Annotated in this window: 97 protein-coding genes, 4 tRNA genes, 1 other RNA gene and 3 pseudogenes (2 of these 105 only partly in view); 49 read left to right on the forward strand and 56 right to left on the reverse strand. The window is 65.0% G+C overall.

The window, feature by feature from the left end; genetic code table 11:
* Window positions 1–366, reverse strand: the 5' end (the start) of a protein-coding gene (locus MJ122_RS24280; protein WP_239746304.1) for a hypothetical protein. Its footprint begins 405 nt before the window's first position; 366 of the gene's 771 nt are visible here — the first part of the coding sequence; its start codon is at window positions 364–366; its stop codon lies beyond the left edge, outside the window.
* A gap of 216 nt (window positions 367–582) precedes the next feature.
* Between MJ122_RS24280 and MJ122_RS24285 the strand changes: the two genes are divergently transcribed.
* The 10 genes from MJ122_RS24285 (at window position 583) to MJ122_RS24330 (ending at window position 9,344) form a co-directional block, all read left to right on the forward strand.
* Window positions 583–658, forward strand: a tRNA-Glu gene (locus MJ122_RS24285).
* A 2-nt stretch (window positions 659–660) separates the two neighbouring features.
* Window positions 661–736, forward strand: a tRNA-Gly gene (locus MJ122_RS24290).
* 84 nt (window positions 737–820) lie between these two features.
* Window positions 821–896: transfer RNA gene (locus tag MJ122_RS24295), tRNA-Gly, on the forward strand.
* A 75-nt stretch (window positions 897–971) separates the two neighbouring features.
* Window positions 972–1,047 (forward strand) — tRNA-Gly (locus MJ122_RS24300).
* 328 nt (window positions 1,048–1,375) lie between these two features.
* Window positions 1,376–2,077, forward strand: a complete 702-nt coding sequence (locus MJ122_RS24305; protein ID WP_239746305.1) for an HAD-IB family phosphatase — start codon at window positions 1,376–1,378, stop codon at window positions 2,075–2,077.
* A gap of 54 nt (window positions 2,078–2,131) precedes the next feature.
* Window positions 2,132–3,169, forward strand: coding sequence for a TerC/Alx family metal homeostasis membrane protein (locus tag MJ122_RS24310; RefSeq protein ID WP_239746306.1), 1,038 nt, complete (start codon window positions 2,132–2,134; stop codon window positions 3,167–3,169).
* 312 nt (window positions 3,170–3,481) lie between these two features.
* Window positions 3,482–5,257, forward strand: coding sequence for a type I secretion system permease/ATPase (locus MJ122_RS24315; protein ID WP_239746307.1), 1,776 nt, complete (start codon window positions 3,482–3,484; stop codon window positions 5,255–5,257).
* Window positions 5,238–6,551: an HlyD family type I secretion periplasmic adaptor subunit gene (locus MJ122_RS24320; RefSeq protein ID WP_239746308.1), complete on the forward strand. Its 1,314-nt coding sequence runs from the start codon at window positions 5,238–5,240 to the stop codon at window positions 6,549–6,551. Before MJ122_RS24315 ends, MJ122_RS24320 begins: the two co-directional genes overlap by 20 nt.
* Window positions 6,552–6,553: 2 nt before the next feature.
* Window positions 6,554–7,933, forward strand: a complete 1,380-nt coding sequence (locus tag MJ122_RS24325) for a TolC family outer membrane protein (RefSeq protein WP_239746309.1) — start codon at window positions 6,554–6,556, stop codon at window positions 7,931–7,933.
* Between the two features lie 652 nt (window positions 7,934–8,585).
* On the forward strand, window positions 8,586–9,344 hold the full coding sequence (locus MJ122_RS24330) for a response regulator transcription factor (RefSeq protein WP_088417012.1): 759 nt from the start codon (window positions 8,586–8,588) through the stop codon (window positions 9,342–9,344).
* An 81-nt stretch (window positions 9,345–9,425) separates the two neighbouring features.
* On the opposite strand, the gene MJ122_RS24335 is transcribed toward MJ122_RS24330, so the two are convergent.
* The 4 genes from MJ122_RS24335 to MJ122_RS24350 form a co-directional block, all read right to left on the reverse strand.
* On the reverse strand, window positions 9,426–13,949 hold the full coding sequence (locus MJ122_RS24335) for a DUF5801 repeats-in-toxin domain-containing protein (RefSeq protein ID WP_239746310.1): 4,524 nt from the start codon (window positions 13,947–13,949) through the stop codon (window positions 9,426–9,428).
* Between the two features lie 293 nt (window positions 13,950–14,242).
* Complete coding sequence (locus tag MJ122_RS24340) at window positions 14,243–14,653, reverse strand: PA2817 family protein (RefSeq protein WP_017517493.1); 411 nt, start codon at window positions 14,651–14,653, stop codon at window positions 14,243–14,245.
* A gap of 72 nt (window positions 14,654–14,725) precedes the next feature.
* Complete coding sequence (locus MJ122_RS24345; protein ID WP_239746311.1) at window positions 14,726–15,139, reverse strand: PA2816 family glutamine-rich protein; 414 nt, start codon at window positions 15,137–15,139, stop codon at window positions 14,726–14,728.
* Window positions 15,140–15,256: 117 nt separating this feature from the next.
* Complete coding sequence (locus MJ122_RS24350; RefSeq protein WP_239746312.1) at window positions 15,257–17,692, reverse strand: acyl-CoA dehydrogenase; 2,436 nt, start codon at window positions 17,690–17,692, stop codon at window positions 15,257–15,259.
* Window positions 17,693–17,940: 248 nt separating this feature from the next.
* Here MJ122_RS24350 and MJ122_RS24355 point away from each other — a divergent pair, with 248 nt between their 5' ends.
* From MJ122_RS24355 to MJ122_RS24370, 4 genes are all read left to right on the forward strand, one after another.
* Window positions 17,941–18,600, forward strand: coding sequence for a transglutaminase family protein (locus tag MJ122_RS24355; protein ID WP_088417014.1), 660 nt, complete (start codon window positions 17,941–17,943; stop codon window positions 18,598–18,600).
* A 175-nt stretch (window positions 18,601–18,775) separates the two neighbouring features.
* Window positions 18,776–19,393, forward strand: coding sequence for a glutathione S-transferase (locus MJ122_RS24360; protein WP_239746313.1), 618 nt, complete (start codon window positions 18,776–18,778; stop codon window positions 19,391–19,393).
* A gap of 106 nt (window positions 19,394–19,499) precedes the next feature.
* Window positions 19,500–20,432, forward strand: coding sequence for an ABC transporter ATP-binding protein (locus tag MJ122_RS24365; RefSeq protein WP_017517498.1), 933 nt, complete (start codon window positions 19,500–19,502; stop codon window positions 20,430–20,432).
* Window positions 20,429–21,208: an ABC transporter permease gene (locus MJ122_RS24370; protein ID WP_017517499.1), complete on the forward strand. Its 780-nt coding sequence runs from the start codon at window positions 20,429–20,431 to the stop codon at window positions 21,206–21,208. The genes MJ122_RS24365 and MJ122_RS24370 overlap by 4 nt, the downstream gene beginning before the upstream one ends.
* A 198-nt stretch (window positions 21,209–21,406) precedes the next feature.
* On the opposite strand, the gene MJ122_RS24375 is transcribed toward MJ122_RS24370, so the two are convergent.
* Both MJ122_RS24375 and MJ122_RS24380 read right to left on the reverse strand, forming a co-directional pair.
* Window positions 21,407–22,723 (reverse strand): heavy metal sensor histidine kinase, encoded by a 1,317-nt coding sequence (locus MJ122_RS24375; protein WP_239746314.1) that lies wholly within the window; start codon window positions 22,721–22,723, stop codon window positions 21,407–21,409.
* Entirely contained in the window at window positions 22,720–23,400 is a 681-nt protein-coding gene (locus tag MJ122_RS24380) for a heavy metal response regulator transcription factor (protein ID WP_088417047.1), read from the reverse strand. Before MJ122_RS24380 ends, MJ122_RS24375 begins: the two co-directional genes overlap by 4 nt.
* Window positions 23,401–23,526: 126 nt before the next feature.
* Here MJ122_RS24380 and MJ122_RS30080 point away from each other — a divergent pair, with 126 nt between their 5' ends.
* From MJ122_RS30080 to queF, 5 genes are all read left to right on the forward strand, one after another.
* Window positions 23,527–23,658, forward strand: coding sequence for a co-regulatory protein PtrA N-terminal domain-containing protein (locus tag MJ122_RS30080; protein WP_275590810.1), 132 nt, complete (start codon window positions 23,527–23,529; stop codon window positions 23,656–23,658).
* A 169-nt stretch (window positions 23,659–23,827) separates the two neighbouring features.
* Window positions 23,828–24,379, forward strand: coding sequence for a cupredoxin family protein (locus tag MJ122_RS24385; RefSeq protein WP_088417017.1), 552 nt, complete (start codon window positions 23,828–23,830; stop codon window positions 24,377–24,379).
* A 14-nt stretch (window positions 24,380–24,393) separates the two neighbouring features.
* The gene (locus MJ122_RS24390; protein ID WP_239746315.1) at window positions 24,394–26,073 is read left to right on the forward strand and encodes a copper resistance system multicopper oxidase; all 1,680 of its coding nucleotides are present in this window, start codon (window positions 24,394–24,396) and stop codon (window positions 26,071–26,073) included.
* Window positions 26,074–26,082: 9 nt separating this feature from the next.
* Complete coding sequence (locus tag MJ122_RS24395; RefSeq protein ID WP_239746316.1) at window positions 26,083–26,790, forward strand: copper resistance protein B; 708 nt, start codon at window positions 26,083–26,085, stop codon at window positions 26,788–26,790.
* Between the two features lie 215 nt (window positions 26,791–27,005).
* Complete coding sequence (queF, locus tag MJ122_RS24400; RefSeq protein WP_239746317.1) at window positions 27,006–27,836, forward strand: NADPH-dependent 7-cyano-7-deazaguanine reductase QueF; 831 nt, start codon at window positions 27,006–27,008, stop codon at window positions 27,834–27,836.
* Window positions 27,837–27,907: 71 nt separating this feature from the next.
* Here the strand turns inward: queF and MJ122_RS24405 are convergent, their stop codons facing one another.
* The 3 genes from MJ122_RS24405 to MJ122_RS24415 all read right to left on the reverse strand — a co-directional run bounded on the left by MJ122_RS24405 (window position 27,908) and on the right by MJ122_RS24415 (window position 29,571).
* Window positions 27,908–28,171, reverse strand: a complete 264-nt coding sequence (locus tag MJ122_RS24405; RefSeq protein ID WP_088420867.1) for a DUF4404 family protein — start codon at window positions 28,169–28,171, stop codon at window positions 27,908–27,910.
* Window positions 28,172–28,249: 78 nt separating this feature from the next.
* Window positions 28,250–28,831 carry a phosphonate degradation HD-domain oxygenase gene (locus MJ122_RS24410; protein WP_088420868.1) on the reverse strand — a complete coding sequence of 194 codons (582 nt, stop codon included), beginning with the start codon at window positions 28,829–28,831 and terminating at the stop codon, window positions 28,250–28,252.
* Window positions 28,828–29,571: an HAD family phosphatase gene (locus tag MJ122_RS24415; protein WP_239746318.1), complete on the reverse strand. Its 744-nt coding sequence runs from the start codon at window positions 29,569–29,571 to the stop codon at window positions 28,828–28,830. The genes MJ122_RS24410 and MJ122_RS24415 overlap by 4 nt, the downstream gene beginning before the upstream one ends.
* Window positions 29,572–29,683: 112 nt before the next feature.
* On the opposite strand from MJ122_RS24415, the gene MJ122_RS24420 reads away from it, so the two are divergent.
* From MJ122_RS24420 to rssC, 4 genes are all read left to right on the forward strand, one after another.
* The gene (locus MJ122_RS24420) at window positions 29,684–30,400 is read left to right on the forward strand and encodes a UTRA domain-containing protein (RefSeq protein WP_239746319.1); all 717 of its coding nucleotides are present in this window, start codon (window positions 29,684–29,686) and stop codon (window positions 30,398–30,400) included.
* Window positions 30,401–30,566: 166 nt separating this feature from the next.
* Window positions 30,567–31,271 (forward strand): VacJ family lipoprotein, encoded by a 705-nt coding sequence (locus MJ122_RS24425; protein WP_088420871.1) that lies wholly within the window; start codon window positions 30,567–30,569, stop codon window positions 31,269–31,271.
* A gap of 180 nt (window positions 31,272–31,451) precedes the next feature.
* The gene (gene rssB, locus MJ122_RS24430; RefSeq protein ID WP_239746320.1) at window positions 31,452–32,636 is read left to right on the forward strand and encodes a two-component system response regulator RssB; all 1,185 of its coding nucleotides are present in this window, start codon (window positions 31,452–31,454) and stop codon (window positions 32,634–32,636) included.
* The gene (gene rssC / locus MJ122_RS24435; RefSeq protein WP_017517513.1) at window positions 32,633–33,115 is read left to right on the forward strand and encodes an anti-sigma factor antagonist RssC; all 483 of its coding nucleotides are present in this window, start codon (window positions 32,633–32,635) and stop codon (window positions 33,113–33,115) included. The genes rssB and rssC overlap by 4 nt, the downstream gene beginning before the upstream one ends.
* A gap of 65 nt (window positions 33,116–33,180) precedes the next feature.
* On the opposite strand, the gene tal is transcribed toward rssC, so the two are convergent.
* Together tal and dusA are read right to left on the reverse strand one after the other, a co-directional pair.
* Window positions 33,181–34,101, reverse strand: a complete 921-nt coding sequence (gene tal, locus MJ122_RS24440) for a transaldolase (RefSeq protein ID WP_088420873.1) — start codon at window positions 34,099–34,101, stop codon at window positions 33,181–33,183.
* A gap of 62 nt (window positions 34,102–34,163) precedes the next feature.
* Window positions 34,164–35,168, reverse strand: coding sequence for a tRNA dihydrouridine(20/20a) synthase DusA (dusA, locus tag MJ122_RS24445; RefSeq protein WP_239746321.1), 1,005 nt, complete (start codon window positions 35,166–35,168; stop codon window positions 34,164–34,166).
* 191 nt (window positions 35,169–35,359) lie between these two features.
* Between dusA and MJ122_RS24450 the strand changes: the two genes are divergently transcribed.
* Together MJ122_RS24450 and MJ122_RS24455 are read left to right on the forward strand one after the other, a co-directional pair.
* Window positions 35,360–35,701 carry a hypothetical protein gene (locus tag MJ122_RS24450; RefSeq protein WP_239746322.1) on the forward strand — a complete coding sequence of 114 codons (342 nt, stop codon included), beginning with the start codon at window positions 35,360–35,362 and terminating at the stop codon, window positions 35,699–35,701.
* Window positions 35,702–35,849: 148 nt separating this feature from the next.
* Window positions 35,850–37,409, forward strand: coding sequence for a methyl-accepting chemotaxis protein (locus MJ122_RS24455; protein WP_239746323.1), 1,560 nt, complete (start codon window positions 35,850–35,852; stop codon window positions 37,407–37,409).
* Between the two features lie 182 nt (window positions 37,410–37,591).
* Here the strand turns inward: MJ122_RS24455 and MJ122_RS24460 are convergent, their stop codons facing one another.
* The 5 genes from MJ122_RS24460 to puuE all read right to left on the reverse strand — a co-directional run bounded on the left by MJ122_RS24460 (window position 37,592) and on the right by puuE (window position 42,809).
* The gene (locus tag MJ122_RS24460) at window positions 37,592–38,938 is read right to left on the reverse strand and encodes a nucleobase:cation symporter-2 family protein (RefSeq protein WP_239746324.1); all 1,347 of its coding nucleotides are present in this window, start codon (window positions 38,936–38,938) and stop codon (window positions 37,592–37,594) included.
* Between the two features lie 443 nt (window positions 38,939–39,381).
* On the reverse strand, window positions 39,382–40,722 hold the full coding sequence (locus MJ122_RS24465) for a urate hydroxylase PuuD (protein ID WP_239746325.1): 1,341 nt from the start codon (window positions 40,720–40,722) through the stop codon (window positions 39,382–39,384).
* Between the two features lie 52 nt (window positions 40,723–40,774).
* A complete protein-coding gene (locus tag MJ122_RS24470) occupies window positions 40,775–41,281 on the reverse strand; it encodes an ureidoglycolate lyase (protein ID WP_045209032.1) in 507 nt (168 codons plus the stop codon).
* An 80-nt stretch (window positions 41,282–41,361) separates the two neighbouring features.
* Window positions 41,362–41,877 carry a 2-oxo-4-hydroxy-4-carboxy-5-ureidoimidazoline decarboxylase gene (gene uraD, locus MJ122_RS24475; protein WP_088420879.1) on the reverse strand — a complete coding sequence of 172 codons (516 nt, stop codon included), beginning with the start codon at window positions 41,875–41,877 and terminating at the stop codon, window positions 41,362–41,364.
* Window positions 41,874–42,809, reverse strand: coding sequence for an allantoinase PuuE (gene puuE, locus MJ122_RS24480; RefSeq protein WP_088420880.1), 936 nt, complete (start codon window positions 42,807–42,809; stop codon window positions 41,874–41,876). Before puuE ends, uraD begins: the two co-directional genes overlap by 4 nt.
* Before the next feature lie 410 nt (window positions 42,810–43,219).
* Between puuE and uraH the strand changes: the two genes are divergently transcribed.
* The 3 genes and pseudogenes from uraH to MJ122_RS30195 form a co-directional block, all read left to right on the forward strand.
* Complete coding sequence (gene uraH, locus MJ122_RS24485; protein WP_017517523.1) at window positions 43,220–43,573, forward strand: hydroxyisourate hydrolase; 354 nt, start codon at window positions 43,220–43,222, stop codon at window positions 43,571–43,573.
* Window positions 43,574–43,723: 150 nt separating this feature from the next.
* Window positions 43,724–44,344, forward strand: a pseudogene (locus MJ122_RS30190) (response regulator transcription factor); the annotation flags it as partial.
* 72 nt (window positions 44,345–44,416) lie between these two features.
* Window positions 44,417–45,520 (forward strand): annotated as a pseudogene (locus MJ122_RS30195) (PAS domain-containing sensor histidine kinase); the annotation flags it as partial.
* A gap of 110 nt (window positions 45,521–45,630) precedes the next feature.
* Here MJ122_RS30195 and MJ122_RS24500 read toward each other — a convergent pair.
* Entirely contained in the window at window positions 45,631–46,977 is a 1,347-nt protein-coding gene (locus tag MJ122_RS24500; RefSeq protein ID WP_017517525.1) for an NCS2 family permease, read from the reverse strand.
* 396 nt (window positions 46,978–47,373) lie between these two features.
* On the opposite strand from MJ122_RS24500, the gene MJ122_RS24505 reads away from it, so the two are divergent.
* Window positions 47,374–48,150 (forward strand): GntR family transcriptional regulator, encoded by a 777-nt coding sequence (locus MJ122_RS24505; RefSeq protein ID WP_088420883.1) that lies wholly within the window; start codon window positions 47,374–47,376, stop codon window positions 48,148–48,150.
* A gap of 211 nt (window positions 48,151–48,361) precedes the next feature.
* On the opposite strand, the gene MJ122_RS24510 is transcribed toward MJ122_RS24505, so the two are convergent.
* The 4 genes from MJ122_RS24510 to MJ122_RS24525 form a co-directional block, all read right to left on the reverse strand.
* A complete protein-coding gene (locus tag MJ122_RS24510; RefSeq protein ID WP_239746326.1) occupies window positions 48,362–49,804 on the reverse strand; it encodes an efflux transporter outer membrane subunit in 1,443 nt (480 codons plus the stop codon).
* Window positions 49,801–50,868, reverse strand: a complete 1,068-nt coding sequence (locus MJ122_RS24515; RefSeq protein WP_239746327.1) for an HlyD family secretion protein — start codon at window positions 50,866–50,868, stop codon at window positions 49,801–49,803. Before MJ122_RS24515 ends, MJ122_RS24510 begins: the two co-directional genes overlap by 4 nt.
* 11 nt (window positions 50,869–50,879) lie before the next feature.
* The gene (locus MJ122_RS24520) at window positions 50,880–52,460 is read right to left on the reverse strand and encodes an MFS transporter (protein WP_239746328.1); all 1,581 of its coding nucleotides are present in this window, start codon (window positions 52,458–52,460) and stop codon (window positions 50,880–50,882) included.
* Window positions 52,461–52,623: 163 nt separating this feature from the next.
* Window positions 52,624–53,547, reverse strand: coding sequence for a LysR family transcriptional regulator (locus MJ122_RS24525; protein ID WP_026078849.1), 924 nt, complete (start codon window positions 53,545–53,547; stop codon window positions 52,624–52,626).
* 165 nt (window positions 53,548–53,712) lie between these two features.
* On the opposite strand from MJ122_RS24525, the gene MJ122_RS24530 reads away from it, so the two are divergent.
* Window positions 53,713–54,135: a universal stress protein gene (locus tag MJ122_RS24530; protein ID WP_239746329.1), complete on the forward strand. Its 423-nt coding sequence runs from the start codon at window positions 53,713–53,715 to the stop codon at window positions 54,133–54,135.
* Between the two features lie 170 nt (window positions 54,136–54,305).
* Here MJ122_RS24530 and guaD read toward each other — a convergent pair whose 3' ends face one another.
* From guaD to MJ122_RS24555, 5 genes are all read right to left on the reverse strand, one after another.
* Window positions 54,306–55,610, reverse strand: coding sequence for a guanine deaminase (guaD, locus tag MJ122_RS24535; RefSeq protein ID WP_088420888.1), 1,305 nt, complete (start codon window positions 55,608–55,610; stop codon window positions 54,306–54,308).
* A gap of 149 nt (window positions 55,611–55,759) precedes the next feature.
* Window positions 55,760–56,611 (reverse strand): xanthine dehydrogenase accessory protein XdhC, encoded by an 852-nt coding sequence (gene xdhC, locus MJ122_RS24540; RefSeq protein ID WP_088420889.1) that lies wholly within the window; start codon window positions 56,609–56,611, stop codon window positions 55,760–55,762.
* Window positions 56,612–56,796: 185 nt separating this feature from the next.
* Window positions 56,797–59,187, reverse strand: a complete 2,391-nt coding sequence (gene xdhB / locus MJ122_RS24545) for a xanthine dehydrogenase molybdopterin binding subunit (RefSeq protein ID WP_239746330.1) — start codon at window positions 59,185–59,187, stop codon at window positions 56,797–56,799.
* The gene (gene xdhA / locus MJ122_RS24550; protein WP_239746331.1) at window positions 59,180–60,643 is read right to left on the reverse strand and encodes a xanthine dehydrogenase small subunit; all 1,464 of its coding nucleotides are present in this window, start codon (window positions 60,641–60,643) and stop codon (window positions 59,180–59,182) included. The genes xdhB and xdhA overlap by 8 nt, the downstream gene beginning before the upstream one ends.
* Window positions 60,644–61,014: 371 nt before the next feature.
* Entirely contained in the window at window positions 61,015–62,151 is a 1,137-nt protein-coding gene (locus tag MJ122_RS24555) for an alkane 1-monooxygenase (protein WP_239746332.1), read from the reverse strand.
* Window positions 62,152–62,334: 183 nt separating this feature from the next.
* Here MJ122_RS24555 and MJ122_RS24560 point away from each other — a divergent pair, with 183 nt between their 5' ends.
* From MJ122_RS24560 to MJ122_RS24585, 6 genes are all read left to right on the forward strand, one after another.
* On the forward strand, window positions 62,335–62,994 hold the full coding sequence (locus MJ122_RS24560) for a GntR family transcriptional regulator (protein WP_239746333.1): 660 nt from the start codon (window positions 62,335–62,337) through the stop codon (window positions 62,992–62,994).
* A 36-nt stretch (window positions 62,995–63,030) separates the two neighbouring features.
* Window positions 63,031–66,519, forward strand: coding sequence for a chromosome segregation protein SMC (smc, locus tag MJ122_RS24565; protein ID WP_088420894.1), 3,489 nt, complete (start codon window positions 63,031–63,033; stop codon window positions 66,517–66,519).
* A gap of 299 nt (window positions 66,520–66,818) precedes the next feature.
* Window positions 66,819–67,712: a cell division protein ZipA gene (zipA, locus tag MJ122_RS24570; RefSeq protein ID WP_088420895.1), complete on the forward strand. Its 894-nt coding sequence runs from the start codon at window positions 66,819–66,821 to the stop codon at window positions 67,710–67,712.
* 88 nt (window positions 67,713–67,800) lie between these two features.
* On the forward strand, window positions 67,801–70,194 hold the full coding sequence (gene ligA / locus MJ122_RS24575) for an NAD-dependent DNA ligase LigA (protein ID WP_239746334.1): 2,394 nt from the start codon (window positions 67,801–67,803) through the stop codon (window positions 70,192–70,194).
* Between the two features lie 29 nt (window positions 70,195–70,223).
* A complete protein-coding gene (locus MJ122_RS24580) occupies window positions 70,224–70,526 on the forward strand; it encodes an HU family DNA-binding protein (RefSeq protein ID WP_256204898.1) in 303 nt (100 codons plus the stop codon).
* A 70-nt stretch (window positions 70,527–70,596) separates the two neighbouring features.
* A complete protein-coding gene (locus MJ122_RS24585; protein WP_088420898.1) occupies window positions 70,597–70,974 on the forward strand; it encodes a hypothetical protein in 378 nt (125 codons plus the stop codon).
* 6 nt (window positions 70,975–70,980) lie between these two features.
* Here MJ122_RS24585 and MJ122_RS24590 read toward each other — a convergent pair whose 3' ends face one another.
* Window positions 70,981–71,349 (reverse strand): hypothetical protein, encoded by a 369-nt coding sequence (locus MJ122_RS24590; RefSeq protein ID WP_239746335.1) that lies wholly within the window; start codon window positions 71,347–71,349, stop codon window positions 70,981–70,983.
* 241 nt (window positions 71,350–71,590) lie between these two features.
* On the opposite strand from MJ122_RS24590, the gene ffs reads away from it, so the two are divergent.
* Window positions 71,591–71,687, forward strand: an RNA gene (ffs, locus tag MJ122_RS24595) — signal recognition particle sRNA small type.
* Window positions 71,688–71,747: 60 nt separating this feature from the next.
* Here the strand turns inward: ffs and MJ122_RS24600 are convergent.
* Window positions 71,748–72,470, reverse strand: a complete 723-nt coding sequence (locus tag MJ122_RS24600; protein WP_239746336.1) for a transporter substrate-binding domain-containing protein — start codon at window positions 72,468–72,470, stop codon at window positions 71,748–71,750.
* Between the two features lie 152 nt (window positions 72,471–72,622).
* Between MJ122_RS24600 and dnaX the strand changes: the two genes are divergently transcribed.
* From dnaX to recR, 3 genes are all read left to right on the forward strand, one after another.
* Entirely contained in the window at window positions 72,623–74,788 is a 2,166-nt protein-coding gene (dnaX, locus tag MJ122_RS24605; RefSeq protein WP_239746337.1) for a DNA polymerase III subunit gamma/tau, read from the forward strand.
* Between the two features lie 176 nt (window positions 74,789–74,964).
* Window positions 74,965–75,291: a YbaB/EbfC family nucleoid-associated protein gene (locus MJ122_RS24610; protein WP_017516839.1), complete on the forward strand. Its 327-nt coding sequence runs from the start codon at window positions 74,965–74,967 to the stop codon at window positions 75,289–75,291.
* 127 nt (window positions 75,292–75,418) lie between these two features.
* Window positions 75,419–76,018 carry a recombination mediator RecR gene (gene recR / locus MJ122_RS24615; RefSeq protein ID WP_088420902.1) on the forward strand — a complete coding sequence of 200 codons (600 nt, stop codon included), beginning with the start codon at window positions 75,419–75,421 and terminating at the stop codon, window positions 76,016–76,018.
* Here recR and MJ122_RS24620 read toward each other — a convergent pair.
* Window positions 76,015–76,494, reverse strand: coding sequence for a GNAT family N-acetyltransferase (locus MJ122_RS24620; protein WP_239746338.1), 480 nt, complete (start codon window positions 76,492–76,494; stop codon window positions 76,015–76,017). The genes recR and MJ122_RS24620 overlap by 4 nt on opposite strands.
* The gene (locus tag MJ122_RS24625) at window positions 76,482–76,925 is read right to left on the reverse strand and encodes a rhodanese-like domain-containing protein (protein ID WP_088420904.1); all 444 of its coding nucleotides are present in this window, start codon (window positions 76,923–76,925) and stop codon (window positions 76,482–76,484) included. Before MJ122_RS24625 ends, MJ122_RS24620 begins: the two co-directional genes overlap by 13 nt.
* Window positions 76,926–77,018: 93 nt before the next feature.
* Between MJ122_RS24625 and ftrA the strand changes: the two genes are divergently transcribed.
* Both ftrA and MJ122_RS24635 read left to right on the forward strand, forming a co-directional pair.
* Window positions 77,019–77,987, forward strand: coding sequence for a transcriptional regulator FtrA (gene ftrA / locus MJ122_RS24630; protein WP_239746339.1), 969 nt, complete (start codon window positions 77,019–77,021; stop codon window positions 77,985–77,987).
* A 75-nt stretch (window positions 77,988–78,062) separates the two neighbouring features.
* Window positions 78,063–79,211 (forward strand): acyl-CoA dehydrogenase family protein, encoded by a 1,149-nt coding sequence (locus MJ122_RS24635; RefSeq protein WP_239746340.1) that lies wholly within the window; start codon window positions 78,063–78,065, stop codon window positions 79,209–79,211.
* Between the two features lie 14 nt (window positions 79,212–79,225).
* Here the strand turns inward: MJ122_RS24635 and MJ122_RS24640 are convergent, their stop codons facing one another.
* The 3 genes from MJ122_RS24640 to MJ122_RS24650 all read right to left on the reverse strand — a co-directional run bounded on the left by MJ122_RS24640 (window position 79,226) and on the right by MJ122_RS24650 (window position 82,339).
* Entirely contained in the window at window positions 79,226–79,765 is a 540-nt protein-coding gene (locus tag MJ122_RS24640) for a CbrC family protein (RefSeq protein ID WP_239746341.1), read from the reverse strand.
* A gap of 142 nt (window positions 79,766–79,907) precedes the next feature.
* Entirely contained in the window at window positions 79,908–80,798 is an 891-nt protein-coding gene (locus MJ122_RS24645; RefSeq protein ID WP_239746342.1) for an SDR family NAD(P)-dependent oxidoreductase, read from the reverse strand.
* Entirely contained in the window at window positions 80,795–82,339 is a 1,545-nt protein-coding gene (locus MJ122_RS24650; protein WP_239746343.1) for an NAD(P)/FAD-dependent oxidoreductase, read from the reverse strand. The genes MJ122_RS24645 and MJ122_RS24650 overlap by 4 nt, the downstream gene beginning before the upstream one ends.
* 93 nt (window positions 82,340–82,432) lie before the next feature.
* Here MJ122_RS24650 and MJ122_RS24655 point away from each other — a divergent pair, with 93 nt between their 5' ends.
* Both MJ122_RS24655 and MJ122_RS24660 read left to right on the forward strand, forming a co-directional pair.
* The gene (locus MJ122_RS24655) at window positions 82,433–83,149 is read left to right on the forward strand and encodes a TetR family transcriptional regulator (RefSeq protein ID WP_239746344.1); all 717 of its coding nucleotides are present in this window, start codon (window positions 82,433–82,435) and stop codon (window positions 83,147–83,149) included.
* A 29-nt stretch (window positions 83,150–83,178) separates the two neighbouring features.
* A complete protein-coding gene (locus MJ122_RS24660) occupies window positions 83,179–83,574 on the forward strand; it encodes a GFA family protein (protein ID WP_239746345.1) in 396 nt (131 codons plus the stop codon).
* Between the two features lie 158 nt (window positions 83,575–83,732).
* Here the strand turns inward: MJ122_RS24660 and MJ122_RS24665 are convergent, their stop codons facing one another.
* The 17 genes from MJ122_RS24665 to ccoN (MJ122_RS24745) form a co-directional block, all read right to left on the reverse strand.
* Window positions 83,733–84,563, reverse strand: a complete 831-nt coding sequence (locus MJ122_RS24665; protein ID WP_088420912.1) for a metal-dependent hydrolase — start codon at window positions 84,561–84,563, stop codon at window positions 83,733–83,735.
* 304 nt (window positions 84,564–84,867) lie between these two features.
* Window positions 84,868–85,416, reverse strand: a complete 549-nt coding sequence (locus MJ122_RS24670; RefSeq protein WP_239746346.1) for an adenine phosphoribosyltransferase — start codon at window positions 85,414–85,416, stop codon at window positions 84,868–84,870.
* 115 nt (window positions 85,417–85,531) lie between these two features.
* Window positions 85,532–86,266 (reverse strand): transcriptional regulator Anr, encoded by a 735-nt coding sequence (anr, locus tag MJ122_RS24675; protein ID WP_017516826.1) that lies wholly within the window; start codon window positions 86,264–86,266, stop codon window positions 85,532–85,534.
* A 257-nt stretch (window positions 86,267–86,523) separates the two neighbouring features.
* Complete coding sequence (gene hemN, locus MJ122_RS24680) at window positions 86,524–87,906, reverse strand: oxygen-independent coproporphyrinogen III oxidase (protein WP_088420914.1); 1,383 nt, start codon at window positions 87,904–87,906, stop codon at window positions 86,524–86,526.
* A gap of 71 nt (window positions 87,907–87,977) precedes the next feature.
* Complete coding sequence (locus MJ122_RS24685) at window positions 87,978–88,703, reverse strand: sulfite exporter TauE/SafE family protein (RefSeq protein WP_088420915.1); 726 nt, start codon at window positions 88,701–88,703, stop codon at window positions 87,978–87,980.
* Window positions 88,696–88,917, reverse strand: coding sequence for a cbb3-type cytochrome oxidase assembly protein CcoS (gene ccoS / locus MJ122_RS24690; protein WP_026078772.1), 222 nt, complete (start codon window positions 88,915–88,917; stop codon window positions 88,696–88,698). The genes MJ122_RS24685 and ccoS overlap by 8 nt, the downstream gene beginning before the upstream one ends.
* A 1-nt stretch (window position 88,918) precedes the next feature.
* Entirely contained in the window at window positions 88,919–91,396 is a 2,478-nt protein-coding gene (locus MJ122_RS24695) for a heavy metal translocating P-type ATPase (RefSeq protein WP_239746347.1), read from the reverse strand.
* The gene (locus tag MJ122_RS24700; protein ID WP_235154280.1) at window positions 91,393–91,926 is read right to left on the reverse strand and encodes a FixH family protein; all 534 of its coding nucleotides are present in this window, start codon (window positions 91,924–91,926) and stop codon (window positions 91,393–91,395) included. Before MJ122_RS24700 ends, MJ122_RS24695 begins: the two co-directional genes overlap by 4 nt.
* Window positions 91,927–92,067: 141 nt before the next feature.
* Window positions 92,068–93,483 (reverse strand): cytochrome c oxidase accessory protein CcoG, encoded by a 1,416-nt coding sequence (gene ccoG / locus MJ122_RS24705; RefSeq protein WP_239746348.1) that lies wholly within the window; start codon window positions 93,481–93,483, stop codon window positions 92,068–92,070.
* A 211-nt stretch (window positions 93,484–93,694) separates the two neighbouring features.
* A complete protein-coding gene (gene ccoP / locus MJ122_RS24710; protein ID WP_017516819.1) occupies window positions 93,695–94,660 on the reverse strand; it encodes a cytochrome-c oxidase, cbb3-type subunit III in 966 nt (321 codons plus the stop codon).
* Complete coding sequence (locus MJ122_RS24715) at window positions 94,657–94,848, reverse strand: CcoQ/FixQ family Cbb3-type cytochrome c oxidase assembly chaperone (RefSeq protein ID WP_026078771.1); 192 nt, start codon at window positions 94,846–94,848, stop codon at window positions 94,657–94,659. Before MJ122_RS24715 ends, ccoP (MJ122_RS24710) begins: the two co-directional genes overlap by 4 nt.
* Before the next feature lie 5 nt (window positions 94,849–94,853).
* Window positions 94,854–95,462, reverse strand: coding sequence for a cytochrome-c oxidase, cbb3-type subunit II (ccoO, locus tag MJ122_RS24720; protein WP_017516817.1), 609 nt, complete (start codon window positions 95,460–95,462; stop codon window positions 94,854–94,856).
* Complete coding sequence (gene ccoN, locus MJ122_RS24725) at window positions 95,462–96,904, reverse strand: cytochrome-c oxidase, cbb3-type subunit I (RefSeq protein WP_239746349.1); 1,443 nt, start codon at window positions 96,902–96,904, stop codon at window positions 95,462–95,464. Before ccoN (MJ122_RS24725) ends, ccoO (MJ122_RS24720) begins: the two co-directional genes overlap by 1 nt.
* A 339-nt stretch (window positions 96,905–97,243) precedes the next feature.
* Window positions 97,244–98,167 carry a cytochrome-c oxidase, cbb3-type subunit III gene (gene ccoP, locus MJ122_RS24730; RefSeq protein WP_017516304.1) on the reverse strand — a complete coding sequence of 308 codons (924 nt, stop codon included), beginning with the start codon at window positions 98,165–98,167 and terminating at the stop codon, window positions 97,244–97,246.
* Entirely contained in the window at window positions 98,164–98,355 is a 192-nt protein-coding gene (locus MJ122_RS24735; RefSeq protein ID WP_017516305.1) for a CcoQ/FixQ family Cbb3-type cytochrome c oxidase assembly chaperone, read from the reverse strand. The genes ccoP (MJ122_RS24730) and MJ122_RS24735 overlap by 4 nt, the downstream gene beginning before the upstream one ends.
* A gap of 4 nt (window positions 98,356–98,359) precedes the next feature.
* Window positions 98,360–98,968: a cytochrome-c oxidase, cbb3-type subunit II gene (gene ccoO, locus MJ122_RS24740; RefSeq protein WP_017516306.1), complete on the reverse strand. Its 609-nt coding sequence runs from the start codon at window positions 98,966–98,968 to the stop codon at window positions 98,360–98,362.
* A gap of 10 nt (window positions 98,969–98,978) precedes the next feature.
* Window positions 98,979–100,403, reverse strand: coding sequence for a cytochrome-c oxidase, cbb3-type subunit I (ccoN, locus tag MJ122_RS24745; protein WP_088420918.1), 1,425 nt, complete (start codon window positions 100,401–100,403; stop codon window positions 98,979–98,981).
* 121 nt (window positions 100,404–100,524) lie between these two features.
* Here ccoN (MJ122_RS24745) and MJ122_RS24750 point away from each other — a divergent pair, with 121 nt between their 5' ends.
* Both MJ122_RS24750 and cprA read left to right on the forward strand, forming a co-directional pair.
* A complete protein-coding gene (locus MJ122_RS24750; protein ID WP_239746350.1) occupies window positions 100,525–101,223 on the forward strand; it encodes an alpha/beta family hydrolase in 699 nt (232 codons plus the stop codon).
* 89 nt (window positions 101,224–101,312) lie between these two features.
* Window positions 101,313–102,471, forward strand: a pseudogene (cprA, locus tag MJ122_RS24755) (cationic peptide resistance protein CprA).
* 238 nt (window positions 102,472–102,709) lie between these two features.
* Here the strand turns inward: cprA and MJ122_RS24760 are convergent.
* Complete coding sequence (locus MJ122_RS24760) at window positions 102,710–104,275, reverse strand: PAS domain-containing methyl-accepting chemotaxis protein (protein WP_239746351.1); 1,566 nt, start codon at window positions 104,273–104,275, stop codon at window positions 102,710–102,712.
* A gap of 191 nt (window positions 104,276–104,466) precedes the next feature.
* Window positions 104,467–107,199 carry an aconitate hydratase AcnA gene (gene acnA, locus MJ122_RS24765; protein WP_239746352.1) on the reverse strand — a complete coding sequence of 911 codons (2,733 nt, stop codon included), beginning with the start codon at window positions 107,197–107,199 and terminating at the stop codon, window positions 104,467–104,469.
* Window positions 107,200–107,559: 360 nt separating this feature from the next.
* Between acnA and rlmM the strand changes: the two genes are divergently transcribed.
* Both rlmM and MJ122_RS24775 read left to right on the forward strand, forming a co-directional pair.
* Window positions 107,560–108,627, forward strand: coding sequence for a 23S rRNA (cytidine(2498)-2'-O)-methyltransferase RlmM (gene rlmM, locus MJ122_RS24770; RefSeq protein ID WP_239746353.1), 1,068 nt, complete (start codon window positions 107,560–107,562; stop codon window positions 108,625–108,627).
* Window positions 108,628–108,727: 100 nt separating this feature from the next.
* The gene (locus tag MJ122_RS24775) at window positions 108,728–109,606 is read left to right on the forward strand and encodes a MaoC family dehydratase (protein ID WP_239746355.1); all 879 of its coding nucleotides are present in this window, start codon (window positions 108,728–108,730) and stop codon (window positions 109,604–109,606) included.
* Window positions 109,607–109,788: 182 nt separating this feature from the next.
* Here the strand turns inward: MJ122_RS24775 and MJ122_RS24780 are convergent, their stop codons facing one another.
* Entirely contained in the window at window positions 109,789–111,345 is a 1,557-nt protein-coding gene (locus MJ122_RS24780) for an alpha/beta fold hydrolase (RefSeq protein ID WP_239746356.1), read from the reverse strand.
* Window positions 111,346–111,497: 152 nt separating this feature from the next.
* Between MJ122_RS24780 and tusA the strand changes: the two genes are divergently transcribed.
* Entirely contained in the window at window positions 111,498–111,737 is a 240-nt protein-coding gene (gene tusA / locus MJ122_RS24785; RefSeq protein ID WP_239746357.1) for a sulfurtransferase TusA, read from the forward strand.
* Window positions 111,738–111,864: 127 nt separating this feature from the next.
* Here the strand turns inward: tusA and MJ122_RS24790 are convergent, their stop codons facing one another.
* Window positions 111,865–112,680, reverse strand: coding sequence for an ABC transporter permease (locus tag MJ122_RS24790; protein ID WP_239746358.1), 816 nt, complete (start codon window positions 112,678–112,680; stop codon window positions 111,865–111,867).
* Between the two features lie 12 nt (window positions 112,681–112,692).
* Window positions 112,693–113,383, reverse strand: the 3' portion of a protein-coding gene (locus MJ122_RS24795) for an ABC transporter permease (protein WP_239746360.1). Its footprint extends 146 nt past the window's final position; the window shows 691 of its 837 coding nt (coding positions 147–837); its start codon lies beyond the right edge, outside the window; the stop codon is at window positions 112,693–112,695.

Raw genomic sequence — 113,383 nt, forward strand, 5'->3', positions numbered from 1 at the left:
CTTGGCCTTGGCTTCGGTGAGGATCGGCTGCGGCGCATTCTTCACCGGGATGCTTTCTCCCTTGGCTACCAGGCCGCGCAGCTCTTCCAGGCGCTGCCTGAGCGCGGTGTTCTGCTTGTCGACCGCGAGCAGGCGTTCGCTGAGCTTCAGCTCGAAGCCGCTGAGCAGCAACTTCAGCGCCGGCGACATGAACTGGCCGGGCAGGGACTCGGAGACATCGGCGCAGCGCCGGCAGCGATCTGACAGATCGGCCTTCAGACGAGCCTGCTCAAGCTTGCGGTTCTCCACCAGGTGATTGATGTAGCCGATGGCGACCAGCAGGGCGATACCGACGAGAACCAGGACCGTAATGACGATTGGCGACACCGTGGAGTGCTCCGGATGCTTTTTCCGCGAGTGTAATGTCTTAGTGATACCGCTGATAGCGGCAGCTCAGTTTTTACTCAGAAGTCTTTGATTTAAAAAAAATTTCTTTGAAGGGTTGACGACCCTCCAAAGCCTCCCTAGAATGCGCGCCACTTCGACGCGAAACGCAGAAATGCCGGAGCGACGAAGGCGGAAAGATGTTAAGTTCCGGGCCGCGTCCCCTTCGTCTAGTGGCCTAGGACACCGCCCTTTCACGGCGGTAACAGGGGTTCGAGTCCCCTAGGGGACGCCATTGCGGGAATAGCTCAGTTGGTAGAGCACGACCTTGCCAAGGTCGGGGTCGCGAGTTCGAGTCTCGTTTCCCGCTCCAGATTCTCGATCATCGCCAAGGCGGTGAGCGAAAGATGAAATGGCGTTACCCTTCGGCGAAAGCTGAAGGTTGCAACAGGTTGCTGCGGGAATAGCTCAGTTGGTAGAGCACGACCTTGCCAAGGTCGGGGTCGCGAGTTCGAGTCTCGTTTCCCGCTCCAGAATCGAAGCGCCGTCCATCAGGACGGCGTTTTCGTTAAACCTCCAGCGAACGCTGACGGTTACAGCAAGTTGATGCGGGAATAGCTCAGTTGGTAGAGCACGACCTTGCCAAGGTCGGGGTCGCGAGTTCGAGTCTCGTTTCCCGCTCCAGAATCGAAACGCCGCCCATCAGGGCGGCGTTTTCGTTTGTGCGGCGAAAAGTTTGCCCCTCGTTGTTCCTCGCCTTCCCCGCCACTGCGCTACCTGCCTTTCTCTCCCGACTGCCAGGCTTTTCGCGGCCTCCCTGCGAAAGCCGTCGTGTGCCTGCATTGAAGAAGATTCTGACGCAGCCCTGAGGAGAATCCCGTTTGTCGCCCCGAACAGGCACCCGAGAATGCCAGCGCTCATCGCCGTGCGATGGAGTGGGGCCCATTCATGAAGCTCTCCAGCGAAGTGGACGGGCATTCGTGGAGCTTGTCGTGATGGGGTTGATGCACAGATGCCGAAGTTGCGCAGTCATTTGAAAGCGGCCCAATTGCCGCCAAGCGCAGAGGATCAGGATGACGCGGTCAATGTCCTGTCGGTGTTCGATTTCGACGGCACCCTGACCCGGCATGACAGCTTTCTGCCGTTCCTTTGGTTCGCCTTTGGCACTTTTGGCTTTCTATGGCGCCTGGGAGCCATGCTACTCCCTGGCCTGGCATTCCTCTTGCGCCGAACCCGTCGCGATGAATTGAAGGCGCGTCTGGTCGCGGTCTTCCTGCAGGGCGTCGATGCGCAATGGCTGGAGGCCCGAGCGGAAGCCTATTGCCGGTGCATCTGGGGCTATCTGCTGCGCCCCGCAGGGGTGCGCGGCGTGGCGACGGAGTTGCGCTCAGGTGCCGAAGTGACTCTCTGCTCGGCTTCCCCGGATCTGCTGTTGCGGCCTTTTGCCGAGCGCCTGGGGGTCGGCCTGATCGCCACTGAGTTGGAAGTCATCGATGGCCGACTCAGCGGACGCATCCTCGGCGGCAACTGTCGCGCCGAAAACAAGGTGCTGCGCCTGCAGGCGAAGTACGGCCCGTTGACGGGCTACCGGCTGCGCGCCTGGGGCGATACCCAGGGCGATCATGCGTTGTTGTGTGCGGCCCAGGACCCGCATTGGCGAGCATTTCATCCCTCGTGGCGGTGCACATCCGACCCGATCCGCCCGGGCATCTGATCCGGTCCATGGCCGGATCGCTCTGGCCGACACTACTTTTCGAGAGCTGCAATCGTGGAACAGACACACCTGGGTTTTCCCCCGCTGACAATGGCGGTATTCGTCGGGCTGGCCTTGGCCGCCCTGTTGCTGGACATGGCGACCCACCGGGACAACAAGCCCATTTCGCTGACGAGTGCGGCCCTCTGGTCGCTCTTCTGGGTAGCAGTCTCTCTGGGCTTCGCCGGCTTCCTCTATATCCAGCACGGCGCCCAGGTCGCCAGCCTGTTCTTGACCGGCTACGCCCTGGAAAAGGTGCTGAGCGTCGACAACCTGTTCGTCTTCATCGCCATCTTCGCCTGGTTCAAGGTGCCGGACGGCCTGCGCCACCGGGTGTTGTACTGGGGCATCCTCGGCGCCATCGTGTTCCGCGCCATCTTCGTGGCCATCGGTACCGGCCTGCTGGCATTCGGGCCCTGGGTCGAGATCGTCTTCGCCCTGATCGTGGCCTGGACCGGCGTGATGATGCTCAAGGGCGGCGATGAGGATGACGAGGAGGAGGACTACTCCAAGCACCTGGCCTACCGCTTTGCCAGCAGGTTGTTCCCCGTCTGGCCGAAGCTGGTCGGTGGTCGTTTCTTCATCGCTCGCAAGCAGCTCGAGACTGAACTGCGCAAGCCGGAGGACAAGGGCGTCAGCCTGGCCAAGGGCGCGCTGTTCGCTACCCCTTTGTTCCTCTGCCTGGTGGTGGTCGAGGTGTCTGACATGTTGTTCGCCTTCGATTCGGTGCCGGCCGTGATCGCCGTCAGCCGCGAGCCGCTGATTGTCTATTCCGCCATGCTGTTCGCCATTCTTGGGCTGCGTACGCTGTACTTCGTGCTCGAGGCGCTCAAGCGCTATCTGGTCCACCTGGAAAAGGCCGTTGTGGTGCTGCTGTTCTTCATCGCCGCGAAGCTCGGCTTGAACGCGACGGACCACCTTTTCCACCACGGCATCGGTATCGACGCCAATACCAGCCTGGTCGTGGTGCTGGTGGTGCTGGCGCTGGGCATCCTTGCCAGTCTGTTGTTCCCCGGCACGGAGGACGACGCCGGCGACGTTTCCGAGCGCTAGCGCGATTTCGCTTGAGTCAGGAAAAGCCCGCCTCGCCGCGGGCTTTTTTTCGTGGCCGGCGGTTGCGCTGAGGCGAACCGGTGATCGGAATTTTCAAAGGACACGCCGGGCGCTCGAGCACGCCGCGAAAACCCTGTCCCAGAGCCCTCCGGGGAAGGTGGCGCGGGCGCGAAAACGCCTTGGACGACAGGGATTTTCACAAGTTTTTCACGGACTGCAACCGCCGTCGCCAGTGACATGGCCATTGGCCGCACATCGGCAATTTCCTTGATCTAAGCTCCACTCAGGTCGGTCTCGCGATCAGAGGTTTGCATGCGAAATATTCCCGTGGAGAACCTCCGAAGCGCACTGCGGGCCTGTCGCGAAAGTTTCCTGTTCGTAGGTTTTTTCAGCCTGTTCATCAACGCACTGATGCTGGTGCCGACCTTCTACATGCTGCAGGTCTACGGCCGGGTGATCACCAGCGGCAGCCTGACCACGCTGACCATGCTGACGCTGATCATGACGCTGCTGGTGATCACGCTCGGGTCCCTGGAATGGGTCCGCTCGCGCATCCTGGTGCGGGTGAGTACGCGGCTCGATGTGCTGCTCAGCCGCCAGGTCTACAAGGCCAGTTTCAAAAGGGCGCTGCACAGTGGCGGGATGGACGCTTCGGCCCAGCCTCTCAACGACCTGACCGGCCTGCGCCAGTTCCTTGCCGGCAGCGGCCTGTTCGCCTTCTTCGATGCGCCCTGGCTGCCTATCTATATCGCGGTGATGTTCATGTTCCACCCCTGGCTGGGCTGGGTGGCGGTGGGCAGTGCCGTGCTGTTGCTGGTGCTTGCCGTGGTCAACGAGAAGGTGACCGCGCCGGCCCTGGCGCAGGCCAACAAGGAACACATCGCGGCGACGCTCCAGACCACCAAGAACCTGCGCAACGCCGAAGTCATCGAGTCCATGGGCATGCTGGAAACCCTGATGGACCGTTGGGGAAGCCGGCAGCGCAGCGTGCTGTTGCTGCAATCGCTGGCCAGTGACAAGGGGGCGGTGATCAGCACGCTTTCCCGCACCTTTCGCCTGCTGGTGCAGTCTCTGGTGCTCGGGCTGGGCGCTTATCTCGCGGTGGATCATCAGGTCGGGCCGGGGATGGTCTTCGCCGGTGCCGTCCTGCTCGGCCGGGCGCTGGCGCCGCTGGACCTGATCATCGGCAGTTGGAAGGGCTTCATCGCGGCCCGCTCGCAGTACAACCGCTTGAACGACATCCTCGAAAAGCTCCAGGCACAACCCCAGCGCATGCCGCTGCCGGCCCCCCAGGGGCATATCCAGGTGGAGAACCTGGTAGTGACGGCGCCGGGCTCGACGACACCGATCATCAAGAACATCAGTTTCAGCGTGCCCGCCGGTTGCGTGGTGGGCATCATCGGGCCGAGCGCAGCAGGGAAGTCCACCCTGGTGCGGGCGCTGATGGGCGTATGGCCGCCATTGCACGGGGTCGTTCGCCTGGACGGTGCGGACATCAGTACCTGGAACAAGCACGACCTCGGCCCGCACATCGGCTATCTGCCCCAGGACATCGAACTGTTCGAGGGCACCGTCGGCGAGAACATCGCCCGCTTCGCCGAGGTGGAATCGGAGAAGGTCATCCAGGCGGCGAAAATCGCCGGGGTCCACGAGATGATCCTGTTGCTGCCGGACGGCTACGACACCGTCATCGGCAGCGAAGGGCTGATGCTCTCGGGTGGGCAGCGCCAGCGTATCGGCCTGGCTCGTGCACTGTATGGCAGCCCGAGGCTGATCGTGCTCGACGAACCCAATTCCAACCTCGACGACATCGGTGATCGCGCCCTGGCCGCTGCCATCCACCAGCTCAAGCAGAGCGGCGCGACTGTTTTCGTCATCACCCACCGCACCAACCTCGTTTCCCAGCTCGACCGGCTGATGCTGATGAACGACGGCACCGTGACGCTCTACGGACCGCGTGACCAGGTGCTCGCCGAGCTCACCGCCAGGCAGCCGCCACAGGTGCCGCAGCGCCCGAAGCCGGCGGGCGCGAGCATCGCTCCGGTGGATACCCACAAGGATGACGCCGATGCCCAGTCACCCCATTGAGAGCTTCGCCGACCTGCCTTTGTCGGACCTCAAGGTCCGCCGTCTGGGGTTGGCTATCGTTGCGGTGACCTTCGGGCTGTTCGGCACCTGGGCGGCGTTCGCCCCGCTGGACGGCGCCGTCTATGCGCCCGGCGTGGTGACCGTGCAGGCCTACCGCAAGACGGTGCAGCATCCCGAAGGCGGCATCGTCAAGGAAGTGCTGGCGCATGATGGCGACATCGTCAAACGCGACGCCCCATTGATCGTGCTTGACGATGCCCAGCTGCGATTCGAATACGAGATGACCCGCAGCCAACTGATCGCCGCCGAGGCGATGGAGGCGCGGCTCAAAGCCGAGCGCGACTCGCGTGCAGCCATCGACTTCGAAGGGGTTGGCGACTTCGCCAGTCCGCGCGGCGAGGAGGCGCGGCAGAGCGAAACCCAGGTCTTCAATGCCCGCCAGGGATCGCGGCAGGGGCAGATATCCGTGCTGCGCGAGCGCATCGGCCAGTTGAACCAGCAGATCGACGGGCTGCAATCGATGATCGGTGCCAAGGGCCAGCTGGCGAACTCCTACGGCGGCGAAATCGGTGAGTTGTCCGACCTGCTCAAGCAAGGCTACGTCGACAAGCAGCGCCTGCTGGAACAGCAGCGCAAGCTGCAGATGATTCGCGCGGAAATCGCCGATCACCGTTCCACCATCAACCGCACGCGCTTGCAGATCAACGAAACGCAGCTGCAGATCCTGCAGATCGACAAGGATTTCAGTGCCGAAGTCGCCAAACAGCTGGCCGAGGTGCAGACGCGCATCTATGACCTGCAGGAGAAGCGTTCGTCGCTCGAGGACCGGCTGGGACGCATCGTCATCCGGGCGCCGGACGCGGGCATGGTGATCGGCATGACGGTGCATACCGTCGGCGGTGTGGTGCGTCCGGCGACGCCGTTGCTGGACATAGTGCCCTCGGTGTCAGAACTGGTGATCGAGGCCCAGGTTCCGCCGGTGGACATCGACCGCGTGGCCATCGGCAAGCGCGCGGACATTCGCTTCAGCGCCTTCAACAGTGCGACCACGCCGGTGATCGAAGGCGAGGTCATCAACGTCTCGGCGGATCGCCTGGTCAACGAGAAGACCAACGCTGCCTATTACCTCACGCGGGTCCGCGTCACCGAAAAAGGGGCTCGCACGCTGGGCGAGCGAAAGTTGCTGCCGGGCATGCCGGCTGACGTGCTGATCATCACCGGGCAGCGCACCCTGTTGCAGTATCTGATGCAGCCGGCGCGCAACGCCCTTTCCCAATCGATGATCGAGGAATGACCATGGATGCATCAACCTTCTGGCTGGCGGGGGTGCTGACGCTGGCGTCGAGTTGCGCGCTGGCGCAGACCTACACGGCGGCGCCCACGGGTGTTGGCGTGGCGCAGGACGCCACCGACCTGCTGCGCCTGTACCATGAGGCGCGGCTGGAGGACCCGCAGATTCTGGCGTCCTACGCCCACGCGCAGGCGGGCAAGGAATACCAGCGCGAAGCCATGGGTGTGCTGCTGCCACAACTGTCGCTCAATGCCGGGACCAACCAGATCCACCAGCGCAACGACCTGATCGACGAGAGCTACGACAGCGAGAACTACAGCCTTGTGCTGCGCCAGTACCTCTACAACAAGGCGGCCTGGGAGAACTACCAGAAGTTCAAGAGCATGGCGGTGCAGTCGGAAAACGAGGCGCTGGACGCCCAGGCGGAGGCCACCGTGGAACTGGCGCGGCGCTATTTCACCGCACTGGCGGCCGAGGATGAGCTGGAGCTGGTGATTGCCGAGCGCCGCACCACCCAGGAAAGCCTGGACCGGGTCAATGCGCTGTACGCCCGGCAACTGGCCCTGGTGACCGACCAGCTCGATCTGCAGGCCCGCGTGGACCTGCTTGCGGCCCAGGAACTGGAAGCGCGCAACCAGGCGACCATCAGTCGCGAGGCGTTGACGGAAATAGTGGGTCGGCCGGTGAAGGAGCGGCTCAGTCGGGTACGCGATGACGTACGCCTGCAGATGTCGGAGCAGAGCCTTGACGATTGGGTGCGTGACGGCATCGCGCTGAACCCAGCGCTCAAGGCCAGGCAGAGCGGCGTCGATGCAGCGGAAGCGGCGCTGCGCAGCGGCAAGGGCGGGCATTATCCGACACTGAGCCTGAACCTCAGCGCGCAACAGACCAACGAGGGCTACAACAACTCCCTGGCGCCGCGGACCGACAGTTATGTTGCCGGCGTCGGACTGCAGGTGCCGATCTACAGCGGCGGCTCGACCTCGGCGCGGGTGCGCGGGCTGTACCAGGACCAACTGGTGGCAGAGGAGCAACTGGAGGAAATCCGTCGCCGGGTGGTCAAGGAGATCACCAGCGCCTACCTGACGGCCAACTCCAATGGCGAGAAGATCCAGGCCAACCGACTGGCTCTGGTCTCGGCGCACAAGTCGCGCGAGTCGGCGGAAAAGGCGCTGGGCTATGGCATGGTCAACGCAGTGGACGTACTTGCCGCAGTGCGCAACGAATTCCGCGCCCGCCGGGATCTGCTCAAGACCCAGTACGAGTTTCTCAGCAACGTCTTCACCCTGAATCGCTGGGCGGGCAGGCCGCCGATCGAGAGCGTTCAGAGCGTGAATGGCTGGCTCAGCGCCCGCGCTTCCAGCGAGGCTCTTCCGCGTCCCTGACACTCCCGCAGGGCGCTCTCGCGCCCTCGCGTTCCCTACCCTCATCGTTCGATGGTGCGAGCGCTTTCGGCAAGCCGGCGCGCGCCGGTGCCGGCCGTCGTCTTCCTGCTGCCACGCCGGGTTGGAGCGGCGATCTTGACGATATTTTGACGAGATCGTCCTTATTGTAATTTTTCCCCAGCCATTCGTCGTTTAATTGACGAATCCCGCTGTGATGGAAAGGCTCATTCCGAGTGCCGCTGTTGGTTGCAAGCGTTTGATTTCCGGGAAGTGGCGAGTTTCGGCAGGTGTGGCGCAGCGCATCGCCTGCCACGAAATCGAACCGCTGGTCGACGGGTGGCCAAGCGGGTAGAGGACCGGCCTGACCTAGACTCAGGTGACCGGTCGAGGGAGCACGGAATCATGTGCAACGTGTTGATGGGCACTCGTATTGATGCCGCCTCGATGGGTTGTTCCGCTCTTGCGGAACCCCACCGGCCCCAGCGGGTAAAAGGCATGTTCTCGCCAGAGAAGTCTCCATCCGCCGGCTACGGGCCTGGCGCCGCAAGCATCCGTTACCGCTTCCGGCGCACTTCCAACTGCTCTTGCCCGGTATGCAGAGCACCACTGGAAGGGCGCACGCGAAGCCCTTTGCAGAGGGGGTCAGAAAGCCATGTCTGACCACAGAAAAACGATACGGGTGATGCTGGTCGATTGCCGCCCGCTCGTGCTGATCGGCCTTCACGATCTGATCAATGCCAGACGGCCGCGAATGGAGGTCAGCGGCCAGGCCACGACCTACACCTATGCGCTGGACCTCGCCGACCAGCAGCGCCCCGATGTGATCTTCTTCAGCTTCTTCCCGGACGCCCTGAACCCGCTCGAAGTGGTCACCGAACTGACGCGCAGCGCGCAAATGAAAGTGCTGCTGCTCAAGGGGCTGTACGAGGCGGTTCCGGCCGCCCAGGCGATAGAGGCGGGCGCGCGGGGCATCGTGCTGGCGGAAGATCCGACCGAATCGATCATCCAGGCCATCGTCAACGTCCATCATCGCGATATCGCACTGGATCGCGCCTGGGCGGGCGGGCTTTCCGGCTACGCGGCCAGTGGGCACGTGCCGCTCAGGTGCAACCACGAGCAGGCCAAGCACGCCCGGCTGACGGTGCGCGAAAGGGAGCTGATCAGCGCCATAGTCGAAGACCCGTCGGCCAAGTACATGAGCATCGCCGAGCGCCTGGGCATCAGCGAACACACGGTGCACAACCACCTGAGCAACATCTACCAGAAGCTCAACCTGATCAACCGCATGGACCTGCTGATGTATGCGTTGAAGCATGGACTGGCTGGCAGCGAAGAGCCGCCGGAGTCTGCGTGGGTTGAGATGGACCGCTCCGCGCATCAGGGCAATGGTTCGTCGTTGCGCAACAATTGAGCGCCGTTGCCGCGCCCGATTGACGGTAAAAATGAAGGGGGGTGGCATCCAGGCCACCCCCGCTTCGTTCCCGCGTGCGAACTAGGTTGCGCTGCCATGCACGATGTCGGTGTTGAGGATGTCGACCCCCACCACTGTGATGGTGGTGATCTGCCCGCCGGACTCCTGGATGCTCACGATGCTGTCGGCGCCGTTGTTGTCGATGTTCTGCACGGTCGACGTGGCATCACCATTGAGGACCAGCTTGTCACGCTGGCCCGCAGTGTCGAAACCGGTGACCTGGTACTTGTTCTCGGTGCGTGCCAGGTCGACGTTGAAGGCCTCGCGGGTGCCGGTCACGCCTGCCAGTACGTAGTCAAAGGTCCCGCCGGCGGCCTTGTTGGCGAACAGGTTGGCGGTGAAGGCGCTGGTCGCGGTGTCGCCATCGCCGTCGGTCACCGTGGCGTTGAACGACAGCTTGACGTCGCTGGCCAGATTCTCGACCTGCCGGATGAACTGGATGGTCGGGATCTTGATCATGCCCTCGGCCATGGTCAGCTGGATGGCATCGATCATCTTGCCGGCGACGGTCTGCACGGTGAAGGATTTTTGTCCGCCGGCCTCGTTCTGCAGGTTGCCCGCCAACACCTTGATCGGTGCACCGGACGTCGTGCCGTCGTCGTAGTAGGCGACGTAGTACAGCGATTCCGAGGCTGGGTCGTAGCCGCCCACCGAGTTGTCGATGAACACCTTCACCGAGGTCAGCAGCGTCTGCGGGTTGGCCACGAAGCTGTCGTCACCGGCGGTGATGCCGGCGCCGCTGCCCTGCAGGACGTTGTTCTTCACGCCGATGCCGGAGGTACTGACGTTGAGGGCCTTCTGGTCGTCGATGTACGACGGTAGCGGGTTGGTCTGCAACTGCGCCTCGGTCGGATCGGTTGCGCCCTGTCCTATACCGGTCAGGATGCTGTTCGCGCCCGTCTGCGGCGCCAGTGCCTTGGCGGCGAAGAAGACGACGGCGTCAGTGCCGATGGTCAACGTCTGGACCGGGTCCGGGCCGCCGGCTCCGAGGGAGCCGTTGGCGGTGCTCAGCACCAGCGTCGAACTGAAGCCCTGCACCAGGTCCAGGGTGTAGGTGCCGTCGGCCAGCGCCGTCAGCGTGTAGTCGACGCTGGTGTTGGCAGTGCTGGCGTTGTTGTCGAAGTCCCCGGTGAGGGTGCCCGCGAAGTGGTACGCACCATTGATATCCGGCGACGGCGACGTTTCGGTGAGCGTACCGGTCCCGGTGGTGGTCGTGCCGTTGGGTCGTACCAGGGTGAACTGCCCGTTCGCCAGGGCAATATCCAGGCCCGCTGTGCTGCTGCCGTCGGCGCCGAAGGAATGGTCCCAGTACCCGGTCTGCGCCAGGGTGCTGCCGGTGCCGACGATGTTGCCGAAGGCCAGCGACGGGCCGTCGTCGTAGAACATCAGGTTCTGTCCGATGTTCAGGGTCGCCTGGGCTGTGTCGCCATCCTTGTCGGTCGCGGTTGCAACGAGTTTCACCAGGTTGTCCGCGCTGAGGGTTCTGCTGTCGTTGGGGTCGGTGACATTCTCGTGGACCACGGCGCGCAGCTGGTCGAGCGTGACGTCACCGTTACTGGCCGCGCTGACGGTGAAGACCAGTGCGTTGCTGATCGCCGTGCGACCTTCCACCACGCCGTTGTTGAGCGACAGGTTGACCGCCTGGCCGGTGGCAGTGTCGATCAGCCCGGAGGCGCCGGCGATGACGCTCAGGGCATAGCTCACCGGGGTCGCGCCGGCCCCGTCGGCGCCATAGCTGGGACTGAAGTTGGCGGCGAAGTTCTGCGTGGCGTTGGTGCTGAAGTCGCTCTCGTCCACCGTGAGGGTCGGCTCGGTACCGGTGGTGCCGATGGTCGGCCCGTCATCCTTGAAGATCAGGTTCTGGCCGATGTTCAGCGTGGCCTGGGTGCTGTCGCCATCCTTGTCGGTGACGGTGGCCGTCAGGGTGACCAGCGAGTCCGCCAACAGGCTGCGGGAGTCATCGGGATTGGTGGCGTCGTCGTGGACAATGGCGCGGACCTGATCGAGTGTGACGTTACCCGTGGCGTCGACACTGACGCTGAATACCAGGAGGTCGGTCGTAGCGGTGCGGCCCTGCACGACGCCGCCGACGATCGACAGGTTGACCGCTTCGCCGGTAGCCGTATCGGTCAGCCCGGAGGCACCGGCGACTACGCCCAGGGCATAGCTCACTGGGTTCGCGCCGGCTCCGTCGGCGCCATAGCTGGGACTGAAGTTGGCGGCAAAGCTCTGCGACGCGTTGGTGATGAGGTCGCTTTCGTCCACCGTCAGGGTTGGCTCGGTGCCGGTGGTACCGACGGTCGGTCCGTCGTCCTTGAAGATCAGGTTCTGGCCGATGTTCAGCGTGGCCTGGGCGCTGTCGCCGTCGCCGTCGGTCTTGGTCGCGGTGAGTTTCACCAGATCGTCAGAGGTGAGGGTCGTGGAGTCGTCCGGATTGCTGGTGTCTGCATGCACGATGGCGCGCTGCTGGTCCAGGGTGACGTCGCCGTTGGCAGCCACGCTGACGGTGAACACCAGGTCGCTGCTGGAGGCCGTGCGGCCTTCGACCACCGCGCCATTCATGGACAGGTTCACGGCTTGGCCGGTGGCTGTGTCCACCAGCCCGGAGGCGCCGGCGATCACGCTCAGCGCATAGGTCAGGGTGCCCGCGCCATCGGCACCGAACGCCGAGCTGAAGTTCGCGGCGAAGCTCTGCGAGGCATCGGTGGCGAGGGCGGATTCGTCCACCGTCAGCGTGGGTTCGGTACCGGTGGTGCTGATGCTCGGGCCGTCATCCTCGAAGATCATCTTCGAGCCGATTTCGACGGTGGCGGTGGACACCTGCAGCAACTTGAAGCCGCCGATGTCGAAGTCGGCGTGGTCATTGCCTTTGGCATCGACCGCCGCGCCGTTCTCGATGAGCACGCGGTTGTGATCCGCCGTGGTGGTGTACTCGATCTTGTATCCGGCCAGCACGCCGGTGATGGTTGCCACGCCGCCAGTGATGGTGATGACGATGCCCGGGTCGTTCACCGAGCCGTTGGAATTCTCCAGCACCGCGCCGGTAGTACTGTTCAGAACGCGGACGTTGGTGATAGCGACCGTGGTGTCACCGGCATAGCCGTCGATGAAGGCGTTGCCCGCCTCGGCGGCGGTGCTGAACGCGCTGATCTTGACGATGGCGCTCTTGCCGCTCTGCAACTGCACGACGTCGAAGCTGGCGGTCTTGGCGTTGAACATCTGGGTGAAGTCGATGTTGGCTTCGACATCGGCCTCGTTCTGGTCCAGGTTGGGGATGGTCATGTCCTGCCGGGCACCGGTGACGAAGGTGAAGCGGATGCCTTCCTGCTCGACGATCATCTGGTTGTTGGTGCCGAAGGTGGTCGGGCCGCCGGCCTGGCTGGTGTTGATGGTGTCGCCGGTGGTGATGTTGGCGCCGGTGGACTGGTTGGCCGGGTCCTTGCCGGTGGCGATGATGGTCGGGTCGGTGATGCGTATGACCCCGTTGTCATTCACCGTGGTCGGGGTCGCCGTGGTGAACATCAGGAACAGGTTCTGCCCGGAGGGGGCGTCGGCGAGGCTGAAGGTCAGGTCCTGGCTGGTGCCGATGTAGACCTTGTTCAGGAGGTTGAGGGCATCATCGGCATTGGTGCCGTCAGGGTGCTTGAGTGGCTGGTATTCCACGGTCCAGATCTTGCCGCCGCTGACCGGCGAGCCGGTTTCCTCGATGTAGGCCGCGAACACGATGGTGCCGTTGGCGCCGCCGGCGCGCCCGAGCAGGACGTTGTTGTTGGTGGTGTCGGTGTAGAGAAGGATGTCCACCCCGGCGAGGGTGTCCAGGCCGCTGTCCAGGCCATTGAGCGGCGCGCCGCCGCTGCCGGTGAAGAGGATGTCGGTGATTGCGCCACCGGGAGCGGCGCTGATGGTGAAGGCGTTGCTGCCGGTATTTCCGGCTGCACCGGTATAGCCGCTCAGGGCGGCGCCCGACGCAGTGCCGGCACCCAGGGCTGTCAGGCGGGCAGTGAAGGCGGCGGGCAGGGAGGCGAGGAGGATGTCGTTGTCATCGGCGTCGCCCGCCGGGCTTGGGGTTGCCGTGGCGTTCTGCAGGCCGGTGGTTTCGTCCAGCGAGACGGTCACGCCGGTGGCCGATACGATGGGGCCGGCGTCAGTAAAGGTGGCGGTCGCCGTGGCGCCGTCACTGGAAGCGGAGAGCAGGAAGCGTGCCCCGGCGGAGTCATCCGGGTCGACGTACCAGGACGTGGTCACGCTGCCGTTGACCAGGCCGTCCAGGTCGCCGGCGCCGCCGTCGGTCACGTACCAGGGGTCGTGGCCGGCACCGGCGCTGGTGTTGAGCACGTCGTCCGGCGTGCCCCAGACGCCGTCGGCGCCCGGGCTGGTGGCGTGGTCCACCTCGATCTTCACGGTGCTGCCGGCGGTGAAGCCGCTGGCGGTAATGATGGCGGTACTGCCGGGGGCGTAATCGTTCTGGTCGGTGGTCACGGAAGGAGCGGTGCTGTCATCTGCGGTGGGGCGCGTTGGCGACGCAATCTTCTTATGGATGGTCATGATGTTCTCCCGAGCATTTCCATGCGTGGTGGCCAGACCTCGACTGCTGGCCTTTTACTGCTACATGCCACGACTATGGGGACGCACCGGGGAATGCGCATCGGCCGATACTCCCAGGCGGGATGGGAGTTTCGGACTAGGCAGGCAGGGCAGCGCAGGCGCTGGGTGGTTGCAGCGCTGCGCTTGCCGACGAGAGGCAGAAGCGTCGTTTTTCGACGGGTCGTGGGTAAACAGCTGGCGATTGCCCACGAAAAAGCCCGCATCATGCGGGCTTCTCTGGTTCTGCTCGAGGCTCAGTGCTTCGCTGTGTCTTCCGGCAAGGCAAGCAGTTGCTTTTCACGGTTCCAGTCGAAGGGCTCGCCGTTTTCTTCGGCCTCGAAGCGACGCTCGTCGAGCTGCTGGTACATCTGCAGTTCTTCGTCGGGCATGTAGTGCAGGCAGTCGCCGCCGAAGAACCACAGCAGGTCGCGCGGGATCAGGTGGGCGATCTGCGGATAGCGGTGGAAAATCTGACTGATCAGGTCCTGGCCCAGATATTGGGCGCCTTCCGGGTCGCGCGGCAGTTCCACCAGCAACTCGTCGAAGCGCTCGAGGAACAGGCCGTGGTTGTCCTCGGGAACCTGCTCGGCTTCGCCCAGGGCGCCAAGGATCATGCGCAGGTGGTTGAGCAGGGCGATGTGGTGGTCGAGATAGGCGCTGGCCATGGGAGTCCTCTGGAGCTGTGTACAAACGGCCGGGGAGTATATCGGGTTTCGCCGCCGCTGCCGCCGGGACGATCAACGGAGCGGGCGCATCTGGATCTGCCGGCGCTGGTTGTCGATCTGCTGGCGCTGCTGGTCGAGGATGCGCTGCTGCTGTTGCAACTGCTGTTGCTGCAGGTCGTTCTTCTGCCGCTGGATCATCTGGTCGCTCTGCCGGCGCTGTTCGTTCCAGCGCTGCTGATTATCCTGCTGGCGCTGCAGGTCCTGCTGCTGCCGCTGCAGGCGCTGGTCTTCGTAATTCAGGCGCTGGCTGTCCAGCTGGTTCTGTCGCCACTGTTGCTGGCGGCGCAGACTGTCCTGCTGTTGCTGGACAGGGTCGATGACCGGGCTCGGCGCTGGCGCCGGGCGTGGCCGGCTGGGGTAGAGCCAGGGGTCGGCCTGGGCGCTGCCGGCCAGCAGCACGAGCAGCAAGAGGAGGGATCGACGCATCTGCGGTTCTCCATAAAGGGTGTGCCTTGAGTGTGCACCCGATAGTCCGGATCGGCATTGCTGTGCGTCGGAGAAAAAAAGAGGCGCCCGAAGGCGCCCCGTGCGTGAAAACCGCAGTCACTCGGCCTTGCCGGCCAGTTCTTCCTTGGAGAAATCATCCACGTCGATCACCGCGCGGCGGGCGCTTTCGGCGGCGTGCAGGGTTTCCGCTTCCGCGTCCTCCAGCACGCCTGCGTCACGCGCAGCGTCAATGGGCGACTGCCCCGGCTTGGGAGTGACGCCATGCTCCTTGAGCGCCTTGTGCAGTTTCTTCTGCAGAGGCGCGGCGGCGGCGAGTTGGTCGTAGGCGAAGGTGAGCTTGGCGACGGGATCGTCTGCGCCAGTGGGCAAGTGCGCGCCGGCGAGGATCGCCTGCAACGCCGGGTCGCTCAGCGGGCGGCCGAGGATGTCGGCGATCTGCGCATCCAGCGCATCGCTCGGGCCACGGTGGCGACGACCCAGCGGCAGCACCAGCACGCGCAGCAGGCAGCCGAAGGCACGGTTGGGGAAGTTGTCGATCAGGTCGGCCAGCGCGGCTTCGGCTTTCTCGAGGTTTTCCTCCATGGCCCAGTGCAGCAGCGGATGCAGGTAGTCCGGGTTGTCCAGGTCGTGGTAGCGCTTGAGTGCGGCGGAGCCCAGGTAGAGGTGGCTCAGCGCATCGCCCAGGCGCGCGGAGAGGCGCTCGCGGCGCTTCAGCTCGCCGCCGAGCATCATCATGCTGAAATCGGCGAGCAGTGCGAAAGATGCGGCGAGGCGGTTCAGCGCACGGTAGTACGGGCGGCTGACGCGGTCGCCCGGCACCTGGTCGAAGCTGCCGAAGCCCAGGCCCAGCAGCAGGCTGCTGGCGGCGTTGCTGACGGCGAAGCCGATGTGGCTCAGCAGCAGTTCGTCGAACTCGCGCTCGGCCTGGTCCTGATCCTCGCGGCGGGCCAGTTCCATCTCCTTGAGCACATACGGATGGCAGCGGATGGCGCCCTGGCCGAAGATCATCAGGTTGCGCGAGAGTATGTTGGCGCCCTCGACGGTGATGAAGATCGGCGCGGCCTGCCAGGAACGGCCCAGGTAGTTGTTGGGCCCGAGGATGATGCCCTTGCCGCCGTGGATATCCATGGCGTGGGCGATGCACTCGCGGCCGCGTTCGGTGAGGTGGTACTTGAGGATGGCCGACAGCACCGAGGGCTTTTCGCCCAGGTCCACCGCGTTGGCGGTGAGGATGCGCGCGCTGTCCATCATCCAGGCGTTGCCGCCGATGCGGGCGAGGGCTTCCTGGATACCTTCGAAGGCCGACAGCGGCACGTTGAACTGCTCGCGCACCTGGGCGTAGCGGCCGCTGACATAGCTGCCGGCCTTGGCGGCGCTGGTGCCCACCGCCGGCAGCGAGATCGAGCGGCCCACCGACAGGCAGTTCATCAGCATCATCCAGCCTTTGCCGATCATTTGCTGGCCACCGATGATGTAGTCCAGCGGCACGAACACGTCCTTGCCGGAGTTGGGGCCGTTCATGAAGGCGGCGCCCAGCGGCAAGTGGCGACGGCCGATCTGCACGCCGGGGGTGGCGGTGGGGATCAGCGCCAGGGTGATGCCCAGGTCTTCTTCCTCGCCCAGCAGATGGTCCGGGTCATGGCACTTGAAGGCCAGGCCGAGGAGGGTGGCCACCGGGCCGAGGGTGATGTAGCGCTTCTCCCAGGTCAGGCGCAGGCCGATGACTTCCTCGCCTTCCCACTGGCCCCTGCAGACCACGCCGACGTCGGTCATGCCGCCGGCATCGGAGCCGGCCTGCGGGCTGGTCAGGGCGAAGCAGGGGATCTCGTCGCCGCTGGCCAGGCGCGGCAGGTAGCGCTGGCGCTGGGCGTCGGTGCCGTAGTGCAGCAGGAGTTCGGCCGGGCCGAGGGAGTTGGGCACCATCACGGTGGAGGCGAGGTCGCCGCTGCGGGTGGCGAGCTTCATCACCACCTGCGAGTGGGCGAAGGCGGAGAAGCCCTTGCCGCCGTATTCCTTCGGGATGATCAGGCCGAAGAAGCCCTGGTTCTTGATGAACGCCCAGGCCTGGGGCGGCAGGTCCATGTCCTTGCCGACCTGGTAGTCGTCGATCATTGCGCAGAGCTGCTCGGTGGGGCCGTCGACGAAGGCCTGCTCCTCTTCCGTCAGCTGCGCGCGGGGATAGGCCAGCAGGGTGTGCCAGTCCGGGCGGCCGCTGAACAGCTGGCCGTCCCACCAGACGGTGCCGGCCTCGATCGCTTCGCGTTCGGTCTCGGACATTGGCGGCAAAGTCTTCTTGAACCAGGCGAACAGCCGCGAGGTGAACAGGCTGCGGCGCAGGTCGGTGGCGAGGAGGGTTACTGCGACCATGGCCCAGAGCAGCCACAACAGCACCATCCAGCCATGGGCGTGGCTGAACAGGCTCATCAGTGCGAGGTACACGGCGACTATGCCGAGTGCCTTCAGGGGCGCGGCGCGGCGGTGCGCGAGCCAGGCGACGCCAAGGATCAGGACGAGTAACCAGACGAGCAACATGCGGATTCCTCCATGACAGTCCACCCCGGCGACAGCAGGCCGCGGCGGGCTTGGTGACGAAAGTGCGCGGGCACAGCGGTGGGCATCGCCGATCAGGCTCCCACTCCATCATGCATCGCAAGCTTAGCTGGCCGGACAGGACCGATGGCCGCATGGCCGGACAGCTTGGCCGGATCGCCTTGTCGGGCAGGCGACGCCGCTGGTTAGACTGTTGACGCCATCAAGGATGAAACCCCGGAGACAGCGCCATGCAGCAATACCTCAAGCCCAGCCGGTTCGTTGATAGTGACCACCCGGGGGTAATCGAGTTCGCTCTAAATCACCGCGGTGACGGCGGTACGCCGCTGGAGCAGGCGGTGGCGCTGTATTACGCCGTGCGCGACCGGATTCGCTACAACCCCTACGTGTTCAGCCCCGACCCGCAGACGCTCAAGGCCAGCCATGCGCTAGCGGCCGGGCAGTCCTACTGCGTGCCCAAGGCCACGCTGCTGGCGGCCTGCGCCCGGCATTGCGGCATCCCCGCGCGCATCGGCCTGGCCGACGTGAAGAACCACCTGGCCACGCCGCGCCTGCTGGAACTGCTGCGCAGCGAGGTGTTCGCCATGCACGGTTACACCGAGTTGTTCCTCGAAGGCCGCTGGGTCAAGGCTACGCCAGCCTTCGACATCGGCCTGTGCGAAGCCTTCGGCGTGCTGCCGCTGGAGTTCGACGGGCGCAACGACAGTGTCTTCCACGCTTTCAACCGCGACGGTGAACGGCACATGGAGTACCTGCGCGACCACGGCCAGTTTCCCGATGTGCCCGAGGAGTTCTTCTTCGGTTACCTCAGACAGTGCTATCGGCACCTGTTCAACGGCGACGCCGCTGCGCTCGCCGGCGATATGCGTGCAGAAGCGCGCGGCGCATGAACGCTGTTGCTCCCATCAAAGCAATCGCCCATGAACGTAATCGCCCATGAACGTAATCGATAGTAACCATCAGTACGCGAGTCTTTTTTCCTCGCGCCTTTGCCGGTAGGGTGCCGTCATCCGAAGTCGCGTCCGCCGGGCGCGATACCAATGACGACGACAAGAGAGGCGCAGCATGCTCAAGATCTGGGGCCGGAAGAATTCCTCCAACGTGCGCAAGGCGCTCTGGTGTGCGGAAGAGGCGGGCCTGGCCTACGAGCGGATCGATGCCGGCGGCGCGTTCGGCGTGGTCAACGACGCGCCTTATCGTGCGCTGAACCCCAACGGCGTGGTGCCGACGCTGGACGATGAAGGTTTCATTCTCTGGGAGTCCAACACCATCGTCCGCTACCTCGCCGCGCGCTACGCTCCGGACCTTTACCCGCAGGACCTGCAGCAACGCGCCAGCGCCGAGAAATGGATGGACTGGACCACCTCGTCCCTGGCAACGCCGTTCCGTACCGTGTTCTGGGGGACGGTGCGCACGGCGCCGGAGCAGCGCGACGTCGCCGCCATCCAGGCCGCCATCGATACCTGCGCGGGCCTGCTGGCGGTTCCTGAGGCGGCGCTGGCGAAGCAGCCGTATCTCACCGGCGAACAATTCGGCATCGGCGACATTCCGCTGGGCTGCTTCATCTATGCTTGGTTCGAAATGCCCATCGAGCGCCCGGCACAGCCGCAACTCAAGGCCTGGTACGAACGCCTGAAGGCGCGTCCGGCCTACCGTGCCGCGGTGATGACCGACCTGACCTGAATGCCTGCGCGCGCCGCGGAGGTTGCAATCCTCGCGGCGTACCCTTATCAAGCAGGCCTTTTTCCATAGACATGCGTCTTTCCACCGACTTGCAACGGGAAAACCCATGAGTTCCGCGCTGTCCATCCGTCAACTGACGAAGACCTACGGCAACGGCTTCCAGGCCCTCAAGGGTATCGATCTGGACGTCGCCGAGGGCGATTTCTTTGCCTTGCTGGGCCCCAACGGCGCCGGCAAGTCCACCACCATCGGCATCCTCTCCACCCTGGTGAACAAGACCAGCGGCACGGTCAACGTGTTCGGCCATGACCTGGACAAGGACCCGTACGGCCTCAAGCGCTGCCTGGGCGTGGTGCCCCAGGAATTCAACTTCAACCAGTTCGAAAAGGTGTTCGACATCGTCGTCACCCAGGCCGGCTACTACGGCATCCCGATGAGCGTGGCCAAGGGCCGCGCCGAGAAGTACCTGACCCAGCTGGGCCTGTGGGACAAGCGCAATTCCGCCTCGCGCGAGCTTTCCGGTGGCATGAAGCGCCGCCTGATGATTGCCCGCGCGCTGGTGCACGAGCCGCGCCTGTTGATCCTCGACGAACCCACCGCCGGTGTGGACATCGAACTGCGCCGCTCGATGTGGAACTTCCTCACCGAGCTCAACGACGAAGGCATCAGCATCATCCTCACCACGCACTACCTGGAGGAGGCCGAGCAGCTGTGCCGCAACATCGCAATCATCGACCACGGCACCATCGTGGAGAACACCAGCATGCGCAAGCTGCTGAGCAAGCTGCACGTGGAGACCTTCTACCTGGACCTGCAGGGCACCCTGAGCGAGGCGCCGAAGCTGGATGGCTACCCGGTGCGCCTGGTTGACGACCACACCCTGGAGGTGCAGGTGGACAAGTCGCTGGGCATCAACGGCCTGTTCGTCCAGCTCAACGCCATGGGCCATCAGGTGCTGAGCCTGCGCAACAAGAGCAACCGCCTGGAGGAGCTGTTCGTGTCGCTGGTGGAGAAGAATCTGTCGAAGGTGGCGGTATGAGTCACGAACTGCGCGCCAACTGGGTCGCCCTCAACACCATCGTCTACCGGGAAGTCCGCCGCTTCCTGCGCATCTGGCCGCAGACCCTGCTGCCGCCGGCGATCACCATGGTTCTGTACTTCGTCATCTTCGGCAACCTGATCGGCCGGCAGATCGGGGACATGGGCGGCTTCACCTATATGCAGTACATAGTCCCGGGGCTTATCATGATGTCGGTGATCACCAACTCCTACGGCAACGTGGTGTCGAGCTTCTTCGGCAGCAAGTTCCAGCGCAACATCGAGGAGCTGCTGGTCTCGCCGGTCTCGCCGCACACCATCCTCCTGGGCTTCGTCTGCGGCGGCGTGCTGCGCGGGCTGGCGGTGGGTGTGATCGTCACCCTGCTGTCGCTGTTCTTCACCGACCTGCAGATCCACCACCTGGGCATCACCGTGCTGGTAGTGGTGCTGACGGCCGGGATCTTCTCCATGGGCGGTTTCGTCAACGCCGTGTTCGCGCGCAACTTCGACGATATCTCCATCGTCCCGACCTTCGTGCTGACGCCGCTGACCTACCTGGGCGGGGTGTTCTACTCCATCACGCTGCTGCCGCCGTTCTGGCAGACCGTGTCGCTGGCCAACCCGATCCTGCACATGGTCAACGCCTTCCGCTATGGCATTCTCGGTGTCTCCGACATCCGCATCGGCACGGCGGTGATCTTCATGCTGGTGGCGACGGTGGTGTTGTATTTCTTCTGCGTGCGCCTGCTGGTGAGCGGCCGCGGCATGCGTCAGTGAGCGGCGCGTCGCGCGGATGAAAAAGGCCCCGATTGGGGCCTTTTCTTTTCCGGATGTATTCGGAGCGTTGCCGGCTAGGCTTTTGATCCTGTGGAAGCGAGCTTGCTCGCGAACCGCTCGACCTCGCACTCACCAACGGCTGACGTTGTCCTGGCTTCGCCGGGATTTCGCGGAGAAGCTGCGCTCCTGCGAAAAGCGCTACTGCGCGAATTCGATGACGAAACGCGTCCACCCGTCCGCCGATTCGCAGCGGATCTCCCCGCCATGGGCGCGGACGATTGAGCGGCAGATCGCCAACCCCAGCCCGGCATGTTCTCCCTGGCCTTCGCGGCGGGCCGGATCGGCGCGGTAGAAGCGGTCGAACAGGCGTGGCAGGCGTTCGGCGGGAATCTCCCGCCCTGGATTCTCCACGCTCAGGCGGCCCGGCTCCAGGCGAATGCGAATCTGCCCTCCGTCCGGGGTGAAGCGCAGGGCGTTATCCAGCAGATTGGCCAGTACCCGACGCAGCAACGCGCGGTCGCCCTGTACCGAGAGCTCGCCGTCGCGCTCCAGGGCAATGGATTTTTCCTCGGCCAAAGGCCCGTAGAACTCCAGCAACTCGTCCACCTCGCCGGCCAGCGCCAGGGGCTGGCTGCTGGGCATGAGCAGGCCATGGTCGGCCTTGGCCAGGAACAGCATGTCATTGACCATCGCGGTGAGCCGCTCCAGCTCCTCCAGGTTGCCGTGCAGCGCCTCGCGGTAGTCCTCCAGTCCGCGCGGGCGCGAGAGCACCACCTGGGTCTGGGTCAGCAGCCCGGTGAGTGGCGTGCGCAGCTCGTGGGCGATGTCGGCGGAGAAGGCCGACAGGCGCTGGAAGGCTTCTTCCAGGCGCGCCAGCATGGCGTTCAGCTCCCCGGCCAGGCCGCGCAGCTCCTGCGGCATCTGTCCGGCGTCGAGGCGGGTGGTCAGGGAGTGCGCGCTGACCTGCGCCGCCACCTCGCTCATTTGCCGCAACGGGCGCAGGCTGGCGCGTGCGGCCCAGGCACCGAGCAGGGCGGTGGCCAGGGCGGACAGGCCCATGGTCATCCAGATCAGCCGCTGCATGCGTTGCAGGAAGTGCTGGTGATGAGTGATGTCGAGGATCAGGGTGAGCTGCGGACCATCGGGTCGGCCGGCGTTCAATGGCGCTCGCAATTCGCGGTAGGCCGGGGGCTCGTCGCTGGCCATGTTCATGGTTGGCAATTGCCAGAACCAGCGTTGCCCATCGGGGCCTTGCAGGCGCAGGCCGAGGTCGGGGTGGCGCTCCAGTTCGCGGCGCAGCTCGGCAAGGTGCGGTGCGAGTTGGTCGGCGCTGCCAACACCGTTCAACACGTCGCGGAAGATGGCCAGCTTGCCGCTGAGCAACTGCTGGTCCAGCTCGATGAAATGCGCCTCGCTGGCGCGGCTGAACACGATACCTGCCAGCAACGACACGGCAGCGGTGCAGGCGGCGAACAGCAGGCTCAGGCGCAGGCCGAGGGACAGGCGCGCACTCATGCTTCGCGCTCCTCCAGCACGTAGCCCATGCCGCGCACGGTGTGTATCAGACGCTGCGGGAAGTCGTCGTCGACCTTGGCGCGCAGACGGCGGATGGCGACTTCGATGACGTTGGTGTCGCTGTCGAAGTTCATGTCCCACACCTGGGAGGCGATCAGCGACTTGGGCAGCACCTCGCCGCTGCGGCGCAGCAGCAGTTCCAGCAGGGCGAACTCCTTGGCGGTCAGGTCGATGCGCTTGCCGGCGCGTTGCACGCGGCGGCGCAGCAGGTCCAGCTCAAGGTCAGCCAGCTGCAGGGTGGTTTCCTGCAGCTGCTGGCCGCCACGGCGCAACAACGTGCGCACCCGGGCCAGCAGCTCGACGAAGGCGAAGGGTTTCACCAGGTAGTCGTCGGCACCCAGTTCCAGGCCGCGGACGCGGTCTTCCACGGCATCGCGGGCGGTGAGGAACAGCACGGGCACGGCGCTGCCGGCCTGGCGCACCGCCTGGAGGATCTGCCAGCCATCGCGGCCGGGCAGCATCACATCGAGAATCAACAGGTCATGTTCGCCGGCCAGGGCCAGTTGCAGGCCTTCGTCGCCGTCGGCGGTCAGGTCGACGGCGAAGCCGGCCTCGCTCAGGCCCTGCTGCAGGTACTGGCCGATGCGCGGTTCGTCTTCGACGATGAGGAGTTTCATCCGGGTGTCCATTGGCGCGCTCGATGCGCGGCTGTCATCAGGGTAATGGGGCGGTCAGCGAACTGACAGTGTCGGCGTTGCAGACTGGCGGCGTATTCATTTTCCAGCGCCCTCGAGGAGCCTGCCATGCACCTGATCATCTCCACGCTGTTTGCCGTGCTGTTCTTCCCCGTCGCGCCGGCCATGGCTGACGGGGGAGGGGATATCACCTTCCAGCGCATGCAGGAACAGGCCGCCACGGTGCGCCAGGCCTGCTGAATCCGCTTCATCGTGCTGCCCTTGCCCGCCCTCTGGCGGGCTTTTTTCGCGCTCTTTATACCCCGCACCGGGCGCAAGGGCGCCAAGCTGACAGACTTGTAATCTTCCCGACAGCTAACCCTCAGCCGCTGACAGCGACCATGGCCACAGACCTTGAAGGAGAATCGCCATGTCCCTGCGTCACCTGCTCCAAGCCTCCCTCCTCGGCCTAGCCGCCGCCATCAGCCTGCCGGCCCTGGCCGATGCCGGTCACGCCTACGACTTCGGCAAGCCGGCCAAGGCTGCCCAGGCCACACGCACTGTGGAGGTCAAGCTGGGCGAGATGTTCTTCGAGCCCGAAAGCATCGACGTGAAGCCGGGCGAGACCGTGCGTTTCGTCATCCACAACACGGGCAGCCTGCTGCACGAGTTCAACCTGGGCAGCGCCGCCATGCACGCCGGTCACCAGAAGGAAATGCAGCAGATGATGGACTCCGGGATGCTCACCCCCACCGGCATGCAGCACGACATGAGCAAGATGGACCACAGCAAGATGGGCCATGGTGACATGCCCATGGGGCAGATGATGAAGCACGACGACCCCAACAGCGTGCTGGTGGAGCCGGGCAAGACCGCCGAGCTGACCTGGACCTTCAGCAAGGCCACCAGCCTGGAATTCGCCTGCAACATTCCGGGGCACTACCAGGCCGGCATGGTCGGCAAACTGACCGTCAAGCCCTGAGCGGGAGCGCCGTGATGATTCGCGCAAGGGAATGGGCCCTGGGGGCACTGCTGCTGGCACCCTTGACGGTGCAGGCGGGCGTGTATGACCTGACGATTGGCGAGGGCGAGCTGAAGCTGTCCGATGGCGCCCGCAAGGCGCTCACGGTGAATGGCCGCACGCCCGCGCCGGAGCTGCGCTTCAAGGAGGGTGAGGACGTCGAGTTGCGCGTCACGAACACCCTCGACCGCGATACCTCGTTGCACTGGCACGGGCTGATCCTGCCCTACACCCAGGATGGCGTGCCGGGCATCAGCTTCCCCGGTATCAAGCCTGGCGAAACCTTCACCTACCGCTTCACCGTGAAACAGTCCGGCACCTACTGGTACCACGCCCACAGCGACTTCCAGGAGATCGAGGGGCTCTACGGCCCGCTGGTGATCGAGCCGAAGGCGCGCGAGCCGTACCGCTACGACCGCGAGTACACCCTGCTGCTGGCCGACTGGCACGACACCCGGCCGGAAACCGTGTTCGCCAACCTGAAGAAGCAGAGCGACTACTACAACCGCAACCAACGCACCCTGGGCGACTTCATCGCCGACTCCAGCGCCAATGGCTTCATGGCGACCCTGCGCGACCGCCTGGACTGGGGCGGCATGCGCATGACGCCGACGGACATCGCCGACATCGCCGGCTTCCGTTTCCTGGTCAACGGCCAGGACAGCGAGCAGAACTGGACCGGGCTGTTCAAGCCTGGCGAGCGCGTGCGCCTGCGCATCATCAACGGCTCGGGCATGAGTTACTTCGACCTGCGCATTCCCGGCCTGAAGATGACCGTGGTGCAGGCCGACGGCAACGACGTGCAGCCGGTGACGGTGGACGAGTTGCGCATCGCCGTGGCCGAAACCTACGACGTGATCGTCCAGCCGCAGGAAGACCGCGCCTACACCTTCTTCGCCGAAGCCATGGACCGCAGCGGCTACGCCCGCGCCACCCTGGCTCCGCGCGCCGGGATGCAGGCCGCGGTGCCGGCGCTGCGCGAACGGCCGCTGCTGAGCATGGCCGACATGGGCATGAGTCATGACGGAATGGACCATGGCGACATGGCCATGGGCGAGTCGAAGGATTCGGCCATGAGCGGGATGGATCACTCCAGCATGGCGGGCATGGATCACTCGCAGATGGCCGGCATGGATCACTCGGCCATGGGCGCTGCCGCGCCGAAGTCCGATTACGCACCGGGCAGTGGGCTGACGCCGCAGCCGGCCGAGCCGGGCAATCGCCTGCTGGTCTACGCGGACCTCAAGGCCATGCGCCCCTACGCCGATTACCGCGCGCCGGACCGCACCATCGAGTTCCGCCTGACCGGCAACATGGAGCGCTACTTCTGGTCCATCGACGGCAAGAAGTACTCCGAGGCCGAGCCTGTCCGCCTGACCTACGGTGAGCGGGTGCGCATCCGCTTCGTCAACGACACCATGATGACCCACCCCATGCACCTGCACGGCATGTGGATGCAGCTGGACAAGGGCAACGGCCGCTTCAACCCGCTCAAGCACGTGGTCAGCGTGGCGCCGGGCAGCACCCTGGACGTCGACGTGCCCGCCGATGCGCTGGGCGAGTGGGCCTTCCACTGTCACCTGATCTACCACATGGCCGCCGGCATGATGCGCAAGGTCATAGTCGAGCCGGCACCCGCCAGCGCCAGCCTCTGAGGAACCGCCATGAAACGCATAGCAACGGTGGCCTGCGCGGCGACCCTGGGCCTGGCCTTGCCCGCTGAAAGTGCCGAGATGGACGACATGCCCATGGGCTCGCTGCTGATCCAGCGCCTGGAAAGCCGCTTCCATGGCAACGACCAGGCCCTGGGTTGGGAAGCCCAGGGCTGGTACGGCACCGACTACCAGAAACTGCGCCTGAAGCTGGAAGGCGAGCGCGACGCCGGCGGCCCGACCACCGATAACGAGGTGCAACTGCTCTATCAGCACATGGTCGCCGACTTCTGGGACTGGCAGGTGGGGGTACGCCACGACGACCAGCCGGGGCCGTCGCGCAGCTACGCGGTACTGGGAATCCAGGGCCTGGCGCCGCAGTGGTTCGAGGTGGACGCCAACCTGTTCCTCAGCGAGCGCGGCGACCCGTCCCTGCGCCTGGAAACCGAATACGAGCTGCTGCTGACCCAGCGGCTGATCCTAGAACCCTCGCTGGAATACAACCTGGCGCTGGCCGATGACCGGGATCTTGGCGTGGGCGCCGGTGGCAGCGAGTTGGAGGCGGGCCTGCGCCTGCGCTACGAAGTGCGCCGGGAGTTCGCACCGTACTTCGGCTACGTCTGGAGCAAGACCTATGGCCGCAGCGGCGATATCGCCCGTGCCGAAGGTGAGGATGACGAGCAGGGTTATTGGGTCACAGGTGTGCGAATGTGGTTCTGACCGGCCCGACGTAGGATGGCGTGGAGCGAAGCGATACCCATCGATTCGGTGCGCACGCAGGATGGGTATCGCTTCGCTCCACCCATCCTGCAAAGGCGCATGCTGGATACGTCGGAACATCCGGCTCGTCCGCCGGAAGCTGAAAGGGCCGGCGGATTTGTATACACTCGCCGCCTCGCGTTACCACCCGCATCGCCGATCCAGCAGGTCTTCCCATGCAGCATCCCGCCGAACACTCGCCCCTGGGCAAATCCAGCCAATACGTCTCCACCTATGCGCCGGAGCTGCTGTTCCCGATCTCCCGCACCACCAAATGGGCGGAGCTGGGCCTGACCGCTGAGACCCTCCCATACCAGGGCGTGGACCTGTGGAACTGCTACGAACTGTCCTGGCTGACCGCGTCGGGCAAGCCGGTGGTGGCCATCGGCGAATTCGCGATTCCGGCCCAGTCGCCGAACATCATCGAGTCCAAGTCCTTCAAGCTCTATCTCAACTCGCTGAACCAGACCGCCTTCGACAACGCCGACGCCGTGCGCGCGGTGATGGAACGTGACCTGTCCGCCGCCGCTGGCGCGCCGGTAGGTGTGCGCGTGCGTGGTCTGGACGAGGTGGCGGGCGAGGGCGTGGCCGTCATCGAAGGTACCTGCGTCGACGACCTGGACGTCGCAGTGGAGAGTTACGACCATCCGCGCCCGGAGCTGCTGCGCTGCGACGACACCCGCCGCGTCGAGGAAGTGCTCTACAGCCACCTGCTCAAATCCAACTGCCCGGTCACCGGCCAGCCGGACTGGGGCACCCTGGTCGTGGACTACACCGGTCCGGCGCTGGATGCCGCAAGCCTGCTGGCCTACGTCGTATCCTTCCGCCAGCACCAGGACTTCCACGAGCAGTGCGTCGAGCGCATCTACCTCGACCTGCAACGCCTGCTGCAGCCTGCCCGCCTGACCGTCTATGCGCGCTACGTGCGCCGTGGCGGCCTGGATATCAACCCCTACCGCAGCAGCGAAGCGGTGCAGCCGGACAACCGCCGGCTGGTGCGCCAGTAAGGCTGACTGCGTCAGTAAATCGCAGATACAAAAAACCCGGCCAAGGCCGGGTTTTTTCATGACAGGCAGGTCTAGATGCCCATGTTGGCGAGGCTCTGCACAATGGAACGCAGCGTGCCGGCCAGCGTCGGATGGCTCGCCTCGAAGCGCTCCACGGCGAGGTTCACGTTGTCCATCAGGGTCTCGTCGGCCAGCGCCTCTTCATTGGCCAGCTGCAACTCGATGTCCTTGATCAGGGCTTGCAGCGATTCGCGCTCTTCCGCGTCCAGCGGCGGCTGGCGCTCCAGCTGGTCGCGCAGGGCCTGGAGTTCTTCCTGGAGGCGTTGTGTCGGCATGGTGGTGTCCTTCTGCGGTACTTACGCAAAGATGGACCTCGCCCGGCGGGTAAAAGGTCCATCGCCATGCCCTTGAGCTTAACTCGCCGCGCGCACCCTTGCCTGATGCCGATCAATTTGCAGCAGACGCTCCAGTAGCGGGAAGAAGTGCTCCAGCTCCGGCGTGCGCATGGCCGGGTCCTTGCCCAGGTCGTCCAGCCGGCGCAGGGTCAGCGCGTCCTGGGAGAAGGGCGCGTTGAGGAAGGCACTGGCGCCACGCTCGTCGAAGGGCCCGCCCTGCAGTGCCAGGCTTTGCCGCGAGGCCCAGGACAGCCCGGCGTGGTAGGCTGGGTCGATGGCGCAGAGGTAGCGCTTGGCGGCCACGTGCAGGCGTATCGGCTGCCAGACGGCTTCGGGCAGCAGCTCGCGCAGCAGGTTGGCGCCGAACTCCTCGTGGCGCTGGTCCTGTTCATCGATCAGCTGCGGGTCTTCATAGAGGTGGCCGATGTCGTGGAGGAGGGCGGCGATTACCAGACTATCGGAACACCCGGCCCGCTCGGCCAGGGTGGCGCACTGCAGCGCGTGTTCGGCCTGGCTGACGGCTTCGCCGTAAGGCTCGGCGCCGTGGCTGGCGAAGCGCTCGGCCAGCTCGTCGAGGAAGCGGTGGCGTTCATGCTTCATGGCTTTTCTCCTTTCAGGCGGCGGCCGGCGATGTCCTGCAGGCAGGACTCCAGCTCGCCCAGATGATCGATGACCGAGTGCACGCCGAGGCGGTACAGGCCCAGAGTCGCCTGGGCGCGCAGGCGGTCGCGGTCGGGATTGCCCAGGGCGTCCCAGTCTCCCGGCGCCTGGCCGCAAAGCGGGCCGCTGGCGGCCAGGCCGATGGTCCACAGGCCGGCGTTGAGGCCCGCCTGGAGCAGGCGCGGCTGGCCGCTGACCAGTACGCAGCCGTCGAGATGCGGGCTGTCGAGCTGCATCAGCGCCTGCCAGCAGGAGTCCGGCGCGGGCCAGGGGCGGCCGGCGATGCCCAGGCCGGTGGCGAGGTGGTCTTCCAGAGCGGTGGCCAGGTGCAACGCAGTGGCGTTGGGCAGTTCATCGAGCCAGGCGCAGGGGACGCTGCGCTGGTGCAGCGTCCGCAGGGCGTCCAGGGCGCCGGGAGTGGCCTCGGCGTGGGCCTGGGCGGCGTCGTCCAGTGCGGACTGAAAACGGTTGCGCTCCTGGGGCTCCGCGCAGCGGCCCAGGGCAAGGTCCAGGGCGTGATGCGGGGGCAGAGCGGCAGCTTCGAGCAGGCGCTCCGGCGGACAGTCGGGGCAGGTGCGTTGCAGGGCTACCGGCAGCGTCCTTGCGCCGAAGTCCACCAGGTCGCCCGACAGTCCGAACAGCAGGGTAGTGAAGCGCGGAAGTTCGGCGGTCGCAGGCATGGTGGGCTTTTCTGATAATTGGTCTAGGCCAGGCTAGCGGGCCAATGTGACGGTCCGATGAAGTCGTCCGCCGGGCCGTTATAATCGACGCGCCTTTTTGCGGAAGACGTTCATGCCGGTCGAACCCATGCCTCACTACCTGCGCATCCGCGAGCAGCTGGCGCAGGACGTCGCCAACGCCACCCTCAGCCGGCGCCTGCCCGCCGAACGCGAACTGGCCGAGCGCTTTGGCTGTACCCGCGTGACCCTGCGCGAGGCGCTGCAGCAACTGGAAACCGAAGGCGTGTTGTACCGGGAGAACCGCCGCGGCTGGTTCGTCTCGCCGCCGCGCATCCGCTACAACCCGACCCGCACCACCGGTTTCATGGATTATGTGGCGGCCCAGGGACGCGTGCCGCGTACCGAGGTGTTGGCCGCCGAACGCCGCGCCGCCGGGCCCGCCCTGGCGCGGCGCATGGGGTTGGGTGACGAGGCCGAGGTATTCCACATCCTGCGCCGCCGCTGGGTCGACGAGCGGCCGGTGATGCTGGAGGAAATCACCCTGGACGCCAGCTGGTGTGCGGGGCTGCTCGATTTCCCGCTGGATACCTCGCTCACCCGCGTACTGCGCGAGGAACTGGGCTTGAGCCTGGGACGCTCGGAGCTGGCCATGCACTCCACCGCGCTGATGGAGGCGCGCGCGACGCCGCTACAGCTGACCTCAGGCTCGCCGGGCCTGTACGTGGAGCGCGCCAGCTACGTGGAAGATGGCCGACTGGTGGAGTGGGATCAGGAGTTCTGGCGCTCCGATGCGCTGGAAATTGTCATCGCCGCACGGTATCCCGACTGAAGTGGCACTATGCTTTCAATTGCAAGCAAGCGAAACGGTCCGTGACGCCGAATCGAAATCCTGTTAGATCGAGCCGGGTCTGCAAAACCGTTGCGCCTCTATATAATCTGCCCGCATAGCGGGGCCGCCAAGGCTGGCCCGATTGTCATTCACTGGAGAACTCCCGATGCGCCCACTAGGCGTCCAATGGACCAAACGCTGCTGCAGCCTGCTCGTCGCCGCCGGCCTTGCCACGATCCCGTTCCTGGCGCAGGCCGCCAGCGAAGACGATCCGTGGGAAAGCGTCAACCGTCCGATCTTCACCTTCAACGACACCCTGGACACCTACGCCCTCAAGCCGCTGGCGCAGGGTTACCAGTACGTCACCCCGAATGTCGTGCAGGACGGCGTGCACAACTTCTTCGGCAACATCGGTGACGTGAAGAACCTGGTCAACGACCTGCTGCAGCTGAAGTTCCGCGATGCCGGCGTCGACACCAGCCGCCTGCTGTTCAACACCACCTTCGGCCTGGCCGGCTTCATCGACGTGGCCACCCATATGGGCCTGCGCCGCAACGACGAAGACTTCGGCCAGACCCTTGGCCATTACGGCGTGGGCAGCGGCCCCTACGTGATGCTGCCGCTGCTGGGCCCGAGCACCCTGCGCGATGCCCCGTCGCTGATTCCGGACGCCTACACCGGCCCCTATCCCTACATCGACAATGTCTCGGTGCGTAACAGCCTGCGCGGTGTCAACGTGGTCGATACCCGTGCCGACCTGCTCAAGTCCGAGAAGCTGATCAGCGGCGACAAGTACACCTTCATCCGCAACGCCTACCTGCAGAACCGCGAGTTCAAGGTCAAGGACGGCGAGGTCGAAGACGACTTCTGATCCGTCTTGCGCGCAGCCCTTCCTGTCCTCCAGCCCGCGCCGTTCGTGGCGCGGGCGGTGCCTGCTTGAACCCTTGAGCGGATGGGAGTAGTGTCTGCGCCTTGTCGCGACCGACCCGCGCCGCTGTTCCCTAGAATGAGCGCCAAACCACAACCCCGGCGCCGTTTGCCTGGATGACCCATGCACAAAGCCAGTGCCTCGCTGCTGATTATCGATGACGACGACGTCGTCCGCGAAAGCCTCGCCGCCTACCTGGAAGACAGCGGATTCAAGGTCACACAGGCCACCAACGGCCTGGAAGGCCTGAAAGTCTTCGAGCACCAACTCCCCGACCTGGTGATCTGCGATCTGCGCATGCCGCAGATGGACGGTCTCGAGCTGATCCGTCGTGTCAGCGAGATGGCGGTGGAAGCCCCGGTGATCGTGCTGTCCGGTGCCGGCGTCATGAGCGATGCCGTCGAGGCCCTGCGCCTGGGCGCCGCCGACTACCTGATCAAGCCGCTGGAGGACCTCGCCGTCCTCGAGCACTCGGTACGCCGTGCCCTGGACCGCGCCTTCCTGCGTTCGGAGAATCGCCGCTACCGCGAGAAGCTGGAAACCGCCAACCGCGAGCTGCAGGCCAGCCTGAATTTGCTCCAGGAAGACCAGAACGCGGGTCGCCAGGTGCAGATGAACATGCTGCCGGAGACGCCCTGGGAATCCGAAGGCCTGGCCTTCTCCCACCAGATCATCCCGTCGCTGTACCTGTCGGGTGACTTCGTCGACTACTTCCGCGTGGATGCCCGCCGCATCGGCTTCTACCTGGCCGACGTTTCCGGCCACGGCGCTTCGTCCGCCTTCGTCACCGTGCTGCTGAAGTTCATGACCACGCGGCTGCTGTACGAATCCAAGCGCAACGACATGTTGCCGGAGTTCAAGCCGTCGGATGTCCTTGGCCACATCAATCGTGGTCTGATCAACTGCAACCTGGGCAAGCACGTGACCATGCTCGGTGGTGTGATCGACCTGGAAACCGATCGCCTGACCTACAGCGTCGGCGGTCACCTGCCCCTGCCTGTGCTTTATGTCGACGGCGAAGCCCGCTACCTGGAAGGCCGTGGCCTACCGGTGGGGCTGTTCGGCGAAGCGACTTACGAGGATCATGTCCTCGATCTACCCAAGTCCTTCAGCCTTTCCCTGTTCTCGGATGGAATTCTCGACGTCCTTCCGGGATCTACGCTGAAGGAAAAGGAGACGGCCCTGCCCGAGCAGGTCGTCGCCGCCGGCGGAACCCTGGATGGCCTGCGTCAAGTCTTCGGACTGGCCAAGTTGTCCGAGATGCCGGATGATATTGCCTTGCTGGTGTTGAGCAGGAACCTTGCATGAGTACCGGTAAAATCCAGTTCGCCGAGCAGGATGGCTCATTTGTCCTGAAGTTCGTGGGCGAAGTCCGACTGACCCTGTGTTCGGCGCTGGATGCCACCATTGAAAAAATCTTCGCCGCGTTGAATTTCTCGGCGATCATCATCGATCTCACGGAAACCCAGAGCATCGACAGCACCACGCTGGGCCTCCTGGCGAAGCTGTCCATTCTCTCGCGGCAGAAGGTCGGCCTGTTGCCCACGCTGGTGACCACCAACGCGGACATCACCCGGCTGCTCCAGTCGATGGGCTTCGATCAGGTGTTCAACATCGTCGATCGCCCGATTCCGTGTTCGGATTGCCTGACCGATCTGCCTCCCCAGGACCAGTCCGAGGAGGTGGTGCGCGGCAAGGTGCTCGAAGCCCACCGTATCCTGATGGGCCTGAACGAGACCAACCGTGAGGCGTTCCACGATCTGGTAAGCGCGCTGGAGCGCCACTGATTCGATGAACCCAATGCAAACCGGCGCCCTGGGGCGCCGGTTTGCATTGGTGCGTCCGCAGGTTTTCAGCGGCCGGAGAGCAGCGCCTCGAGCTTCTCCTGGTCGCGGGCGAACAGGCGGATGCCTTCGGCCAGCTTCTCGGTGCCCATGGCGTCTTCATTCATCTGCCAGCGGAAGGCACTCTCGTCCAGCACCTGGCGGGCTTCGCCGCCGCCCGGCTGCAGCGCACGCGGCAGTTCGCCCTGGGCGTCGGCCAGTTGTTGCAGGAGGTCCGGGCTGATGGTCAGACGGTCGCAGCCGGCCAGTTGCTCGATCTGTCCGAGATTGCGGAAGCTGGCGCCCATCACCACGGTTTCGTAGCCGTTGGCCTTGTAGTAGCGATAGATGCGCGACACGGACTGCACACCCGGATCTTCCGCGCCCACGTAGTCGCGGTTGGCGGCCTTCTTGTACCAGTCGTAGATGCGCCCGACGAAGGGCGAGATCAGGAATACCCCAGCGTCGGCGCAGGCCGCGGCCTGGGCGAAAGAGAACAGCAGGGTCAGGTTGGTCTGGATGCCTTCGCGCTCCAGTTGTTCGGCGGCGCGGATGCCTTCCCAGGTGGAGGCGATCTTGATCAGCACGCGGTCGCGGCCGATGCCCTGCTGGTCGTACAGCTCGATCAGGCGATGGGCGCGCTGCAGCGTGGCCTGGGTATCGAAGGACAGGCGGGCGTCCACTTCGGTGGAGATGCGCCCCGGAATCACCCCCAGGATGTCTTTGCCCACGGCGACGGCGAAGCGGTCGCAGGCAAGGCCTGCGTCACCCTGTGCGCCTTCGGTGGCACGGGCCAGGTGCTCGGCGTAGCGGGGCAGGGCGGCGGCCTTCAGCAGCAGCGACGGGTTGGTGGTGGCATCCACCGGCTTCAGGCGGGCAATGGCGTCGAAGTCGCCGGTATCGGCGACAACCGTGGTGTACTGCTTGAGTTGTTCCAGCTTGGAGGTCATGGCGCATCTTCCGTAGAGAGTGCATCGACCTTACCCGAGGGCGATGCAACGCTCAACGGGACTCAGTGACCGGCGAGAAGTTCGCCCGCCTGATCGAGCAGCCCGAGGGAATCCTTGGTTTTGTGCACGTCCACCGAGAGCAGCTGGCGGAAGCGTCGCGCGCCCGGGAATCCCTGGGCCAGGCCCAGGACGTGGCGGGTCACGTGGTGCATGGCGCCGCCCTCGGCGATGTGCCGCTCGATGTACGGGCGCATCCGCGCCAGGGCTTCGGCGCGGGTGATGGCCGGCTCATTCGAGCCATACAGTGCGGCATCGACCTGGGCCAGCAAATAGGGGTTGTGGTACGCCTCGCGGCCGAGCATCACGCCGTCGAACACCTGCAGGTGCTCGCGGCATTCATCCAGAGTCTTGATGCCGCCGTTGAGGACGATCTCCAGCTCCGGGAAGTCGCGCTTGAGCTGCGCGGCGATGTCGTAGCGCAGCGGCGGGATCTCGCGGTTTTCCTTGGGCGACAGGCCTTCGAGGATGGCGATACGCGCGTGGACGGTGAAGCTGCGGCAGCCGGCATCGCGGACCTGGCCGACGAAATCGCAGAGCTCTTCATAGCTGTCGCGGCCGTTGATGCCGATGCGGTGCTTGACCGTCACCGGGATCGATACCGCGTCACGCATGGCCTTCACGCAATCCGCCACCAGTGCCGGGTGGCCCATCAGGCAAGCGCCGATCATGTTGTTCTGTACGCGGTCGCTGGGGCAGCCGACGTTCAGGTTGACTTCGTCGTAGCCGGCCTGCTCCGCCAGCTTGGCCGCCGCCGCCAGGTCTGCCGGGTTGCTGCCGCCCAGTTGCAGCGCCAGTGGGTGCTCGCACTCGTCGTGGCGCAGGAAGCGCGCGGCATCGCCGTGCAGGACGGCGCCTGTGGTGACCATTTCCGTGTAGAGCAGCGCGTGGCTGGAAAGCTGGCGCAGGAAGTACCGACAGTGGCGGTCAGTCCAATCCATCATCGGCGCCACGGAAAAGCGGCGGGAGGGCTCAGGGCGGGCGGTGGTGGTCGGTGCGGCGTCGGTCATGGGTACGGAGTATCTGGCTTCGCAGGGGGCGCGAAATCGCTCGCGCCGGCGGAAAGGGCGGAGATTTTACCGGGGTTGCCGACGTCGCGCACGGAAACCGGCAGACGGTCTGCCGCCGGCTTGACCTGGGCGGGCGGTCCGCTTTGGCGCAACTGCTACCCTCTGGGTACCTGACAGAAGGATCTCACTCGATGAAACCCCTATTGTTGACGCTACCGCTGATCCTGCTGGCCGCCTGTTCCTCGCCGGGCAAGCTGAAGGAGGAGGCGCTGGCATTGCAGCTGGAGAGCGGCAAGTCGCCCTCGGTCTACATGACCTGCCTGCTGCCGAAATGGCAGGCGATACGCCCTTTGGCGGCGGTGAAGGAGATCCGTTTCGGCTACCGGTTGCAGATGTCGGCTGCCTCGGGCGATACCACTGCGGTGTTGCTGGAGACGACGGCGACGGACAAGGGCAGCGATGTCGTGCTCTATCGCCGTGATGCGCCCAGCCCGGACGACGCCATCACCCTGGCGGCGCGCAGCTGCCTGTAGCGACTCAAGCAGCGCCTCGTCTACCACTAAGGAACGATAGCCGCCGGGTGCAGCAGGCGGCCTAATGGCTCCGACAAGAATAATCGGGCTCACCGGCAGCGTTCCCGCGCTGCGCAGCGGCAGGGCCCGCCAGAAGAGAGCTGCCGCCATGGGTATCGCGCACCCGCGTATCGTCCTCATCCTTACCCTGCAGACTTGCGGCCTGGTGCTGCTGTTCATTGCCCAGGCGCTGGGCGGCTGGCCACTGTCGTTGTGCCTGCTGCTCATGGCAGGGCTGCTCTGGGGGCCCTGGTTCATCCGCGAGAAGGCAGCGCCAGCAGGGGCGCGGGCGGTGCTGCCGGACGTTGCCGAACTTACCCGCGAGCTGTCCCAGGGCACCAGCCGCAATGCACTGTCCGCCGCCGGGGTGTCCTTCTCGGTACAGCGCCTGGTGGAGAAGCTGGAGTCCCAGGTGGTGGCCGCCGAGCAGATCGTCGGCAGTGCCGAGGTGATGATCCATACCGAGCGGGCCACTTCGAACCTCGCTCGCCAGGCGAAGGAGGCGGCGACCCTCGCCCGCGCTGGCAGTGATACCGGGCGCAGCGAGTTGCAGGCCGCCATCGATTGCATGCGCCAGCTGAGCCAGCGCGCCAGCGCCAGCCGTGCGCTGATCGAGACGCTGAATGCGCGCAGCGAGGATATCCAGCGCGTCACCCAGGTGATCCAGTCCATTGCCAGCCAGACCAACCTGTTGGCCCTCAACGCAGCTATCGAGGCGGCGCGGGCAGGGGAGCACGGACGCGGCTTCGCCGTGGTTGCCGAGGAAGTGCGCGGGCTCGCCGGACGTACCGCCGAGGCTACCGACGAAGTGGGGCAGATGATCGAGGATATCCAGCGCCAGACCGGCGAGGTGGTGGAGCAGATCCGCCAGCTCACCGATGATCTCGGCCTGGGCGTCAGCCAGGTGGAGAGCACCGGCCGCCAGCTGCAGGACATTGCCGGGTTGGCCGCCACCGTGGAAACCCAGATCACCGAGATCGCCGAGGGCGCGGAGATCAACCGCAACCAGCTGGACAGCCTGTTCTCCGCCGTCGAGCAGGTGCGCGGCGACCTGCGCGCCAGCGACGAGCAGACTCACCGCCTGGCCGACGCCGCGATGCAGCTGGAGAGCCAGGCGGAAACCATCAGCGAGCGCCTGGCGGAGGTCGCGCTGGATGATTATCACCAGCGTATCTATGACCTCGCCCGCGCCGGCGCCCAGGCGATCGGCGCAAAGTTCGAGGCGGACGTGGACAGCGGCCGGATCGGCTTCGACGACCTGTTCGACCGCGACTATCAGCCGATGCCTGGAACCCGCCCGCAGAAGTTCCGTACGCGCTTCGACCGCTACACGGACGAGGTGTTGCCGCGCATTCAGGAGGACCTGCTGCAACGCCACGAGGGGTTGGTATTCGCCATCGCCTGTACTGCCGAAGGTTACGTGCCCACGCACAACCGGGCGTTCAGCCACCCCCCGAGCGGCGACCTGCAGGTGGACATGCTCAAGAGCCGCAGCAAGCGTCTGTTCAATGACCGCACCGGTGTGCGCTGTGGCAGCCACAACCAGCCGATGCTGCTACAGACCTACTGCCGCGATACCGGCGAGCTGATGCACGACCTTTCGGTGCCGATCTACGTGCGCGGTCGCCAGTGGGGTGGACTGCGCCTGGGCTACCGTCCGGAGACCTGACGGCGCCTACAGGTCGATTGCGGCGCTGCAGGCGGCGTGAGGGCGGGTTTCTCTTGCGATGGCTTGTCGTTGGCACCGTGGCGTCAGGGTTGCTTCGCAACGAAGTGCCGCAGAAATAAAAAAGCCGCGAAGGAGTGTACGCGGCTGGGTGCGGGCGTCCGGGAGACGCCCGCGAAAGGGACTCAATGATGCCCGCAGAGGGCGTCACGGCCGTGCTCGCCGAGGATGTTGAACAGGATGTTCAGCACCACGGCCCAGATCGCGGTCATTGCGATGCCGCTGTGGGTGATCGGCTCCATCCACTGGGGCAGGGCGGCGAAGAAGTCCGGACGCACCACCGGCACCATTCCCATGCCAATGCTCACTGCCACCAGCAACTGGTTGCGACGGTCGACGATGTCCGCTTCGTGGAGGATGCGGATGCCGCTGGCTGCGACCATGCCGAACATGGCGATACCGGCGCCCCCCAGCACTGCCGGCGGAATCGAGGCCACCAGGAAAGCGGCCTTGGGCAGCAGCGAGAGGGCGATCAGGAACAGCGCGGCGGCGGCGGTGACATAGCGGCTGCGCACGCCGGTCATCTGCACCAGGCCGATGTTCTGGGCGAACGAGGAATGGGTGAAGGTGTTCATGAAACCGGCGACGAACGAGGCGCTGGCGTCGCACAGCAGGCCACGGCGCAGGCGGTTCGGGCAGATCTCGGTGTCGGTGATCTTGCCCAGGGCGAGGAACATGCCGGTGGACTCGACGAAGATGATCACCACCACCAGGCACATGGACAGCACCGGTGCGAGATGGAACTCGGGCGTGCCGAAGTGCAGCGGGGTGACCACGTCGAACCACGGACGCTGCTCCATGCCGTCCAGACTGACCATGCCCATGCCGGCGCCGATGAGGTAGCCCAGCAGCATGCCGATCAGCACCGAGACGTTGACCCAGAAGCCCTTGAGGAAACGGTTGATCAGCAGGATCACCGCCAGCACGAAGGACGACAGGGCGAGGTACTCGATGGCGCCGAAGTTGGCTGCCGCCTTGCCGCCACCGGCCCAGTTGATCGCCACCGGGAACAGGCACATGCCGATGGAGGTGATCACGGTGCCGGTCACCAGTGGCGGGAAGAAGCGCACGATGCGGCTCATGAACGGCGCGATGACCATGCCGAAGAAGCCGGCGGCGATGGTGGCGCCGAAGATGCCGGTCATGCCCACGCCGGGCATGCCAGCCATGGCGACCATGCTGCCGACGGCGGCGAAACTGGCGCCCATCATCACCGGCATGCGGATGCCCACCGGGCCGATGCCGAGCGATTGCACGAGCGTGGCGATGCCGGCGACCAGCAGGTCGGCATTGATCAGGAAAGCGATTTCTTCGCGGGAGAGACCGGCGGCCTGGCCGACGATCAGCGGGACGGCGACGGCGCCGCCATACATCAGGAGAACGTGCTGGAAGCCGACCAGCAGCAGCTGCAGCAAGGGCAAACGCTGGTCGACGGGCGAGCCGGTATGGGAGCGCTCAGTTACCACGGACATGCAACACCTCGGTTTTTATTGTTGTCAGTCGCTGGTTGCCGGACGGGCACGACAACCGGGAAGTACTGGCCGATCTCACCCCCGGGGCCGAGCGGGTGAAGCGGTGCGGGACTTTATAAACGCGATGTGTATTACGTTCAATCGATTTTTGTATACAACTCGTCGGTCACGTTTTGCCTTGGTGGTGCTGTGGGGCTCTAGGCCGCGTGTTTGCTGATTTCGGTGATTCTGTAGCCATTGGTCGAGTGGACTACATTTTTTGTTTCAGAGAGAGATTGTGCGCGCCGAATAGCAATCGCGGACGGAGTCCGCTCCTACGCGAATGCCAAATCCTGGCGTAGGAACGGACTTGGTCCGCGATCGGCTGAGGCGCGCTACAGTGGTTATTGCAGGCGTAAAAAAACCGCACCCGAAGGTGCGGTTTTCCTGGCCGTGCCGCAGGCTCAATTAACCTGGGCGCCCCTGGAGATCCAGTCTCCGACGAGCTTGCGCTCTTCCGGGGTCATCTGGGTGATGTTGCCCAGCGGCATCACTTGCGAGGCCACGGCCTGCGCCTGGATGCGCGGGGCGAGCTGCTGGATCTGCTGGGGGGTATCGAACATCACGCCAGCCGGCGCGGTGCTGAACAGGTTGCTGGTCGGCTTGGCCGAGTGGCACACGGCACAGCGTTCCTGGATGACGTGGTGGACCTTGTCGAAGCCTTCGGAAGAGCCGGCGGCGGTGGACGCCTGGGCCGGAGCAGCCTGAGCCTGCTGGGCGGCGGCAGCCTTGGCGGCTTCCTCGTCCTTGGCGCGCTCGGCCGGGGTCTTGCCGCCGACGGCGGTTTCCGGCAGCGGCTGGTACTCGACCTTCGGTGCCTGGGCGGTGCTGGAGGAGGCATCGCTGCTCGGCCAGTTCGGGCCGGTGACGAAGGCCAGGGCGATCATGCCGACGGCCCCGGCGGGCAGGGCCCAGGCCATGCCGTTGCCTTCGTGGCGGGTGTTGAAGTAGTGACGCACGATCACCGCCAGCGCCGCGATGCAGGTCAGGATCAGCCAGTTGTAGTGGCTGCCGTAAGTGCTCGGGAAGTGGTTGCTGATCATGATGAACAGCACCGGCAGGGTGAAGTAGTTGTTGTGGCGCGAACGCAGCAGGCCTTTGGCCGGCAGTACCGGGTCGGGTTCGCGGCCTTCCTCGATGGCCTTAACCAGCGCACGTTGGGCCGGCATGATCACACGGAAGACGTTGCCCACCATGATGGTGCCGATGATGGCGCCCACGTGCAGGTACGCACCGCGACCGCTGAATACCTGGCTGAGCAGGTAGGCGGCGAGCACCAGCAGGGCGAACAGGATGGCGCCGAGCAGGGCGGGTTTCTTGCCCAGCGGGGAGTCGCACAGGGTGCTGTAGACGAACCAGCCGGCGATCAGCGAGCCGATGCCGATGGCCACGGCGGCAGCCGGAGCCAGGTCGCTGCCCGGGGCGATCAGGTACAGGGTCGGGTTCAGGTAGAACACGATGGTCAGCAGGCAGACACCCGACAGCCAGGTCGAGTAGGCCTCCCATTTGAACCAGTGCAGGTTGTCCGGCATTTTCGGCGGGGCGAGCTTGTATTTCTCCAGGTGGTAGATGCCGCCACCGTGGATCGCCCAGAGGTCACCGGAAAGCCCCTCGCGCGGGTTGGCGCGGTTGAGGTTGTTTTCCAGCCAGACGAAGTAGAACGAGGCGCCGATCCACGCGATACCCACGATCATGTGGATCCAGCGGACCAGCAGGTTCAGCCATTCGATGAGATGTGCTTCCACAGTTTTTACCTCTTGCCCGGAAACCGCCGTCGCGGAGTGCGGGCCTCTCTTATTAGTTTGCTTGGGGGTCGAGGAGGAGCTGTTCGTCCTCGGTGAAGAAATGCTCGTCGCAGTTGTTGCCAGAACCGCTGCGATCGACCACCAGGAAGTCATCCCGCTTTTCGATCGTCAGCACCGGGTGGTGCCAGACGCCGCGGTGGTAATTGACGCCCTGCTTGCCGTTGGACAGGAAAGCGCGGACGAGGCCCGATACAGGTACATCGCCAAGGGGCGCGACCACGATCAGAAATGGGTTGCCGAGCAGCGGGATGAAAGCCTGGCTGCCCTGCGGGTGACGTTCCAGCATGCGGATGCGCAAGGGCATCTCCAGGGACTCGGCGCTAAAGATGCTGATGATCGCCTTGTCATCGGGCTGCGCCGTTTCGACGGTGGCGAGCTTGTGATAACGGCGGGTGGAACCGTTGTTGATCATGAAGAAATCACTGCCTTCGGTTTCGATGACATCACCGAACGGTGCGAAGGCTTCCTTGGTCAACGGCTCGATCTTCAGGGTACGCATGGCTGGTCTTCTTTTTCGTTGTTCGCATGGGTCCCTTCCCTTGAATGCATCCCAGGGAAGGGGAGTGAAGGTCCGCTCGCTCAGAGTTGCTGCAGGCGGAACATCGCGATCTTGTTGATCTCCGCCAGGGCGGTCTGGAACTCCTGCTCCGGCGTGTTGTGGATGCGTTCTTCGAACGCGGCCAGAATCTGGTGGCGGTTGCTGCCCTTCACCGCCTTGATGAAGGGGAAGCCGAACTTGGCCTTGTAGGCATCGTTGAGTTCGGTGAAGCGGGCGAACTCCTCGGCGGTGCAATCCTGGATGCCGGCGCCGGCCTGTTCGGCGGTGCTGGAGGCGGTCAGCTCGCCCCGGACAGCGGCCTTGCCGGCGAGGTCCGGGTGCGCGTTGATCAGCGCCAGCTGCGCTTCATGGCTGGCGGACAGGAGGATGTCGGCCATGCGCTGCTGCAGCAGTTCGATGTCGTTCAGGCTGTCGTCGACGCCCAGGTCATAGGCCCTCTCCGCTACCCACGGCGAGTGTTCGTAGATGTCGGCAAAGGCGGCAACGAAGGCGGCGCGGTCGAGGCTGGCCGGGGTCAGGGTCTGGAAGCGGCTCATGCCTTGTTCTCCTGGGCTTTGAACGGGTGTTTCTCGTGCCAGTGCTTGGCGATATCGACGCGGCGGGTGATCCACACCTTCTCGTGACCTTTAACGTACTGGATGAAACGCTCCAGCGAGGCCATACGCGCCGGACGGCCCAGCAGGCGGCAGTGCATGCCGATGGAGAGCATCTTCGGCGCGCCCTCGGCACCCTCGGCGTAGAGCACGTCGAAGGCATCCTTCAGGTATTCGAAGAAGTCGTCGCCCTTGTTGAAGCCCTGCACCTGGGTGAAGCGCATGTCGTTGGTGTCCAGGGTGTAGGGGATCACCAGGTGCGGCTTCTCGGCTGTGCTGGCCGGGTCCCAGTAGGGCAGGTCGTCGTCGTAGGTGTCGGAGTCGTAGAGGAAGTTGCCGTCCTCGCGGACGATGCGGCGGGTATTCGGACCCAGGCGGCCGGTGTACCAGCCCTGCGGGCGCTGACCGGTCAGTTCGGTGAGGATGCGCACGGCTTCGAACATGTGTTCGCGTTCCTGCGCCTCGTCCATGTACTGGTAGTCGATCCAGCGGTAGCCGTGGCTGCAGATCTCGTGGCCGTCGGCGACCATCTGGCGGATCGCCTCGGGGTGACGCTGGGCAGCCATGGCGACAGCGAACACGGTCAGCGGCAGGTCGTATTTGCGGAACAGCTTGAGCAGGCGCCACACGCCGGCACGGCTGCCGTACTCATACAGCGATTCCATGCACATGTTGCGCTCGCCCTTGAGCGGCTGGGCAGCCACCATCTCGGACAGGAAGGCTTCGGATTCGGCATCACCATGCAGGATGTTGCGCTCGCCGCCTTCCTCATAGTTGAGGACGAAGGACAGGGCGATGCGCGCATCGTTCGGCCAGTGCGGATGGGGGATGTTGTTGCCGTAACCGATCAGGTCGCGTGGATAGTCAGCGCTCACTGCAGTGTTCCTTCTTGTGGTTGGCGGTCGGCGCCGGGTCGATGGACTGTGCGCTGCCGTTGATGGGTGCATTGTATACAAAATGTCGAGCGGTCTGTAAATACAATCTGCGCAACGGTCGTTTCATTCCGCTCATCCGTGTTCGATAGGGCTTGGATGCCGGGCGGGCGCTGCTCTGGCGCGGCACTGGCTGGCTGTGTGCGGGCTTCTGCCATTGCTGGCCAGAGGGCGCTACAGGGGCTTTTTGGCAGGTTGAATCAGTTTTTTGTATACAATCAATTGTGCCGCTGGGTATATTCGCTTCTACCAAACGTACCCGCGGGCTGCTTCGATGGCGGCCCGCTCATTCGCATCAACAAGACAGAGGAGGAAGGTGTCGGCCGGCTCCGCCGCAGGACACCGATAAGCCCATGGGACGCCTGACCACTCACGTACTGGATTCCGCCCACGGCTGCCCTGGCCACGGCATCAAGATCGAGCTGTACCGCGTCGAAGGCCAGCAGCTGGAGCTGATCACCACCCGCGTGACCAATGACGATGGCCGTTGCGACGAACCGCTGCTGCAGGGCGAGGACTTCCGTGCCGGCGTCTACCAGCTGCTGTTCAATGCTGGCGACTACTACCGTGCCCGTGGCGTCGAGCTGCCGAAGCCTGCGTTCCTCGACCAGGTCGTACTGCGCTTCGGCATCGCCTCGGAAAGCGACCACTACCATGTGCCGCTGCTGATTTCCCCCTACAGCTATTCCACCTATCGCGGCAGCTAGTCCCCGCCCGTAGGTCTTCCCCCTGACTCTTCGTGGAGTCTTCCTCAGCCCGCCCACACTGCGGGCTTTTTTTTGCCTGCGAGTTTTTCCGGCGGCAGGCTCGGCGGGGCTGGTCTAGAACTATCTGGAACCATTTTGTCTGAGAGTCCCATGAGTAGAATTCTGATTGTCGAAGAACAGCCGGTCACGCGGCACGCCTTGCGCCTGATGATGGAGGCTGACCGCCATGAAGTGGTCGGCGAAGCGGACAACGGCCCGGACGCCTTGCATCAGGTGCGGCAGTGCAAACCTGACCTGATGATTCTTGAGCTGTCCATTCCGCGCCTGGGCGGGCTGGAAGTCCTGCAGCGCCTGGTGGCCCAGGAGTCGCCGGTGAAGGTGCTGGTGCTCACGTCGCAGGATTCCGAATATTTCGCCGGGCGCTGCCTGACCGCTGGCGCCGCCGGATTCGTCAGCAAGCAGGAAGACCCGCAGGCCGTGCGCGAGGCGGTGCGTGCGATCGCCCAGGGGCACAGCTATTTCCCCAGCCACGCACTGGGCAGCGTCAGTGCTGCCGAGGAGGCCGGGCATGGCGAGTTGATCAAGGGACTGTCGGTACGCGAGCTGAGCGTTCTGCAACTGCTGGCGCGGGGCATGAGCAATATTGCGATCGCCGATCAGCTCTCGATCAGCGACAAGACGGTCAGTACCTACAAGGTGCGCCTGATGCAGAAGCTGCATGCGAAGTCGCTGGTGGAGTTGATCGACATCGGGCGGCGGCATGGGCTGGTGGAAGGCGGCGCACCGGAGCAGGTGGAGTCAGCAGAGGTGTTGTTGACGGAGGAACAGCGCCGCGAACTGGAGTTCTTGCGTCATGTGATTGCTTCTCTGCCTTTTGCGACGACTATTCGTGGAATGGATGGCCGCGTGCAATTTTGCAATCAGGCGGCACTGGATATCCTCGGGGTACCCCTGGAGGAGGTGGTAGGCCGGCGGATGGGCGAGCTCGGGGTGTTGGCGGACTCCGGGGAAGAGGAATTGCTTCGCAAGAACCTGATCGATGCCATCGGCAACGGCGAGCCTTATGAAGCGGACGTCGAAATCCATACGGTGAATGGGCGAAGGGTCTACCACCACTGGGGACGTCCCTACCGGGATGTGGATGGTCACTTGCTGGGTGCCGTGTGCGGCGCGATCAATATCACGGATCAGGACGACCTGGTGCGGGCTCTGCGCAATGCCAATGCGCGCGTCGAGGCCATCAGTCGCGGAAAAACTCAGTTCCTGGCCGGCATGGGGGGCCAGATGCAGGGGCCCTTGCAGAATATCGTCGCGATGATCGACCTGGCTTTGAATCAGGATGACCCTCAGCGTCGCCGGGAGCCGCTGACCGTAGCGCGCTCAGTGGCGCAGAACCTGCTGCATGTGCTCGACGACCTGAATCTGCTGAGCCGTGCCAAGACGGGGAGACTCCCGCTGGCCGAAGAGCCGGTCGACCTGCGCGCGCTGGTGGAGCGTCAGGTGTCCATGGTGCGGGAGACGGCGGCTGCCAAGGGGTTGAAGCTGGAAGTCGACTTCGATCTGGCACTGGAGCCGAATGTCTGGGGTGACCCGCTGCGTTTGCGGCAGATTCTGCAGAACCTCCTGGATAACGCACTGAAGTTCACCGACAACGGATCGATACGCGTGCGGCTCTGCGCACGAGGATGCGGCAAGGGACTGGTCGAGGTGCAGGTGGATGTCATCGACACCGGCTTCGGCATTGGCGAAGACGAGTTGGCCACATTGTTCGAGCCCTTCGCGTTCAGCCTGGACGGTGAGCGCATCGAAAGCGGAGGGACCGGCCTGGGGCTCGCGCTATGCCGCAGCTTGGTGGAATTGATGGATGGCGAGATAAGCGCGGTCAGCCGGTTGGGTGTCGGAACCGAGATCAGTTTCAAGGTTGCGCTCGCGAACGCCGCGCCATGAGGTGGCTGCGGCGCTGGTGAAAAAGGCCTGGCGCCAGATGGCGTAGACCCCGGAAAAATGAAAAGGCCCCAGCGATTGCCGGGGCCTTTTTTGTGCGGTTTTTTCCGTGGTCAGAGGAAGATGAACTTGGCCACGAAGATCGCGCACAGCGCGTACAGGCTGATGGTCACATCCTTATGGCGGCCGGTGAAGACCTTCATCGCCACGTAGGTTACGAAGCCCAGGGCGATACCGTCGGCGACCGAGAAGGTCAGCGGCATCATGATCACGGTGACGATGGCCGGGATGGTCTCCGTGTGCTCGTTCCAGTCGATATGGGCCATGCCGCCCATCATCAGCATGGCGACGTAGATCAGCGCACCGGCGGTGGCGTAGGCGGGGATCATGCCGGCCAGCGGGGCGAAGAACATTGCGGCGACGAACAGCACGCCCACCACCACGGCGGTCAGGCCGGTGCGGCCGCCAGCGGCGACGCCCGCCGCGCTTTCCACGTAGCTGGTCACCGGCGGCACGCCCAGCACCGCGCCGAAGGCGCTGGAGGTGCTGTCGGCCTTCATCGCCTTGGACAGGTTCTCGATGCGACCGTCTTCACGCACCAGATGCGCGCGCTGGGCGACGCCCATGAGGGTGCCGGCGGTGTCGAACATGTGCACGAAGAGGAAGGCCAGGATCACGCTGATCATGGTCACGTTGAACGCACCGGAAATGTCCATCGCCATGAAGGTCGGCGCCAGGCTCGGCGGCATGGAGAACACGCCGCCGAACTGGACGATGCCCAGCGCAATGCCGGCCACGGTGACGGTAAGAATGCTGATCAGGATGCCGCCGAACACGCGGCGGTATTCCAGTACGGCGATCATCAGGAAGCAGATGGCGGCGAGTAGCGGGCCGGGGCTGGTCAGGTCGCCCAGGTGAACCAGGGTGGCGGGACTGGCAACCACGATGCCGGCGGTCTTCAGGCCGATCAGCCCGAGGAACAGGCCAACACCGGCGCCCATGGCGAAACGCAGGCTGACCGGGATGCTGTTGAGCAGCCATTCGCGGATGCGCGAGAAGGTCAGGATCATGAAGGCGATGCCGGAAATGAACACCGCGCCCAGCGCGATCTCCCAGCTGTAGTTCATGGTCTTGACTACGGTGTAGGTGAAGAAGGCGTTGAGGCCCATGCCCGGCGCCAGGCCCACCGGCCAGTTGGCGTAGAGGCCCATCAGGAAGCAGCCGAGCGCCGCGGCGAGGCAGGTTGCGACGAACGCGGCGCCGTGGTCGATGCCGGCGTCGGCCATGATGTTGGGGTTGACGAAGATGATGTACGCCATGGTGATGAAGGTCGTGAGACCTGCGGCGAGTTCGGTCTTCACGGTGGTGCCGTGCTGGCTGAGCTTGAACAGGCGTTCGAGCAGGCCGGTGGCGGGGGGACTGGATGCAAAGGCTCGTTGTTCTTGTTTGGTGCTTTCCACAGCGGTACTCCTCAACGCTCTTGTTGTTGGTCCCTTGCCGTCGGCTGGTTCACCTGCGTCCCTTGCGCTAACGGAAAGAGTTGTGAGGGTGTGAATGTTGACCTTTGGGTCAGGAAGTCACGCCGCGATTATGCAGTTGTGTACAAAAAGTTCAAATAATGTTTAGTGTCTGTCTGAAAGATTTTTACAAGAAAAGCATCGGAATGGTCGCACGCTGACCTTCGCCAAGCTCCTGCACCGTGCGGCCTTGGGATGGATGCCGAGTCGCTCGCGACGGCTGCACGATAGTGGCCACTTTGTGTACACTGTGCCCCATGCCTGGCCCGCGGCCAGCTCCACGTAAAGCCCCCACGGATTTCGCGCCGGTTCAACCCGGCTGAGCAGGGTTCGACTCCGATGACCGACCAGTTGCAACAGATCAGGAAGCAGCCGCGCAATGGCAAGGCGCGCAGCGGCACTCAGGACGAGATCGTCTACGCGCACATCTTCGACGCCATCCTCGAGCAGCGCCTGGCGCCAGGCACCAAGCTGAGCGAAGAGGCCCTCGGCGAAATCTTCGGCGTCAGCCGCACCATCATCCGTCGCGCCCTGTCGCGCCTGGCTCACGAACAGGTTGTGCTGCTGCGCCCGAACCGTGGCGCCGTGGTGGCCAGCCCGAGCATCGATGAAGCCCGGCAGATCCTCTTCGCCCGTCGCACCGTCGAGCGCGCGATCACCGAGCTGGCCGTGGACAATGCCAGCAGCGATTCCCTGGCCGAGTTGCGCGACATGGTGAAACAGGAGCAATCCAGCTTCGCCCGCGGCGACCGTGGCGCCGGCATCCGCCTCTCCGGCGAGTTCCACCTGAAACTTGCCGAAATGGCGAAGAACGCGCCGCTGGTGGTGTTCCAGCGCAGCCTGGTATCGCAGACCTCGCTGATCATCGCCCAGTACGAAAGCGGCGGCCGCTCGCACTGCTCGTTCGACGAGCACAACGAAATCCTCGACGCCATCGAGAAGGGCGACAAGGAAAAGGCCGTTACCCTGATGATGCACCACATGGCGCACATCGACGACAAGCTGAACCTGGATGTGGATGGTGCCTCGGGTGACCTGCACGCGGTGTTTTCGCACCTGCTGGCCGGCAAGAAGAAACCCCGCCGCAGCAAGGCCGACGCCGACTCGGCAGCCTGATTACCAAGCCAGAAAAAAGCCCCGCTTCTGCGGGGCTTTTTCGTTTCAGCTCGAACGGCCTTACATAGGACCGAGGCGGGCCGTCATTGCTCGCGAATCAGGGCCCGAACCGTCGTGCGTGCCGGAAATCATCGCGGACAGAGTCCGCTGTTAGGCAAGGTCAGGCATTTACGCCGCGGACGTTATTTGCGAACGCGCCCATGGGGCGCTCCTAGGGGTTCTGCGCGCTTTCCTCGGCCTGTTGCCAGCCGCCCCCCAGGGACTTGTAGAGCAGCACCAGCGTGGTCGCCACGGCCTCGCGGCTGCGCACCTGCTGTTCCTCGGTGGCCAGCAGTTCGCGCTGGGCGCTGAGCACGTTGAGGAAGTCCACCGCGCCGGCCTTGTACTGCTCGCGGGCGTTGGCCAGGGCGACGCGGCCATGTTCCGCGGCCGTGTCGAGACTGGCGAGGCGGCGCTGGTCTGCGGCGTAGTCGGTGAGGGCGTCGTCCACCTCCCGCCAGGCGTTGAGCACGGTGCGCCGGTAGGCGATGGCGGATTCCTGCTGCTGCGCTTCGCGCAGGGCGAGCATGCCCTTCAGGCGCCCGCCTTCGAAAATCGGCAGCGACAAGCTCGGGCCGATACCGAAGGTGCGGCTGTTCCAGTCGCCGAAGTTCGACAGTTGCAGCGCCTGGAAGCCGAAGCTGCCATTGAGGCTGATGCGCGGATAGAAGTCCGCCTTGGCCACGCCGATGCTGGCGGTGGCAGCGTGCAGCGTGGCTTCGGCTCGGCGGATATCCGGGCGGCGCTGGGCCAGTTCGGACGGCAGGCCGACCGGCACGCCACGCGGTGGCTGGGGTACGGGTCTGGCCTGGGCGAGTTCGGCCTGCAGTGCGCCGGGCGCTTCGCCCAAAAGGTAGCCCAGGGCGTTGATCAGCCGCGCCTGGCGCTTCTGGCTGTCGGGCAGGCGCGCTTCGATGCTGGCGACCTGGGTCAGCGCCTCGGCCACGTCCAGTTCGGTGGCGACGCCATCGGCGCGACGCAGGCGGGTCAGCTCCAGGCTGCGCTGGGCGATCTCCAGGTTGCCGCGGATGATGGCTTCCAGGTCCTGTTCGGCGCGCAGCTGCAGGTAGTTGCGCGCGGTCTCGGCGAGCACCGAGACCAGCACGTCGCGACGGCTCTCCTCGGTGGCCTGGACGTTGGCGTCGGCGGCTTCCAGCTCGCGGCGCACGCGGCCCCAGAAGTCCAGCTCCCACGACAGGTCGAAGCCGCCGTCGAGCTGGTTGAAGCTGTCCTTGCCGGCTTTGCCGGACGGATCGCTCAGGCCCGCTTCGCTGTTGCGCTTGCGCTGGTAGCCCAGCTCCGCGCCGACGTTGGGCACGGCATCGCCGCCCAGCGCCTGGCGGATGGCCCGGCTCTGCTGCAGCCGCGCATCGGCTTCGCGCAGGTCGAGGTTGGCATTCGCCACGCGGCGTTGCAGGTCGTTGAGCTGCGGATCGCCCAGCAGCGTCCACCACTGCGCCTCCAGCGGGGCGTTGAGCGCCTGGCTCGGTGCGTCGCCGCGCTGGGCAAACCAGTCCACCGCATTGGCATCCTCCGGGCGCTGGAAGTCCGGGCCGACGCTGCAGGCGCCGAGCGCGAGCAGAGCAAGGAGCAGGGGAGCACGCGGGGCGATCATTGCGCGGCCACCTTCTGCTCGGTGCTGGCGTGCTTGCCGGTGTCGATCCGTGCGATCACCGACATGCCGACGCGCAGCTTCTCGCGCAGCGGCTGGTCGGCGTCGAGGACGATCTTCACCGGAATGCGCTGGACGATCTTGGTGAAGTTGCCGGTGGCGTTGTCCGGGGCGATGGGCGCGAAGCTCAGGCCGGTGGCCGGGGCGATGCTGTCGACGTGGCCGCGCAGTTTCTCGCCGGGGAAGGTGTCGATGCTGATCTCCACGGCCTGGCCAGGTTGTACGTCGGTCAGCTGGGTTTCCTGGAAGTTGCCTACCACGTAGGCGTTCTGCAGCGGTACTACCGCGAGCAGCGCATTGCCCGGCGTGGTGTAGGCGCCGACGCGCACGGCGCGGCGGCCGACCATGCCGTCGAAGGGCGCGCGGATCTCGGTGTACGACAGGTTCAGTTGCGCCTGCTGCAGCTGCGCCTCCCCACGCTTCAGTGCGCCCAGGGCCTCGGCCTGCTGTGCCAGCAGCACATCGAGCTGCTTGCGGGCGGCCAGCGCGGCGGCCTTGTCCTTGTCCAGGACGGCCTTCGCCGAATCGACGCGCGAGCGCGCCTGCTGGGCATTCTGCAACGTGCCGGCGCCCTGGGTGGCGAGGTGCTGGTAGCGGTTCAGTTCCTGCGCGGCAAAGGTCAGCGCAGCCTGGTCGGCCTGCACCTGGGCGGCGCTCTGGGCAATCACCGCCTGCTGGCGCTCGAGGTCGGCGGCGACATGGTGGTGACGCGCCTCTGCGGCCAGCACGTCGGCTTCGGCGGCGTCCAGCGCGGCATGGTAGTCGCGGGCATCGATGCGTGCCAGGACCTGCCCGGCCTTCACCGACTGGTTGTCTTCCACCAGCACTTCCTCGATGAAGCCGGCGATCTTCGGCGCCACCAGAGTGAAGTCGGCATGGATGTAAGCGTCGTCGGTGCTCTGCTCGCGAGTGGGCCCCAGCAGGCGCAGCAGCAGATAGACGACAAGGGCGAGAAGCAGTACGGCAACCAGGGCCAGACTGCCGCGACGGGAGCTCAGTTTCGACATGGGCAGACCTTTTAATTTGCGGGGACGACAGGACGCGGCGGATAGACCCGCAGCGGCAGCAGGGGAATCAGGACGAGCAGGGCTGCGGCCAGCCAGGACATCGCCAGCAGCGTGTCGGCGGCGGCGAGCACGCCGGCCTGGCCGCGCACCTGGCTGGCCAGTCGGCCGATGTTCTCGGCGCCCCCCAGTTGCTCCAGGCGCAGGCCCAGGGCTTGGGAGGCGTTGCCCAGGTGATCGACCAGGCGGTTGGAGTGGTAGTGCTCGCGCCAGGTCATCAGGATCGACACCACGGCGCTGCCGAGCACCGCCGAGAAGGCGCGCACGCTGTTGAACCAGGCCGAGGCGAACGGTCCTTCGATGGGCGCGACGACGCTGGTGGCGGACATCAGCAGCGGCACGATGGCCATCGGCTGGCCAATGATCTGCAACGCCAGCAGCCAGTAGAAGTTCTCCCGCGTCCACTCGCTGGTGAGCTGGCTCATGCCGAAAGCGGACAGGCCGCACAGGCTGATACCGATGGCCAGCACCCAGCGGCAGTCCACCCGCGGGATGTTGCACAGCGCGGCCACCAGGGGCAGCGTGATGAGTTGCGGCAGCGCCACCAGCAGCGCCATGGGCGCCGATTGCAGCGGGCGATAGCCGTGGGCTGAGGCGAGGTAGGACGCCGGCACGCCAGCGCATGCGCCGAGCACCACCAGCACGCCGGCGAGGGTAATCAGCGAGTGGGTGAAGTTGCGCCGCTTGAGGATGTCCAGGCGGAAGAAGGGCAGCGGATGCGTCCATTCGTTGATGAAGAAGGCCGCCAGCAGTCCGGCGCCGCCGATCACCAGCAGGCTGATCAGTTCGGATTCGAACCAGTCCAGGCGCTCCCCCTGCAGCAGGCCCATCACCAGCATCAGGATGCCCGGCAGGCCGAGGGCGAGACCCAGGTAATCGAATTGCTTCAGGCGCTCCAGGCGCAGCGGGTCCTGCGGGATACCCCAGGCAACGGCGGCCAGCGCCACGGCGCAGAGCGGGATGACCTGCCAGAACACCCACTGCCAGCCGACGAACTCGGTCCACAACGCCGCCAGCGGCATGCCCAGGTTGGGCGCGAAGGTCGCGGTCAGCGCATAGGCCCCCAGGCCGTACAGCTTGATTCCCGGCGGCAGGAAGCGCAGCGCCACGGTCATCAGCATCGGCGGCATGCAACCGCCGGCGAAGCCTTGCAGCAGGCGCAGCAGATACAACGTCTCGACATTCGGCGCGAAGGGGCAGAGCAACGCGAGCAGCGCGAAGCAGGCGATGGCGCCGAGGGTGAAGCGGCGCAGCGACACGGTGACCGAGAACCAGGGCGCGAAGGCCATGGCGGCAACCTGCGCCGCCGAGTATAGGGCGATCAGCCAGGTGCCTTCGTCGTGGCCGATGGACAGCGCGCCGCGCACGTCGGTCATGGCGAGGTCCGTGACCTTCTCGTTGAGGCCGGCGCTGAGGGAGGCGACCAGTACGCCGATCATGCCGACCACGATGCGCAGGCCGAATGGCTGGGCGACAGGAGCGGAAGGTTTCGCGGTTTGCGGGCTGGCGGCGGAAACCGGGGCGAGCGCGGTCATGGCCGGCCTCCATGGGGATGGCCGATGCCGCCGCCCTTGGGCGGTGATGTGCAAGGCATAGGAATCAACTCGGGTATTTGCGACCGAGTCTAGGGAAGGGCGATAGCTGTGGAAATTGAAATGATTGCAGCTAATTAGTGTGTCTGGTGCACTGGTCGTGCGATCAGCTCAGCAGGCCGGAGCTCTCGCGCAGTTCCGTGCATACGCGCTTCACCGTCTGTCGCAGCCAACTGTGTGCCGGGTCGTTGTCGAAGCGCGGGTGCCAGGCCTGGATGATCACCACCGACTTGAGCGGCAGCGGAATGTCGAACTGGCGCAGGGCGAAGCCCAGGCGGTCCAGGCGCCACAGCGAGTGCTCGGGAATCGGCAATACCAGGTCGGACTCCAGCAGGGCGAAGATCGAAGAGTGGAAGGTCGGTGCGGTCAGGCGGATTTCCCGATGCAGCCCGAGGTTGGCCAGTTCCTCGTCGATCGGCCCGCGTGATTTGCCGCGCCGCGACACGCTGATCTGCGGGAAGGCGGCGAAGCGTTCGGCGGTGATTTCGTCGTCGAAGATGGGATGGTCGCGCCGCGCCAGGCCGACGAAGTTGGTGGTGAACAACGTCTGCGTGCGGATTTCCGGCTCCAGCGTCGAAGCGCCGCCGATATACAGGTCGATGCGATTCTGCCGCAGGGCTTCGTCATCGAAGTCGGCTTCCGGGGCGATCCGCAGGCTGCAGCGCGGCGCCTCGGCCTTCATCACCGCCAGCATGCGCGAGGCGAAGCCGCCCACCAGCACGTTGTTGGAGCGCAGCACGAAGCAGCGCTCTAGCTGGTCCATGCGCAGGTTTTCCTTGGCGTTGAACAGGCGCACGGCATGTTCCACCAGGTCGCTGACTTCCTCGCGCAATTGCAGGGCACGGGGCGTAGGGACCAGGTTGCGTCCGGCGCGGACCATGATCGGGTCGCCCACCGCCTCGCGGATGCGCGACAGGGTGCGGCTCATCGCTGGCGGGCTCAGGTGCATGCGCCGCGCGGCGCCGACCACGCTGCCTTCTTCGAGCAGGATGTTGAGGGCGACCAGCAGGTTGAGATCGGGCAGGGCCATGGTGACTCCGAAGCGGTTGACACGGGACGAGTCATGTTCCATGGCGAAGGGCTGAATGGGCAAGCGTGCGTTTCATGCAATGGTCCATTACGTTTTGCGTGCCTTTACGCTCCGCGCCCTGGCCCGAAGAATGGCGGCGGATTTCATTGTTTGGGGAAGAAAGGCATGTACCAACGGATTCTCCTGGCCATCGACGGCGCGGCGCAGTCGCCGCGCATCATTGCGACCGCCGGCGAGCTGGCCCGCTGCAACGGGGCGCAGGTTCACGTGGTTTGCGCCGTGGATCGCGCCTTCGCCATGCCGCGCCAGGACGCGCTGGAGTACCCACCGGCCGAACAGGAGCAGAACGAAGCTCAGGCGCTGGTGGATGAGGCGGTGGCGCAACTGCAGCCCTGCAGTGCATCGGGTGCCGTGGTGGCGGGCGATCCGGCGCGGGCCATCCTGCGCGAGGCGGAGCGGCTTGGGTGCGATCTGATCGTGATCGGTCACCGGCACCTGGGGCGTATCGAGCGGTTGCTGGACCCGTCGGTGGGGCAGCGGGTGATCGAGCGGGCTCCGTGTCCGGTGCTGGTCGAGGTGCGGGAGTAGGCGTCCTCACGAGCCCGGGCAGGCACCGATGCGTTGCCTGGAAGCGATTGCGGAAGGCGTCCGCTCCTACGCAGGTCGGGATGACGGAGTTCAGACAGGATGCAGAAAGAAAAGCGGCCCCGGCGCCGGGTTGGTCCTGAGCGAGGACCCGGCGCCGGAGCCGTAAGGGGTCAGCCGCGGCGATGCACGTTGCGGCCGTGCGCGAAGGTCTCCTTCACGGTACGGTCGTCGCCGAGGATGACCAGTGCGAAGAGTTTTTCCTCCAGGGTCTTCGCCTGCTGCAGGCGGTAGTCCAGCAGCGGGGTGGCCTTGTAGTCGAGGACCACGAAGTCGGCCTCGTTGCCCTGCGCGAAGCTGCCGACCTTGTCGTCCAGTTCCAGCGCACGGGCGCCGCCGAGGGTGGCCAGGTACAACGACTTGAACGGGTCGAGCTTCTTGCCCTGCAGCTGCATGACCTTGTAGGCCTCGTTCAGCGATTGCAGCTGGGAGAAGCTGGTGCCGGCGCCGACGTCGGTGCCCAGGCCGACTTTTACCTTGTGTTTTTCCAGCTTGTTCAGGTCGAACAGGCCGCTGCCCAGGAACAGGTTGGAAGTCGGGCAGAAGGCCACGGCCGAACCGGTTTCCGACAGGCGCTGGCACTCGCCGTCGCACAGGTGCACGCCGTGGGCGAACACCGAGCGCGGGCCGAGCAGGCCGTGGTGGTCATAGACGTCCAGGTAGCCCTTGCGCTCCGGGAACAGCTCCTTGACCCACTCGATTTCCTTGAGGTTTTCCGACAGGTGCGTGTGCAGGTACACGCCGGGGTGCTCCTTGAGCAGGCGGCCGGCGGCGTCGAGCTGTTCCGGTGTACTGGTCGGAGCAAAGCGCGGGGTTACCGCGTAGAGCAGACGGCCCTTGCCATGCCAGCGCTCGATCAGCGCCTTGCTGTCGGTATAGCTGCTTTCGGCGGTATCGGTCAGGTAGTCCGGCGCATTGCGGTCCATCATCACCTTGCCGGCGATCAGGCGCAGGTCGAGTTTTTCGGCCGCGCCGAACAGCGCGTCCACCGACTGCGGGTGCACGGTGCCGAACACCAGCGCGGTGGTGGTGCCGGCGCGCAGCAGTTCCTTGAGGAAGATGCCGGCGACGTCGGCGGCGTGGGCCGGGTCGGCGAACTGCTTCTCGGTGGGGAAGGTGTAGGTGTTCAGCCAGTCCAGCAGTTGCTCGCCGTAGGAAGCGATCATGCCGGTCTGCGGGTAGTGGATGTGGGTGTCGATGAAGCCGGGGGTGATCAGCGCGTCGCGGTACTCGACCACTTCCACGCCGCCCAGTTGCGGCAACAGCTCGGCCGCGTGGCCGAGGCGGGCGACCTTGCCGTCTTCCACCAGCAGGATGCCGTCCTCGAAGTACTGGTAGGACTTCTCCACGCCGACTTCGGCGGGGTCGGCGACGCTGTGCAGGATACTGGCGCGGTAGGCTTTGGCTTGAGTGCTCATCGATCTCTCGCAAATCGGAATTGACGCGTCTTCGGACGCTTTTCGATGGGTATCGCTGGCGCTCCACCCATCCTACAAAAAACAGGTCACGGATCCGTAGGATGGGTGGAGCGGAGCGATACCCATCACGAAACCATGCAGGTTGGAAATCAGGCGCCGCTTTCGGCGGTGCGTGCGCGGCGGCTCGTGGGTAACAGTTTGGCCACGGTGTTCTCGCCCCTGGCGGTCTCCTGACCGAAGGTGGCGTTGTAGGTGGCGATGACTTCGCCGGCAATGGACACGGCGATCTCCACCGGCAGCTTGCCCTTCACTTCGCTGATGCCCATGGGGCAGCGCATGCGCTGCACGGTGTCGGCGGCGAAGCCACGGTCGCGCAGGCGGTGCTCGAACTTGGCACGCTTGGTGTCCGAGCCGATCAGGCCGAAGTAGGTGAAGTCGTTGCGCTGGAGGATCTTCGCGGTCAGCTCCAGGTCCAGCGCGTGGTTGTGGGTCATGACGATGAAGTAGCTGCCGGCGGGCATCTCGTCGATCTCGTCGATGACGTCCTCGTTGATCACGCGGGTCACGCCCTCGGGGATGTGGTCGGGAAACTCGGCCTCCCGCGAGTCGATCCAGCGTACCTTGCACGGCAGGCTGGCGAGCAGCGGCACCAGGGCGCGGCCGACATGGCCGGCGCCGAACACGGCGATGTGGGCCTGGGGCTGGCCCATGGGTTCGAACAGCAGCACGGTGGCGCCGCCGCAGCACTGGCCGAGGCTGGCGCCAAGGCTGAAACGCTCCAGCTTCGGCTCGCGCTCGCGGTTCTGCAGCATCTCGCGGGCGATGGCCATGGCCTTGAATTCGAGGTGGCCGCCGCCGATGGTGTCGTAGGCCTTGTCGGCACTGATGACCATCTTGGAGCCGGCGTTGCGCGGGGTGGAGCCGCGCTCTTCGATGATGGTCACCAGCACGCTGGCTTCGGCGCGTTGTTGCAGGTCGGCGAGGGCACTGATCCAGTTCATCGTTTCGAACCTCGGAGGTGGGCTTTGCGTAGGAGCGGACTTTGTCCGCGATGGCATCCGGCGCGATGCGGGCCTATCGCGGACGGAGCCCGCTCCTGCGGCTCTCTATAGGGTGGGGCGCCGCTGGCGGGGTGGAGGACGGAAGTGGGGACGCCTCTCCCGGCCAGCGGTGCCCCATGGTCACATCACGCCGGCTCGACCTGAGCCGGCGATTTTTCCGCCTGGGCCAGCTTCAGCTTGCGCATCTGCTCCACGCCCCAGAGCACGCGCTCGGGAGTGGCCGGGGCATCGATCTGCGGCTGGGCGCGGTAGTCGGCCAGGCTCGCCACGGCGTCCTTGATCGCGCAGAACACCGAGATGCCCAGCATGAACGGCGGCTCGCCGACGGCCTTGGAATGGAACACCGTCTGCTCCGGGTTCTTGCGGTTTTCCACCAGCTTTACCCGCAGGTCGATGGGCATGTCGGCGATGGCCGGGATCTTGTAGCTCGCCGGGCCGTTGGTCATCAGCTTGCCCTTGGCGTTCCACACCAGCTCTTCCATGGTCAGCCAGCCCATGCCCTGGACGAAGCCGCCTTCCACCTGGCCGATATCGATGGCCGGGTTCAGCGAGGCGCCGACGTCATGCAGGATGTCGCTGCGCAGCATCCTGTACTCGCCGGTGAGGGTGTCGACTATCACCTCCGAGCAGGACACGCCGTAGGCGTAGTAGTAGAACGGCCGGCCGCGCGCCTGGCTGCGGTCGTAGTAGATCTTCGGCGTGCGGTAGAAGCCGGTGGAGGAGAGCGACACCTGGCCGAAGTAGGCCTGCTGTACCAGCTCCTCGAAGGGCACGATCAGATCGCGCACGCGTACCTGGTTGTTGCGGAACTCGATGTCTTCCTCGGTCACCTTCCAGTGCTTGGCGGCGAACTCCACCAGGCGCTGCTTGAGGGTCTCGGCGGCGTTCTGCGCGGCCTTGCCGTTCAGGTCGGCACCGGAGGAGGCGGCGGTCGGCGAGGTGTTGGGCACCTTGTCGGTGTTGGTCGCGGTGATCTGCACGCGGTCGATGTCGACCTGGAAGACCTCGGCCACCACCTGGGCGACCTTGGTGTTCAGGCCCTGGCCCATTTCGGTGCCGCCGTGGTTCAGGTGGATGCTGCCGTCGGTGTAGATGTGGATCAGCGCGCCAGCCTGGTTGAGGAAAGTGGCGGTGAAGCTGATGCCGAACTTGACCGGGGTCAGCGCCAGGCCCTTCTTCAGCACTGGACTGGTGGCGTTGAACTCGCGGATTTCAATGCGGCGCCTGGCGTACTCGGCGCTGGCTTCCAGTTCCTCGGTCATCTCCTGCAGCAGGTTGTGTTCCACCTGCTGGTAGTAGTGGGTGACGTTGCGCTCGTCCTTGCCGTAGTAGTTGCGCTTGCGCACTTCCAGCGGGTCCTTGCCGAGGTGGCGCGCGACGGCGTCCATGATCTCCTCGATGGCGACCATGCCCTGCGGGCCGCCGAAGCCGCGGTAGGCGGTGTTCGATGCGGTATTGGTCTTGCAGCGGTGACCGTTCACCGTGGCGTTGCCAAGGAAGTAGGCGTTGTCGGAGTGGAACATCGCGCGGTCGACAATGGAGCCGGAGAGGTCCGGCGAGTAGCCGCAGTTGCCGGCCAGCTCGATGTTGATGCCGTGCAGCAGGCCGTCGTCCTCGAAGCCCACGTCGTACTCGACGTAGAACGGGTGGCGCTTGCCGGTCATCTGCATGTCTTCGACACGCGGCAGGCGCATCTTCGCCGGTCGGCCGGTGAGGCGCGCGATCACGGCGCACAGGCAGGCCGGAGCGGCCGCCTGGGTTTCCTTGCCGCCAAAGCCACCACCCATGCGGCGCATGTCGATGACCACCTTGTTGAAGGAGATGCCCAGCACTTCGGCCACCAGCTTCTGCACTTCGGTGGGATTCTGGGTGGAGGTGTAGACGATCACGCCACCGTCCTCGGTGGGCATCACCGAGGAGATCTGCGTCTCCAGGTAAAAGTGTTCCTGGCCGCCGATGTGCAGGGTGCCCTGGATGCGGTTCGGCGCGGTAGCGAGCATGCCTTGCGAGTCGCCGATCTTGTGCTGGTGGCTGTCGAGCACGAAGTGCTTCTTGCGCAGCGCTTCGACCACGTCGAGCACCGGCTCCAGGTCCTCGTACTCGATGATCGCGGCCATGGCCGCCTTGCGCGCGGTTTCCAGGCTGTCGGCGGCCACGGCGATGACCATCTGGCCGACGTACTCGACCTTGCCGTCGGCCAGCAGCGGGTCACCGGCGACCACCGGGCCGATGTCCAGCTGGCCGGGTACGTCGTCCTTGGTGATGGCGATGGCCACACCGGGGAACTGGTAGCAGGGGCTAACGTCCAGCTTGGTGATGCGCGCATGGGCGCGGTCGCTCATTCGGGCATAGACGTGCAGCTGGTTGGGGAATTCCAGGCGGTCGTCGATGTAGATCGCTTCGCCGCTGACGTGCTTGGGCGCGCTCTCGTGCTTGACGCTGCGGCCGACGCCAGTGGTGAGGTCGGCGCGGAACAGTTCGGCGAGTTCTTCCTGGGTCTTGTGTGGCTTATGCATAAGAGGTCACCCGAGTTACGGCCTGGGGAGCTTCCAGCTCCAGGAAGCACTTGCGCAGCAGGTTCTGCGCGGTGAGCAGGCGGTATTCCTTGCTTGCACGGAAGTCGGTGAGCGGGGCGAAGTCCTCGCTCAACGCCAGCGCTGCGCGTTCGAAGGTGGCGCTGTTGAAGGTCTGGCCGAGCAGGGCGGCTTCACAGGCCTTGGCACGTTTCGGGATGGCGGCCATGCCGCCAAAGCCGGTGCGCACGGCGGTAATCCTGCAGTCTTCCACGGTGATCTGGAGCGCGGCGCAGACGGCGGAGATGTCGTCGTCCAGGCGCTTGGAGACCTTGTAGGCGCGGAACGCCTGGTTGGCCTGCGGGCGCGGGATGATCACCTGCTCGATGAACTCGCCTTCCTGGCGCGCGGTGACCTTGTAGTCGATGAAGTATTCATCGATCGGCAGCTCGCGGCGCTCGCTGCCCTTGCGCAGCACCAGGCGCGCGCCGAGTGCGATCAGCAGCGGCGGCGAGTCGCCGATGGGGGAGGCGTTGCCGATGTTGCCACCCAGGGTGCCCTGGTTGCGGATCTGCAGCGAGGCGAAGCGGTGCAGCAGCTCGCCGAAGTCCGGGTAGTCGCGGGACAGCGCTTCGTAGCAATCGGTCAGCGGGGTGGCTGCGCCGATCTCGATGCGGTCGTCGAAGACTTCGACGCGCTTCATTTCCTCGACGTGGCCGACGTAGATCATCACCGGCAGTTCGCGGTGGAACTGGGTGACTTCCAGGGCCAGGTCGGTGCCGCCGGCGAGCAGGCGTGCCTGCGGGTTGGCGGTGTAGATATCGGCCAGGTCGGCGATGGTCAGCGGCAGCAGGCAGCGCTTGTCGCCGCTGTTGAGCTCGGCGGTTTCGCGCGGGGCGATGGCCTTGAGCTGGGCGATGATCTCGGGCTGGGCGACGTCGAACTGGTCCGGCTGCTTCTGGCAGCAGGATTGTTCGGCGGCATCGAGGATCGGGCGGTAGCCGGTGCAGCGGCACAGGTTGCCGGCCAGCGCTTCATGGGCCTCGGCCTTGCGCTCGTCGGCGGTCTCGCCAGCGCTGTTCTTCTGCAGGGCGAACAGCGACATGACGAAGCCGGGGGTGCAGAAGCCGCACTGCGAGCCGTGGCAGTCGACCATGGCTTGCTGCACACCGTGCAGTTCGCCGCGGTGCTTCAAGTCATCGACGCTGATCAACTGCTTGCCATGCAACGAGGAAACGAACGTCAGGCAGGAGTTGAGGGTGCGGTAGCGGACGCGCTCGGCACCTTCTTCGCCGACCAGTTCACCGACGACCACCGTGCAGGCGCCGCAGTCACCGGAGGCACAACCCTCCTTGGTGCCGGTCTTGCCCAGGGTCTGGCGCAGGTAGTTGAGCACGGTGAGATTGGGATCGAGGCGGTCTTCGACACGCAGCTCGCGATTGAGCAGGAACCTGATCAAGGCTTGCCTCCAGGCTGATTCTTGTTTTTGGTAGGGCACTGGAGGCGAATTTATGGAAAGCTGACTTTTGAGTCAATAAAATTTCTGTCCGAATGGTCAGAAAGTTTTTCCGCAGGTGATAGACGGCGCGAGCGGGACTGTTTTTTGTAGGAACGAGCTTGCTCGTGAACTACCGATAGGGCCGGTCTGCACCGTGCCAGCCCGGTAGGACGGGTGGAGCCTAAGCGATACCCATGCGGTCTTCACGCGGGAGTGATGGGTATCGCTGCGCTCCACGCCATCCTGCGAAGAGCGGCCCGGTGCCGGACAGCAGAAAGAAAAAAGGCGGCAAGCCGGGGTAGGGCTTGCCGCCAAGGCGTGGAACTCTTCGATCAGGCCTGCTGGGTAGCACTCAGCTGGTATTCCTCGCCGGCGTAGTAGGCGCGTACGCGGCGGTCCATCACCGCGCGCCAGAGTGGCGGGAACAGCGCCAGGACGATCATTCCGGCGTAGCCGTTGGGCAACTGCGGGCTCTCGTCGAAGTGGCGCAGTACCTGGTAGCGGCGCTTGGCATTGGCGTGGTGGTCGGAATGGCGCTGAAGGTGGAAGAGGAACAGGTTGGTCAGCAGGAAGTTGCTGTTCCAGGAGTGCTCGTGGGTAGTCCGCTCGTAGCGCCCGCTGTCCAGTCGGCGACGGTGCAATCCGTAGTGCTCCACGTAGTTGACGATCTCCAGCAGGGTGAAGGCCATCACCGCCTGGCCGATGAAATAGATCGCGCCGATCCAGCCGAAGGCGACGCTGAAGCCCACCAGGAACAGCGCGCTGATCACGTACCACCAGATCAGTTCGTTGCGCCAGTGCAGCGCCGGCAGGCCCTTGCGCTTGAGGCGTTCGCTCTCCAGTCGCCAGGCGTTGAGGAAGTTGTGTTTGTAGGCGTGGGGCAGGAAGGCGTAGAGGCTCTGGCCGTAGCGCGAGGATGAGGCATCTTCGGGCGTGGAAACATGCACATGGTGCCCGCGCACGTGCTCGACCTTGAAGCCCGCGTAGCACACCGCCGCCAGCAGCAGGCCGCCGGCGTTCTGTTCCAGCTCCGGGTCCTTGTGGATCAGCTCGTGGGAGACGGTGATGCCAATGGCGCCCATGACGGTGCCTACCGAGAGAATCCAGCCCAGCTGGCCGACCCAGTTCCAGGCGTCATAGGTGGCCAGCACCCAGCCGCCATAGACCAGCATGCCCAGCAGTAGCGGCACGGTCAGCAAACTGAGGAAGCGGTAGTAGCCCTCGCGCTCCATGGGCGGGACTTCCTCCACTTCGTCCGGGTTGGCCGGGTCGCGGCCGACCACGAAGTCCAGCAGCGGGATGACCCCGAAAACTACGGTGATCACCAGCCAGGCCCAGGCGTTGGGGTACTCGCTGCCATAGGACCACCAGTAGCTGACGGGTATACCGAAAACCGGCACCAGCCAGATCCAGTAGCCGGCTTTCTTGAGACGCAACATCCAGGCGGGGGAAAGGAACAAGGCGAACATGGACGACTCCCGAGACGTCTCTTGTGTAGGATTGTCAGACAATCCTGCGCCGGATCCTCACGATGCGCGCACCAACCTTTGTTCTGTCGTCTCACTTGGGCGGGGGATGGCGCGGTAACACCCTGTGTTACACTTCGCACCCGCAATACCCCCTCGAAAGCGCCCCGATTCTTAAGGACAACCATGACGTTCAAGGCCCCGGACAGCCTGGCTGAGCAGATCGCGCATCACCTTGCCGAACGCATCATCCGGGGCGAACTCAAGGAACGCGAGCGCATCCAGGAACAGAAGGTCACCCATACTCTCAACGTCAGCCGCGGCTCGGTGCGCGAGGCGTTGCTGATCCTCGAGCGCCGCCATCTGGTGGTAATCCTGCCGCGTCGGGGTGCACAGGTGTCGGAACTGACCGCGGCGCATGTCGAAAGCCTCTACTCGCTGGTGATGGAGCTGTACATCATGCTCGCCAGCAGCGTGGCGCGGACATGGCGCGAGGAGACGGATCTGGCCCCCTTCATGGCGATCCAGCAGCGCCTGTTGGACAACCTCGAACGCGGCGACATCAACGCCTTCGTCGAATCCAGCTTCGACATCATGCGCGCGGCCTTCCCGTTCGCCGCCAACCCCTACCTGCAGGAAACCGTGGAAAATCTCCTGCCGGCCATCAGTCGCACCTATCATCTGGCCCTGGAACGCCGCAAAGGCGAGATGAGTCAGTTCATCGGCAGCTTCGAAAACCTGCTGCGCGCGGTGGTGGGGCGCGACGAGGCGGGCATCCGCGAGGTCCTGCTCGACTACGGTCGGCACAACAGCCAGCTGGTCCTGGCTGCACTGGCAGAACGATAAGCGCTCAATAAGAGACGGACGGGGGTAAGAGGGCTCATGCGGCTCAAGTGCATCAAGCTGGCAGGCTTCAAGTCCTTCGTCGACCCGACGACGGTCAACTTCCCGAGCAACATGGCGGCCGTGGTTGGCCCCAACGGTTGTGGCAAGTCCAACATCATCGACGCCGTTCGCTGGGTAATGGGCGAGAGTTCGGCGAAGAACCTCCGCGGCGAGTCGATGACCGACGTCATCTTCAATGGCTCCAACACGCGCAAGCCGGTGACCCAGGCGTCCATCGAACTGGTGTTCGACAACTCCGACCAGACCCTGCTGGGCGAATACGCCAGCTACGCCGAGATCTCCATTCGCCGCCGCGTGACCCGCGATGGCCAGAATACCTATTTCCTCAATGGCACCAAGTGCCGCCGTCGTGACATCACCGACATCTTCCTCGGCACCGGCCTTGGGCCGCGCAGCTACTCGATCATCGAGCAGGGCATGATCTCCAAGCTGATCGAAGCCAAGCCCGAGGACTTGCGCAACTTCATCGAGGAAGCCGCCGGCATCTCCAAGTACAAGGAGCGCCGCCGCGAGACCGAGAACCGCATCCGCCGCACCCAGGAGAATCTCGCGCGCCTGACCGACCTGCGCGAAGAACTGGAGCGCCAGCTGGAACGCCTGCACCGCCAGGCCCAGTCGGCGGAGAAGTACCAGGAATTCAAGGCCGAGGAACGCACCCTCAAGGCCCAGCTCGGCGCCCTGCGCTGGCGCGACCTGAACGAGCAGGTCGGGCAGAAGGAAAAAGTGATCGGCGACCAGGAAGTGGCCTTCGAGGCCCTGGTTGCCGAGCAACGCAGCGCCGACGCCAGCATCGAGCGCCTGCGCGATGGCCACCACGAGCTGTCGGAAACCTTCAACCAGGTGCAGGGCCGTTTCTATTCCGTGGGCGGCGACATTGCGCGCGTCGAGCAGAGCATCCAGCACGGCCAGCAGCGCCTGCGCCAGTTGCAGGACGACCTGCGCGAAGCTGAAAAGACCCGTCAGGAAACCGAATCCCACCTGGGCCACGACCGTACCCTGCTCGCCACCCTGAGCGAGGAGCTGGAGCGCCTGGCCCCGGAGCAGGAAATCAGCGCCGCCGCCGCCGAGGAGGCCAGTGTCGGGCTGGAGGACGCCGAGCAGCGTATGCACGACTGGCAGCAGCGCTGGGACGCCTTCAACCAGCAGAGTGCCGAGCCGCGCCGCGAGGCGGAAGTGCAGCAGTCGCGCATCCAGCACCTGGAACAGAGCCTGGAGCGCCAGGCCGAACGTCAGCGCCGCCTGAGCGACGAGCGCGCGCAGCTGGCCGCCGATCCCGAGGACGCCGCGATCCTCGAGCTGGGCGAGCAGGTCGCCGCCATCGAGCTGCTGCTGGAAGAGTCGCAGATCGAAGAACAGGAACTGGCCGAGCGCCTGGAGCGCGTGCGCCAGTCCCTGCAGGAAAGCACCGCCGCGCAGCATCAGGCGCAAGGTGAGCTGCAGCGTCTGAATGGCCGCATTGCCTCGCTGGAGGCGCTGCAGCAGGCCGCGCTCGATCCGGGCGACGGCACCGCGCAATGGCTGCGTCAGCAAGGGCTGGAACAGCGGCCGCGCCTCGCCGAAGGCCTGCGCGTTCAGCCGGGCTGGGAACTGGCGGTGGAAACCGTGCTCGGTGCCGACCTGCACGGCGTGCTGCTGGACGATGTGAAAGGATTGCCGTTCGACGCGCTGGAAAAGGGCGAGCTGCGCCTGCTCGATCTGGCCGCCGGCGCCGTTTCCCGTCCCGGCAGCCTGCTGGACAAGGTCGAGACGAATGTCGACCTGAGCTATTGGCTGGGCCGCGTGCGCCCGGTCGAAACCCTGGAACAGGCCCTGGCCCAGCGTGCTTCGCTGGGTGATGGCGAAAGCCTGATCAGCCGCGATGGCTACTGGGTCGGTCGTAATTTCCTGCGCGTGCGCCGTGGCGAATCCGCCGATGGCGGTGTGCTGGCGCGTGGCCAGGAGCTGGAGCGCCTTTACGCCGAGCGCGAGACGCTGGAGCAGCGCCTTGCCGAAGTCGACGAGCTTCTGGCGCGCCTGCGCGACGAGCAGCGCCAGGCCGAGGAAGGCCGCGACCAGGTGCGCCGGCGTCTGCAGGACGAAGGCCGCCGCCAGGGCGAGCTGAAGGCGCAGCTGTCCGCGCAGCAGGCCAAGGTTGAACAGCTGACCCTGCGCCGTCGCCGTCTGGATGAAGAGTTGAGCGAACTGGCCGAACAGCACGCCATCGAGCAGGAGCAGTTGGGCGAGGCGCGCCTGAGCCTGCAGGAAGCGCTGGATGCGATGGCCGTGGACACCGAGCGCCGCGAAGCGCTGCTGGCCGAGCGTGATGGCATGCGCGAGAAGCTCGATCGCATCCGCCAGGAGTCCCGCCAGCACAAGGACCATGCCCATCAACTGGCCGTGCGCGTGGGCTCCCTGCGCGCCCAGCACGAATCGACCCGCCAGGCGCTGGAACGCCTGGATAGCCAGGCCGTGCGCCTGGTCGAGCGTTGCGAGCAACTCAACCTCAACCTGGAGGAGGGCGCCGCGCCGCTGGAAGAGCTGCGCATGCGCCTGGAAGAGCTGCTCGACCGACGCATGGCGGTTGAGGATGAGCTCAAGCATGCGCGCCTGGCGCTGGAGGATGCCGACCGCCAGCTGCGCGACGCCGAGAAGCGTCGCACCCAGGCCGAGCAGCAGTCGCAACTGCTACGCGGCCAGCTGGAGCAGCAGCGCATGGAATGGCAGGCCCTGAGCGTGCGGCGCAAGTCGCTGCAGGAGCAGCTCCACGAGGATGGCTACGACCTGCACGGCGTGCTTGGCACCTTGCCTCACGATGCCGCCGAGAAGGTCTGGGAAACCCGCCTGGAAGAACTGGCTGCACGCATCGGTCGCCTGGGGCCGATCAACCTCGCGGCCATCGAGGAATACCAGCAGCAATCCGAGCGCAAACGTTACCTGGATGACCAGAACGACGACCTGGTGGAAGCGCTGGATACCCTGGAAAACGTCATCCGCAAGATCGACAAGGAAACCCGCAACCGCTTCAAGGAAACCTTCGACCAGATCAATGCTGGCCTTCAGGCATTGTTCCCCAAGGTTTTCGGCGGCGGTCACGCCTATCTGGAACTTACCGGCGAGGATCTACTCGATACCGGGGTGGCGATCATGGCGAGGCCGCCGGGCAAGAAGAACAGCACCATCCATCTTCTGTCCGGTGGCGAGAAGGCCCTGACGGCTCTGGCGCTGGTGTTTGCGATCTTCCAGCTGAACCCGGCACCGTTCTGCATGCTCGACGAGGTCGACGCGCCGCTGGACGATGCCAACGTCGGCCGTTATGCGCGGCTGGTGAAGGAGATGTCGGAGAAAGTGCAGTTCATCTATATCACCCACAACAAGATCGCCATGGAGATGGCCGATCAATTGATGGGCGTGACCATGCACGAACCGGGTTGTTCGCGTCTGGTGGCGGTGGATGTGGAAGAGGCTGTTGCGCTGGCTGAAGCCTGATCGCGCGAGCGAACTCGAGCCATGCTGGCAAGATGCTTTTCTTCAGGCCTAAAGCATTGATTTGATTGGGGTAGGCTTGACTTCGACAGCGCAAGTGGCAACTGCTATGAAAAGTTGCAAAGAGTGCGGCGGAGTGTCGCCACAGGCAGTGTAAAGTTATGTGAGAGCGTGTTAGCTTAACGCCCACTTTTGTATCGCGTGGAAAACATCAGTCAGAACATGAAGTTGGCTCCACGTTTTCAAGGGATAGGATGTCCTTTTCTTCATCATCATTTTTTGTTCAGGGGCTACGGGATTAGATGGATATCGGTCTGCGCGAATGGCTGATCGTCATTGGGCTTATCGTCATCGCCGGCATTCTGTTCGACGGCTGGCGTCGCATGCGGGGTGGCAAGGGCAAGTTGCGTTTCAAGCTGGACCGCCAGTTTGCCAACCAACCCGATGACGGGGACGAAACCAATCCGGAACTGCTCGGGCCTTCCCGTGTGGTCGAGCACAGAGAGCCTGCGCTGGACGAGGAGGACCTGCCCAAGCTCAGCGCCAAGGACTCGCGTGGCAAGCGCCGTGGCGAGCCGCGCCAGGGCGACCTGAACCTGGACGATCCGGCGCCGAATCTGCTCGGTCCGCTGGATGAAGAGGATTTCCCCAACCCGCTGGACGAAGCCCCGCAGGAGAAGGAAAAGCCCAGGAAGGACCGCAAGAAGGACAAGGAGCGCGCCGCTCCTGCCGCCGCGGCTTCTTCTGCCGCGCCTCAGGCCCCGGTCGAGGAAGTGCTGATCATCAACGTCATCAGCCGCGACGAGAACGGTTTCAAGGGGCCGGCGCTGCTGCAGAACATCCTCGAAAGCGGCCTGCGCTACGGCGAGATGGACATCTTCCATCGCCACGAAAGCATGGCCGGCAATGGTGAAGTGCTGTTCTCCATGGCCAATGCGGTCAAGCCGGGCACCTTCGATCTGGACAACATCGACCAGTTCAGTACCCGCGCGGTGAGCTTCTTCCTCGGCCTGCCGGGCCCGCGCCATCCCAAGCAGGCGTTCGATGTGATGATCGCCGCCGCCCGCAAGCTGGCCCAGGAGCTCAATGGCGAGCTGAAGGACGAGCAGCGCAGCGTGATGACCGCGCAGACCATCGAGCACTACCGTCAGCGCATCATTGACTTCGAGCGACGCGCCCTGACCCAGAAGCGCTAATCTTTCCGCACGCTGCACAAAAAAGCCCCAAGCCACCCTTGGGGCTTCGCATTTCTAGCCGCAACCCCTTGCCGCCCGAGATTCCCGCATGACCGACTCCCAGACTGCTGCCGAACGCATTGCCCAACTGCGCAGCGACCTCGACGACCACAACTACCGCTACTACGTGCTCGACGAGCCGAGCGTGCCGGACGCCGAGTACGACCGCCTGTTCCGCGAGCTGAAGGCGCTGGAAGCCGAGCATCCGGAGCTGGTCACTGCCGAGTCGCCGACCCAGCGCGTCGGTGGCGCCGCAGCCTCGGCCTTTGGCGAGGTGCGCCATGAAGTGCCGATGCTCAGCCTGGGCAACGCCTTCGAGGAGCAGGACCTCAACGACTTCGATCGTCGCGTGCGCGAAGGGCTGGCCGACCAATTGCCCGCCGGCGACCTGCTCGGTGGCGGCGCCGAGGTGGAATACAGTTGCGAACCCAAGCTCGACGGCCTTGCGGTCAGCCTGCTGTACGAGAACGGCATCCTGAGTCGTGGCGCCACCCGGGGTGATGGCAGTACCGGCGAAGACATCAGTGCGAACGTGCGCACCATCCGCAACGTGCCGCTGCGCCTGAAGGGCTCGGGCTGGCCCACTGTGCTGGAAGTACGTGGCGAAGTCTTCATGTCCAAGGCCGGTTTCGAGGCGCTCAACGAGCGGCAGATGGAGGCCGGCGGCAAGACCTTCGCCAACCCGCGCAACGCCGCCGCCGGCAGCCTGCGCCAACTGGACTCGAAGATCACCGCCAGCCGCCCGCTGGAGTTCTGCTGCTATGGCTTCGGCCGTGTCGAGGGCGGCACGCTGCCCGGCACCCAGGCCGGCATTCTCGAGGCGCTCAAGGGCTGGGGTATCCCGATCAGCCGCGAGCTGAAGCTGGCCAAAGGTGTCGAGGGCTGCCGCGCCTATTACGAAGATATCGGCGCCCGCCGCGACAGCCTTGCCTACGAGATCGACGGCGTGGTGTTCAAGGTCAACCGCATCGACTTCCAGCGCGAGCTGGGCTTCCGCGCCCGCGAGCCGCGCTGGGCCATTGCCCACAAGTTCCCCGCGCGCGAGGAGCTCACCGAGCTGCTCGACGTGGAGTTCCAGGTCGGCCGCACCGGCGCGGTGACGCCTGTGGCGCGCCTGAAGCCGGTGCAGGTGGCGGGCGTCACCGTGGCCAACGCCACCCTGCACAACATGGACGAGGTCGCGCGCCTGGGCCTGATGATCGGCGACACCGTGATCGTCCGCCGCGCCGGAGACGTAATCCCGCAGGTGATGCAGGTCGTTACCGAGCGCCGGCCGGCGGATGCCCGTCCGGTGGCGATTCCCACCCAATGCCCGGTATGTGGCTCGCAGGTCGAGCGCACCCAGCTGGTCAAGCGCAGCAAGGGCAGGGAGTCGGTCAGCGAAGGGGCCATCTACCGTTGCGTCGGCCGGCTGTTCTGCCAGGCGCAGCTCAAGCAGGCGATCATCCATTTTGTCTCGCGCCGCGCCATGGATATCGACGGCCTCGGCGACAAGATCGTCGAACAGTTGGTGGACAAGGGCCTGGTGAAATCCCCGGCCGATCTCTACACCCTGACCTATGAGCAGGTCATCGGGCTGGAAGGCTTTGCCGAAGTCTCCACGCGCAACCTGCTCGCGGCCATCGCCGAAAGTCGCAAGCCCACGCTGGCGCGTTTTGTCTTCGCGCTGGGCATCCCGGACGTAGGCGAGGAGACCGCCAAGCTGCTGGCGCGCTCCCTGGGCTCGCTGGCGCGCATCCAGAAGGCACTGCCGGAAGTGCTCACCTACCTGCCGGACGTCGGTGGCGAGGTTGCCTACGAGATCCATAACTTCTTCGATGACGAGCATAACCGCGGTGTCATCGCCGAGCTGCTCGACCCGGAGCACGGCGTGCAGCTGCAGGACGAAGGCGAGGTTTCCGCCGAATTTGCAGCTGTCGCCACGCTGGCGGGATTCATCGACAAGTTGAACATTCCCTTCATTGCCGCGACGGGTGCCGAGAAGCTGGCTGACAGGACGGGCAGCCTCGATGCGCTCATCACCCTCAGCCAGGACTGGCTGGATCTCAGCACCCTCAAGGGCGTGAACGAGAAGGCCAGGCAGTCGGTGCGCGAGTACTTCGCCGATGCCGCTCGCGTCGAGCGCGCGAAGGCCGTCGAGGAACAACTGGCGGAGTTCGGCATGCACTGGCGCAGCGAACGCAAGGTGGTCGAAGGCCTGCCTCTGGCCGGCCAGACCTGGGTACTGACCGGTACGCTGGAGGCCATGAGTCGCGACATCGCCAAGGAAAAACTGGAAAGCCTGGGCGCCAAGGTGGCCGGTTCGGTTTCGGCCAAGACCCATTGCGTCGTTGCCGGACCGGGAGCGGGTTCAAAGTTGGCCAAGGCCCAGGAACTTGGCGTCGCCGTGATGGACGAAGAGCAGCTGATCAAGCTGCTGGCCGACTACGGCATCGGCGCCTGACACGCCTTTCTTCCGAGCAAAGAATCAAGATCAACGCATCAAGGAGTCAATCCATGCCCATGACCAAGGACCAACTGGTTCGCGATATCGCCGAATCCCTCGATCTGACCCAGGCTGCCGTGCGCGGCGTGTTCGAACAACTGGCGCAGATCGCTCAGGACGCCCTGGAAAACGACGGCGAGCTGACCCTGCCGGGTATCGGCAAGCTCAAGGTCAGCGAGCGCGCCGCCCGCACCGGCCGCAATCCGCAGACTGGCAAGACCATCGAAATCGCCGCGAAGAAGGCGGTACGCCTGGTGCCTGCCAAGGCCCTGGTCGACAGCCTGAACTGATCGGCAGGCCCGCTGCGCCCCCTGCGTTGCGACGCAGGGCGGGGCGGGCCAGCGGTTGACGGAGAGCGAGATGGACAAGGCAAGAAAGCAGCGCCTGCTCGGCGTGGCGGCATTGGTGCTGCTGTTCGGGGCCTACGTGGCCTGGACCGAGCGCCCGCAGATCGTCCTTCACTATGACGGCGTCGGCGGTCCGGCGGTGAGCTACAGCTTCAAGGAAAACGGCGAGGAAACACTCGCGGGGGAGATCAAGCCGGGCGATGCGCGCGCCTTCCCGCTGCGCCTGTTGCGTTCGGGTGAATACCGTGTCGCCTTCCAGTTCCACCAGGGGGCGGAGCGCTATTCGACCTTCAGCATCCGTCCGGGCTACAGCAAGATGGACCTGTTCATCGGGCCGAACCTGGAAGTCTCCACCCAGCCTCGGCCCGAAGGGCTGCTGCAGGCGCAATAGCGCCCGCTACAGGTAGTCGGCCACCAGCACGACATTGCGCTTGCCCGCGGCGACGCCTTCCTTGGCGATCTCGCGGATCACGCTGTCGGTGTCGCCGGTGGCCGCCAAGTCTTTCCCCAGCGCCTTGCCGTGCACATCGGTGAGCCGGTAGTTCACGCTCGGCATCGCGCCGCGTGGCTCGTTGAGCATCATCAGCAAGGCCTGGTTGCACTCGCTCAGGCGCACCCGCGCGCTTTTCGCGGTGACATCGCTGAGCCCCACCTGGCAGGTCGGCTCGACCACTGCGCCACTGAAATGAATGACGCCGTCATAGGCCAGCAACGACCCGGAAAAGAGCAGGGCGACGAGAGGGGTGGATCGCAGTGCAATGGACATGCTGGCATTCCTCGCTCGGGCATGGTCCGTCTCAGTGACGGGTTCTTTCCTTAGCGTCGGCGCAAACGGAAATTTCTGAACTAGCTGTAGGCTAATTCCTTTGCTGAAATGGCAAATTCGTGATGAAGGTCAGGAATTGTTTGAAGGACGCCGCTAAGTGCTTGAAGTACTTGTAAGTTGCGCTCAAGCCGCTACAATGGCGCGGCTCGCCAAACTGGCGAGCTCTTCGTGATGGTGGCCCTGTCGGTCCCCCCGCAACGATTACTCGCTTACCTGGTCAGGTCCGGAAGGAAGCAGCCAAGGCGGGGACATTGTGTGCCGGGGTGTGGCTGGCGGGGCCGCCTCCATTTCGGGGCCAGTAAAATCTGCAGCCCCTTCCTGTCGATGCAGCCGCCGCCTCAGCGGTAGTGATTCAGGATCTGCTCGATCTTCCCTGACGCCTTGATCTTCGCCAGTACCGAAAGCACTTCGTCGGTGCGGACGTCAGGCGCGTCCAGCACCATGCACGACAGTGGCGTCTCTTCGATCACGCTGGCGATTCTCAGTCGCTCCGCCTCGGGCAACTCTCGGTTGAACCAGTTCAGCGCGAACTCGCTACTGATCGCGTATTGATAGCGGCCGATGCGCAGCTTCTTCAGCACCAGCTCCTGGTTGCGAGCGTCGTCGCGGGTCAGCCAGTGGCTGTCCAGCAGCGGCTGCAGGCGCGGATAGTGATAGCCCAGTACGGTGCCGACGGATTGGCTGGGCAGGGTTTCCAGCTTGTCCGCCGGGGCATCGCGGACCACCAGCAGGTCGCGCTGGACCATCAGCGGGGCGGTCCAGCGGTAGTCGTTGAACTCGTGCTCGATCCAACTGCGCGACACATAGCAGCGCACGTCCACGGCGTGGCTGAGCAGGGCCTGCTCGATACGGGCACGGGGCACGATGTGGAAGGCCGCGGGGCGGCCCAGTTCGTGTGCCGCCTCGTTGAACAGCTCGAACATGATGCCGCCGGTCAGTTCGCCATTCTCGATCTGTGCCAGCGGCATCGCCCAGCTGTCGACCACTGAGAAGCGCAGGGGACGGTCCTCGGCCTGGGCAAGGGTGGCGGTCAGCAGCAGGACGGTGGCAAGGAAGCGCATCAAGGCTCCGTTGATGGCAGAACGACAACACAATGCCGTGTAGCCCGGCCCTTGCCAAGATGCGACAACGACCGGTGCGGACATCGAGTGCAATTTACAGCCCGCTTCGCTAGGATTAGCGCACTTCTGCCCACCTGTCGCGATGGATTTCAATGAGTTATCAGGTTCTTGCCCGCAAATGGCGTCCGCGTTCGTTCCGCGAAATGGTCGGCCAGACCCATGTGCTCAGGGCCCTGATCAACGCGCTGGACAACCAGCGCCTGCACCACGCCTACCTGTTCACCGGTACCCGTGGCGTGGGCAAGACGACCATTGCGCGCATCCTGGCCAAGTGCCTCAACTGCGAGACTGGCGTCAGCTCCACGCCCTGTGGTCAGTGCTCGGTGTGCCGCGAGATCGACGAAGGCCGCTTCGTCGACCTCATCGAGGTGGACGCCGCCAGCCGCACCAAGGTCGAAGACACCCGCGAGCTGCTCGACAACGTGCAGTATTCGCCGAGCCGCGGGCGCTACAAGGTCTACCTGATCGACGAAGTGCACATGCTCTCCAGTCACAGCTTCAACGCCCTGTTGAAGACCCTGGAGGAGCCGCCGCCCCATGTGAAGTTCCTGCTGGCCACCACGGACCCGCAGAAGCTGCCGGTGACCATCCTCTCGCGCTGCCTGCAGTTCTCGCTGAAGAACATGCCGCCGGAGCGCGTGGTAGAGCATCTCACCCACGTCCTGGGCGCCGAGAACGTGCCGTTCGAGGATGATGCGCTGTGGCTGCTCGGCCGCGCCGCCGATGGTTCCATGCGCGACGCCATGAGCCTTACCGACCAGGCCATCGCCTTCGGTGAAGGCAAGGTGCTGGCTGCCGACGTGCGCGCCATGCTCGGCACGCTGGATCACGGGCAAGTCTACGGCGTGCTTCATGCACTGCTGGAAGGCGATGCCCGCGCCCTGCTGGAAGCCGTTCGCCACCTGGCCGAGCAGGGCCCTGACTGGGGCGGCGTGCTGGCCGAGATGCTCAATGTGCTGCACCGCGTGGCCATCGCCCAGGCGCTGCCCGAGGCGGTGGACAACGGCCAGGGCGACCGCGACCGCGTGCTGGCGCTGGCCCAGGCGTTGCCCGCCGAGGACGTGCAGTTCTACTACCAGATGGGCCTGATCGGCCGCCGCGACCTGCCGCTGGCGCCCGACCCCCGTGGCGGCTTCGAGATGGTGTTGCTGCGCATGCTGGCGTTCCGCCCGGGCGATGCCGACGGCGCGCCCAGGTCGCCGCTAAAGGACCTGGGGATCAGCAAGGCCACGGCTGATTCCAACCCGAACCCAGTGGCCGGCGCCGCCGTTGCAGCGCCGGTTGCAGCCATTGCTCCGCCGCCTGTTGCGCCTGCGCCGGTTGCTCCTGTAGCTCCGGCCGCCGAGGTTGCGCCGGCTGTTGCTGCGCCCCAGCCTCAGGCGGCTCCGGCTCCGGCTCCGGCTCCGGCTCCGGCTCCGGCTCCGGCGGTGGAGGCAGCGCCCGTTGCCGTACCCGCTCCCGTCGTCGAAGCCGCTCCCGCGCCGGTCGAAGCGCTGCCGGAAGTGGTCGTCGCAGCAGAGCCTGTTACTCCAGTCGTCGAGCCGCAACCGCCGGTTGCCGAAGCGCCGGTCGACCTGCCGTGGGACGAACCTTCGGCGCCGGTTGTCGCCGCTCCAGCGCCGGTCGAAACTGCTGCAGTTGCACCTGCCGCGCCTGCTCCGGTGCAGGCCGCTGCACCGGTTCCGCCAGAGGCACCCGCACCGGCCGTGGTAGAAGACCTGGCCGAAGATGACGACCGTGACGAAGAGCCGCCGCCCGCCGAGGACTACTACGAAGTCGACATGGAGTCCTATGGCTACCTCGAGAGCGAGGCGTCGCAGGAGCAGGCCGAGCCGGAACCCGAGCCCGCCGCCATGCCTGCCACCGGCCTTGCCGCCGAATGGCTGGACCTGTTCCCGCGCCTCGGCCTGGCTGGCCTGACCGCCAGCATCGGCGCCAACTGCACCCTGGTGGCCGTGGACGGAGACAATTGGCACCTGCACCTGGACCCGGGCCAGAGTGCGCTGTTCAACGCGACCCAGCAGCGTCGCCTGAACGATGCGCTGAACCAGTACCACGGGCGCACCCTGACGCTGCACGTCACCCAGCAGAAGCCCGAGCAGGAAACCCCGGCCCAGGCTGCCGCGCGCAAGCGCGCCGAGCGTCAGCGCCAGGCCGAGGCATCGATTGCCGCTGACCCCTATGTGCTACAGATGAAGCAACAGTTCGCCGCGGTGGTCCGCGACGGTACCATTGAACCCCTGGAGGCGAAGGCCTGAGAGCCGGTCCGCGACCTGCTGCGCGTTGGCAGAACGTCGTTGAAAGCAAGCGAGGGATGCTCATTTGCGGAGTGTAAACTCCGCTCCCTCGCTCGCTTCGCCAGTTCTGCTCCAGCTCGCGAGGCCGCGAACAGGCTCTGACTTTCTCCACGACTGAACGAATCGAGGAACTCGACATGATGAAAGGTGGCATGGCCGGCCTGATGAAGCAGGCCCAGCAGATGCAGGAAAAAATGCAGAAGATGCAGGAAGAGCTGGCCAACGCCGAAGTGACCGGTCAATCCGGCGCCGGCCTGGTGAGCGTGGTGATGACCGGTCGCCATGACGTCAAGCGCGTCTCCCTGGATGACAGCCTGATGCAGGAAGACAAGGAAATTCTCGAAGACCTGATCGCTGCCGCGGTGAACGACGCCGTGCGCAAGATCGAGCAGAACAACCAGGAGAAGATGTCCGGCATGACTGCCGGTATGCAGCTTCCTCCTGGCTTCAAGATGCCTTTCTGATCCAGGCTCTTCCCCTGTAGGAGCGAGCCTGCTCGCGAACGCTCTTCCGGCCCCAAAGCCGGGCGGGCCTCGCGAGCGGGCTCGCTCCTACAGTCGTTCCAACCCTCAGAAAACCCGAGACTGCCCCATGAGCTTCACGCCGCTGATCCGCCAACTGATCGACGCCCTGCGCACACTGCCCGGAGTGGGCCAGAAGAGTGCCCAGCGCATGGCGTTGCAGCTGCTGGAGCGTGACCGCACGGGAGGCCTGCGCCTGGCCCAGGCGCTGACCCAGGCGATGGAGGGTGTCGGTCATTGCAAGCAGTGCCGCACCTTGTCCGAGGACGAGTTCTGCCCGCAGTGCAGCGACCCGCGCCGTGACGACAGCCTGCTGTGCGTCGTGGAAGGCCCGCTGGACGTATTCGCCGTCGAGCAGACCGGCTACCGTGGCCGCTACTTCGTGCTCAAGGGGCACCTGTCGCCGCTGGACGGCCTCGGCCCGGAAGCCATCGGTATTCCCGAGCTGGAAGCGCGGATCAAGGCCGGCAACTTCAGCGAGATCATCCTGGCTACCAACCCCACGGTGGAAGGCGAAGCAACCGCCCACTACATCGCCCAGCTGCTCGGCGGCGGCGAACTGGTGCTGTCGCGCATCGCCCATGGCGTACCGCTGGGTGGCGAGCTGGAACTGGTGGACGGCGGCACCCTGGCCCACGCCCTGGCAGGGCGGCGGCCGATCAGCGGCTAACCGCCGGCAAGGCGCAGCAGCTCCCGATCATCCATCCGGTAGGCAATCCACTGGCTTTCTCGCCGGCCGCCCAGGCGCGAGTAGAAGCGTTCTGCCGCGTCATTGCCGGTCAGCACGTCCCACAGCAGGCGGCCTGCGCCTTGCTCGAGCGCCCATTGCGCTACTCGCCGCAGCAACCGTTCGCCTGTGCCGCTGCCACGCTGTCCCTGGACGACATAGAGCTCCTTGAGCCGAACGCTCGGGCGTAGATCGAAGGTGAAGGAAACGCTCTGGACGACGGCGTAGCCGACGATCGCATCAGTCTCGGCGACGAATACCTGGCATTGCGCCGCCGGGCCGAAGGCGCGGGTGAGCAGGGCATCGGCGTCCACCGCGAAGTCATCGAGATAGCCCTCGAATTCCGCCAGCGCGCGCATCAGGTCGAGCACGGCCGGAACGTCGTCCGGCCGTGCCTCGCGAATGCTCAGCAGGCGCACGAGATGCCTTCTTCCGGGCGGTGCTGCTCGTGGCCCGTGGCAGCGACCAGCGCCAGTCCCTCGTCCAGCCAGCCGGTAACCCCTCCGATCATCTCCTTCACCGGCAAACCCAGCGCCGCGAGCTTTGCGGCGGCGCGGTGCACGCCGTTGCAGTGCGGCCCGGCGCAGTAGACGACGAACAGGGTACCCGGCGCGAACTGCGCCATGCGCCGGGCATCGATTTCGCGAGTGGGCAGGTTCAGCGCTCCGGGTACGTGCCCGCGGGCGAATGCAGCGGCATTGCGCACATCGAGCAGGACGAAATCCTGCTCACCATTCTGCAGGGCGTGGTTGACGTCCGAACAGTCGGTCTCGAAGGCCAGGCGGTGGCTGAAGTGGGCGAGGGCATCGGCGGGCAGGGCGGCGGGGAACTGGCTGACGAGGCTGGGCATGGCAAGGCTCCTGTGGAAGATGGGAGCACTGTATGTGAGCGTTCGAGTCAGCTACAGTGGCGGCCTGGACAGTGATCGGAAGTTTTCCGCCAAATGCCTCGCCATCCTCTGGAAGTCGCCGTGCTCGCTTACGACGGCCTGTGTACCTTCGAATTCGGCATCGCCGTGGAAATTTTCGGCCTGCCGCGCCCCGAGTTCGACTTTCCCTGGTACAGCCACCGGGTCGTCGCCGTCGACGATGGACCGATGCGTGCATTGGGCGGCATCCGCGTGCTCGCCGACGGTGGGCTGGAGTCGCTCGACACGGCGGGCACCCTCATCGTGCCGGGCTGGCGTGATCGCGCCGAGGCGCCGTCCGCCGAGTTGGTGCAAGCGCTGCGCAAGGCCCATGACGAAGGTGCGCGTTTGCTGTCGATCTGCTCCGGGGTCTTCGTCCTGGCCGCCACGGGATTGTTGGATGGCCAGCGGGCGACCACGCACTGGCGCTACGCCGAGGAGCTGGCGACGCGCTTCCCGGCCATCGAAGTCGATGCCCAGGTGCTCTATGTGGACGCCGGGCAACTGATCACCTCTGCCGGCAGCGCGGCGGGCATCGACGCCTGCCTGCACCTGGTGGCGCGGGACTTCGGTACCCAGGTGGCCAATACCGTGGCACGGCGCCTGGTGATGTCGCCACAGCGGGGAGGCGGCCAGGCGCAGTTCATTCCCGCGCCGGTGGCGCAGGCGCCCCGGCATGACCTCGCCGGGCTGCTGGACTGGGCCCGGCAGCGGCTGGACCGGTCAATGACCGTCGGTGAACTGGCGAGCCGCGTGGCCATGAGCGAGCGCACCTTCCTGCGCCGTTTCAGCGAGGCGACCGGCATGACGCCCAAGGCCTGGTTGCAGCACGAGCGCATGCTGCGGGCCCGCGAATTGCTCGAAAGCAGCGCCGACAGCGTCGAGCGGATCGCCGAGCAATGCGGCTTCGGTACGGTGGAAAGCTTCCGCAATGCCTTTCGCAGCGCGGCGGGCGTAGCGCCTTCGGCATACCGCGAGCGGTTCGGGGCGGCGCATCTGTCCTAGCCGATGGCGGGTGTCTCGCCTTGAAAACCAAGCAAGCGCTCGGTAAGTTTCAGTCAAACCGTCTGGAGCCTTGCCATGTCCGTGTTCGCCGAATACTTCGATGACAGCCACCGCCTGGTCCGCGACAGCGTGCGGCGCTTCGTCGAGCGTGAAATCCTGCCCTGCGTCGCCGACTGGGAGGAAGCCGAGGAGTTTCCCCGCGAGCTTTACCGCAAGGCGGGCGAGGCCGGCATCCTCGGCATCGGTTATCCCGAGGCGCTGGGCGGCAGCCACGAGGGCGACCTGTTCGCCAAGGTGGCGGCCAGCGAGGAGCTGATGCGCTGCGGTTCCGGCGGGTTGGTGGCGGGGCTGGGCTCGCTGGATATCGGCCTGCCACCACTGATCAAGTGGGGCCGTCCGGAGCTGCGCGAGCGCATCGCACCGCAGGTGCTGGCCGGCGAAAAGATCATGGCGCTGGCGGTCACCGAGCCCTCCGGTGGTTCCGACGTCGCCCACCTCAAGACTCGCGCCGTGCGCGACGGCGACCACTACCGCGTCAGCGGCAGCAAGACCTTCATCACCAGCGGCGTGCGCGCCGACTACTACACCGTCGCCGTGCGCACCGGCGGCGACGGCTTCGGTGGAGTCAGTCTGCTGCTGGTGGAGAAGGGCACTCCCGGCTTCACGGTGAGCCGCAAGCTGAAGAAGATGGGCTGGTGGGCGTCGGATACCGCCGAGCTGTTCTTCGACGATTGCAAGGTGCCGGTGGAAAACCTCATCGGCGCAGAGAACATGGGCTTCGCCTGCATCATGGCGAACTTCCAGAGCGAGCGCTTGGCACTGGCGATCATGGCCAACATGACCGCGCAATTGGCGCTGGACGAGGCGCTGGCCTGGAGCCGCGAGCGCGAGGCCTTTGGCAAGCCGGTCGGCAAGTTCCAGGTGCTCAAGCACCGGTTGGCGGAAATGGCGACGCAGGTCGAAGTGTCCCGCGAATTCACCTACCGCCAGGCGGCGAAAATGGCTGCCGGCAGGAGTGTGATCAGGGAAATCTCCATGGCCAAGAACTTTGCCACTGACGTTGCGGACCGCGTGACCTATGACGCGGTCCAGGTGCTGGGGGGCATGGGCTACATGCGCGAGAGCCTGGTGGAGCGGCTGTACCGCGACAATCGCATCCTTTCCATCGGCGGCGGCACGCGGGAGATCATGAACGAGATCATCGCCAAGCAGATGGGGCTCTGAGCCGCCCCGGTTGCTCAGGTGAAATCCATGCCGAAGTGCGTCGTGCCGCAGTGCAGGCAGCGGAAGTGGTAGATCGCCGGGTCGCCCGCCGGCTGGTAGTGCTCGACGACTTGCAGCCAGGTTTTCTCCGGCCAGGCGAAGTCAGGGAAATGCCCGGCCAGCCCGGCGGCGCCGAGGGCGACTATGTCCTCGCGCTTCGCATCGCCATGAAAGGCGCAGGCGTCACCGCAGCAACTGAGCCAATGCTCCTGCTGCCAGGACGCGAACCCCGGCGTGCGCTCGCAGACCTCGCGCACCACGGCATCGGGTACGCCGGCATCCAGCAGCGGATAGTCATCGGCGAAGCTCGCCTCGAAGCGCTCGGCAGCACTGCCATCGGCGATGCACCAGGGGCACAGGCAGTGCTCCGGCAGATCGTGGCGGGTGTAGACAGAAGCGGTGTAGATGAAGCCGCGTGCCTGCTCGCAGCACAGGCAGATCGCGTCCGAGGCGACCACGCTGCCGGTGGCAAGCGGGGCGGGGTGATAGCGGAAGGCAGGGAGCGTCTGGCTCATGGTCGTCATCCTTGGGTTCATTTCCAGGTGCGGACAGCCAGTATACGCAGCGCGACGAGTGCTGGAAAAACGGCGCCCATCCGGGGGTAAGGGGAATGGGCGCCGGCCCGTGAGGGAAAAAGGGACTCTTGGAAATGACGGATTACTTGGCCTCGTAGCCTTCGGTGGCGGCTTTGCGCTTGGGCTTGGGAGCGAAGCGCTTGGCCAGCTTCATGCTGCCGGTGACCACTTTCTGGTACCAGACCGGCAGCAGGCGCAGCATCACGTCGATGGCGTGGGCGTCGGTGCCGATCAGGATTCGACGCGAATCGCGCTCCACGCCGCGAAGGATCACCTGCGCGGCTTTCTGCGGGGTGGTGCGCAGCAGTTGGTCGTTGAACTGGGTGCGCGCGGCCTCCGCGTTCTGCCCGGTGACCTTGACCATGCTGTCGTTCATCCGGGCGGTCTTGGCGATGTTGGTCTTGATGCCGCCGGGGTGCACGCAGCTGGCGGAGACGCCGCCGCGCTCCATGTCCAGCTCCTGGCGCAGCGACTCGGTGAAACCGCGCACGGCGAACTTGGTGGCGTTGTATGCGCTCATGCCCGGCTGGGAGAACAGGCCGAACACGCTGGACACGTTGACGATGTGGCCGTCACCGGACGCCTTGAGGTGCGGCAGGAAGGCCTTGGTGCCGTAGACCACGCCCCAGAAATTGATGTTGGTGATCCACTCGTACTCTTCGTAGTCGCTGGCTTCCACGGTGCCGGCGTGGGCGACGCCGGCGTTGTTGAACACCAGGTTGACCTTGCCGTGTTCGCGTGCGGCCTTGTCGGCCCAGGCGTGCACCTGCTCGCGGTCAGCGACGTTCACGGTGTCGATGGATACACGTACGCCGGAGGAGGAGAGCAGCTGGCGGGTTTCCTCCAGGCCCACGGCATTCACGTCCGCCAGTGCCAGGTGGCAGCCACGGGAGGCCAGCTCCACGGCCAGGGCGCGGCCGATGCCGGAACCCGCGCCAGTGATGGCGGCGACTTTGTTCTCGAAGTTCTTCATGCCGGCACCTCCTCGGCGTGGCGTTGCGGTTGGACGACGGGGCTGCTCAGGGGCTTGGCCTTCAGATGATAGGCACCGGGGTCGAACTGGCTGGTCAGGGCGCGGAAGCGCCAGGTGAAGCCCGGCCACAGGGTGCAGTTGCGCCCGCTCACCGGGTGCAGGTACCAGCTCTTGCAGCCGCCGGTGTTCCACACGCTGTGGTTGAGGCCGCGCTGCAGCTTCTCGTTCCAGCGCTCCTGTACCTCTCCCTTGACTTCGACGCTCTGCAACTCGCGGCGATCCATCAGCTTGATGGCGCCCAGCACGTAGGCGATCTGCGATTCGATCATGTAGACCATGGAGTTGTGCCCCAGGCCGGTGTTCGGCCCCATGAGGAAGAACAGGTTGGGGAAGCCGCGGGTCATGGTGCCCTTGTAGGCTTCCGGGCCATTCTTCCAGGTGTCGAGCAGGTCGACGCCGCCCTTGCCGAATACCACGCCGCGGGGGATCGGGTCGTTGGCAGTGAAGCCGGTGCCGAAGATGATGGCGTCCACCTGGCGCTCGCGGCCGTCGCTGGTGATGATGCTGTTCGCCTTGATCTCGCGGATGCCGTCGACTATCACCGAGGAGTTGGAGGCCGCCAGTGCCGGGTAGTAGTTGTGCGACATGAGCACGCGCTTGCAGCCGATGGTGTAGTCAGGAATCAGCTTGCGGCGCAGGTCCGGATCCTTGATCTGCTGGCGGATGAAGCGCTCGGCCAGCCTGCCCACCAGTTTCATCGCCCAGGGCGCGAAGGTGAAGCCCAGTACGCGGCCTTCGAGCATGCTGTAGAGGGCGCCGCGCCAGAGTTTCTGTACGGCTGGAAAGTGTCGGAAGCGTGCGCGTTCCTTCTCGCTGATGGCGCGGTCCGGCTTGGGCAGGATCCACGGCGCGGTACGCTGGTAGAGATCGAGCTTGGCCACCAGCGGCTGGATTTCCGGGACGAACTGGATGGCCGAGGCGCCAGTGCCGATCACCGCGACGCGCTTGCCCTTGAGGTCGTAGTCATGGTCCCACTGCTGGGAGTGGAAGGCCTTGCCCTGGAAATTCTCCAGGCCCTTGAGCGCCGGGATCGAGGGAATCGACAGGGCGCCCATGCCGGAAACCACGGCCTTCGCGGTGTAGTGGTTGCCGGCGGCGTCGAACAGGTGCCAGAGCTGCTGATCGTCGTTCCATTCGAAGCGCGCCATCTCGGTGTTGAGCAGCGTCTTGTCTTCCAGGCGGTACTTCTTCCAGCAGTTCTCCAGGTAGGCGCGGATTTCCGGCTGGCGGGCGAACATGCGCGTCCAGTCCGGGTTTGGCTCGAAGGAGAAGGAGTAGACGTGGGATTGCACGTCGCAGGCGCAGCCCGGGTAGTTGTTGACCCGCCAGGTGCCGCCGACGCCGGCATCCTTCTCGAACAGCAGGAAGTCGTTCTCGCCTTCCTGCTTCAGGCGTATCGCCATGCCCAGCCCGGAAAAGCCGGTGCCGATGATGGCGATCTTGCAGTGTCTGCTCGCGGCAGACTTAGGTTGGGTGCCCATTGCCAAGCTCCTGTTATGATTGTTGCTGGCGTATACAACTGTCTACGTGTTGAAATGTAGACATCTGTATACCTTGGGAACAACCAACCTTAGATGGGGCCGGGCACCAGACTCATGGAAATCGGACAGGAAGAACGGCCAACCGAGGCCGCCGGCAAGCGCGCGCTGATCGACGCAGCGCTGCGCCTGGCGGCCAGCCGGCGCAGCCTGAGCAGTCTCGGCCTGCGCGAGCTGGCGCGGGAGGCGGGGCTGAACCCGAACACCTTCTACCGGCACTTCGGTGACGTGGACGACCTGGGGTTGGCGATCATCCGCGACATCGCTACCCAGTTGCGCCAGCCGCTGCGCGAGCTGCGCCGCGAGGCGGCCGAGCGGGCCCAGCCGGGGGAGGGCGCCGCCAGCGTGCCCTTTGGCCTCGACCTGGAGCGCGGCCAGCGGGTCACGCGGGAAACCGTGCGACTGTTCTTCGATTTCGTCGAAGGCAACCCTCAGGCTTTCATCATCGGCGTGCGCGAGCTCCACGGACCCTCACCGGTGTTGCGCGAGGCGCTGGCGCGGGTGATGGACGAGTTCGGCGAGGACATGGCCGAGGACATCCGCCAGTTCCACCTGCTGCCGGACATCGACGAGAACGAGCTGAACCAGCTCTCGCGGCTGATCAGCCGGCAGCTGTTCCAGCAATCGCTGGATTACCTGGAGCGCCCGCCGGAGCAGCGTGGGGAAGTCTGCGCCCTGGCCGAACGACAAATCCTGTTGCTCTTCACCGGCGTCGCGGTGCTGCAGACCTTCGGCATGCTGGCTAGGCTCTGAGTCTTTCTATTCGAGCGGAGACTGCTGCCATGTTGCCCTTGCCCCTGTTCGGCGGCTGCGCCTGTGGTGCGGTGCGCTACCGGCTGGATGCCGAGCCCGAGGAAACCGGTTACTGCCACTGTCGAATCTGCCAGAAATCCAATGCCTCACCGGCAGTGCCCTGGGCGGTGATTCCACTGAAGGGCTTCGCCTATACCGCCGGCGAGTTGGGGATGTGGCGTTCCAGCGAGGACGGCGAGCGGCGCTTCTGCGTGAAGTGCGGCACGCCGATGGAGTTCCGCCTGCGCGACGGCGACACGGTGGGGCTCAATACCGTGACCCTGGACGACCCGGAGCTGGTCAAGCCGCAGTGCCATGTCTGGTGTTCGTCGCAGCTGTCGTGGTTCGACACCGTCGATGATCTGCCAAGGCGCGCTGAGGGCTAGCCGGCATTCGTAGGAGCGGACTCTGTCCGCGATAGGTTCGCATCGCGCCGGACGACATCGCGGACGGAGTCCGCTCCTACGTAGAGATAGCCTTGGGTGCATCGGGCTGAATGTAAAACGCCAGGCAATGCCTGGCGTTTTCATTTGCACCCTAGGGATCAGCCCGCGAAATCCAGTTGGTCCTTCCAGCGGGTTTCCAGCGCCTTGGTGTCATGGTCGAAGGGGTGGAAGCCGGGACGGAAGTAGTCCAGCCAGGGGCGGATCAGGTTGACGAAGTAGCCGCGGCGCGGATGCAGCAGCACGCCCAGGCCGTGCTTCCAGCTGCGCCAGTTGAACAACTGGCCGTCGCGGCGCAGCAGGTTGATCTGGAAGCCGGCGATGACGCTCAAGAAGATCACGGTGGTCAGCAGCATCACTGCGGTGCGGGTGAAGTAGCCTCCGTAGACCTGCTGGTAGACGTCGTAGGCCACCGCCTTGTGCTCGTTTTCCTCTACGGCGTGCCACATCCACAGCTTGTACATCTTGTCCGACTTCATCTGGCTGCTCAGGTCTTCGCGCTTGAGCAGTTGCTCGGCCATGGTCGCGGTGAAGTGTTCCAGGGCGCAGGTGATCGCCAACTGGTGCTTCTTGGTGGTGACCTTGCTGATGGATTCGAGCAGCACCTTGATGCGCAGCTCCAGGGTCTCCAGGTCGATGCCGTGCTCGTCGGCGTATTCGTTGTAGGCCGCGTGCTCCTTGGAGTGCATGGCCTCCTGGCCGATGAAGGCACTGACGTCCTTCTGCAGCTGAGGGTCCTGGATGCGCTCGCGCACGGCGCGCACGCTGTCGACGAAGAACTTCTCGCCGTAGGGGAACAGCGAAGACAGGTTGTTCATGAAGTGGGTCATGAAGGGTTGCCCGTCCCACCAGTATTTCGGCGTTTCGCTGAAGCTGAAATCCATGCGGCGGACCGGGAAATTGGCGCGGATCGGTGTGGTACTGGCGTTCATGACTAACTCCTTGTTGTTTTGCGGGCGCCTGGTAAAGGGAAGCGCGGCAAGTGGCAACTGCGGCAACCCGAGCGAGCCCTGTCGTTAGTTCGCGATGCCACCTGGGAATGTGTCATCGGTTGATGTCATGTTCGGAGTCTTGTCGGACAATCGAAAGGTCATATGTGGCCGCGACCAAGTCGAATCCGGCCAAACAGGCCAAGACCAGCCATTGGATGGGGCGTTTGCAGAAGAGGGAGGCGGGGGCAGGAGTGCGGAAACGAAAACGGGCGCCCGAGCGCCCGTTTCCAGCAACAGCGCTATTTCACTGCTCGTCGAGGGCGAAGGCAGTCAGGCTGTAGGTGGGGATTTGCGCGTCGTTGAGTCTGGTTGAGCCACCCAGTTCCGGCAGGTCGATGATCGCGGCGGCCTCGAAGACACTGGCGCCCATGCGGCGAACCAGTTGGGCGGCGGCCAGCAGAGTACCGCCGGTGGCGATCAGGTCATCGAAGATCAGCACCCTGTCGCCTTCGCACAGGCTGTCGGCGTGGACTTCCAGCAGGGCTTCGCCGTACTCGGTCTCGTAGGCCTGCGCGAGCACATCGGCCGGCAGCTTGCCGCGCTTGCGGAACAGCACCAGGGGCTTGTTCAGCTCGTAGGCGATGATCGAACCGATCAGGAAGCCGCGCGCATCCATGGCGCCGATGTGGGTGAAATCGGCCTCGACGTAGCGCTGGATGAAACTGTCGGCGACGAAGCGCAGGGCTCGCGGCGACTGGAACAGCGGGGTGATGTCGCGGAACATGACGCCGGGCTTGGGAAAGTCGGGAACGGCACGGATCACGGACTTCAGGTCGAGTGGGTTGAGGATCATGCTGGATGTGCACCTGATGCGGTTTTTGCAGAGGCCAAAGTATAACGGGCCCGCCAGTCGGCGAGCCCGTTTTCGATGACCGGAAAGTCAACCAATGGGTCAGCTTTCGTGTCTGTCAGCTTTCCAGCTGGCCGCCGGCCAGTGCGCACAGTTCGATGGAGTCGAGGATGTGCACTTCCTTGCCTTCGGCGGCGATCAGGCCGTTCTGCTGGAAGCGGGTGAATACGCGGGAGACGGTCTCCACCGCCAGGCCCAGGTAGTTGCCGATCTCGTTGCGCGACATGGCCAGGCGGAACTGCTGCGCCGAGAAACCACGGGCGCGGAAGCGTGCAGAAAGGTTCACCAGGAAGGTGGCGATGCGCTCGTCGGCGGTCTTCTTCGACAGCAGCATCATCATCTGCTGGTCGTCGCGGATTTCGCGGCTCATCACCCGCAACAGCTGGCGGCGCAGTTGCGGCAGTTGTTCGGACAGCTCGTCCAGACGTTCGAAGGGAATCTCGCAGACCGAGGTGGTTTCCAGGGCCTGGGCCGATACCGGGTAGCTTTCGGTGTCCATGCCGGAGAGGCCGACCAGTTCGCTGGGGAGGTGGAACCCGGTGATCTGCTCTTCACCGCCGTCGGTGATGCTGAAGGTCTTCAGGGCGCCGGAGCGCACGGCGAAGACGGAGCCGAAGGTATCGCCCTGGCGGAACAGGAACTCGCCTTTCTTCAGCGGTCGGCCGCGTTTGACGATCTCATCGAGGGCGTCCATGTCGCTGTGGTTCAGCGACAGGGGCAGGCAGAGGGGAGCCAGGCTGCAATCCTTGCAGTGCGCCTGGGGCAGGGCGCGCACTTTGATGGTTTCGGCCATGAGTGTTCCTTGAATGGGATGGCACACAAAAACCAAGGGTACCGCAGACCGCAAGTCGCGCGCCAGTTGGCGACCTGTCTGAATCGCTGGTCCCAGCGACGGGGATGAGGTTTCACGGGGGTTGTATCGGGGCTCGAATCCTTTCGAAAAGGGCCGCGGCAGGGCGGTTGCTGTGGGTGGCGGCGCTGGACATATCCTGTATCAATGGGTGCGACAGTTGGCCCTGTACCGTCGGTCGTGCAGCGGGAACTCGCGGATCAGATGACCCGCGAAAAACGCTGGAGGTTCTGCAAGGGCAGGTAACGGTCGAACAGCATGCACAGCGAGCGCACCAGCAGCCGGCCGGAAGCGCTGACGTCGATGCCGCGTGGGCCGAGGGTGATCAGGCCATCCCGGGCGAAGCGTTCGAGGTCCTCCCAGATCTCTGCGAAATAACCGCGGAAGTCGATGTTGTAGAGGTCCTCGATGTCTTCGAAGTCGAGTTGGAAATGGCAGATCAGCTGCTGGATCACCGCGCGGCGGATCAGGTCGTCCTTGTTGCAGTGCAGGCCGCGGCGGGTGGCGAGCTGGCCCTGGTCGAGGGTGTTCTGGTAGTCGGCGATGTCGTTGCTGTTCTGGCAGTAGAGGTCGCCGATCTGGCTGATCGACGAGACGCCCAGGCCCACCAGGTCGCAGTGGCCGTGGGTGGTATAGCCCTGGAAGTTGCGCTGCAGGGTGCCGTCTTCCTGTGCCATGGCCAGCTCGTCGTCCGGCAGGGCGAAATGGTCCATGCCGATGTAGCGGTAGCCGGCGGCTTCCAGTTGCTCGGTGGTGCGCTGCAGCATTTCCAGTTTCTGCGCCGGGGAGGGCAGGTCTTCGGCGTTGATCCGCCGCTGTGGCGGGAAGCGCTCGGGAAGGTGCGCATAGTTGAACACGGACAACCGGTTGGGCTGCAGCGCGATGACCTGTTCGACGGTGCGGGCGAAGGTGTCCGGGGTCTGCCGGGGCAGGCCGTAGATCAGGTCGATGTTGATCGAGCGGAACTGCAGCGTGCGCGCCGCATCGATGATCGCGCGGGTCTCGTCGAAACTCTGCAGGCGGTTGATGGCCTGCTGCACGTCCAGGTTGAAGTCCTGCACGCCGATGCTGGCGCGGTTGAAGCCCAGCTCGCGGAGCAGGCCCATGGTCGACCAGTCGGCCTCGCGCGGGTCGATCTCGATGCCGTAGTCGCCGAAGTCGCCCTCGACGAAGTGGAAATGGGTGCGCAGTTGCGCCATCAGCTCTCGTAACTGGCCGGGGCTCAGGAAGGTCGGGGTGCCTCCGCCGAAATGCAGCTGCTCGACTTGCTGCTGGCGCCCCAGGTGGCGGCTGACGATCTCGATTTCATGGATGAGACGGGCGAGGTAGGGGGCGCTGCGGCCACGATCCTTGGTGATGACCTTGTTGCAGGCGCAGTAGTAGCAGATGTTCGCGCAGAACGGGACGTGCACGTAGAGCGAGAGCGGGCGCTGGGCCTTCTGGCTATCGCGCAGCGCGTGCAGCAGGTCGAAGGGTCCGACTCCTTCGTGGAACTGCACGGCTGTGGGATAGGAGGTGTAGCGCGGGCCGGACAGATCGTATCGGCGTATCAGATCTGCGTCCCAGCGAATATTGTCGAGCATGCCGATGTCCCCGGTGGCGAGCTTTTCCTGCGCAGTCTAGGGAGAGTCCGACCGAGGCCTGTTGACCTGTATCAAGCGGCTTTATGGTGGGAAATGCCGGCGCTGGCGTGCATCTCGTGGCCCATGATCCAGGCCTGGTGGGGGCCGGGCAGGGTCCACAGGCCGAAGAGGATCACCAGGATGCCGCCGGCCATGCGTACGCTGCGCTTGCGCAGCAGGGCGGTGATGCGCTCGGCGGCCAGCCCGGTCGCCAGCAGCACCGGCCAGGTGCCCAGGCCGAAGGCGAGCATCAGCAGGGCGCTGTCCACCGCCGAACCCTGGCTGGTAGCCCAGAGCAGGGTGCTATAGACCAGGCCGCAGGGCAGCCAGCCCCAGAGTGCGCCCAGCAGCAACGCGCGCGGCACCGTGGCGACCGGCAACAGGCGGCTGGCGTAGGGCTGGATGCGCTTCCACAGGCCTCGGCCGAGCGCTTCGATGCGAGTCAGGCCGCTCCACCACCCGGCCAGGTACAGGCCCATGGCGATCAGCAGCAGGCCTGCAACCACCCGCAGCGCCGAGGCGAAAGGCGTTCGCGCCACCGCCCAGCCGGCGAGGCCGAGCAACAGGCCGGCGCAGGCGTAGCTGAGGATGCGGCCAAGGTTGTAGGCCAGCAGCAGGCGCAGGCGCCGGCCGCGTTGCTCTGCTGGAATGGCCATGGTCAGCGCACCCATCAGGCCGCCGCACATGCCCAGGCAGTGACCGCCGCCGAGCAGGCCGAGGATCAGTGCCGACGCCAGCAGCGGCGCCAGATCAGGCATCGCGCTTGTCCTGCTTCTGGCTGGCCTGGGACTCGTCACCCTCGGCTTCGTCGATGCCGGCCTGGTGCCTGGGGTCTTCGTCGTCGAACAGGATGCTGTGGGCCGGTCCGTCCAGGTCGTCGTACTGGCCGCTGTTCACTGCCCAGAAGAAGATTGCGATGCAGATGCCGACGATGACCACGGCAACCGGAATCATTATGTAGAGAGCGGGCATTTCAACTCCGTGGCAGCGCCTGCGCCGCTTGCGGGGCGGCTGGCAGGGCAGTGGTCGCTGGCGGGGCGCCGGCGCCCTTGGGCAGCCGGGTCAGGCGCAGGGCGTTGAGCACCACGGTCAGCGAGCTGATCGACATGCCCACCGCCGCCCACACGGGGGTGATCCAGCCGAGGGCGGCGAAGGGCAACATCAGGCCATTGTACAGTCCCGCCCAGACCAGGTTCTCGATGATCACTCGACGGGTGCGGCGGGCCAGGCCGAAGGCCTGCACCACGCTGTCCAGGCGGTTGGACAGCAGCACAGCGTCGGCGCTGGTCTTGGCCAGATCAGTGGCCGACCCCATGGCAACGCTGATGTCGGCGGCGGCCAGCACGGGAACGTCATTCACGCCGTCACCCAGCATCAGCACGCGGTGGCCTTGCTGGTGGAGCTGGCGGAGCACCTCCAGCTTGTCGTCCGGGCGCAGGCCGCCCCGGCAGTCGTCGATGCCCAGTTCGGCGGCGACGCGGCCAACCATGGGCGAGCTGTCGCCGGACAGCAGCAAGGTGCGCCAGCCACGGGCGCGGCAGGCGTCGAGCAGGTCGGCGGCGTCTTCGCGGATGCGATCGTCCAGCACCAGCCAGGCGAGGACGCCATTTTCATCCCCCAGCAGCAACCATTGGCCCGGCTCCTGCGGGTGTTCGGGCGCGGCGCTGCCGCTGAGAGCGCAGACGAAGGACGGTTCGCCGATGCGCAGGCGGCGCTCGCCGGCCACGCCTTCCAGGCCCAGGCCGGGATGGCTCTCGACATTCTCGGCGGGCTGCGGCGCGCGTCCGAAGGCGCGGGCGATGGGGTGTTCGGAGCGGTTTTCCAGCGCGGCGGCCAGGGCCAGGCAGGCGTCGCTGTCCAGTGTCCCCAGCGGCCGGACCGCACGTAGCGTCAGCCGACCTTCGGTAAGGGTGCCGGTCTTGTCGAAGATCACCGTGTCGATGTGATTCAGGCCTTCCAGCACGTGACCACGGGTCACCAGCAGGCCGAGCTTGTGCAGACTGCCGGTGGCGGCGGTCAGTGCGGTCGGCGTGGCCAGGGAGAGGGCGCAGGGGCAGGTCGCCACCAGCATCGCCAGGACCACCCAGAAAGCGCGTGACGCGTCATGCTGCCACCAGAACAGCCCGACCACGGCGGCGAGCACCAGTAGCGCGATGAGGAACCCTTGCGCGGCCTTGTCGGCGAGTTCGGCGAGGCGCGGTTTGTCCGATTGCGCGCGTTCGAGCAGGCGAACGATGGCCGACAGCCGGCTGTCGCCGCCCAGTGCCTTGACCTGCACGGTCAGCGGGCCCTCGACGTTGAGGGTGCCGCCGGTGACGCTGTCGCCACTCTGGCGCGGCTGCGGCAGGTATTCGCCGGTGAGCAGGGATTCGTCGACGCTGGACTGGCCGTCGAGGATCAGGCCGTCCGCAGGGATCACCGCGCCGGGCTGCACCAGCACACGGTCGCCGACCTTCAGTTCGCTGAGCAATACGCGGCTGCTCTGGCCGCTTTCGTCCAGGCGCAGGCACGATGCGGGCAGCAGGTTGACCAGCTGCGCAGTGGCGGCGGCGGTGCGTTCGCGGGCGCGGCGTTCGAGGTAGCGGCCGGCGAGCAGGAACAGGGCGAACATGCCCACGGCGTCGAAGTACAGGTCGCCGTGACCGGTGACGGCGGTCCAGATGCCGGCCAGGTAGGCGCCGCCGATGGCCAGGGACACCGAGACATCCATGGTCAGGTGGCGTGTGCGCAGGTCGCGCACGGCACCGCGGAAGAATGGCTGGCAGGAGTAGAAGACGATGGGTGTGGTGAGGAACATCGCCACCCAGCGCAGGATCTCGTGCAGTTCGGGGCTCAGGTCGATGTTGAATTCCGGCCAGGTGGCCATGGTCGCCATCATCGCCTGGAACCACAGCAGGCCGGCGACACCCAGTTGGCGCAGCGACTTGCGGTTTTCCTGGTGCAACTGCTCGGCGGCGCGGTCCGGTTGGAAGGGGTGTGCGGCGTAGCCGATCCTGCGCAGTTCGGCGAGCAGTTCGCTCAGCGGCAGTTCGCTGTCGGACCAGCGCACATGCAGGCGGTGGTTGGACAGGTTGAGGCCAGCCTCGGCGATGGCGGGCAGGCCCTTGAGGTGTTTCTCGATCAGCCAGCCGCAGGCGGCGCAGCTGATGCCTTCCATGATCAGCGTGGTCTCGGCCAGCTCGCCCTTGTGCTGGACGAAGGGTTGCTGGACGTCGGGGCGATCGAACAGCTTCAGCTCATCGGCGAGCTGTTCGGGCAGGGCGTCAGGATTGGGCGCAGCTTCGGTGCGGTGGCGGTAATAGCCTTCCAGGCCGCCGGCGACGATGGCCTCGGCCACGGCCTGGCAGCCGGGACAGCAGAATTCGCGGAGTTCGCCCAGGACGGGCGCAACGAAGCGGCTGCCGGGGGGAACCGGCAGCGCGCAGTGGTAACAGAGCAGCGGGGCGCTCATGGGCGCTCGGCTTCATCTCCGCTGAGGGGCTCGTCGCCGAGGTCGAAGGAGCCGCCGGGGGCGACCTTCTCTTCCTCGAACAGACGCCAGGTCTTGCCGTTCTCCTCGCCGAGCAGTTCGACGAAGCGGCGACCCTTCACGGCAGCATCCAGGCTGGCGGTGTAGCGGCCCGGCTCGGCGGGTGCCGCGCGCAGCTCCAGATGCTTGTCCTGGGACTCCAGGGTAGGGGAGAGCAGGTTCAGGGTGAGCGTCGCCGGGCGGCTGTCGCCGGTGAGGCGCAGGTCCACTTCGCCGGTCAGCTCGTCGAAGCTGATCTTCGCGCGCAGCTTGAGCTGCTGGGCGAGGTGCTCGCGGTCCAGGGAGCGATTGATGCCCTTGCCGGCTTCGTAATAGTTGTCGCTGACCAGGGAGTCCTGGTTGTTCACGGCGATGTTGACCATCGTCAGGCTGAGGGCGATCGAGGTGGCCAGCATGGCGATGATGATCCAGGGCCAGAGGTGCTTGTACCAGGGTTCCACGGGCGTTTTCATGGCCGATTGCATGGTCTTGAGTTCTCTCGCTGGCAACGCCGCGCTGGCGCTGCCCGGTGAAGGGGCGGGCAAATTCTACGTGCTTCGCCCGGCACTGGCACCCCATGCGCAACATGGGGTGCCAATTCGTTCAGCGGCGGTTCAACGAACGCGCGGGCCGATGAAGCGGCTGCTGGATTCCTTGCTGATGGACGGGTCGTCCACCGACTGGATGGTGAAGCTGATCTCGTTGGTGGTGGAGGGCAGCTTCTCCGGGTCGATGGACAGTTCCACCGGCATGGTGAAGATGTCCCCGGCCGCCACCGAGATTTCCTTCTTGCCTTCCAGGATCAGGCCGTCCATGCCCTTGGCGCTGAGCACGTAGGTGTGGTCCTTCTGGTCCTTGTTCATGACCTTCAGGCTGTACACGTTCTCGATCCGGCCTTCGGCGTTCTCGCGGTAGAGTACGCGGTCCTTACTGACGTCGAAGCCCACCAGCGGGCGCAGGAAGATGGCAGTGATCAGCAGGCAGATCATGATGCACAGGGCGATGGCGTAGCCGATCAGGCGCGGGCGCACCAGGTGGGTCTTCTGCCCGGACAGGTTGTGTTCGGTGGTGTAGCTGATCAGGCCGCGCGGGTAGTTCATCTTGTCCATGATGCTGTCGCAGGCGTCGATGCACGCGGCGCAGCCGATGCACTCGATCTGCAGGCCATCGCGGATATCGATGCCGGTCGGGCAGACCTGTACGCACATGGTGCAGTCGATGCAGTCGCCCAGGCCCTGGGCCTTGTAGTCCAGAGACTTCTTGCGCGGGCCACGCTTTTCGCCACGACGCGGATCGTAGGAGACGATCAGGGTGTCCTTGTCGAACATCACACTCTGGAAGCGTGCGTAGGGGCACATGTAGATGCACACCTGCTCGCGCAGCCAGCCGGCGTTGCCGTAGGTGGCGAGGGTGAAGAAGCCGACCCAGAAGTACGCCCAGCCGTCCGCCTGGCCGGTGACCAGGTCGCTGAGCAGTTCGCGCATGGGGGCGAAGTAGCCGACGAAGGTCAGGCCGGTGACCAGGCCGATCAGCAGCCAGAGGCTGTGCTTGGCAATCTTGCGCAGCAGCTTGTTGCCGCTCATGGGCGCCTTGTCGAGCTTCATGCGCTGGTTGCGGTCACCTTCGGTGACCTTTTCGCACCACATGAAAATCCAGGTCCAGACGCTCTGCGGGCAGGTGTAACCGCACCAGACGCGGCCAGCGAACACGGTGATGAAGAACAGCCCGAACGCGCTGATGATGAGCAGGCCCGAGAGCAGAATGAAGTCCTGCGGCCAGAAGGTGGCGCCGAAGATGTAGAACTTTCGCTCGGGCAAGTCCCAGAGCACGGCCTGGCGGCCGTTCCACGTCAGCCACACGGTGCCGAAGTAGAGAAGGAAGAGGAGGGCGCCCCCGGCCATGCGGAGGTTTCGGAAGAACCCGGTAAAGGCTCGGGTGTAGATCTTTTCCCGGGAGGCATAAAGGTCGACGCTTTCACCCTTGCCCTTGGTGGGCGGAGTAACGTCCTGGACCGGAATCTGTTTGCTCATCAGTGCATTCCACGGCAGCGGGAGGGCGCCCTGTCGATACATGCCGAGAGGGTCAGAAATATGCTTGCACGCCTAACAATGATACGGCGTGGTGGGTGTTGCAACGGTGCGACAGTTGGTCGCGCAAGGAATTATGGACCCAGAAATAGAGCGGCGCCGGTATAGAAACCGGCGCCGCTGGGTGTCGCTATGGGTGTAGGAAAGAGGAGGATTATTCCGCGCTCTTCTCACCTTCACCATGGGACAGGCTGTACACGTAGGCAGCGAGCAGGTGAACCTGATCCTTGCCCAGACGTTCAAGCTGAGCGGGCATCTGGCCCTGACGGCCGTAGCGGATGGTCTGCTGCAGCTGAGCGAAGCTCGAGCCGTAGATGAAGGCAGCCGGGTGGGTCAGGTTCGGTGCGCCCATGGCTGCAGTGCCTTTGCCTTCCGCGCCGTGGCAAGCCACGCAGTTGGTGGCGAAGATCTTCTGGCCGTTGGCGACCTGGTCGTCAGTCACGCCTTCTGGCAGCTTGCGGCCGTCCAGCTTGGTGGTGACGAAGGCTGCTACGTCATGAACCCCCTGGTCGCCGATGACTTCGCCCCAGGCCGGCATGGCCGCGTGGCGACCGCCTTCGATGGTGGCGATGATGTCCTTCGGCTCGCCGCCCCAGCGCCAGTCGGCGTCGGTCAGGTTCGGGAAGCCGTGGGCGCCCTTGGCGTCGGAACCGTGGCAGACGGAGCAGTTGGAAGCGAACAGGCGGTTACCCATTTTCAGGGCCTGTTCGTCCTTGGCCACGTCCTCGATCGGCATGGCGCCGAACTTGGCGTACAGCGGGCCGTACTTCTCGTCGGCCTTGGCCATTTCCTTTTCCCACTGGTGCACACCGGTCCAGCCTTTTTCGCCATTGGCGAATTCGGCCTTGTCCTGGTAGCCCGGCAGCAGACCCTTCCAGTTGCCCAGGCCCGGATAAAGAACCAGGTAGGCGAGGGCGAAGATGAAAGTGGCCACGAACAGCATGAACCACCACTTCGGCAGCGGGTTGTCGTACTCCTCGATGCCGTCGAAGGCATGCCCGACGGTCTCGTCGGTGGCTTCGCTGCGCTGGCCGCGACGGGTGGCGAACAGCAGCCACGCCAGGGCGAAGATGGTGCCCAGGGTAAGTACGGTGACGTACAGACTCCAGAAGGTTGTCATTCTTTGTTGCTCCTAGAAGCTTGCTCTTGCTCGACGTGCTTTTTGGCGACCGGGTCATCCGCGAAGGGCAGCATGGCGTCTTCGTCGAAGCGCTCCTTGCGTTTGCCGCCGTAGGCCCAGAGCAGGACGCCGACGAAGGCGACCATGACTACGACTGTGCCGATTCCACGAATGGTTCCGATATCCATCACAGTCACCGTTTGCTCTTGATGATGGTGCCGAGGCCTTGCAGGTAGGCGACGACAGCGTCCATCTCGGTCTTGCCTTTGACGGCGTCACGGGCACCGGCGATGTCTTCGTCGGTGTAGGGCACGCCCAGCGTACGCAGGGCTTCCATTTTCTTCGCCGTGTCCTTGCCGTCGAGCTTGTTCTCCACCAGCCAGGGGTAGGAGGGCATCTTCGATTCCGGCACCACGTTGCGCGGGTTGTACAGGTGCGCGCGGTGCCAGTCGTCGGAGTAGCGGCCGCCCACGCGGGCCAGGTCCGGACCGGTACGCTTGGAACCCCACAGGAACGGGTGGTCCCAGACGCTTTCGCCGGCGACGGAGTAGTGGCCATAGCGCTCGGTCTCGGCGCGGAACGGACGGACCATCTGCGAGTGGCAGCCTACGCAACCTTCGCGGATGTAGATGTCACGGCCTTCCAGTTCCAGCGCGGTGCGCGGCTTCATGCCTTCGACCGGCTTGTTGGTGACGTCCTGGAAGAACAGCGGAACGATCTGGGTCAGACCGCCGATGCTCACCGCAATGACCATGAAGAAGGCCAGAAGGCCGATGTTCTTCTCGACTACTTCGTGCTTCATCAGTGAGCTCCTACAGCGGGGATCTGGGCAGCGGCATCGGCGTCAGCCAGTTTGAAACCGCGCACAGTACGGAAGGTGTTGTAGGCCATCAGCAGCATGCCGGAGGCGAAGAAGGCGCCGCCCAGTGCGCGGACGATGAAGCCCGGGTGGCTGGCCTGCAGGGCCTCCACGAAGGAGTAGGTGAGGGTGCCGTCGGCGTTGATCGCACGCCACATCAGACCCTGGGTGATGCCGTTGACCCACATCGAGGCGATGTACAGCACGGTACCGATGGTGGCCAGCCAGAAGTGGGCGTTGATCAGGCCAACGCTGTGCATCTGCTCGCGGCCGAAGACCTTCGGAATCAGGTGGTACAGGGAGCCGATGGAGATCATCGCAACCCAGCCCAGAGCGCCGGCGTGTACGTGGCCGATGGTCCAGTCGGTGTAGTGCGACAGGGAGTTGACGGTCTTGATGGCCATCATCGGGCCTTCGAAGGTGGACATGCCGTAGAAGGCCAGGGACACCACCAGGAAGCGCAGGATCGGGTCGGTGCGCAGCTTATGCCAGGCGCCCGAGAGGGTCATCATGCCGTTGATCATGCCGCCCCAGCTCGGAGCCAGCAGGATCAGGGACATCACCATGCCCAGGGACTGCGCCCAGTCCGGCAGGGCGGTGTAGTGCAGGTGGTGCGGGCCGGCCCAGATGTACAGGGTGATCAGTGCCCAGAAGTGCACGATGGACAGGCGATAGGAGTAGATCGGACGCTCGGCCTGCTTCGGAACGAAGTAGTACATCATGCCGAGGAAGCCGGTGGTCAGGAAGAAGCCCACGGCGTTGTGGCCATACCACCACTGGATCATCGCGTCGGTTGCGCCGGCGTAGATCGAGTAGGACTTGAAGGCGGTTACCGGGATTTCCATGCTGTTGACGATGTGCAGCATGGCGGTCACGAGGATGAAGCCACCGTAGAACCAGTTGCCCACGTAGATGTGCTTGGTCTGGCGCTTGACGATGGTGCCGAAGAACACCACCGCGTAGGTAACCCAGACGATGGCCAGGAGGATGTCGATCGGCCATTCCAGCTCGGCGTACTCCTTGGAGGAGGTGTAGCCCAGCGGCAGGGTGATGCCGGCCAGCACGATCACCGCTTGCCAACCCCAGAAGGTGAAGGCAGCGAGGCTGTCAGAAATCAGGCGGGTCTGACAGGTGCGCTGTACGACGTAGTAGGAAGTCGCGAAGAGAGCACAGCCGCCGAAGGCGAAAATCACCAGGTTGGTGTGCAGCGGACGGAGGCGGCCGAAACTGGTCCAGGGCAGGTCCAGGTTCAATTGGGGCCAAACCAACTGTGAGGCGATGTAAACACCGAGCCCCATTCCAAGTATCCCCCAGACCACCGTCATGATGGCGAACTGGCGGACGACCTTATAGTTATAAGCAGTCGGACTGATTGCTGTGCTCATTCTAAGGTTCCACGGTTTTTGGATTTTATGGACAAAAAAACGGCGGCAAGTATGGAGAAAGCAGGTGGCCATTGCAACGCGCCGGACCGGGGTGCGGTGCCGGTTTCACGCCTGCTTCAGAGCGCTTTGCGCCCCGGTTTGACGCACGTTTCGGCTCGCTCGTCCCAACCTGGAAAGTGGATCAGGTTAGTCGTATTGCAGGTTTGCGAATGGAAATGAGCTTAGACGCGAACGGGAAGGGTGTGAAGAAGGGGAGTTAGAGAGGGTGCGACACTTCGTCGCGATATTGCGGGAGAGAGAAACTCGCGCCCTTTCCAGGGCGCGAGTTGGGGCGGGAGTTTACTTCGCCTGGCCGGAAATGTTGTAGATGTAACCGGCGAGAATGTGCACTTTATCTTTGCCCAGGTACTGCTCCTGCGCTGGCATCTGGCCCTGACGGCCGTGGCGGATGGTCTGCTGCAGTTGCGCGTAGCTGGAGCCGTAGATGAAGGCGCCCGGGTGGGTCAGGTCAGGCGCACCCATCATCGGATTGCCTTTGCCTTCAGGGCCGTGGCAGGCGACGCAGGTGGTGGCGAAGAGCTTGCCGCCGTTGTCGACGTTGTCCGCGGTCACGCCCTCGGGCAGCTTGCGTCCGTCCAGGTTGGCGGTAACGAAGGCGGCTACATCCTGCACGCCCTTGTCGCCCAGCACTTCACCCCAGGCCGGCATGGCGGCGTGGCGGCCACCCAGGATGGTGGTCTCGATGTCCTGGGCAGTGCCGCCCCAGCGCCAGTCGCTGTCGGTCAGGTTCGGGAAGCCTTGGGCGCCCTTGGCGTCCGAGCCGTGGCAGATGGAGCAATAGGTGGCGAAGAGTCGCTCGCCCATTTTAATGGCTTGCGGGTCTTTCGCGACTTCTTCCACGGGCATGGCCGCGTATTTGGCGAAGATCGGGCCGTATTTTTCCTTGGCCAGGGCTTCTTCACGCTCCCATTGCTTGTCCTGGGTCCAGCCGCCGTCGTAGCCCGGAAGGACGCCTTTCCAGTTCCCCAGTCCGGGGTAGAGGACCAGATAGCCGGCGGCGAACACGATGGTGCCGACGAACAACATGAACCACCACTTGGGCAGCGGGTTGTCGTATTCCTCGATGCCATCGAAGGCATGGCCCATGGTCTGGTCGGTGGTGTTCGAGGATTGCCCGCTGCGGGTGGCGAATACCAGCCACAGCAGGGCGATCAGCGAGCCGACTGTTAGAACGGTGATGTACAGACTCCAGAAGGTAGTCATGCGTTGTTGCTCCTAGAAGCTTGCTCTTGCTCAGCGTGACGCTTGGCTGCCGGGTCATCCGCGAAGGGCAGTAGCGCGTCTTCGTCGAAGCGCTCCTTGCGTTTGCCGCCGTAAGCCCAGAGCAGTACGCCGACGAAGGCCACCATCACGATGACGGTGCCGAGGCCGCGAATGGTCCCGATATCCATGCTGTCACCGCTTGTTCTTGATGGAGGTGCCGAGGACCTGCAGGTACGCGACCACCGCGTCCATTTCGGTCTTGCCTTTGACGGAATCGCTGGCGCCAGCGATGTCGTCGTCCGTGTAGGGCACGCCCATGACACGCATCACTTCCAGTTTCTTCGCCGTGTCCTTGCCGTCGAGCTTGTTCTCGACCAGCCAGGGGTAGGCGGGCATCTTCGATTCCGGCACCACGTTGCGCGGGTTGTAGAGGTGCGCGCGGTGCCAGTCGTCCGAGTAACGGCCGCCGACGCGGGCCAGGTCCGGACCGGTACGCTTGGAACCCCAGAGGAACGGGTGGTCCCAGACGCTTTCGCCGGCGACGGAGTAGTGGCCATAGCGCTCGGTCTCGGCGCGGAACGGGCGGATCATCTGCGAGTGGCAGCCTACGCAACCTTCGCGGATGTAGACGTCACGACCTTCCAGTTGCAGCGCGGTGTAGGGCTTCATGCCTTCGACCGGGGTGTTGGTGACGTCCTGGAAGAACAGCGGAACGATCTGGGTCAGGCCGCCGATGCTGACGGCGACGGCCATGCACAGGGCCAGCAGGCCGACGTTTTTCTCGAGTACTTCGTGTTTCATGTCGGTCTCCTCAGGCCATCTGCGCCGCGGCTTGCATTTCAGCCGGCTTGGCCGCAGCGACGGTGCGCCAGACGTTGTAGGCCATGACCAGCATGCCCAGCAGGAAGATGGCACCACCGATCATCCGCACGATGAAGCCGGGGTGGCCGGCGGCCAGGGCTTCGACGAAGGAGTAGGTGAGGGTGCCGTCGGAGTTCACTGCGCGCCACATCAGGCCCTGGGTGATGCCGTTGACCCACATGGAGGCGATGTACAGCACGGTGCCGATGGTGGCCAGCCAGAAGTGGGTATTGATCAGGCCCACGCTGTGCATCTGCTCGCGGCCGAAGACCTTCGGGATCATGTGGTAGAGCGAGCCGATGGAGACCATGGCGACCCAGCCCAGAGCGCCGGCATGCACGTGGCCGATGGTCCAGTCGGTGTAGTGGGAGAGGGCGTTGACGGTCTTGATGGCCATCATCGGGCCTTCGAAGGTGGACATGCCGTAGAAGGCCAGGGACACCACCAGGAAGCGCAGGATCGGGTCGGTGCGCAGCTTATGCCACGCGCCCGAGAGGGTCATCATGCCGTTGATCATGCCGCCCCAGCTCGGAGCCAGCAGGATCAGGGACATCACCATGCCCAGGGACTGCGCCCAGTCCGGCAGGGCGGTGTAGTGCAGGTGGTGCGGGCCGGCCCAGATGTAGACGGCGATCAGTGCCCAGAAGTGCACGATGGACAGGCGATAGGAGTAGACCGGACGCTCGGCCTGCTTGGGTACGAAGTAGTACATCATCCCCAGGAAGCCGGCGGTCAGGAAGAAGCCCACGGCGTTGTGGCCGTACCACCACTGGATCATCGCGTCGGTGGCGCCGGAGTACAGCGAGTAGGACTTGGTCAGGCTGACCGGGATTTCCAGGTTGTTGACCACGTGCAGGATGGCCACGGTCAGTATGAAGCCGCCGAAGAACCAGTTGCCCACATAGATATGTTTGGTCTTGCGCTTCATCAGCGTGCCGAAGAAGACGATGGCGTAGGAAACCCAGACGATGGTGATCAGGATGTCGATCGGCCACTCCAGCTCGGCATACTCCTTGGAAGAGGTCATGCCCAGCGGCAGGGTGATGGCCGCGCACAGGATCACCAGCTGCCAACCCCAGAAGGTGAAGGAAGCGAGCGGGCCTGCGAACAGGCGGGTCTGGCAGGTGCGCTGTACCGAGTAGTAGCTGGTGGCGAACAGTGCGCAGCCGCCGAAGGCGAAGATCACCGCATTGGTGTGCAGCGGACGCAGGCGCCCGAAGCTCGTCCACGGTAAGCCGAGGTTAAGGTCCGGCCACACCAGTTGCGCGGCGATCAGGACACCGACGGCCATGCCGACGATCCCCCACACCACTGTCATAATGGCGAACTGGCGGACCACCTTATAGTTATAAGCGGTCTGATTGGTTGTGCTCATTTATGGGCTTCCATCCACGGTTATGGGCTATGCCCATCCCGGCAAGGTTTTTTACGGCTTACGGCGTATGCCGCCCCTCCCCCTTGGGATAGGTACTAATTCGAAATTAGCGGAGTGAAGGATGGATAAAGGCACCTCTGTGAATATTGATTCGGATCAATTGGCGCCTGAGACCCGTGTCGCGCGTGCCTGCGGTCCTTTGTCGCTGTTGCGGAACCCGGCGCGGGACGAAGTGTCGGCGACGCTGGTTCTGGCGCATGGAGCGGGGGCGCCGATGGACAGTCCGTTCATGGACGACGTCGCCGCGCGTCTGGCCAAACGAGGTATCTCGGTGGTGCGCTTCGAGTTCCCCTATATGGCTATGCGCCGCGAGGACGGGAAGCGCCGCCCGCCGAACCCGCAGAAGCAGTTGCTGGAATGCTGGCGGCAGGTCTACGCGCAGGTTCGCGCCGAGGTCATGGGCAGGCTGGCGATTGGCGGAAAGTCCATGGGCGGGCGGATGGCCAGCCTGCTGGCGGACGAACTGGGCGCCGATGCGCTGGTCTGTCTCGGCTACCCGTTCTATGCCGCGGGAAAGCCGGAAAGACCTCGTGTTGCCCATCTCGCCGAATTGAAGACGCCGACCCTGATCGTGCAGGGCGAGCGTGATGCGCTGGGTGATCGCCCCACCGTCGAAAACTACTCACTGTCGCCGACAATCCAGTTGCACTGGCTGGCGGCGGCCGATCACGACCTCAAGCCGCTCAAGGCCTCCGGGCTGACCCATGAGCAGCATCTGGAAAGCGCCGCCGCCAGGATCGAAGCGTTTCTATTGCCCTAATCGGTCCTTAATGCAGGCGTTCCTATCCTCGCTGGCGTCGGCTCCCTGCAGCCGACGCCCCGCTTCCAGAGGACAGGCCGAACGCTGCCATGAACCCCGATTACGCTGAACGCATTGCCACCCAACCCCTCCGATATGCCCCCGGCGCCGCGCACAGCCTCCTGCTGACCGGTGCCACCGGCTTCCTCGGCGGCGCCGTTGCCGCCCACCTGATCGTTGACGGCCATGGCCCGAGGTTGCTGTTCCTGGTCCGCGCCGAAACGCCAGGACAGGGCCTGGAGCGGCTACGCGACAACCTGCGCCTGCATTGCGTGCCGGAGAGGGCTTTGGAAAGCCTGGAGGAGAGCCAGGTTCTCTGCGGCGACCTGCTCGACACCGCCTGGATGCACGGCGAGCGTGCCCGCCTGATGCGCGTGGAACAGGTGATCAACTGCGCGGCGGTGGCCTCGTTCTCGAAGAACCCGAACATCTGGCCGGTGAACGTCGAGGGCACCTTCGCCTTCGCCCGGCTGCTCAGCCAGTCGCGCAACCTCAAGCGCTTCTTGCACGTCGGCACGGCCATGTGCTGCGGGCCGCAGCGCGAGTCGCCGGTGCGCGAGTCCTGGGATTTCCCCGATAGCGAAGAGCAACTGGTGGACTACACCGCCTCCAAGGCCGAGATCGAGCGGCGCATGCGCGAGGAACTGCCGTCGCTGCCACTGGTGGTGGCGCGGCCTTCCATCGTGGTCGGGCACCGTGAGTTGGGCTGCCGGGCCTCGGGGAGCATCTTCTGGGTTTTCCGCATGGGCTTCGCGCTGGAGAGCTTCACCTGCGGCCTCGACGAGCAGATCGATGTGATCCCGGTGGACTACTGCGCCGAAGCGCTCGTGGCCCTGGCGCTGAAGCCGGCGTTGAGCCACAGCCTTTACCACATCTCCGCCGGCCACGGTTCGGCCTGCACCTTCGGTGAGATCGATCGCGCCTATGCCGACGCGCGTGGCGAGGAACCGGTGGGTGTGCGCTACCGCAAGGTCAGCAGCGAAGACCTGCGCGAGCTGGCCGGCAGCTTCGAGAGCCGCATCGGCAAGGCCAATCCAAGGCTGGTGCTGCGGGCGCTGCGCCTGTACAGTCAACTACCTGTTTGACAACCAGCGGCTGCTGGACGAAGGCATTGCCGCACCGCCACGCTTCACCGATTACGTGGAGGTGTGCGTGCATTCTTCACGGGATGTCAGCATTCCGGCGCAGATGCAGTGGGATTTCAAATAGCTGGCAGGCACACCCGGTGGGGGCAACTGTCACTCTCCTAAGGTCTGTGCCTTGGGTTTTCCCTCTCCCGAACCCTCTCCCTGAAGGGTTAGGGGGACTGGTTCGGTGCGGGTTGAAACGATTGCTTCAGCGCCACGGAAATAGCCCTCTCCCTTCGGGGTGGGGCGCGCAGTCAGGGCCGGGAGAGGGCGAGCCTCAGAAGGACTTTCCCTACGGGAAAGCGGCTTCAGGTCCGGCCTCAGCGATTGAAGCGCTCCACCAGCGAGTACTGCCGGTGCGCGGTCTGCGTCAGCTCTTCGCTGAGCATGGCGGTGCGCTGGGCTTCTCCGGAGGTCTGGTCGGCGAGGCTTGCGATGGTGCTGATGTTGCGGTTGATCTCCTCGGCCACGGCGCTCTGCTCTTCTGCGGCAGCCGCGATCTGGGTGGTCATTTCGGTGATGTTGGCCACCGCGTCGCTGATGCCCACCAGCGCATTGTCCGCCTGCAGCACACGATCCACGCCTTCGTCGGCCTGGCGGCGCCCGGATTCCATGGCGCGCACCGCCTCGGTGGCGGTGTTCTGCAGGTTGGCGATGAGCTGGTGGATCTGCCCGGTTGACTCGGCTGTGCGCTGAGCCAGGGAGCGGACTTCATCGGCGACCACGGCGAAGCCGCGACCCATCTCTCCAGCGCGTGCAGCCTCGATGGCGGCATTGAGCGCCAGCAGGTTGGTCTGATCGGCAATGCCCTTGATCACATCGACGACGCCACCGATCTGCTCGCTGTCGCGAGCCAGTTGGCTGACCGCTTCGCCGGTTTCACCCACGGAGCTGGACAGCCGCTGCATGGCCTCGCGGGTCTCGGCGGCGATCTGCCGGCCTTCGGTGGTCAGGTCGTTGGCCTGGCGCGTAGCGTCGGCGGTGCGCTGCACGTTGTCGGCCACTTCCTGGGTGGTGGCGGCCATCTGGTTGACAGCGGTAGCGACCTGCTCGGTTTCCTGGCGCTGGCGGTCCAGCCCGGCGGAGCTGTGGTGAGCCAGTGAGTCGGCTTCGCGGGCCTGCTCGGTGAGGGTTTCGGCAGTGTCCTGCAGACGGGTCAGACAGGTCTTCAGCCGTGCTTCCTGGCTGAGGATGGACATTTCCAGGCGCGCCTGGGCGCCACGGCTGTCGGTGTACATCTGCGCGATCAGCGGGTCGGAGGTGGTCTGCTCGGCCAGACGCAGCAGCCGCTTCAGCCCGCGCTGCTGCCAGCCCAGGCCGGCCAGGCCCAGCGGAATCGAGAGCAGGGCGGCCAGCAGGAAGCCCCAGTGGGAGTTCAGCCAGGCACCGATGAGGAAGCCGATCTGGCCGATCAGGATGAACGGCAGCCAGTCCAGCAGCACCGGCAGCCAGCGGTCGCGGGTGGGGATGGCCGATTTGCCGGCATTGATCCGCGCGTACAGCGCTTCGGCACGGCGCACCTGCTCGGCGGTGGGTTTCACCCGCACCGATTCATAGCCGACGATCTCGTTGCGCTCATAGATGGGCGTGACGTAGGCGCTGACCCAGTAGTGGTCGCCGTTCTTGCAGCGGTTCTTGACGATGCCCATCCACGGGCGGCCCTTCTTCAGGGTCGTCCACATGTGCGTGAACACGGCCGGCGGTACGTCCGGATGGCGCACGAGGTTGTGTGGCGCGCCGATCAGTTCCTCGCGGGAGAAGCCGCTGATGGCGGTGAAAGCCTCGTTGGCGTAGCTGATGACGCCGCGCGCGTCGGTGGTGGAGATCAGCCGCTGTTCGGCGGGGAAGGTGCGTTCACGCTGGGTGATCGGCTGGTTATTGCGCATCAGGCTGGTATCTCGGAAAAGGCGAAATGGTACGTCTGTCCAGCTTATCGGCCGCCGGAGCGAAAATTTGATGGCAATCACAAAAAAATGTCAGAAGAGTGACGCCGAGAGAATGACGATAGCCTATCGCCACTGGTCACGGAAATGAAACCAAAGGAGGGCGGCGGCCCATTGCAGGCCGCCGCGCCGCTTCAGATCAGGCTGCGCAGCACGTAGTGGAGGATGCCGCCGGCCTTGAAGTACTCGACTTCGTTCTGCGTATCGATGCGGCACAGCACCTCGAAGCTGTCCTGGCTGCCGTCCTCGCGTTTCACCGTCACCTTGAGGTTCATGTGCGGCTTCAGCTCGCCCGACAGGCCGCTGATGTTCAGCACCTCCTTGCCGGTCAGCTTCAGCGCCTTGCGATCCTGGCCGTCCTTGAACTGCAGCGGCAGCACGCCCATGCCTACCAGGTTGGAGCGGTGGATCCTCTCGAAGCTCTCGGCGATCACCGCTTTCACGCCCAGCAGGTTGGTGCCCTTGGCTGCCCAGTCGCGGGACGAACCGGTGCCGTACTCCTTGCCTGCGACTATCACCAGCGGGGTACCGTCCTGCTGATAGCGCATGGCGGCGTCATAGATGGCCAGCTTGTCTCCGGTGGGCACGTGGAGCGTGTTGCCGCCTTCCTCGCCTCCGAGCATCTCGTTCCGGATGCGGATGTTGGCGAAGGTCCCGCGCATCATCACCTCATGGTTCCCACGGCGCGAACCGTAGGAGTTGAAATCGGCGTAGGCCACTCCGTGCTCGCTGAGGTAGCGCCCGGCCGGGCTGTCCTTCTTGATGTTGCCGGCGGGGGAGATGTGGTCGGTGGTCACCGAGTCGCCCAGCACCGCAAGGATGTTGGCGCTCTGGATGTCTTCGACCTTGGGCGGCGCGTCGGCGATGTGCTCGAAGAACGGCGGATGCTGGATGTAGGTGGAATCGTCCTGCCAGGTGTAGGTCTGGGCGTCAGGCACCTGGATCGCCCGCCATTTCTCATCGCCCTGGAAGACTTCGGCGTACTCCTTGTGGAACATCGTCGTATCGATTTTCTGCACGGCATCGGCGATTTCCTGCTGGGTCGGCCAGATGTCCTTCAGATAAACCGGCTTGCCATCCTTGCCAGTACCCAGCGGGTCCCTGGTCAGGTCGATACGCACGGTGCCGGCCAGCGCATAGGCGACCACCAGCGGCGGCGAGGCCAGCCAGTTGGTTTTCACCAGCGGATGCACGCGGCCCTCGAAGTTGCGGTTGCCGGAAAGCACCGAGGCGACGGTCAGGTCCGCCTGCTGGATAGCCTTTTCAATGGGGTCTAGCAGCGGGCCGGAGTTACCGATGCAGGTGGTGCAGCCATAGCCCACCAGGTCGAAGCCCAGTTCGTCCAGATAGCGGGTCAGGCCGGCGGCGTGGAAGTACTCGGTAACCACCTTGGAGCCGGGCGCCAGTGAGCTCTTCACCCACGGTTTGCGTTGCAGGCCCTTTTCCAGCGCCTTCTTCGCCAGCAGACCGGCGGCCATCATCACGCTGGGGTTGGAGGTGTTGGTGCAGGAGGTGATGGCGGCGATCACCACGGCGCCGTTCTTCAACCGGTAGGTCTGGCCTTCGTAGTGGTAGTCAGCCTCCCCGGTGGACTCCGCCGAGCCGACAGCGGCGCCTCCACCGCCCTCGCTGAGCAGGCGGCCTTCCTCGGTGGCGGCGGGTTTGATCTGCAGGCCGAGGAAGTCGTCAAAGGCCTGGCTGACCTGGCCGAGGGCGACGCGGTCCTGCGGGCGCTTGGGGCCGGCGAGGCTGGCTTCGACGTCGCCCATGTCCAGTTGCAGGGAGTCAGTGAACACCGGCTCGTGGCCTTTTTCACGCCAGAGGCCCTGGGCTTTGCTGTAGGCCTCGACCAGCTTGACCGCCTCTTCCGGGCGACCGGACAGGCGCAGGTAGCCCAGGGTGATCTCGTCCACCGGGAAGAAGCCGCAGGTAGCGCCGTATTCCGGTGCCATGTTGGCGATGGTGGCGCGGTCGGCCAGGGGCAGGTCGGCGAGGCCGTCGCCATAGAACTCGACGAATTTTCCGACCACACCTTTCTTGCGCAGCATCTGGGTGACCGTCAGCACCAGGTCGGTGGCGGTGATGCCTTCCTTCAGCTTGCCGGTGAGCTTGAAGCCGATCACCTCGGGGATCAGCATCGACACCGGCTGGCCGAGCATGGCCGCTTCCGCCTCGATGCCACCCACGCCCCAGCCGAGTACGCCAAGGCCGTTGATCATGGTGGTGTGCGAATCGGTGCCGACCAGGGTATCGGGGAAGGCGTAGGTGCGGCCGTCCTCGTCCTTGGTCCAGACGGTGCGTCCCAGGTATTCCAGGTTGACCTGGTGGCAGATGCCGGTGCCCGGCGGCACCACGCGGAAGTTGTCGAAGGCGTTCTGCCCCCAGCGCAGGAAGGCGTAGCGTTCGCCGTTGCGCTCCATCTCGATTTCGACGTTCTGGGCGAACGCCGACTGGCTGGCGAACTTGTCGACCATCACCGAGTGGTCGATGACCAGGTCGACGGGGGACAGCGGGTTGATCTTCTGCGGGTCGCCGCCGGCCTTGGCCATGGCGTCGCGCATGGCGGCGAGGTCGACCACCGCGGGGACTCCGGTGAAATCCTGCATCAGCACGCGGGCGGGGCGGTACTGGATCTCGCGCTCGGAACTGCGGGTCTTCAGCCAGCCGGCCAGGGCTTTAAGATCGTCGCCGGTGACGGTGTTGCCGTCCTCCCAGCGCAACAGGTTTTCCAGCAGCACCTTCAGGGACATCGGCAGCTTGCCCAGGTCCCCCAGGCTCTTCGCCGCCTCCGGCAGGCTGTAGTAGTGATAGGTCTTGCCGGCGACCTCCAGGGTGCGCAGGCTGTTCAGGCTATCCACGGCGGGCATGACATTCTCCTCAGGCTTGGATTCTGCTCGTGTTCGGCAGCGCGGCCGATTCGGTGGCGCACTGGCGATACCTGGCGAAGAAGGGCGTTAACGTCCTGATCCATCGCAGGCTTCCTCCCTGCGGGCAGTCCACGAACGGAGGCAATCTTCGCCAGGCAGGGCAATCATCGGGCAGTCTTCTGGCAGGCTGGGCCAGACCACTCAAGCTAGACCGCTCCAAAGGGTATTTCCATCTGTTCTGGACTCCTGGTTCCCGACAGGGGTTCAGAACAAGTGATTGCGGTCGTGGGAGATTTCCCGTGAATCTGCATGAAACCTTCGCGGCCAGCCTCTATAGTGCGCGGCCAAGGAGACACCCCGATGAATACCCTCTTACTGCACTGCCGCCCGGGCTTCGAGAACGAGGTCTGCGCCGAGCTGTCCGAACACGCCGCGCGCCTGGACATTCCCGGCTACGCCCGTGCCAAGCCTGCCACCGCCTACGCCGAATTCATCTGCATGGATGCCGATGGCGCCGACCGCCTGATGCGCCAGCTGCGTTTCTCCGAGCTGATCTTTGCGCGCCAGTGGGCGCGTGGTAACGGCTTCACCGCGCTGCCGGAAACGGATCGTATCGGTGCGATCCTCGAGGCCCTTGCCGGTTCCCCGCAATGCGGCAGCCTCTGGCTGGAGGTGTTCGACACCAACGACGGCAAGGAACTCTCGACTTTCTGCCGCAAGTTCGAGAAGCCGCTGCGTGCCGCCCTGGTGAAAGCCGGCAGGCTGGTGGAAGACCCCAGCCTGCCGCGCCTGCTGCTGACCTTCCGCTCCGGCCGCGAGGCCTTCATCGGCCTGGCCGAGGCGCGCAACTGCGCCATGTGGCCCATGGGCATCCCGCGCCTGAAGTTCCCCCGCGAGGCGCCCAGCCGTTCGACGCTGAAGCTGGAAGAGGCCTGGCACCATTTCATTCCCCGCGCCGACTGGGACCGCCGCCTGGCGCCTGACATGCTCGCCGTGGACCTGGGTGCATCCCCCGGCGGCTGGACCTGGCAGCTGGTGAACCGGGAGATGCGCGTCGTTGCCGTGGACAACGGGCCGATGGCGGAGAACCTGATGTACTCCGGGCTGGTCGAGCACCAGCGCGTCGACGGCTACGCCTTCCGGCCGCGCCAGCGCATGGACTGGATGGTCTGCGACATCGTCGAGAAGCCGGCGCGCACCGGCGCGATGATCGAAACCTGGATCGGCGAGGGGCTGTGCCGCGAGGCCGTCGTCAACCTCAAGTTGCCCATGAAGCAGCGCTACGCCGAGGTGCGGCGCATCCTCGACCGCCTGGAGGAGTCCTTCCGCGAGCGCGGCCTGAAGGTGCAGATCGGCTGCAAGCAGCTCTACCATGACCGCGAGGAAGTGACCTGTCACCTGCGCCGCCTGGAGAAGGGCGAACGCTAGCGACTCGGAACAGTCCGGCGGCGCCACCCGACCTTTGGTGGCTTGTCGTGTCGCCCGGTATTGCCCATGCTAGGCGGCGCGAATTCATCCGGAGCCGTTCGTGAAGCGAAAGTTGCCCTCCCTCCTGGGCAGTTACAGCCGCATGCTGCTGCCACGCCGCGGACTCGGCCAGGGCGAACGTGTGCCCTATCTGGCAATGGACAGCCGCACCCTGAAGTTCGACCTGCGCCACTTGCGCGCCTATCGCCAGCACTTCGGCCTCGACCCGTCGCTGGGCGTGCCGCTGCTCTATCCGCAGGTGATCAGCCTGCCGCTGCACCTGCGCCTGCTCAGCCGCTCGCGCATGCCGTTGTCGGTGGTCGGGCTGATCCACCTGCGCAGCCATATCCAGCGCTACCGCCTGCTCGACGAGAACGAGCCGTTGCAGTTCGACTGCCGCATCCTGACCAGCCGCCGCAGCGAGCTGGGGCTGGAGGTGGATGTGGTCACCGAGGCCTGGCACCACGACATGCTCTACTGGCAGTCGATCACCACCTACCTGCGCCGTGGCGACTTCCTCGATGGCGGGAGCGAGCCCGATCCGCTGCCCGAGCGCGCCCAGTGGCACACCCTGGAAGCGCCGGTGCATTCCGGCGTGCAGTGGCGCGTGCCGAAGATCGTCGGCTGGCGCTACGCGGGGCTGAGCGGCGATTTCAATCCATTGCACCTGTCACGGCTGATGGCCTCGCACTACGGCTTCGGCAAACCCTTCGCCCACGGCATGTGGGGCCTGGCACGCAGCCTGACCGGCCGCCGCCTGGCGGAGAACGTGCGCCTGGACGCTCACTTCAAGGCGCCGCTGCCCCTGGGGAGCCAGGTCAAGCAGGTGTACCGCCGCCTGGGCAGGAAGGAGCAGTGGGCGCTGCTGCCTGCCGAGGGTGACGGCCAGCCGATGCTGCTGGCGCAGTTGGACGAGGCACCGGACGGGCCGTTGCGCTAGTCGTTCTGCCGAGAAGTGTGGGTGCGGCTCTGTTCGCGAGCAAGCTCGCTCCTACAGGGTGGCACTGGCTCGCTCTTCGTAGGATGGGTGGAGCTTGTGATACCCATCAGCGGTGCCTGCCGACTTGTCGATGGGTATCGCTTCGCTCCACGCCATCCTACGGTTCGCCGCCAGGCGCTGATCTACCGGCGTTCGGCGAAGTGCGGCTGCGATGGCACGAGACTTGGCAATTGCACCTCACCCCGCAGCTCGACCGGGGAAATCCGCCAGGAACTGTTGAACAGGTACTGGTCGCTGAAGCCACTTACCAGCAATCCGATCTCATCGCCCGGTGCGAGGCTGGCACTGACGGCATTCAGCTGCGTACTACCCTGGTTCGACAGCGGTTTTACCTGCTCATCGAGGCGGCGTGTTCGCCCATCGGCGCTGCGGATTGCCAGCGCGGCGAAGAGCTGCGCGTCGGGGAGCTCCGTCAGCGGCTGGCTGAGCCTCACTTCGGCGCTGCCGAACAGGGCGCTTTGGTCGCTGACGCGCTGCAGGGGGATGAACCGCGCAGGTTGCAGCAGACCGCTGAGCGCCGGGCGGATGGCCGTGCCGGGTAGCTTCACGGTGGGGCCGGGAGGCGGCAGGTCGTCCAGTGCCACGCCCTGGTCGAGATCAAGGCTGATGCACAGGTTCGGCACGCCGTCGGCAGCGCCGTGGCGCTTGCGCAGCTTTTCCTCGTACCAGGCGACGATGCCGGTATAGAGGTTGATAGCCCGTGAACCGCAGTGGATCACCGGCTCGTTGTTGAACGGCGGCATCCCGCTCCAGGCCTGCAGTGGTGGGGGCAGGATATGCCCGCCCTGCATGCCCAGCAGGCGCACGTCCGCCGGGCCCTGCTTGAGGCATTGGCGAATCTGCAACCCCTGGTCCAACGGGAACAGCGTGTCGCGCATGCCCTGGATCAGCAGGGCGTCGGCGTGGGGCAGGCGGCCGGCTGCGCAATAGCTGGCGAGACTGTGGGTGTGCAGCTCGGCCTGCACCGGCGCGGCCATGCGCCCGCCGGTGGTGCGCAGGTAATCGGCCTGGACGAATTTGCCCAGGTCGTAACCGGTGGCCAGCCCCAGGCTCACCAGCACGCCGCCCCAGCCGATCTTCAACTGGCCGTCCGGCGCCAGGGCGTCGGCGAGGTCGTACCAGGTGGCGATGGGCACGATGGCGTCGATGCGCGGGTCTTCCGCCGAGGCCAGCAGCTGCACGGCGCCGCCGTAGCTTTCGCCGAGCATGCCGACCCGCGGGTCGTTCGGGCCGTCCAGGGTCAGCCGGGCCAGGTGCGTCGCGGCCCAGTCGATAACCGCGCTGGCATCCTGCACTTCGAACTGCGGGTTCATCATCTCGATGCGCCCGTCGCTGCCGCCCCAGCCGCGCTGGTCGTAGCTGACCACCCAGAAGCCGGCCTTCCAGGCACGCAGCGCGGCGCGTCCGGACATCATGTTCTTGCCGTAGTAACCCTCCGGCCCTGTGACCCGCCAGCCGCCCCAGCCGTGGGTGTGGACGATCAGTGGCGCTGTTTCGCCAGCCTTCAGAGCGGGTTGGAACACGGTGGCGGAAAGCTTGGTGCCGTCGCGGGCGATGATCACCGCCTCGAACCAGGTGGCCGGCAGGTCCTGTCCGGCGCTGGCGTTGAAGTCGGGGACCTGGTCGCGGGCGGCGCAGCCGGCGAGCAGCACGAGGCACAGGCGGAGGAGGGCGCGCATCGACAGTCCATTGTGGGGGGAGCGAATGCGCCAGCATGCCCGGCGCCCGCAGCGCCGCCCCCCAACCAAGGTTCGGTGACCCGGACGGACGCAGGGTGACCGCACGGTGCCCTTTGCGCGACAATGCGGCATTGTTTTTCTGGAGTGACGTGATGTCCCAGCCTGTCGATGCAATTCTCGACGCCACCGGCCTGAACTGCCCCGAGCCGGTCATGATGCTGCACAACAAGGTGCGCGACCTGCCGGCCGGCGGCCTGCTCAAGGTGATCGCCACCGACCCTTCCACCCGCCGCGACATCCCCAAGTTCTGCGTCTTCCTCGGCCACGAGCTGGTCGAGCAGCAGGAAGAGGCGGGGACTTACCTGTACTGGATTCGCAAGAAGGTGGAGTGAGCATTGCGCTGATGTTGCCTGGCGCGTAGGAGCGGACTATGTCCGCGATTGCCTCGCGTCGCTACGGTCTTGTACGAGCGGCCGGTGTGCGATCGCGGACGGAGTCCGCTCCTACAGGTCAGGTTTTTCAGCTGCCGGCCGGTCGCGCAGCGATGCGCTGGGCAACCATCCTCCCGACCAGCGCAACGAAGGTCAGGGCGATCAGCACCACCGAGATGGCCGCCACGGCCGGGTCGATGTTGTCGCGCAGGCCGGACCAGATCTGCCGCGGCAGGGTGTTCACCTCGGTGCTGGTCACGAACAGGGTCACCGCGATTTCCTCCCAGCTCAATGCGAAGCACAGCAGCGCCGTGCTCGCCACGCCCAGCTTGAGGTTCGGCAGCACCACCATGAAGGTGGTCTGGCCCAGGCTCGCGCCGAGGTTGCGTGCGGCCAGTTCGATGCGCCGGTCCAGTTGGCTCAGCGCCACCAGCATGGTCACCACGCCGTAGGGCACGACCATCACGATGTGCGCGATGGTCAGGCCGAACAGGGTGTCGTAGCCCAGGCCGGGGGCGAACTGGCTGACCTTGGTTTCCATGAAGTACAGGACCATCGCCGAGATCATCGGCGGAATCGCCATGGGCAACAGCACCAGGCCGATCAGCAGGGTCGCCAGGCGCGAGCGCAGGTACCAGATGCCGAGGCTGAAGCTCACCGCCAGGGCTGTGGCGATGATGCAGGTGGCGGTGGCGACGATCAGGCTCTGGCCGATCGCCGCGAGCCATTCGGGGCTGTCCAGCAGCGCCTGGTAATGCCGTAGCGACCAGTTGCCGTTGGGTATCGACAGGAAGCGCTTGCTGGTGAAGGACACCGGGATCACTGCCAGCAGCGGGAAGACCATGAAGATCATCGCCATGGTTGCCAGCAGGCGGCTGGGGGCTTTGGTTTCGTGCGAATTCATGACTGCGGCTCCTTATCCCACCAGCTTGTCGACGCGGGTCATGCGCAACAGCGCCCAGATCATCCCGCTGACCAACGCCAGCAGTACCACCGAGAGTGCGGCGCCCAGGCCCCAGTTGCTGGTCTGGAACATCTGCAGGTAGACGTACTCGGCCACCATCACGGTCTGCCCGCCGCCGAGGATCGCCGGGGTGATGAAGAAGCCCAGGCAGAACACGAAGACGATGATGAAGGCGCCGAGGATGCCGGGGATGGTCTGCGGCACGAAGATGCTCCAGAAGGTGCGCATCTGCCCGGCGCCCAGCCCGCGCGCGGCCAGCAGCACGCGCGGGTCGAGGCGGCGCATGGTCGAGACCAGCGGGAACAGCGCAAAGGGCACCATGAAGTGCACCATGCCGATCACCACCCCCAGTTCGTTGCGGGTGAGCTGCAAGGGTTCGTTGGTGATGCCCAGGTACTGCAGCCAGTCGTTGAGCAGGCCGTTGCTGCGCAAGGCGATCAGCCAGCCGAAGGCACGCACCAGCACCGACAGCCAGAACGGGATGAACACGCAGATTTCCACCACGCGCTGCCAGAACGGCGGGCTGTAGACCCAGCAGTAGGCCATCAGGTAGGCGATCACCAGGGAGATCACGCTGACCGTGGTGCACAGGCGGAAGGTCCGCCAGAGCACGTCGTGGATAGCCGGGTCGCTGATGATTCTC

It is taken from the genome of Pseudomonas sp. DP-17 (assembly GCF_022380625.1).
GTDB classification, from domain to species: Bacteria; Pseudomonadota; Gammaproteobacteria; order Pseudomonadales; family Pseudomonadaceae; genus Pseudomonas; species Pseudomonas nitroreducens_A.

Coding starts and splice junctions, on each gene's coding strand:
- MJ122_RS24305 (WP_239746305.1), top strand. CDS start 1,376: ATGCCGAAGTTGCGCAGTCATTTGAAAGCGGCCCAATTGCCGCCAAGC.
- MJ122_RS24315 (WP_239746307.1), top strand. CDS start 3,482: ATGCGAAATATTCCCGTGGAGAACCTCCGAAGCGCACTGCGGGCCTGT.
- MJ122_RS24320 (WP_239746308.1), top strand. CDS start 5,238: ATGCCCAGTCACCCCATTGAGAGCTTCGCCGACCTGCCTTTGTCGGAC.
- MJ122_RS24325 (WP_239746309.1), top strand. CDS start 6,554: ATGGATGCATCAACCTTCTGGCTGGCGGGGGTGCTGACGCTGGCGTCG.
- MJ122_RS24330 (WP_088417012.1), top strand. CDS start 8,586: ATGTCTGACCACAGAAAAACGATACGGGTGATGCTGGTCGATTGCCGC.
- MJ122_RS24335 (WP_239746310.1), bottom strand. CDS start 13,949: ATGACCATCCATAAGAAGATTGCGTCGCCAACGCGCCCCACCGCAGAT.
- MJ122_RS24340 (WP_017517493.1), bottom strand. CDS start 14,653: ATGGCCAGCGCCTATCTCGACCACCACATCGCCCTGCTCAACCACCTG.
- MJ122_RS24345 (WP_239746311.1), bottom strand. CDS start 15,139: ATGCGTCGATCCCTCCTCTTGCTGCTCGTGCTGCTGGCCGGCAGCGCC.
- MJ122_RS24350 (WP_239746312.1), bottom strand. CDS start 17,692: ATGTTGCTCGTCTGGTTACTCGTCCTGATCCTTGGCGTCGCCTGGCTC.
- MJ122_RS24355 (WP_088417014.1), top strand. CDS start 17,941: ATGCAGCAATACCTCAAGCCCAGCCGGTTCGTTGATAGTGACCACCCG.
- MJ122_RS24360 (WP_239746313.1), top strand. CDS start 18,776: ATGCTCAAGATCTGGGGCCGGAAGAATTCCTCCAACGTGCGCAAGGCG.
- MJ122_RS24365 (WP_017517498.1), top strand. CDS start 19,500: ATGAGTTCCGCGCTGTCCATCCGTCAACTGACGAAGACCTACGGCAAC.
- MJ122_RS24370 (WP_017517499.1), top strand. CDS start 20,429: ATGAGTCACGAACTGCGCGCCAACTGGGTCGCCCTCAACACCATCGTC.
- MJ122_RS24375 (WP_239746314.1), bottom strand. CDS start 22,723: ATGAGTGCGCGCCTGTCCCTCGGCCTGCGCCTGAGCCTGCTGTTCGCC.
- MJ122_RS24380 (WP_088417047.1), bottom strand. CDS start 23,400: ATGAAACTCCTCATCGTCGAAGACGAACCGCGCATCGGCCAGTACCTG.
- MJ122_RS30080 (WP_275590810.1), top strand. CDS start 23,527: ATGCACCTGATCATCTCCACGCTGTTTGCCGTGCTGTTCTTCCCCGTC.
- MJ122_RS24385 (WP_088417017.1), top strand. CDS start 23,828: ATGTCCCTGCGTCACCTGCTCCAAGCCTCCCTCCTCGGCCTAGCCGCC.
- MJ122_RS24390 (WP_239746315.1), top strand. CDS start 24,394: ATGATTCGCGCAAGGGAATGGGCCCTGGGGGCACTGCTGCTGGCACCC.
- MJ122_RS24395 (WP_239746316.1), top strand. CDS start 26,083: ATGAAACGCATAGCAACGGTGGCCTGCGCGGCGACCCTGGGCCTGGCC.
- queF (WP_239746317.1), top strand. CDS start 27,006: ATGCAGCATCCCGCCGAACACTCGCCCCTGGGCAAATCCAGCCAATAC.
- MJ122_RS24405 (WP_088420867.1), bottom strand. CDS start 28,171: ATGCCGACACAACGCCTCCAGGAAGAACTCCAGGCCCTGCGCGACCAG.
- MJ122_RS24410 (WP_088420868.1), bottom strand. CDS start 28,831: ATGAAGCATGAACGCCACCGCTTCCTCGACGAGCTGGCCGAGCGCTTC.
- MJ122_RS24415 (WP_239746318.1), bottom strand. CDS start 29,571: ATGCCTGCGACCGCCGAACTTCCGCGCTTCACTACCCTGCTGTTCGGA.
- MJ122_RS24420 (WP_239746319.1), top strand. CDS start 29,684: ATGCCGGTCGAACCCATGCCTCACTACCTGCGCATCCGCGAGCAGCTG.
- MJ122_RS24425 (WP_088420871.1), top strand. CDS start 30,567: ATGCGCCCACTAGGCGTCCAATGGACCAAACGCTGCTGCAGCCTGCTC.
- rssB (WP_239746320.1), top strand. CDS start 31,452: ATGCACAAAGCCAGTGCCTCGCTGCTGATTATCGATGACGACGACGTC.
- rssC (WP_017517513.1), top strand. CDS start 32,633: ATGAGTACCGGTAAAATCCAGTTCGCCGAGCAGGATGGCTCATTTGTC.
- tal (WP_088420873.1), bottom strand. CDS start 34,101: ATGACCTCCAAGCTGGAACAACTCAAGCAGTACACCACGGTTGTCGCC.
- dusA (WP_239746321.1), bottom strand. CDS start 35,168: ATGACCGACGCCGCACCGACCACCACCGCCCGCCCTGAGCCCTCCCGC.
- MJ122_RS24450 (WP_239746322.1), top strand. CDS start 35,360: ATGAAACCCCTATTGTTGACGCTACCGCTGATCCTGCTGGCCGCCTGT.
- MJ122_RS24455 (WP_239746323.1), top strand. CDS start 35,850: ATGGGTATCGCGCACCCGCGTATCGTCCTCATCCTTACCCTGCAGACT.
- MJ122_RS24460 (WP_239746324.1), bottom strand. CDS start 38,938: ATGTCCGTGGTAACTGAGCGCTCCCATACCGGCTCGCCCGTCGACCAG.
- MJ122_RS24470 (WP_045209032.1), bottom strand. CDS start 41,281: ATGCGTACCCTGAAGATCGAGCCGTTGACCAAGGAAGCCTTCGCACCG.
- uraD (WP_088420879.1), bottom strand. CDS start 41,877: ATGAGCCGCTTCCAGACCCTGACCCCGGCCAGCCTCGACCGCGCCGCC.
- uraH (WP_017517523.1), top strand. CDS start 43,220: ATGGGACGCCTGACCACTCACGTACTGGATTCCGCCCACGGCTGCCCT.
- MJ122_RS24505 (WP_088420883.1), top strand. CDS start 47,374: ATGACCGACCAGTTGCAACAGATCAGGAAGCAGCCGCGCAATGGCAAG.
- MJ122_RS24510 (WP_239746326.1), bottom strand. CDS start 49,804: ATGATCGCCCCGCGTGCTCCCCTGCTCCTTGCTCTGCTCGCGCTCGGC.
- MJ122_RS24515 (WP_239746327.1), bottom strand. CDS start 50,868: ATGTCGAAACTGAGCTCCCGTCGCGGCAGTCTGGCCCTGGTTGCCGTA.
- MJ122_RS24520 (WP_239746328.1), bottom strand. CDS start 52,460: ATGACCGCGCTCGCCCCGGTTTCCGCCGCCAGCCCGCAAACCGCGAAA.
- MJ122_RS24525 (WP_026078849.1), bottom strand. CDS start 53,547: ATGGCCCTGCCCGATCTCAACCTGCTGGTCGCCCTCAACATCCTGCTC.
- MJ122_RS24530 (WP_239746329.1), top strand. CDS start 53,713: ATGTACCAACGGATTCTCCTGGCCATCGACGGCGCGGCGCAGTCGCCG.
- guaD (WP_088420888.1), bottom strand. CDS start 55,610: ATGAGCACTCAAGCCAAAGCCTACCGCGCCAGTATCCTGCACAGCGTC.
- xdhC (WP_088420889.1), bottom strand. CDS start 56,611: ATGAACTGGATCAGTGCCCTCGCCGACCTGCAACAACGCGCCGAAGCC.
- xdhB (WP_239746330.1), bottom strand. CDS start 59,187: ATGCATAAGCCACACAAGACCCAGGAAGAACTCGCCGAACTGTTCCGC.
- MJ122_RS24555 (WP_239746332.1), bottom strand. CDS start 62,151: ATGTTCGCCTTGTTCCTTTCCCCCGCCTGGATGTTGCGTCTCAAGAAA.
- MJ122_RS24560 (WP_239746333.1), top strand. CDS start 62,335: ATGACGTTCAAGGCCCCGGACAGCCTGGCTGAGCAGATCGCGCATCAC.
- smc (WP_088420894.1), top strand. CDS start 63,031: ATGCGGCTCAAGTGCATCAAGCTGGCAGGCTTCAAGTCCTTCGTCGAC.
- zipA (WP_088420895.1), top strand. CDS start 66,819: ATGGATATCGGTCTGCGCGAATGGCTGATCGTCATTGGGCTTATCGTC.
- ligA (WP_239746334.1), top strand. CDS start 67,801: ATGACCGACTCCCAGACTGCTGCCGAACGCATTGCCCAACTGCGCAGC.
- MJ122_RS24585 (WP_088420898.1), top strand. CDS start 70,597: ATGGACAAGGCAAGAAAGCAGCGCCTGCTCGGCGTGGCGGCATTGGTG.
- MJ122_RS24590 (WP_239746335.1), bottom strand. CDS start 71,349: ATGTCCATTGCACTGCGATCCACCCCTCTCGTCGCCCTGCTCTTTTCC.
- MJ122_RS24600 (WP_239746336.1), bottom strand. CDS start 72,470: ATGCGCTTCCTTGCCACCGTCCTGCTGCTGACCGCCACCCTTGCCCAG.
- dnaX (WP_239746337.1), top strand. CDS start 72,623: ATGAGTTATCAGGTTCTTGCCCGCAAATGGCGTCCGCGTTCGTTCCGC.
- MJ122_RS24610 (WP_017516839.1), top strand. CDS start 74,965: ATGATGAAAGGTGGCATGGCCGGCCTGATGAAGCAGGCCCAGCAGATG.
- recR (WP_088420902.1), top strand. CDS start 75,419: ATGAGCTTCACGCCGCTGATCCGCCAACTGATCGACGCCCTGCGCACA.
- MJ122_RS24625 (WP_088420904.1), bottom strand. CDS start 76,925: ATGCCCAGCCTCGTCAGCCAGTTCCCCGCCGCCCTGCCCGCCGATGCC.
- ftrA (WP_239746339.1), top strand. CDS start 77,019: ATGCCTCGCCATCCTCTGGAAGTCGCCGTGCTCGCTTACGACGGCCTG.
- MJ122_RS24635 (WP_239746340.1), top strand. CDS start 78,063: ATGTCCGTGTTCGCCGAATACTTCGATGACAGCCACCGCCTGGTCCGC.
- MJ122_RS24640 (WP_239746341.1), bottom strand. CDS start 79,765: ATGAGCCAGACGCTCCCTGCCTTCCGCTATCACCCCGCCCCGCTTGCC.
- MJ122_RS24645 (WP_239746342.1), bottom strand. CDS start 80,798: ATGAAGAACTTCGAGAACAAAGTCGCCGCCATCACTGGCGCGGGTTCC.
- MJ122_RS24650 (WP_239746343.1), bottom strand. CDS start 82,339: ATGGGCACCCAACCTAAGTCTGCCGCGAGCAGACACTGCAAGATCGCC.
- MJ122_RS24655 (WP_239746344.1), top strand. CDS start 82,433: ATGGGGCCGGGCACCAGACTCATGGAAATCGGACAGGAAGAACGGCCA.
- MJ122_RS24660 (WP_239746345.1), top strand. CDS start 83,179: ATGTTGCCCTTGCCCCTGTTCGGCGGCTGCGCCTGTGGTGCGGTGCGC.
- MJ122_RS24665 (WP_088420912.1), bottom strand. CDS start 84,563: ATGAACGCCAGTACCACACCGATCCGCGCCAATTTCCCGGTCCGCCGC.
- MJ122_RS24670 (WP_239746346.1), bottom strand. CDS start 85,416: ATGATCCTCAACCCACTCGACCTGAAGTCCGTGATCCGTGCCGTTCCC.
- anr (WP_017516826.1), bottom strand. CDS start 86,266: ATGGCCGAAACCATCAAAGTGCGCGCCCTGCCCCAGGCGCACTGCAAG.
- hemN (WP_088420914.1), bottom strand. CDS start 87,906: ATGCTCGACAATATTCGCTGGGACGCAGATCTGATACGCCGATACGAT.
- MJ122_RS24685 (WP_088420915.1), bottom strand. CDS start 88,703: ATGCCTGATCTGGCGCCGCTGCTGGCGTCGGCACTGATCCTCGGCCTG.
- ccoS (WP_026078772.1), bottom strand. CDS start 88,917: ATGCCCGCTCTCTACATAATGATTCCGGTTGCCGTGGTCATCGTCGGC.
- MJ122_RS24695 (WP_239746347.1), bottom strand. CDS start 91,396: ATGAGCGCCCCGCTGCTCTGTTACCACTGCGCGCTGCCGGTTCCCCCC.
- MJ122_RS24700 (WP_235154280.1), bottom strand. CDS start 91,926: ATGAAAACGCCCGTGGAACCCTGGTACAAGCACCTCTGGCCCTGGATC.
- ccoG (WP_239746348.1), bottom strand. CDS start 93,483: ATGAGCAAACAGATTCCGGTCCAGGACGTTACTCCGCCCACCAAGGGC.
- ccoP (WP_017516819.1), bottom strand. CDS start 94,660: ATGACAACCTTCTGGAGTCTGTACGTCACCGTACTTACCCTGGGCACC.
- MJ122_RS24715 (WP_026078771.1), bottom strand. CDS start 94,848: ATGGATATCGGAACCATTCGTGGAATCGGCACAGTCGTAGTCATGGTC.
- ccoO (WP_017516817.1), bottom strand. CDS start 95,462: ATGAAGCACGAAGTAGTCGAGAAGAACATCGGCCTTCTGGCCTTCTTC.
- ccoN (WP_239746349.1), bottom strand. CDS start 96,904: ATGAGCACAGCAATCAGTCCGACTGCTTATAACTATAAGGTCGTCCGC.
- ccoP (WP_017516304.1), bottom strand. CDS start 98,167: ATGACTACCTTCTGGAGTCTGTACATCACCGTTCTAACAGTCGGCTCG.
- MJ122_RS24735 (WP_017516305.1), bottom strand. CDS start 98,355: ATGGATATCGGGACCATTCGCGGCCTCGGCACCGTCATCGTGATGGTG.
- ccoO (WP_017516306.1), bottom strand. CDS start 98,968: ATGAAACACGAAGTACTCGAGAAAAACGTCGGCCTGCTGGCCCTGTGC.
- ccoN (WP_088420918.1), bottom strand. CDS start 100,403: ATGAGCACAACCAATCAGACCGCTTATAACTATAAGGTGGTCCGCCAG.
- MJ122_RS24750 (WP_239746350.1), top strand. CDS start 100,525: ATGGATAAAGGCACCTCTGTGAATATTGATTCGGATCAATTGGCGCCT.
- MJ122_RS24760 (WP_239746351.1), bottom strand. CDS start 104,275: ATGCGCAATAACCAGCCGATCACCCAGCGTGAACGCACCTTCCCCGCC.
- acnA (WP_239746352.1), bottom strand. CDS start 107,199: ATGCCCGCCGTGGATAGCCTGAACAGCCTGCGCACCCTGGAGGTCGCC.
- rlmM (WP_239746353.1), top strand. CDS start 107,560: ATGAATACCCTCTTACTGCACTGCCGCCCGGGCTTCGAGAACGAGGTC.
- MJ122_RS24780 (WP_239746356.1), bottom strand. CDS start 111,345: ATGCGCGCCCTCCTCCGCCTGTGCCTCGTGCTGCTCGCCGGCTGCGCC.
- tusA (WP_239746357.1), top strand. CDS start 111,498: ATGTCCCAGCCTGTCGATGCAATTCTCGACGCCACCGGCCTGAACTGC.
- MJ122_RS24790 (WP_239746358.1), bottom strand. CDS start 112,680: ATGAATTCGCACGAAACCAAAGCCCCCAGCCGCCTGCTGGCAACCATG.